This is a genomic window from Candidatus Babeliales bacterium (assembly GCA_040879965.1).
In the GTDB taxonomy this organism is placed as follows: domain Bacteria; phylum Babelota; class Babeliae; order Babelales; family JACPOV01; genus JBBDJI01.
Genome location: JBBDJI010000013.1, coordinates 173,015 through 288,357, shown reverse-complemented (window position 1 = coordinate 288,357; position 115,343 = coordinate 173,015). Strand labels below are relative to the sequence as shown.

Below are 115,343 nucleotides of genomic sequence, written 5' to 3'. Positions count from 1 at the left end.
AGAAGATTCATCACTTACTTCACAACGATATACAATCGAATCTGTTTTTAATCGTCTCGATAAGCATGGAGATCCGTGGAAAGGAATGACTCGGCATGCAAGATCTATAAAAGGAAAAATTAAACAGCTATAACTTTATAATTTAGTATCTTTTTTTTTATTAGATTTATCAATTTTTAGTTGTCTCTTAAAAACAATGCAATTTGACAATGTAACCATTGTTGTTATTTTTAAATAGAAAAAATTATGGCGTAGTTTGGATCTTTTGAAATTAAGCTATAATTCAATAATATTTTTTAATATATAATAATTGTAAGGCTTATTAATGAAATATGCATTTATTTTGATGATTTTTGCCACAAATACACTCTTTTGCATGGAAAACGTGCGAGATGAAAATCAATCTTCTCAAGATGACCAAAAAAATAATATGACAAAAAATTTTTTGAAAAAAGAAATTAAGTGCATTGAGTTTGATTCAGAAGGTAAACATAAAATCATTCATACGATTATTTTACCTATGATTGCAGAAAAAAAACAAATACTTAATTCAGAATTAAGCACGAAAAAAACAAATGATTCAAAAAAAAGAAAACAAGATGTTAATCATGCCGAGGAAATAAAAAAAATGTGTACAAATTGGAAAATAAAAAAAGCAAAAAAAATAAAGACAAAGGGTAAAGTCAAGCCTAAGCCAAAAATTAAAGAATACAAATCGTTTTGTCATACCTTTAGGTGTAACGTGAATTCGATTTAAGCGGCAATCAATGTTGCCGCTAATTTTAGGAGCGATTTTAGATAATATTGGCAATGAATTTAATGAGAAAATATGCGATGAAACTCAAATTTGTAAATACCGTAAAAATCAATAAAATCTCAAGAGAAAAGCGTAAAGCAGTGACTTTTAAGCCATAGTGTGGTACGTAATGTTCGGATAAGTTTTTAATATAAAGAAATAATTTTTTTATTATTTATAACAATATTTATAATGAGCCCCACAAAGCATAAGTAACATATTAATGATGAATTGCCGTAGCTAACAAATGGCAGACCAATTCCTTTAGTAGGTAATAGACCAGAAGCAACTGAAATATTAATAATAGCTTGCAAGCTTGTCAGAAGAACAAATCCAATAGTAAATAATTGACTAAAATGATCGTGTAATTGCCATGCAATACGAAAACCAATGTATAAAAAAATAATATATAAACTGATTAATAAGCAAGAGCCAATAAACCCGGTTTCTTCTGCAATTATGGAAAAAATAAAATCAGTATGGAGCATGGGTAAATAAAAAAATTTTTGCTTAGAGTGTGAAACACCAACGCCCCATAAACTACCAGAACCAATAGCAATTAATGATTGAATAATTTGAAATCCTGCACCTTGAGGATCATTCCAAGGATTTAAAAAAGTTAATACTCGTCGCAAGCGGTATGGATATTTCAGAATTAAAAAACACATTAACGGGATAGAAATTGATCCAGTCAAGAGCATTTGCTTGATATTAAAATGTGCAACAAAAAAAAGAGTAAATGCCGTTAAAGCTAATGTTACTGCGGTGCCAAAATCAGGTTGCTTTAATAGTACAATTGTTGTGATACCAATAATAAAAAAAAAGGGAATATACCCATTACTAAATGATCCTAATACTTTTTGTTTTTTGCTTAAAAAATATGATAAATAAAGAATCGAAGTTAATTTCAGTAGTTCACTTGGCTGAAAAATAAATGGCCCGAATCCAAGCCAGCGACTTGAACCATGAATAGTACGGCCAAAGATAGATATTAAGGTTAAAAAAGTCAGGCTAAGAGATAAAAGAAATAGATAAGGGCTTAGTTTTTGTATAATTGGTAATGGGATAAGGCTGCAAATGAGTAATCCAATAAATCCTAGACTTAAACCAATTAATTGTTTTTTTACAAAATAATTACTAGAACCTAGTTTTTCCAAAGCATATACCGAGCTTGATGAGTAAATAAAAATAATGCCAACGATAATCAATATACTGATTGCGCTTAGAAAAATGTGTAAATCAGTACGAAGATGGTTTTTATTAATCATGTTTTATTTTTTTCAACATACCCTTTTATAAATATATTATTACCGTAGGTTGAAGAGCATGTCTTTGTCAATTGTATACTTTAATTGATTTAATTAGCTGGTAAAAAGATATTTCCGCCATCAGCAAATTCAGAATTATAATTAAGATTATGTTGTTTATAAAAAGCATGAACAATAGTTTGATATTCGCATATATCAGATTCATTATCAATAGTATAACCAGGATGTGAAGAATGCTGTAATTCATGTATAAAAATATTGGTAAATCCATTATTTTTAAGGGTGTTATAAACATTCCACGTACAAACAGCAGGAACAACCGTATCTTTTTTAGATGTAATAAATAATACCGGGATATCGGTCGGAAACGTATTAATTAGATTAATTGGTACAATGCCATTTAGCTGATGATTTGGGTAAATCCAAGAAAAGATTTTTTTAAAATTGTCTGTTATCTGAGCAAATTTAAATAATATTGGAAACTTTTGTTTTAAGATATTTTCAATGGAATCAAAACAACCTTCAAGAATAACCGCTTTAATATTTTTAATTTTTTTATTGTGATATTCAGTGGCTAAAAAATTGAAGCTCGTTGCGGCTCCTCGAGAAACACCATACAGGACAATATCTGTATCCGGATAAATAGAGATATGTTGGTCATATGCAGCAGATAATGCTTGAATATCTTTTTCTTGACCAAAATTAATACCTGTATAATCAATAGGTGCTTTAAGAATATCAGTAACGGTTTCTGGTGTATCAAGTGCAATTACATTGTTATGCGCATCATTTTTTGCGTTACGCCATTGTGCAATATGATTATATATTTTTCCTATAAATTGTTTTGATTTTTCAAAATTAGTAGGAGCATTAATGATAATTTCAGGAAAATTGATTGCGGTCACGGCAGAACCAATAACCTCAAAATCATTATCGGTATATATTATTTGATTTGTTGAAGAATAATATTCAAAGCAATACTTAGAAACCTGTTTTTCACTTGAATGAATGCCAGGCGCAAATAAGTATGAAGTTGGTTTGCTTTCAGGTTGGACCCAAATTAAAGCATTAAGTCCGTAATGTATTAAAATACATACAGAAAAACCAAAAATTTTGTATTTCATGAGAACCTGTTTTTTGTGGTAAATTAAAGTTGCTTAATGAAGTGTTCAACGGTTTTTAGCCGTTATATCGCGCGAAATTCTTCGAAGCCAACCCTGCTTTGACCTGTTTTTTCGAAGGATTCTTCGTCATTTATCCCCAGTTTAAAAAACATAGGTTTTCTGGCGTAGTAGAATAAATATACCAGAATAGCGGTTATTTACAAGTGGATCATCCGATTCCAGGCAATAAACCAAAGGTTTTTTATCATTCAAAAGCTTCCAATAGCCCTTGGCATGTAAACAGCATAAATCCGAAAGAAAACATATTATTTAATATATCTTCATTTTCATTCTCAATAAAATTTTTTGTAGAAAGTTTTTTATTAATAAGCCACGACCCACTTTCTGATAAAATATTTTTTTTACACAAGGGGCATATTGGTTTAACTTTTTTCCATTTCTGAATGCAATCAAAATGAAAACTATGTGTTTCATGACAGGCAAGTGTTATTTCAGGATTTTCCATTGTATTCAGACAGATAGCGCATTCATTTTGTGTAATCATGGGAAAAAGATTAAATGTTGATAAAGATAAAAATAAATAAAGTATAAATTTTTTCATAAAAATCCTTAAAAAAATTAATAAAATATGTCTGATAACGCATTCGATTATGTTTAGTTTTTTTGTAAATTAAATACCAGTTTTTTAAAAATATTTCCTCGTTCTTCATAATTAGAAAAAAGATCATAGCTTGCACCAGAAGGTGAAAAAAGCACAATATCATAAGTCCGCGCTATTTTTATACTCGCCTGAAAAGCTTCTTCCAATGTCTGATGCTTTGATCCTGGTATATCAAATGCTTTACATTGTGTATATAAATATTCTGCTTCTTTACCAAAACAAAGTATATACGATGCCTTGTTTTGCAATTGCGCAAACATATAAGTACGATCAATTCCTTTGCTAATGCCTCCTAAAAATAATAAAATTTTTTTTTGATCAAAACGTTTTATTGCTGCAATAGTTGCTTCTGGAAGCGTCGATTTTGAATCATTATAAAATATAGTGTTATTAATAATACTTACTTTTTCCATGCGATGAGCGAAGCTTTGGGTTGCGATATAATTTGTTGGTAAAGAAATACCAAGCTCAGATAATGCGGCATTTATACATAGCCAATTATAAGGATAAATATCAGGCATATTTTCAAAATGGGCTATGCATTTTGTATGATTATTTTGTTTTTCATAAAGCTTGTTATCTTTTAACCAAAACACTGGCACAGTAGACTCTAAAGAATTTCTATTATCAGTTAAACAAGAAATTGATGATTTTACAAAATCTGGCAATTGAGCATACATATTTATTGGTATTAATGCTTTTTGATGAGGCAATTGATATTTAAGAATATTTAGTTTGGCATTAAAATAATTTTGAATTGAACCATGACGATCTAAATGATTGGGGAAAAAATTAGTCCATAACACTAAATCCGGCGCAAAATTTCTGCAAAATTCAAGTTGAAAACTCGATACTTCAATTACCGCATAATCAATTTCATGCTGTTTTTCTATAAGATCACATAATCCCACACCAATATTGCCCCCAAGCGCAACACGAAAACCTTTTTGTTCTAATATATGTGCCAAAAGAGAGGTAACAGTAGTTTTACCAATAGATCCAGTTACCGCAATTATCGGTTTTTTAAAAAAATATTGGAATAAATCGAGTTCGGCAATAATTTTAGGTTTTAACAGTTCATATTTTTGGCTATCTATACCTGGACTTACGAAAATATATTCATTTTCATGTATAAAATTAGGTAATTTATCCTGAGAATGAAATGCAATATTTCGATTTTTCAAGAACTCAATTTCTTGATTTTCCAAAGGCCTTTTTTCTATTACTGAAATTTGATCAGTATATTGAACTAAAAAGCGAGCAAGAGATTGTCCGACAACGCCAAAGCCCCAAATACCAATTTTTTTATTTATAAAATCCATGGGTTCCATTTCTAGTAGGAAAATATTATTTAAAATACTTCATTACTTCTACTGACAAAATCATTAAATGAATTATACTAAAAAAAATAAAAAGAAATTATCAATTTTTCCTAAGTGTGTAAAGGAATATGATGGCGCAAAACAAAAAGCCGAACGATTCTGATGCGAAAAAGAGTTTTAAAGATACGCTCAATTTGCCGCAGACTGATTTTCCTATTCGTTCAAACCCAATGGTTGATGATCCAGCTTTAATTAAGCGTTGGGAGCAAGAAGACTTATTTCATGCATCATTTACACATAATGAAGGAAATATTAAATTCATTTTCCATGATGGTCCCCCGTATGCTAATGGCCATATTCATTTGGGCAGTGCATATAACAAAATTTTAAAAGATATTACCTGTAAATCTCAACGTATGTCAGGAAAACAAGTTCCCGTAACTCCTGGTTGGGATTGTCATGGTTTGCCAATTGAATTAAAAGTAACGCAAGAATTTCCGGGTTTATCTCCTGTTGCTTTAAAAAAAGAATGCCGTGCATATGCACAAAAATGGGTGGATATTCAACGTGAAGAATTTAAGCAGCTCGGTGTGCTTATGGATTGGAAACATCCTTATTTAACGATGAATCCAGGTTATGAATCTAAAATTTTATATGCCTTAGCAGATTTTGTTGATAAAGGATTTATTAACAAAAAAAGCAAAACCGTGCCGTGGTGTCCTTCGTGTCAGACGGTATTGGCTTCTGCTGAAATAGAATATGCTGAGCGGAAAGATCCCTCCATATATGTTTTATTTTCTTTAAATGAGAAAACCAAACAAAAATTATTTTCAGAGATTGTTGATAAACCAATTAGTTTTTTGATTTGGACAACAACGCCATGGACTTTGCCGCTTAATCGAGCAGTTTTATTAAAACCAGATGCAGATTATGATGTGCTGCAAATTGATGGGCAATATGTCATTGTTGGTTCCGCTCTTTCTGATAAAATTTGTGAATTGCTTGGAATATCCAAAAAGGTATACAAGCAAATAAAAGCTAATTATTTCAAAGATATACGAGTAAGACATCCATTTGTTGAAGGTTTAGAAGTACCAATTATTTTTGATCAATCAGTTTCATTACAAGATGGTACGGCATGTGTGCATTGTGCGCCTGGATGTGGGCCAGAAGATTATGAAGTTGCCGTTAAGCATAATTTGGAAGTATATTCACCAATTACACCGGATGGCAAATATAGTAAATTTATTGAGCCTCATGAGTTAGAAGGTATGTCAGTTCAAGATGGGCAAGGTTGGGTGATTAACAAGCTCAAAGAGAAAGACCTTTTATTATTAAAGCAATCAATAAAGCATTCATATCCTCATTGCTGGCGTTGCAGAGGGGGCCTCATTTTCCGTGCAACGCGGCAGTGGTTTTTAAATTTATCGCATGAAAATCTACGAGAAAAAGCACTGAAGGCAATTGAATCGATTACTTTTTTGCCAGAACGTTCAAAAAACTTTTTAAAAGCAACCATTCAAGGCAGGCTTGAATGGTGTCTTTCTCGCCAGCGGGTATGGGGCGTTCCGATTCCTGCATTGCTTTGTAAAGAATGTGATTATCCATTTATTAATGCTGAGTTAATTGAAAAGGTGGCAAAACAAGTAGCGCAACATGGTATTGAATATTGGGATGAAGTGCCAATTGAGCAATTAATGCCTAGTGACTTAGTATGTCCACAATGCCATGGCAATGAATTTGTTAAAGAAAAAGATATTTTAGATGTTTGGTTCGATTCTGGTGTAAGCCATTATGCAGTGTTATTTAAAAATCCTGCATTAGGATTTCCTGCTGATTTATATATAGAAGGTATTGATCAACATCGCGGTTGGTTTCAAAGTTCTTTATTAACAAGTTTAATTTTAGAAGGGGAGCCATCAACAAAAGCTATTCTTACGCATGGATTTACCGTTGATGAAAAAGGGCATAAAATGTCCAAATCATTAGGAAATGTAGTAACGCCTGGAGAAATAATTGAAAAAATAGGTACAGACGGTTTACGTCTTTGGGTATCAAGTATCGATTATCGGGGAGATGCCATTGTTTCTAAAGTATTATTGCAAAATGTAACTGAAGTTTTCAGAAAAATTCGCAATACTTCACGCTTTTTATTGTCCAATTTATATGACTTTGATCCAGAAACAGAAAGGCTGCCATTATCTGAAATGCTGCTAATTGATCGATTTGCGCTCGAATATCTTTATCATGTTAATGTAAAAATTCGTGCGGCATATGAGGAGTGTGATTTTACCGCAGTTTTTCATGAACTAGCCGATTATTGTGCAAAAGAATTAAGTTCATTCTATTTAGATATCATCAAAGACCGTTTATATGTAGAAAAGGCTGATGGCAAAGCACGTCGGTCAGCACAAACTGCTTGTTGGTATATTTTAGATACCTTAACCCGATTAATGGCACCAATACTATCGTTTGCTGCTGAATATATCTCTGATAATTATCAAAAAAATAAAATGCAATCCATCCATTTGCAATCATTTAATGATTTACAAGATATCTGGAAAATGATTGCGCAAATGGCTGATCTTGATCCAGATTATATTGATTGGTATCCGTTCAAAGGGCGTGCATTGCAAGCGAGTGAAAAAATTAAACAATTGGCTTTTCATGAAGAGCGGACAAAGCAATGGGAATTGCTACAAGCTATTCGTTCTGCAGTTTTAAAATCTTTAGAATCGCTTCGAGAAAAAGGTACGATAAAACATTCTCTTGAGGCAAAAGTTATGATGTATTTAGATTTGCCAGAAAAAGAATCGCAATGGTTTAATGATTTTTTTAAAGATATAGAGAAAACACAACAAACCAAAGAAAATTTCTTTAAAGAATTTTTTATAGTTTCGCAATGTGAACTTATTGATTCACCGAAAAACTTAACCAAATCATCAGAATTAAAAGGATTATGGTTAAACGTTACACATGCTGAAGGGGTAAAATGTCCCCGTTGCTGGCAATGGGATACGACTGTTCATCCAGATGCATTATGCAAACGCTGTCAGGAAGTTCTGAAATAATAATTGATTTAAAACTTTGGCCTCATACCGGCTGGGCATAAGGGTATTGTTTGCCCAATACCCTTAACACAAGGGCACCAACATTCTGTTGGATTGTTTTTTCGCTCATAACGAGAACTCTCATACTTCAGGTTTTCAACCTTCGTCTTCAGATCTCGACTCGCTACCGGATAAAAAAATAAAATAAATTAAAAAATTCATGTGAGCCCACGTGTAGCCCGATCCGAGGCTTAAGCCGTAGGATGAGTGGGCACGAATTTGGGCGAATGAGCGATCCAACAGCATGTTGGTGTATTTTGTCCAGTTTTTTGTACAAGCAAAAAATTGGTGCTGCGCGCACAGCGCCGTGAGAATTATAGTTTAAAAATCATAAATATTTAGAAGAAAATTTTGATTTAAGACTTAAAAAGTAAAAAGGCAGGATTTTTCCTGCCTTTTTACTTTTTAAATTAGTTTTTTGTTTATCTTGTTCTTATGCCAATAGATTTTTTCATTTTATTAAATGCTTCAATAAAGTCTGGAATAATTTTTCCTTTTTCTTTCTTGATCTCTTTGAGTTTAGCATCGCTATCAGCAGGCATTTCTTCTTCAAAGAAAAGTGCTTTTTTATCTTTATTTAGTTTAAGTTCAGAATCATGAAATAAGATTTTATCATCTTTTATGCCAATCGCATACAGATCTTTAAAGTAATCTAATTGTTTTTTGTTTTCTTCAATTATCTTTTTTGCTGCGTTTTGCAATTGTTTTTGCTCAGTATTAGATAGCTTAGGAACTACTAGTTTTTTACGAGCAGTATTAAATTTGTTTGTCACATAAGCAAGCGCAGTTTTCATTTCTTTTATTTTTTTAAGTTCATCTAATGGATAACCTCTGGTGAATGGTTTTTCAAGATACATTTTGAAATCTTTAAATAATTCTTTGATAGAAGTTTCTACTCCAGGAATATCTTTAGTTTCGATTTCAGTTACCAATGCGGTTATTTCTTTTTGAAAATCTTCGATCGGTTTTGCTATTTTGCTCGGCGCTTCTTTACCTGGTGGTGTAGGCCTACCTTTCTTTTTTTCAGCTTCTGCCTTTTCTTCTTTTTCCTTTTTGTCTTTGGCTATCTTATCTTGAGGGACATCCGGACGTCCGACAGGTTTTCCAGGCTCGGTTGGCTTAAATCCTGGTCTTGGTCTTTCTCCGTTACGAGAGGGAGCAGGCCCACCAAATTCAGGTTGATAACTTGGCGTAGTGGTAAAGTAAGAATCAGTTGAAGGCAAATCTTTTCCAAAGAATGGTGCTGGTTCAAAGATTGGCGGTGTAAACGGAGGACGACGTTTTATTGCTTCCTCTTGTTCTTTGCGCGCTTTAACTTCAAGTTTTTCTTGTTCTTCTTTAATTTTAAGTGCTTCAGGTTCATATCGTTGTAACAATTTTTTAGATTCTTCAATGATATTCTGAGCTGTTGCGGCACGAATTAAGCTATCTAAAATTTTATCAAGTGCTTGATATGCTTGTTCGCTTGATAAAATTTTATTATATGCTTGTGAAATAGCTTCATATTCTTTTTCAACTTGTGCAAGAGCAGCTTTTATTTCTTGTGGAGTTTTGCCTTCTTTTTGCAGTTCTTTTTTAACTCGTTGTGGATCTTTTTCCATTAAGAGTTGTTGGTACACCTTATTTACTTCTTGCCAATTTGCATCACGTATTATACCAAGCATAGTATAAGGACTTATTTCCCCTTCAACATCAGTTTCTGGCAATGAAAAATATGGTTCGAGATAATTTAATTCATGTTCAAGCGTTACTAGTGCTTGATAAAGTTTCTCGAATTCTTTATTAGTTAAATATTTAAGTAATTTTTCTTGCCTTAAAGTAAGAATAAAATAATTTAAATCATCAATTAAATGATCAAAAGGTTCAATTTTAGCCGTCGCTCGACGATCTGTAAGTGCTTTTTGCCGTATCGAAGCAATTTTTTCAGAAATACTGGTCAGTATTTCGCGTGCTTGCTTAATTTGTGATACATCAATTTTTGGAACTTCAATTTCTTTTGGTTCAGGTTTAGGTAATTCAGGAGTTTCGGTTTCTTTAATGTCACCTAATTGTTCCAATTCTTTCATTAATTCTTCTTCATTGATTCCCAGCAATTTAAATGGATCTTCACCTCGAGCTTCCGCTTCTTTGATAAATTCTTCCCCGATTTTTGCTAAAGCATCTAATGTTTCTTCATCCAATTCTTCAAATATTTTTTGTAAATCCTCAAGGTTAGGCATTTCACCAGGTTGCATAGCTATAAGCGAGGCTGTAGAAATACTTATTAAAATAATAAAAAAAGAAGAGGTGAAAAAATGCCTTAATTTTTTCTTCATAATGATCCTTGTTTTTTGTTATCTATTAAATTGATTATGTTTATCATACTTTGAGATGCTTTTCATTGCAATTATAGGAGTTGTTTTGCCAGGAGATAACTATATTTTTAAGCACTGACCCTTATTATATGACTATTATTAATTTTAGTTTACAAAAAAGAAAAAATCAAGTCTCCTCTAAGGAGGTAACAGGTATTGACGGCTTTTTATTGATCGACTTTATAGTGGTTTTCTTGGGGGTTTTGACCGCAATTTCAATTGCTATGGCTTGGTTGGGTTCGATAGTTTCTTGGCAAACTGATGCATTAAAACGATTTGAAGCAGTGAGTTTTTTTTCTTCTTTAGCTGAACGTTTATCATATGATTCTGAATTATTAAATAAAAAATTTTTTCAGGAAAGGGATATTAAATTTACTTGGAAAGTAGAACAGCCTGTTTTGCATGAGATTGACGATTTTCTTTTTATCAAACAACCGGTTAAACAATTCAAAATAGTTTATATTAAGGCTGAATGGCAGGGCGCAAATAAAAAACCATCATTTGCAGAATTTAACACAGGAATTTTTGATGAGTCATAGGCCCGGTTTTTTGATGATCGAATTGATTCTCTATTTGTTTCTATTTTTGCCTCTAATTTTAATTTTTTTAAATCAAATTGGTTATCAATATAATTTTTTACATAATCAATCTAATTTATCGCAGCGAATTATAAATTTATATACCTTAGAAAGGCAAATAATAAAAGATTTAGATAAAGCGCCAATAGAAGAAAAGTATTGGATTATTTGCACGTCGCAAGAATTATTATGGTCCCAAGAGGATCGTGCGATAAGTTGGTCTATCGAAAAAAAATGCATGGTAAGAAAAGAAGGCCATTATGATAGAAATAAACATAAATGGATAAAAAAAAGCAAAAATATTGGCGCCCAAAATATTGAAGGCTTCTTTGAACTGCAATGGGCAGAAAAGGAGAAAAAAAAAGAGCTCAAAGCCATTATTTTAAATCTAACAATACAAGGGTTAAAGGATAAACAAGTAAGGATACAGAGTTTTATCGCCCCAAAAAATAGAAATATATGAAAATAAAAAGAAATGTTAATGGCTCAGGATTAATATTTATAATTATCATTATTAATTTTTTTGCACTTTATATTAGTCTTGTTTGGCGAACGACTTCATATAGTGTTGATCTCTCTTTAGTTAATTTACAATCGGAACAAATCTATGCGGCTACACAATCATTAATGCTTTGGGCTATAGCAGCAAGCAAGCAAAATTATGAACAATTTTACGAACAGACTAAAACGCAGCTAATACATATACCGATTAAAAGATGGCCATTGGATTATGAAACAAAACAAATATATCAAGGCGCTATTGAGATTAGCAATCTCGAGAAGGTGCTTCATATCAAAGTTAGTTTAACTAAAAACAATGAGCTTAAATGCGCATTGGCATGCGATTTAATGCAATTCGATGAAGAAAATTCTCAAAATTTCTTTGTCATCAAAAATTGGCACAGAAATTAGCTCTTTTTGTTAACTGTAGCTTCGCATAACACATTGGTTTTATGACAAAAAATATTTGCCCACTAAAATACACCTGCTAAAAGAATAATTATTCAAAATCATCCATTATTCATCTTTTCCAAAGGATATATAAAAAAGTCTTCTTGTGAGGGCAGTTAAGCTGTTTTTTTCTGTTATAAAGAGTATACTAATTAAAAGTATGAAATTTGGCTAAAGAAAGGTTTTGTATGAAAGTATATCTTCGCAAAGATGTCCAAAAAATCGGTTTTGAAGGGGAAATTGTAAAAGTTTCCGATGGATTTGCACAAAATTATCTTTTTCCTAGAAAATTAGCAATCCAAATTACTCAAGACAATGAAGAATTTTATAAAAAACGGCAACGTAATATCGACAATCGTAAAGAAGCAATAGCTACTGAAACGTCTATGCTTGCAGAAAAAATTAAAGCTATTCAGCTTATTTTAAAACGAAAAATGCATAATAAAGAAAAATTATACGGTTCAATTGCTCCAGCAGAGATTGTTGATCTTTTAGCCGAAAAAGGCATTAAAGTTGCCAAAAATCAAATAATTTTTGATAAGGCTATTAAAGAAAAGGGGACTTATGATGTTATTATCAAACTCTCCACTCGATTACAGCCAAAATTAGTACTCAAAGTTTTACCTGAATAACAAAGGAGAGGTTCTCCTTTCATGACGCAAGAACGACAAATAAAAAAACCTCGGACTCATTGGCCTGAAAAAATATTAGGCAAAGCATTACCCTTTAGTGTGCAAGCAGAAAAAGCGGTACTGGGAGCTTTATTATTAAATGATAATTATATTCATCAAATAACTGAGTTGCTATTGCCAACTGATTTTTATCAAAATGTGCATAAGACCATTTATCAATCAATGCTTATACTGGTGCAAGAGCATAAAAGAATTGATTTAGTTGCGTTGCAAGATGTTTTAGAAAAAAAAGGGTTTCTTGATACAATCGGCGGTATTGCTTATTTATTATCTTTACAAGAAGATATTCCTTCAGTTGGAATGCTTTCGCAACATGCACAAATTATAAAAGAAAAATCAATATTGCGTGAATTAATTTATTCGGCAACCGATATTATAACGAGCTGTTATGAGCAGAATGATCAGGCAATTGATTCGGTTTTAGATCAAGCAGAACAACAAATTTTTCAAATTTCTAATAAACGTACCAATCAAAGTTTTGTTCAGCTCAATATTTGGTTAAAAAAAACATTTGAACATCTTTCTGATATTAAAAATCATGCAAAAGGGATTACGGGCGTTGCTTCTGGTTTTAAACGTCTTGATGAGATGACTTCTGGTTTTCAGAAAGGAGACTTTATTGTATTGGCAGCGCGACCATCGATGGGGAAAACGGCATTAGCATTAAGTTTGGCATCACAAGCGGCTAATCATGGATTTTCTATCGGTTTTTTTTCTCTTGAAATGTCAGCCGAACAACTTACACTCAGATTACTTTCTATGCAGGCTAGTATTGCTCATCAGCATATTCGTAACGCATCAATTTCTTCAGATGAATGGTTAGAGCTAACGAATGTGGCAGCACATTTAGCTGGGTTGAAATTATTTATCGATGATACTGCAATGTTAAGTGTTATGGATTTACGAGCAAAAGCACGTAAGTTAAAAATTGAACATGGCCTCGATTTCTTAGTAGTTGACTATTTACAGTTACTTAGTACTAATAAAAGGCATGAAAATCGCCATCAGGAAGTTTCAGAGATTTCTCGTTCCTTAAAAGCACTTGCCAAAGAATTAGAAATTCCAATTATTTCATTATCGCAGCTTTCACGAGCAGTAGATTCTCGCGTAGATAAAAGACCTATGCTTTCTGATTTGCGTGAATCTGGTGCTATTGAACAAGATGCTGATCTTATTATGTTTTTATATCGTGATATTGTATACAATCCAGACACTGAAAATCCCAGTTTAGCAGAATTAATTGTAGGTAAACAAAGAAACGGACCAACTGGTACATTATATCTGAATTTTGTTCGCGAACTTACTCGATTTGATGAAACTGATTATGAAGATTAAAAATAAAAAAAAAGAAAAAAGTAATGATTGTATTGGGCATTGATCCTGGTTTTTCAGCAACCGGTTACGGTGTTATCAAAAAAGAACAAACGAAAACATTTCTATTAGATTGTGGCTATTTAAAATTACCAAGTAGCAAACCTCTATCAGTAAGAATTGGCATGTTTAATACTTATTTTAATGAAAAAATTATTACGCATCACATTACTGATTTAGCATTGGAAACACCTTTTTTGGGCAAAAATGCGCAAAATTTTTTAAAACTTGGCTATTTGCGTGGTATACTTTATTTATTGGCTAATACTCACCAACTCAATTTACATGAATTTTCACCACGAGAAGTAAAACAAGCAGTTACTGGTTTTGGCGGAGCACAAAAAGATCAAGTTGCTCGCATTATAATGCGATTATTTCCTCACTTAGTATCTCCAGAAAAATCAGATGTTACTGATGCCGTAGCAGTAACTCTTTGTGCAATATGGCGCCAAAAACAAACTTTTATACCTCATTACTAAAAAATTTACTATAGGTTATCCAGCTTTTCGGTTAAAAATGCAATATAATTAGATAACAATTGTTTATTTTCATGGGGATTTTGATATTGATACGTAATTATAGCTAATAGATTTGCTATTACGGTGTTTTTTGTTTCATGATTATTTAGTGTTATATTTGTACAATTTTTCATATCAAAACATTTTTTATAAAAATCCATTATTGATAAAGACCTGGTAGAAAAATCTGGCATTAAAATTCTATGTATTTGAATATGAGTTTCGCATAATTTAGTCTGAAGTGTAATCATATGCGCAAAGCTAGCTACAAATTCTTTAAACCGTTCGGATGCGATACCTTTCTGAGTATATTTCATTTCATACGGCAAATTTGCCAATAACTTTAAGTCTGCAATCATAGATGAGAATAGATATTCTTGCAATGAAAGTGGTAATTGAGTAATCGTAGACTCATATGTTTTCAATAACTTATTGATACATTCTAAAAAAGATTCAAGCCAAAAATGGCATGGTTTATTTAAAAGCAGCGGTGATAAACCAAGAAAAAATGCAAAAACTTTTCTTGCCAATTTAACATCTTTTTTATTATAGCGATTATAAGTAATAAAAAATTTCGCTTTCTGTTCAACACTTGGATAATCATTCAAATCAAAAATATGTGATTTTGATTGATAATTTTCCATATGAGAAAGTGGCATAACTAAATTTTGCATCGGACGATGTATAAAATAAAGTGTATCTGCCGTACTTTCAAATTGTTGTAACTTACTATTGATAATAGGAAGTAATTTTGAAATAATTTCACATTTTTTTTCTTTTTTTCTGTTCTTAGTACAATCCATTCCTAATATTGTACCGTTAAAAAATGCAAAAAGAGCCAAGAACAAAAGATTTTTTTTCATAATCCCCTTACAAATTATTATTTTTTGAATAAAATTATAATAATGAAAATATTCAAAATTTAAGAAAAAAGCAACAAATGTTTTCAAATATTATTTTATTAATTATCCAACTATTGAGTTCGCCTTATTGTTCTTTGCATATTCAACAAAAACAAAACCAAGCAAAAAACAAAAGTTTAGAAAAAAAAATTATTTTTTCTGTGTCTTCTGATTTAATAAAAAAAGACTTTTTTTTTAAACGAATTTCTAGACTATTTATTAGAGAAAAGCTCAGAGCACAAAAAAATAAATTTACGTTTATATAGTCGGGGAACGCAAGAAAGCAGGGTAGTTTGTAAAAAAGCTCATATTGCCCAGCAAGCTGGATAATTATTGTGAAATTGAATAAAAAATCAGTATATTAGCAAATAATTGATTGTTTATAATTTAAAATAAAAGTAACCGTGCGGTATTTAAGAAAATTAATATTTCCGGTATGGCATGGAATAAAGCTGCTTGCACCGGATTTAAAAAGCGAAGTAAGCTTAAAATTATTCCCAATACATGCGTAAAAATGAGTCCCCAAAAAATATTTTGTTTAATAATGCGCAAGGATTTTTTTGCTAATTTATAAATAAAAACAAGCAAATTTAGGTCGTTTGACATTAAGACAATATCGGCAGCTTCTATGGCTGGTTGCATACCCATCGCACCCATTGCAATACCGACTGAAGCATATTTTAATGCTGGCGCATCATTAATACCGTCGCCAATCATAGTTACGATATGGCCTTTTGCTTTCAATGCATCTATTATTTTTAATTTTTCATCAGGCATTACTTCTCCATAAGCATTATCAATTTCAAGTTTTTTTGCCACTTGATCAGCAATTTCCTGTTTATCGCCACTGAGAATTAACATTGATTTAATACCTTCTTTTTTTAATTCATGAATAATATCTTGTGCATTTTGACGAATTTCATCAGCTATACAAATAAAACCGCAAATAGTTTTATTTTGTGCAACATAAATTGTCGAATGCGCATATTCACAGGATATTGCATGAGAAAGAGAAATATTGCCATGCTCAGGGGCTTCAATAAAATGTTTATTACCAACTAAATAAATATTTTCATTATATACAATTTCAATTCCGTGTCCCGTAATTGATTCGTATCGAGATGGATCCGGAACTTCTAATCCTTCTTGCTTTGCTTTTTTTAAAATTGATTGTGCAATAACATGTCCAGAGCGTTTTTCTGCAATTGCTGCAAATAATAATATATCCTGCTCAGAAAATTGCGGATTTATCGATCGAATACTCGTTACAACAGGCTTACCGATAGTAAGCGTTCCAGTTTTATCAAAAACCATTGCATCAGTTTTAGCGAGTTGCTCTAATGAATATCCTCCTTTAACAATTATGCCATTTTTAAATGCTGCCGCGATGCCAGCAAGTATAGTTAATGGCGTTATTAGAATTAATTCTACAGGAGATCCAAAAACTAAAAGCGATACTATAACATTTAAATCACGCATAAAAAACCATGTTATGATAATAAAAAAAATAAAAAAGATAGAAATATATCGCGCGACGCGATCTGCAAGAGTAGTAATATCAGCTTTTTGTTTATATGCTTGCTCAATTAACAGGCTTATTTGTCCAAAGCGTGTTTCTTTACCAATTTTTTTTGTTCTTATGATAATACTTCCTGCTTCAATATAAGTTCCTGCATATGCTAATTGACCATCCATTTTCATTAAAGGTTGGCTTTCACCCGTTAATGAAGCTTCATTAATTTCAGCACAGCCTTCAATAATTATGCCATCAACTGGAATTTTTTCTCCTGTTTTTACTAGAACATGATCGCCGATATTAATTTGATGTAAAGGCACTGTATGTTCTTTATTTTTTTTGATAACATGCACATTTTCTGGCAATAATTGAATTAGGCTTTCAATTGCATTTTCAGTTCGTTCTTCAATAATGGTTTGCAAATAATGAGCGATTAATAAAATAAGTAGAACAATTAAAATGGCGCGTTCTTCGTGCGCAATTAAACCAATAATAGTTGCAAAAATGAAAAAAATTTCACTGCCAAGCTGCTTTTTTTTTAATTCTAAAATTGCTTTATATATAATTGGAATAAGCGCAAGTGTTAACAAAAAATATATAAAAAAAGGGCCAAGATTATAAAAAAAAGAAACGAAAAATAAAGCTAAAATACTGAAAATATACAATAAAAAAAACCCATGATAATTGACAAATAATGCCCTGATCATTTTTCTTCCCTCAAAGATTTACTCTTAAATCATTCACAGTATATGATATGATAAATTGCATATAAAAGATATTAAAGGAGATTGAATGATTTATATATTAATTTTGGCGGCAATAGGTTTTTTTATTTCATTATATGCTTACTTTATTGAAAAAAAAATTCAGCACGAACCACTCTATAAGCCAACTTGTGATATTTCAGATAAAATTTCATGTTCAAAACCAATTTTAAGTAAATATGGCAAACTATTTTATTTTTCTAATTCATTTATTGGTATGATATTTTATATATTTATTTTTATTGCTGCTTATTTGGGTTACAGCACTACGGTGTTTTATGGCTCTTTAGTTTCAGTGATTATTTCGTTAATTCTTGCTTATATTTTGTATTTTAAAATACAAACTCTTTGCATATTATGTACGGCAATCTATATTATCAATGCATTAATATTTATTATAAGTTATATGAATATCAATAAATAAGGAGCTCTGTGAATGGCATTAAGGAAATATTATTATCAAATAGTACTTGGGCAAAAGATATTGGGCTGCTCATTATTCGCTTAGGATTAGGCGGAATATTTATTAAGCATGGATTCGGTAAAGTAATTGGTGGTTATGAAAATTGGAGATGGATCGGTAGCCAAATGAGCAATCTCGGTATAACATTTTGGCCAATATTTTGGGGTTTATGTGCAGCAGTAAGTGAATTTTTTGGTGGCATAGCGCTTACTTTAGGATTGGCAACACGCTTAGCAGCATTCTTAATTAGTTGTGTTATGCTTGTAGCCATTCTTTATCATATTGGCAAAGGAGATGAATTCAGTACACTGTCACATCCTTTATCATTAATGTTTGTATTTTGGGGAATAATTTTTGCTGGTGGTGGACGATTTTCACTTGATTATTTTTTAAGATAAAAATAAAAATTTATAATTTAAGAAGAATTCTTTTTGTCAAATAATATATATTATGTTAAAAATTGTTGGGGCGGCGGCATGCAAGATAGCAAATAACCCCAATAGCCCCTATTGACCCCATCGGTATCAATATGTGCATAAATTTGAACGGCCAATAATAGATCGCTTCTTGTAGAAATTGCTTCATTGCAGAAACTAATGTTATCGATTGTTGGATAACGATAGGATTTGAATTACCATTTTTAATGGCACGTACAAGAAAATCTTTAAATAATTGCGGTTGAAATTCAGATAAAATGGGATTTTTTAATAAATTATTTCTTTCTTCCTTAATGAGTTTTTCATTATTAAGGGTACGCAATTTAAATACACGGTCTAAAAATAACAACTGTTGATGGGATAACCTATCAGTACGTGGTGCAATATATACATTTTCATCATTTATACCGGAAATTGTTTTATTATCGTAATGTATTTTATCATAATGACCACTAATGATAGGGTGTTTTTGATTTTTTATATTAATTATATGAGCTCTTTCACCTATCGGTGAAATTAAAAATTTCTCATCTAATGAAAATTCTATTGTTTTTATAGGAATATCTAATAAAAATTGATCTAATTTTTTTAAATCAGCAGAAAGAATTATTATTTCAGTACACTTTTCATTAGAATAAGCAATAGCTATATTGCCTTGCGGACTAATTGCTCCACATAAATAACTTGAAAGATAACTACCGTAAAGATTATAAGCTATCTTACAATTAATAGCCGGCCGCTTATTATTTTTATTTGATATATCTATTTTTTCTAATTCGATTTCGAATCGACATTCAGTCGCTATTAATAAATAACCATCTCGTGTAAATTTTACCGCTCTCTTGTCATTAATTTTCAATATTTCTTTATTCTCAAGCAAATCATAAACTAGTAAATAGTAGGGTTCAATTTCTACTAATATATATCGATTATCAGGACTAATATCTCGAATGAACGGATTTTTAAATTTTTCATCAAAAAGCTCTAGGTTTGATTCAATTTTATTGCTTTTATAATTAAAAAGTACGCGTTTACTTTTATTAGAAAAAACAATTTTGTGGTTTTGATTGCCAAAAGCGTGCCCTCCAAGATCAATAATGCCCTTACTGCAATCAAAATTTACTTTATATACCCAATTTTTTAAAGTAGGAAACCCCTGTTTAAATGATTGCAAAAAACGTTTAAATATTGATGATGGTTGTTCTGGATAAGCATCTAAATCAAATTGATGCAATCCATATTGATCAACTATATTAATATATTTGTCGTTTTCAATATGCATATTTATGATATTTGAACCAAAATGTAGATATTTCCATTTTTTTAACTCTATATTTAAAAATGGCTTTGCAGTTTCAATTACTAATCTCTCCAACTTCTCTAAGTATTCTTTTTTCGCTTTATCAAAATGTTCCAATAAAATTTTTTTAATTTCTGTTGGTTTTGCTTCTCTTTGTCGATCTTCAATATATATTCTTTTTAACAGTGCTCCCGAGAATGCAAGTTTAGATTCCGAAAGCATTTCTGAGTAAGCATATTCAAAAATATGTAGATTAAGTTCTAATGGTAGCTGATTTAAATTGAGGATTTTGTTTTCAATGCTTAAACAATTGAAGCTTATAAAAAAATAAATTAAGTATTTGATCTTTGATTTCATAGAAAAATTTCTTTTATAGCTAAAAATATGGTTTTTTCTTAATTGCATTAAGTATACTATTGATAAAAAGGGAAGCAATAATGATATTCAAAAATATAAGAAAAAAACTCATATATTTTCTTAGTATCTTTGTAGTATTAAGTATCCCCATTATTATAAAGCTTTTTTATTCATTTGAATCGTTGCAACTAGAGAAAACAACAGTTTTATCAGTAGAAAAATTTAACCAGCTTAACCATATATTTATTGGGTTTCTGTTATTATCATTATTTTCATTTATTGCTCTCATGATTATTATTGGATTGCGTTATGCAAAAAAAAGTAATCATTGGTGGATTATATCGATGCTTATATCTATAGGGTGTTTTATTGCATTAAACACCCTATGGTATCGAATACACACCAAACATTTATTAAAATATGGTGAATATAACCCAATCTATGCAAAACAAGATATCAATGATTTTTTTAATACATATCCAGATAACGGTGAAAAATATATAAAAATACCAACCGGTTTATTTATTGACCACATGGTTTTTACCCGTAAAGACAATGAAATTTATCCTGGCCTCATTTTAAATGGCATAGTTTGGCAAAAATACAAAAAAACAATTCCCAAAGATATTGCGCGAGGAATTATTTTTCCTGATGCGGCAACACTATATATTGATAAAATTTATGACCATAGCACTGAAAATTATGAAATTATGGGCTGGCGATTTACCGCTCATATATTTCAACGATTTGATTTATCAAAATATCCATTTGATTTTCGACATACAAAAATTAGGTTAACTCATCAGGATTTTGAAAAGAATGTTATATTAATTCCGGATTTCGAAAGCATATTTACGCCAACTATCTTTCCTGGCATTGAAAATGCACTCTATATTCCTCATTGGCACTTAAAAGAAAGTTTTTATGGTCTAAAAAAGGAAAATTTTAATACAAATTTTGGCATGAAAGAATTTGAATATGATGCTTTTCCCCAGCTTTACTATTATCTCTTATCGAATCGTAATGTTATTGGCACTGCATTGACATTCTTTATTCTATTTTTTTCTTGCATGATTATACTATTTATAACATTACTTGCGTTTTTAAAACATCAACAATTAACCACATTGCTTGGATTTTCAACATTAAGTATTTTAGGTGTTTGCAGTGGACTTTTATTTGTTTTAATTACCAGCCAAATGGAATTAAGACAAGCTATAGGAGTAGGTGGAACTGCTTACATGGAATATCTCTTTGGTGTAACTTACTTAGCTATTATTGGTGTTGCGGCCAATAGTATTGCATTTGCAATATATGACATAAAAACACTGCAATACAAAGACAATTTAATTATTAAGCTTTTATATTGGCCTTTTATATTATTGGCAATCATTATCGTAACAGCGATTACTTTTTATTAAAGACAAATTTCCATACCATAACCGATTATCTACTATTAAGGGACAAATATATGAACTATTATCATCCATAGCGTTTGTTTTTTTTTCTATAATCTTAGTAATAAAATCATAAGAAAAAATATCAAGCACACCTAAATTGTTATGAGAACAATCGCAAAAATAGACTTTTTCATCAAAATATCGCGGCAAAAAAGGCAAAATTGATTCATACAAACGGTATTCGGTGTCAACTAAATAAGCTGCAGGAATTGAAAAATTAAATAATTTTTGCACACACCAATTTGCTTGGTCTTTTTTTATGCAAAAATAAGAAAAATATATACGATCATTAGTATATTCCGGAAAATATTCAAGAAAAAAACCAAAAAAATCAGAAAGCATATTTAAAAAATTAATTGGCTTATTGGAAAAATACAAAAAAGTCTTTTTTTGCTCATCTTTTTTAACCACCTGATAGCTTTTCTTATCCATGTTCTTTTCAATATAAAAAAGAGTATTTCCTATCATTTGTGGTGATAAAACATCACCAACTTTAGGATTAATTAAGCATTCAATGTTACCAAGCAAATCGCTTTTATAAATTTTATATTGGCCTGATGAGCGTGCGGCAAAGTAAAAATGTTCATTATCAATCCATTCAATATTATTAATACCATAAATTGGTTCATAAAATTCAATACGTTTTGGCGAGCGCTTATTAAAATATTTAATGTAAATGGCATCATTATGAATAAAACTAAAGCTTTTTAAATCGGGAAGTAATCGAAATGCGGCAGGAATAAATCTACTTGGGAGTGCTTTTACCATTTTTTTAGATTTTAACGATTTTTTCCATAATTCTACCGTATTTAAATCTTTTTGATAGATAAAATAAATAGCATTTTCAAAGGCTGAATATGAAACAGGATATATATATTCCTGCGCCTGGGAAAAAATAGATATAAAAAGAAACGAATATAAAAAATATATCATATAATTGCTTGTCCTTTTGCAAGCTTAACTTCTTCAGCTTTATTAGCCCAATATTTTTCAGTTTCCTTTGTAATTAAGCGCTCTTTTGCTGCTGCTGGTAAATCTACAAATAAATCAATAGAAGGTTGTCCAAATAGCTCAGAAACTTTTTTAATAATTTCCTGAGATGCATGTTTTTCTAAAATTTTTTCACCCAAACTGAGAAGCAATGTATTTACGATGTAATCAACAGCTTCTTGCAAGTTTTTTGGCATAAAATATTTTGTTTTATCAAATTTATTTTTATTTTTTTGTGCTTTATTAAAATAGGCCATATAGTTTGTACGAAACGCCACACCATCCAAATAATCTTTTGCATAAGTTTGCGTTTCATCAATTAAAATATAACGAATCGCCTGTAATACATAATCAAATTGATTTTCAATATTAAATGTTAGATTTCTATTTTCTATACTTTTCTTGAATGCTTCTAGAACGTGAAGAATGAATAATGCCGTGCGCATATCGAGTACACCTAAAATAACTTTTTTTTGCCATTCTTCATTGTCTTCGAGCTTAAAGGCCGACGTATAACAAACTTTAAGTAATTGTTCGCGAGTAAATTTATCTTTAAATTCTCCCAACATCAGCGCAACAAAACCAGTCATTATTGGTGCTGCCATGGAAGTACCAGCCATAAACACATAAATTGAATCTTCCTTTTGCCCTGGTACCAAACCACTACTTAAAATATCAAACCCGGGTGCAACAAAAAGAGGCCCCACTCCGGGTTCGTATTGAGAAAAGGGAGCAATAATAGCTTTGCCATTACGATATAAAAATGCACCAACATCAAATGCCACGGAAGCAAATCGAGCCGGATAGGATTCAACCTCTCCCGCATAATTTGGCAAATGAGGGTCGCCATTATTACCTGATGCAGCAACGGCATAGGGTATGAGATCAATCATACGTTCTAATAATTGTGCTGAATGCTCAGTTAAATCTAAATTATCTGCTATTTTTAAACTTAAGTTTACTACATCTGCATCATGAATAATTGCTTTTTTAAGCGCAGCAATAAGCGTTGATTTTTCACTTACACCAGAATCTTGAAATGCTTTTATCATAAAAGCATCTGCATTTGGCGCTATGCCAAAAATACCAGGATCATCATTGGGTTCTTTTTGGGCTTTTCCTGCAATTAAACCAAACGTATGCGTGCCATGTCCTGCTACAAAAGTAATTTTTTCATTTGTAATTTTCGGCATAGGTAATAATTCAAGTATTACATCTTGCTCATACGGTTCAATTAACTTTTTTATAGTAAAGGGCTTTTTAATCCCTGATTTATGAGGATTAATACCATATCGTCCCGTAGTAATCGCGTTAAGTGCTTCTTCACCTTTTTTTGTCAACGAACCAATAGGCATTATAAGATCTGATTTCCCATTTTTTTGTAAATAATCTTTAATTGGCTGCACATTATTATTAATTAAGTACGCTTTAATCCATTCAGGCAACATATCCTCCAAATATTCTTGATTGAATTGATTGGAATCAATATATGGTTTTATAAGTTCAATTAATTGTTCTATTGGATCTAGGCCATCTGCGCTCACAATATTAAAATTATGCATGCCGGGCTTCATACTTATCATTAAATCTTTATGCTTTCTATAAGCAGGATCATCTTTAATAGCATAAGCCGCTACGCCCGTATCAATAACCGCAACGCGAATATGTTGTCCTTTTTGGGGTGCTAATTGCCATAGACTGAAAAAATGGGGTATATATGGATAAGCCGGTGGATAAAAAGGCTCTTTGAGCAAAATTCCCGTAGTAGGAAATGATAAATGCCAAGATAATGCTTCTTTCATTTTTAAAATATGATTCAGCTCTTGCGTAAGTTTATCAATTTTTTGTTTATTTTCTTCTTTTTTCGGGCTTAGTAAAGCAATTTCTTGTTTTGTTTTACTAACTAATTGACTGGCTTTGAGTTGTTCCAGTTTTTCTAAAGTAAAATGCTCTCCTTCAAATCCAATATTAGGTTTTTGCGTTATTTGTATGGGCGCATCCTTATCCATATGAAATTCAACGCCATATTGAGTATAAATTTCTTCTAAATATTTTTGAAATACTTCATAAGATACGCCATAAGGAATATGCATGGTATATGAGCCAAAATCTCGGTCAGTGCGCACAAAAAAAGCTCTATTTTCTTTTTTTGGATATTCAGGTGAATATTTTTTGTAAAAAAGCTTGTAATACCATTGCTTGAATATATCCCAAAATGATTGCAATAATTGTTCTTTTTTTAAAGGAGTAATAAGACCTTCTTGCGCTAGTTTTTTATTAATTTGTTCTAATGATTTTTCAATGATTTCATTCCAACGCTTATGTTCAGCTTCATTTTTTGGTGGGCGTTTAAAATGAACAATAATATGAGGCGTATGCTCGGGGACATCAAGTTTTGTACCAATAATTGCATTCATGGATAGCGGCAAGCAGCTGATGAAAAAAATAGAAAAAAACGATATTCGCTTCACGAAGATACTCCTTTTTTTACCTAGATTTACTTGTAGGCTACCAAAAAGCATCAAAAAACAGAATGATATAAAAAATAAACCACCGCATTGATATAATCAATGCGGTGGAAAAAAGGAGAGTAGTAATGAAGCCTATGTTAAATGTGGTTTTTAACCACTAGTAAGATACTAGTTTGAATAAAATTGCAAAAAAGTCAAATTTTTTTTATTTTGAATACATCATAAAGATGCCACAATTTCAAACTATAACTACAACCAGTATAGGTATTTTTTTCACGTCTGTCAAACAGCCAAAATATAAAAAGATTAGACCTAAGCCCCTTGTTTCAATATGTCAATAATAATCGCTGCGCGCCATATTTAAGTAATTGTTGCTCAAAAGTACCAGCTTCTACGGGGGAAGTAAAGATAAGCTGTGTAGACAAATTCATAAGTATTTTCAAAAGCTTTTGGGCAACCTCGGCATCAAAATCGGTCATGAAATCATCTAAAAGCAATATTACTGGGCCCTGTGCTTTGGTTAGTTCTTGCAATTGGGCTATTTTTATAAGAAGAATAAGCAACTTTTGTTGCCCTCTTGAAGCAAATGATTTTGATGCTTTCCCCTTAAATTGTATGCTTATATCATCTAAATGAGGACCAAAAAGAGATCGTTTAAAGAGATATTCTTGCTGTTTTAGAGACTCATGTCGACTCAAAAAATCTTCTAAACAAGTAGCATCAAGCGTCTTTTTTTTGGCTTGATAAGAAAAAGCAATTTTAACTGAATCAAAATACTCGCCAATTAATTTATTAGCTTGTTGTTCTAGGTTTTTTAAAAATGCCTGTCTATGTTTTTGGATTATTTGGGCATTTTCAAATAATTGAGCCGTCCATATTTCATATGAAGCATTATCTACATTATTACCTTGTAGTAATGCATTACGGTTCTGAAGAATTTGTTTATAAGTACGCAGCTGTTGAATAAAATCTGGATTTATAAGAGCACAAGCCTGATCAATAAAGGTACGACGGATGTCAGGGCCTTCTTTTATAAGTCCAATATCATCTTCGGTAATCGTAATTATTCGATAATATTTTATCAATTCTTTATAAGAGCTTATTGCGTGCTGATCAACTTTGACCAATCTTTTTTTTCCGGTAAAACCAATCTGAATGTCATGATTAAATTGAATTTCATAATCTTGAAGATTAATTTTAATAAAAAAGTTATCCTCTTCAAAATGTATAAGTTCTTTTGGTGAACTTGAACGGAAAGAACGCAAATAACATGCGTAATGAAGTGCTTCCAAAATAGATGTTTTTCCAGAACCATTAGGGCCCACAATAAGCGACAATGGTCCTTCTATTGCAAGTTTTATCTGAGGGAAACACCGAAAATGTTTGAGTTCTAGATTACAAATTTGCACACTTATTAAAAACTAGTTTGTCGTCGGTGACACTGGCATCACCAAATAGGTTACATGATATTCGGGCTTATTTGCTTCAAAAATAATTGGCTTAGTAGCATTTTTTAGGTAAAACGTTACCTCTTTTTCTTCAAAAGATTGTAAGCCATTTAATAAATATGGGGCATAAAATCTAATATCTAGTTCAGCGCCATCAAATTTTTGCAAAGAAAGTTCTTCATTTAACGTGCCAACTTCCTTGTTTTCCATCGAAACTTTTAACGCATTTTTATCAAAAGCAAATCTTGTTGCCAGAAATTGGCCAGACAATAAACAAGAAGATCTACGCAATGTTTTAATAAATTGTTCACGATCAAGTGTTGCCGGCAAAAAATCAGTTTTTTGTAAAATAGCTTGATATTGCGGAAACTGGTCTGCGAGAAGTTTAGTAAAAAAATTGAATGTTTCACCTGAAAATACTAATTGATTACCGCAAACACCCAAGAAAACTTCACTATTATCAGTATTTTCTACTATTTTCTTTATTTCAAAAATCGCACGACGCGGTATTAACCACTGTTTATTTTCTTCTAATGTATATTTATTTGTTTTTATTTGCGCTAAGCAATGTCCATCCGTAGTAGTCATCATCAAACCTTCTGAAGAAAATTCTAAAAACAACCCATTTAATGAAGGGTTGGCGTTATTTTGAGGAATTAAAAATGCTACTTTTTCTAATAATTCAATTAAAAAAGAAGCCTCAAAATGTGTAAGATTTTCAATACGTTCAGGAAATGGTGGAAACGATTCAATATCTTTAATATTTAAATTAAGATGTGCCCCACCAGAGCGCAATGAAAATCGTTGATTATCTAAAGAACATTCAATAGCGCCTTCAAGTTCTTTCACTAAATCAAAAATACGTTTACCTGAAACTAAAAAAGACTGTTGATCGGTAAAAGAACTATCATTAATTTCACAGGTTGCCTGTAAACTTATTTCTAAATCGGTACTTTTAAGTATTAATTCTTTATGCCCTACCTGAAATAGAATTGATGAAGTTGCATCAATTGTAGTCCGCTTTGAACAAATAGGTTGCATTGCAGAAAGAATAGAAAGTAATATTTTTTGGTCAACAACAAAGCTACCAGCCATTGAAGTCCTTTTATCTTATTTTCGATGCTTTAAAATTTTATAATTAGTATACACAGTGAAGATAATTTTAGCAAAAGTACTTTTATCGATTCTGTTTACTAAAATTTAATTATTTTTTTTGGCGATATAAATACATAATATATTATTCATTATAATATAATTTAATTTATTAAAAAATTTTAAAAAATACGAATATTATAGTTTTTTTTATTAATAATTTGTTTTCTCTCCTTTTTTCTTTTCAAAATAATGTAAATTTAAATATATATTATCATTTGCAAAAAGGAGTGTCATGAATCAAAGAATTATTTTTTTGAGTATCTCTGTTGTATCTATAGTGGTAATTGGCATTTCTATGAGTACTTCATCGTTATCATCAACAACGCTTGATAATCAAAAAGCAAAAGAACTTATTGAATCGTTATATAATAATATTAGCGGTTTTGGCATTGATAATACTGAAAGTGCTATGATCGAGCAAAAAGGTGGCGCACCCACGTATGGAGAAATTACCTATGAATCAGCGCAACAATTATTAAATGATCTTAAATTAACCCAAAAAGATATTTTTTATGATCTTGGTTCTGGTGTTGGTAAAATGACGATACAAACTTATTTAACTACTCCAGTCAAAAAAAGTGTTGGGATAGAACTTTCGCCAACGCGTTATAAATATGCAATGGCAATAAAACAACAATTGTCAGAACAAAAATATCTGGATCCTAATCGTACTTTAGATTTTAAAAACCAAAATATTGCTGAAGCTGATCTTTCTGATGCCACCGTAGTTTATATGTGCTCTACTTGTTATTCAGAAGATTTAATGCAAAAAATTGTTAATAAACTTGCTAACATGCCAAAAGGACTACGCATTGTCACGCTTAAAAAATTACCTAAACATAAAAAATTCACTTTAGTTAATACTTTTTGTCTACCAATGACATGGTCCTCTAATACTTCAGTTTATTTGTATCAACTACAATAATATTGATTTTATTAAAATAAATATTTTATCTTTTAGCATAGGGTTAAGGGGGAAATGGAAAAAAAACAAAATATTATATTAAATATCATGAATATTCTATGTATTGGTTTTTCGCTCAATATAACGCCAAACAATGATGCATTACTGCAAGAATTATACAAAAATAAAAATGGTTTTATTATAGAAGCTGAAGAAACCGCATTAATTGAAAAAGAAGGCGGCAATTCAACCTACGGTGAAATAACCGATAAAGGTGTACAAATACTCATAGATGACCTCAAGCTTACAAAACAAGATATTTTTTATGATCTTGGTTCCGGTGTTGGCCGCATGGTTACAAAGGTTTATCTTGATTCACCAGTCAAAAAAAGTGTTGGGATAGAACTTTCTGATTCACGACATAAGCAAGCATTACATATAAAAAAAATGCTCGAAAAAAAAGATAAATTAGAAAAAAATCGTGCATTACAGTTCAAAAAAGAAAATATCTTAAAAAGTGATATTGATGATGCTACCGTTATTTATTTAGCTTCAACCTGTATGTCTGATGAATTTATGCAACAAATTACTGATAAATTAGCTACGCTTAAAAAAGGATTGCGTGTACTTACTTTACGTAAATTACCAGAACATCAAAGTTTTCAATTGGTTAAAAAGTATAAGATACCAATGACGTGGTCAAAAAGTGTCGATGTTCATTTGTATAAATTGAAATAATTTAAGGGTAAATTATAATATAAATTCTTGTTCATAAATATTAAAAAGTTGCTGTTCGATAAATTTTAAATCATGATCTAAAGTAGAGTGTATGCGACTCATTTGTAGAAACTTATTATTTTTCAAAATAGACATCGATTTTCCCCAAAATAAAAAACTGGTAATTGCCTTCAAAAAAAATTCTTTCTGAAAAGAAGAATCTAATGGATCTGGATCTAAAATAATAGCATCTATAAATAAACTTCCGAAAACGCCCGCCGCAACACAGAGCGGCATAATAAGATGCAGCATTATGCATTTATCCAACTTATTTTTATTGTATTTCTTCAAATAATATAAATCGAATCGTTTAATATTTAAAAATTGTATAGTTTTTTTTAATTCAGCCTTATTCATGATCGATATATCTATCGGATGATAATTTTCTAGCTTTGATTTACGTATAATTAAATTATCTAAATGCCTATCAAGACTTTGTAAATATTTTTTCCAACCACATTCTATTTTTTTTGTAGAAAATGCTTTTTTAAACCATAAATCAGGGTGCTTTTTGCCTACTTTTAAATACCTAGTTATGAGTTCTTCTACTTCATACTCATTTAAAGCACAGCTTGGTAGCATTAAACATAAACGCCTATGAATAGAATCTGGCGGCAAGAAAGACACTATATGCTTAGTTATTTCATTGGGTATTTCAGTTATTTGTTTTAATTGAAAATTATTAATATTAACGGTAATGGATTCCATAGTATACAAAGGGGTAAATAGAATAAATATCAGAAAGAATCCCGAATAAACTATTTTAAGCTCGCGGATGTTTTTCATCATAAATTTTACGTAAATGATCGGTTTCAATATGCGTATAAATTTGAACAGTAGCAATACTTTCATGCCCGAGTAGCATTTGTAATAAACGAAGATTTACACCTTTTTTTAATAAATGCGTCGCTAATGAATGGCGCAATGTATGTGGGCTAACAGGGCGTTTTATATTTGCCTGATTGCATAACTGTTTTAATATCATCCAAAACGATTGTCGTGATATCGGTTTAACTTTACCACTATAGACGATAGGAAAAAGATATTCGATATTTTCATTTTTCAATGAAATTAATTTTTTATGCGTAGTATCAAGGTAAGTGCGCAGTAAAGAAAACACACCTTGTGGCAATGGCACCAAGCGCTCACGGCCTCCTTTTCCGGATATTTTTATAAAACCACTATCAAATTGAATATCGGCAATTTTTAACTTGATCATTTCTGTAATTCGTACACCAGAAACATAGAGTAAACAAAGCATAAGATGATTACGAATGCCAAGAATTGAACTGTCTTTTTGTGCCGTTTCAAATAACAATTCTATTTCTTGCTCAGTCAAATACTGTGGCAATCGTTTTTCTAATTTAGGGAATACTAAATCAGTTGTTATATTTTCCCAACCTAATATTTCATATGCCCATGCATAAAATGCTTTTAATGATGATAATTTACGCGAACGGCTTCGTGCACTCAGTTGCAAGTTTACTAGTTGGTGTAAAAATAATTTTAAATCGGCATGCGTAGCATTTTCAAAATCTTTTTCATGCTCTTTTAAAAAATATGCCGCTTGCTCCAAATCGCGTTTATAAGCATCGCATGTATTTGGAGCCGCACGCTTTTGTGTAAGCAAATATGCTTCGTATTGCGTAAGTACTGACTTCATAAAACTAATCTCCTTCCATTCGATTAGTATGCTCGCGCAATAAGAATATCAGCTTTGCTTTTTTGATCGCAATTAAAGCAACTTATAAAGCTTGTTTCATCAAGTAAGCAGCGTATTGTTGCTTTATAATCTTTTAATTGCTTTTCACATTCGGCAGAACCACACCAACCGGTTTGATAAAAACCACCTTTTTGTGTTAAATCATCAGCAAATTCATTTAATTTTTCAACTTTATACCATTGAGACTTTAATCGATCCAAAGCACGCTGATACATTGCTTGATGCAATTCTTCAAGCTTAATTTTGATATAATCATTTACCTTATCAAATGAAACTGCTTCTTTGGATAAACCTAAACGATCAGCAATAATTACTTGGCCAGCCTCAATATCTCGAGGACCAAGTTCCAATCTTAACGGTACCCCTTTTAATTCCCATTTATAAAATTTTGCACCCGGTGTTTCATGTTCGTTTGCGTCAATCTCAACACGTACGAATGATTTTAAGCTCATTGCAATATTTTCAGCAATATTTAATACTTTTTCTTTATCGGATTCTTTTTTATAAATTGGAATAATTATCACTTGAATTGGCGCAGCTTTTGGTGGCAACACTAATCCTTTTTGATCACCGTGCACCATTACAACGGCACCTACTGAACGCGTGGTCAATCCCCAACTTGTTAAATAAGGATAGGCAAGCTTACCCTCACGATCCTGAAAGACCATATCAAAACTTTTAGCAAAAGCTTGTGAAATTAAATGCGAAGTACACATTTGCAATGCTTTACCGTCTTGCATAAGGCTTTCTACCGTATAGGTTTTATCAGCACCAGCAAATTTTTCACTTTCCGATTTTAAACCAGAAACTACTGGAATGGCTAAATAATTTTCATATAAATCAATATATTCACGCCACATCATCGTTGCTTCATGTTCAGCTTCTTCCGCTGTTTCATGCGCAGTATGCCCCTCCTGCCAGAAAAATTCACTTGTGCGTAAAAATGGCCGCGTTCGCATTTCCCAACGTACCACATTGGCCCATTGATTTATTTTAAGCGGTAGATCGCGCCATGATTTAATCCATTTGGCAAACATATAATGAATAATAGTTTCAGAAGTAGGCCTTATCACATATGGCTCTTCGAGTTCTTTGCCGCCGGCATGCGTAACAATTGCAAGTTCTGGTGCAAAACCTTCCACATGTTCCGCTTCTTTTTGCAAAAACGATAATGGAATTAATAACGGAAAAGACGCATTTTGATGGCCGGTTTCCTTAATTCGTTGATCTAATGTATCTCTAATATTTTCCCATATAGCAAATCCATACGGGCGAATAACAACCGAACCTCGCACCGGTGATTGATCAGCAAGTTCTGCCTGATAAATAACTTCTTGATACCACTCTGGAAATTGTGTTTTAATATCTGGTAATGTTTTACTCATAACAAGCAATCGTATAAAAATTATGAATCTATAATTTATTTTTTATCTTTACTAAAATACTATGAAGCAATTAAAAAGTAAAAAAAGGAATTGTAATGAAAATATTAAGAATAATTGTTTTAAATACTATGTTTGCAAGCTCTCTAAGCTTTAGCTATCAAAAGGAACTTATGGAAATTATAAAAAATGAACAATGCGCGCCATGTGAAGGTGGCGTACAACCATTATTGCAAGGAGAAATTTATTTTTTACTGAATGATTTTTCTGAATGGAAATTAATCGAAGAGCATCCACAAAAAATTGAACGCACCTTTATTTTGAAAGATTTTATACAAGCAATGCACTTTGTGAATGCTATTGCAAAAGTTGCTGAACGAGAAGGCCATCATCCTGATATCTATATTTTTTATAATAAAGTAACTATTCAATTATATACTCATGCAATTGAAGGATTATCAGCCAATGATTTTATTTTAGCAGGATTAATTGATGAAATTTTCCTCCAATCATAATAACTATTGAGTAGGAATTCGAACTCGTGGAACTCTTGGAGGCAATTTTATTTGCGGTAAACGAAAACGAGTATTCACAATTAAGATCCGAGCATCATCTCCTCTGCCTAATTTACTAATAAGATAATTTTGTCCAGCTTTACCTATTACCTCAGCAGTTTTGCCTGTCTCAATTGTTTTGGCAATTATTTTTTTTTCATAAATAGCCCCACCGCGGCCATACTTAGGTGTCAAATCAGTTTCAAAAGATTTCTCATCTTTGAGAGTTGTCGCTTCACTTTTTACAGTCGGTCTATCCGCTTCTCCTGGCACCTTATATTCTATCATAACAATTACACCTTCTCCGGTGTTATTGGTTATAGAACTCAAAGATTTTTCTACTCTTAGAGCTGCGTCTGCTTGCTTATAACATAATAAGCTCGAAAGCCCAAAAAGGCCGGCAAGTAAAAGCTTTTTATTCTTCATCATTTTTTTCCTTTTTTTATTTATCACAACTATAATCCTAATATAAATTACAATAAAAAATCAACTGATTGAGAATAATAATTACAGAAGATAGGTGAATTATTGCTAAATAACTTTATTTTAGCAAAATTTGCTGTTGTGCTAAAATAATTTTTGGTTGATATGCCAAACAAAAACAAATTAGCCTCATTTTGATAAGTTTGATGCTTTTAGCTTGAAGAAATAGGATTATCAGCCAATGATTTTATTTTAGCAGAATTAATTGATGAAATTTTCCTCAATAACAAAGCAATTTTCAAATAGAATCAGGTTGTTTTTTATCATCTTTCCTTAATTTCTATCGAATCATTAGATTTAATAATACGATAATGTTGCCCAGCCTTACCTGCTTTTTGAGCAATTTTGCCATTTGTTGTGGCAATTATTTGTTTTTCATAAATAACCCTACCGCGCCCATATTTAGGTGTTAAATCAGTTTCAAAAGAATATGAAGGCATAAGTTTAGTAGTCGATTCACTTTTTAAAGTCGGTATATCAGCTTCTCCTGGTACCATATATTTTATCATAACAATTACATCTTCTTTTGTGTTATTAGTTATAGAACTTAAAGGTTTTTCTACTTTTATTTCTGCCCCATAACATAATAAACTCGAAAGCCCAAAAAGACCGACAAGTAAAAGATTTTTATTCTTCATCATTTTTTCCTTTTTTTATTTATCAAACTACTATAATTCTAATATAAATTACAATAAAAAATCAACTGATTGAGATAAATAATTATAGAAGATAAGCGGATTTTTTTGAAAAATGAACTTATTTAGCCAGATTTGCTATTGTGCTAAAATAATTTTTGGCTGATAAGCCAAATAAAAACAAATTGGCCTCATTTTGATAAGCTTGGCACTTTTAATCCAAATACATTCAAGCGATTGTTTTTGTTTTTAAAACAAGTGAAATTATTGGCAAATTTTTCGGACAACTTCATAAAAAAATGATTATGGAAAAATTTTGAGTCATATTCATTTTTATAAAAAATTTTACAAAAAAATTATTCTTTTTTCAGCAATTCTCTGAAGTCTTTTTTCATGAAATCAAAAAATTGATTTATTTCATCGGTGCCACTTGCTTCAGTTAGATCTTGATCATCAGAATCAGCACCATAATTTTGCAGGGATTTAACAACATCAGGATGATTATAATAACGAGCTCGGAATAATGCTGATACATTTTTTGATGGAATCCAATGCTTAGATTTTCTATTCACATATTCTTTTAAATCTACATAACCACAACTTTGTATATCGTTTAAAATAAATTCAACCACATCATTATGGCCATTACGTGCCGCCAACATTAAAGAATTACGCCCTTCTTCATCGATTGCGTTAACGAACATTTTTTTGTTTTCTTTTTGAAATAGCTTTTTAATTTCTTCGAGATTTCCTTGAGCGGCAGCAGAAAGAAATTTTCGTATAGCTTTTGCTTCTAATATCTCAATAATTTTGTCTAATTTTTTTTCTCTTGCAATATCAGATGCTGTTTGCTTTGCATTATTTTTAATCCAGCGATTAACATTTTTTTCCATAAGCAATTTTACTATTTTTTCTATTGGTTCTTCTCCAGTAAAAAGATCTGAGTTTATATTTGCAACAGATTGTATTGCAGTTATTAAAGGAGTATTTCCGTACATATCTTGAATGTTGGGATCTATTTTTTCTGCGTTAAGAAAATTATATAATGATGATAGATTACCATTCAATGCTTTCACAATTAGAAAATTCAAAAGAGGTATACCAATTTTTTTTTCATTAGGGTTTGCACCAGAAAGCAATAAAGTATGCACAATATGAGCATGGCCAAACTCAGCAGCTAACCACAATGCCGATACTTGTCTTGATGGATCTTTAGTCTGTGCTTTTCTATTTATATATTCCAAGCTATTTAAATACTCATTATTGTGTATATCAATCAAAATATTTTCAATTATATTCTGATGTCCATTACGCGCCGCGAGCATAAGTGGAGTAAAACCTTTATTATCAGTAGTTTCTACCAAAGTCTTTTTTTCTTCAATTGATTTATTTTGTAAAAAACTTATAACTTTTCTTCGATCTCCTTGAGCGGTAGCTTCTTGAAATTCTTGAACTACTAAAGAAAAATCTTGTACGATTTCCATCGCACCAACAGAGCAAACTGCAAAAAAAGATAGTAAAATCATATATAATTTATTATTTTTAATCATTCACAACTCCATCGTTGAAGAAAAATGAACTTATTTACCAAGATTTATTGGCGCTTTTTCTAGTTCTTTTTTCTTATAAAAGGCCTTTAGAAAATCACAGAAATTGACACTGCTAAACACAAACAAAGACATTAAACCAGAGGTAGCCATAATCGGTCCGTTATAGCTATTCATCTTATTGGCAACTTCGTAATGTATAAGCGAATGTCCAAAATATGTACAAACAGCACCAAAAGCAACACAACCAATGGTAGCCCATAAACTATCTTTGCGTTTTTGATTCTGTTTAACAATTTCTTGTTGTTTTTTAAGATCATCAGGCTTATTTGTTCCAGGCCCTACTGCGCAAATATTCAAACTGAAAGACAATATAAGGAGAGATAGGTATTTTTTCATTTTTTAACCCCTAAAATTTAAGTATTTATTTCTTTTTATTATAAGCAAAAAAATTAATAAGTCAATAAATTTGCTATTTGAATATTTATTGACTTATTAAGGTCGTTTTTTAAGAAGCGCAACAATTTTAGAACAATTTTCAAGCCCTCATCTTTATTTAATTATTATGCAGTTTTCTTAATTGAGAGTGATTGCTGATGCAGATATATCTGATAAATACTTAAAATCGTAGCTATTGCTGTAGGAATTATCCAAGGCAAATGGAATTTCATTTCATTTTGTAGTGATACAGTTAGTTTTTGCTGTGCTGCTTTGTAATCAGATAAAGCACCGCTGAGATCTTCATGTTTAATGCGAATATCATTCCTATGCACACTATAAAATTTTGCATTCTCAATGATATCTTTTAATTCTCGCATTGAAAGGCTCTTTGTTTGATACAAAAACCAATATTGTTGCCAAAAATTTAAAGTGTCAAAATTTTTGAAATAATATTTTATAAGCTCTTTTCGCAAAGTAAAACTCGCATTTTCAATAGTATATAAGTGCCCCGCAAAACGCGTTTTAATTTGTTGAGGAACCTGATCAATATCATTAGCTGTTGCAACGACTAAAACATTTCCTTTTTTTTCACATTTATCTAATAACATCCAAAATTCTTCGACCATCCCAGGATCTAATTTCCGCTCATTATAACGATTAGTTAATGCAGTTAACTCATCAATAACAAGCACTACCGGAACTTCAAGCTCAAACAATGCTTCGAATAACTTACTTAAATTCTGAATACCAGAATGTTGAAATTCATTTGAAAATGCAGATCCTCGTATGAAATATGCTCTTCTATTAGTTTTTTGTGCAATAATATGAGCTAGTGTTGATTTACCAGTACCAGAAGGCCCCGTTAATAAAATTTTTGTTGGCAAATTATTTTGTTTAGTAAAAAATTGTTTAGCATAATCACCAATAAGCCATCGAAGTTTACGTGGACAATTATAAACTATTAATTTTACTAATTCATCATCTAAAAACATATTTGAAATATCTTCAATATGTAAATCTTGCATTATTTTATTAAAGTTTACTTCCTTTTCATATAAAAGAGTGTACTTTCTACCTAAATCATCATACTGTACTGAATCATTACTTTCATAATTATAACACTCAACATATTCTTGCGGCACTTTGCTTGAATCTGACGGATTATTCTCTATTAAATCTTGAGTTTCATAGCTGAAAAGATTAAAGCTTACCACTAAAAAAAATAGTTTATAAAATTTGATCATTTAATTGCCTTGTTAATCAATGTTAGAAAGTTTTAGTATACATTTAAAAAATTTCTTTATTTTTTGATAAGACTTCAATATAAAAATCAATATCGCTGTCCATTAAAATTTTATTTTCTTCATCTAATTCTTCTAATTTTTCCATTACACTTGCAATTAAATTTGCTTCTTCATCTGCATAATCATACCAATCTGAAAACCAAATAGTATTAACCCATTCAATTAATTGATTTTTAGAAATATCTTTTTTTTATATGTATTTAGAAGATTAATTAGATCTTTAGAATAAATAACAACAGGAGCATCTATTATTAATTCTAATTTTTCTGATTGTATTCGATCCATAAGTTCATTTTTCGATATTTTTAAATTTTTAAAATATTCTAAAGCTTCCCTGCTATTCATTATTTTATCTTTCGGTGAATAAGATTACCCAAAGGATCAAAAGTATCTTTAAAAAATCTTATAGTTTCTCCTATTGAAGAAACTTCCTTGTAATAAATTGCTGCTGCAATAAAATGCTACTTATAGTTGGAATTATCCAATGCAAATTGTTCATAATTTTTTTACTTATAGGTATTTGATATTTTTTTTGCGATTTATGAAAATTGGATAATTCTTTACAAATATCTGCAAAACAAATATTTTTCTCGGCATCCTCTTTATATAATCGTACATTTCTAATTATAGCTCTTAGTTCTCTTATTGATACATTACTTGTTTGATACAAGTACCAATACTTTTGCCAGTAACATAAATTACCAAATTCAGGTAAAAATTCTTTTAATATAGTTAGTCGAAATTCTTTTTGTGGGTGATCAATAGAAAAAGAATCGATAGCAAATCGCGTTTTAATTTGTTGAGGTAACTGATTTATTTCATTAGCGGTCGCAATGACTAAAATATTATCTTTTTCATCACACTTATCTAATAACATCCAAAATTCTTTTATTATCTCAGGATCTACTCGATTATTATTGTTAGAAGAAGAGCATTTCCCTAATGCAGTTAATTCATCAATAATGATCGCTACTTTTTTATTTAGTTTTAACAACGGCTCAAACAATTTATTCAGATTTTGAGCTCCAGAATTTTGATACTCATTTGCAAAGGCTGTTCCTTTTAAAAAATAAGTTTTAGGCTTTGCCTTTTTGGCAATAATTTGTGCAAGAAGTGATTTTCCTGAACCAGATGGCCCTTCTAAAAGTATTCTGGTTGGCAAAATATATTGAACTTCTGGATTATCTTTTTTTGCTTCAAATTTTTTTATTAAAATTTTTAACCTATTTGGGCAATTTTCCAATGCTAATTTTATTAATTTGGAATCAACTTCTTTTTTTGAGATATTTTTTGCATTTAATTTATATAATGTTTCCCTAAGCTCATTCTTTAAATTATTCTCAGGAGTTTGATTTAGATTATCTTGATAAAAAGTCCCCTCGGATTCTTGGGTTAATTCATGATTATACAATTCAACGAAATTTTTTTTTAATGAACTATTAGAAAAGGCCTGAGAATCTTCTTCCATTCCATATATATTTGTGCAAATCATTAAAAAAATTAAGTAATTATTTTTATTCACACTATCCCTTTTGAATTTGTACCAACAATGACACTTAGTTATTCCTTTTTTTCTATGCATTGTCAACTAAAAATGTATAACTTTTACATAAAAAAAAGCGTTAATTTTTATAGAAAATAATTGATAATAATTTATAAATTAAAATTTATACAAATTATAACACCTTCATTCAAAAAGAATTTGATCATAAAAATCATAAAAAACAATACCTCTACAATTTTCATAACAACCTAATCTAAAAACGCCGTATTTTCTACTTGGATTTGTTTGTTCACTAAAACTATTGATCTCTTCAAAGAATAGAATTTAAAATAGAGAATAATGTTATATCAAAAATCAAGGGGGAGGACGTTATGTTGTGGTTTTATGTCTTATTATTTTTTTCATCATATCTTACCGCAGACCAACTGAATGAAGGTGAATTTAACTTTAATATTCGGCAATTTCGTGAACCAGAACATTCTACCGCTTATCTATTTGCGCACGGTTTAGGCGCTACACAAAACCAAGGAATTACTTTATTTTCTCGTATTATTGATAAAAATGAAGATAATTCTTTGCGTTTCAATGATCGATGGCTTATTAATGAACCATTGGTATTATTCAATTTTGCTGACGCGAAGAATGATGATAATGAATATTTTCGCAAAAAAGTAAATCTTGGGCAAGATGAAGATACTAATCGATTAGCTCTCGCATGTCAAAAAACAAAAGTAGAATTACCGAATTTCGATATGGTTCTTACTGGCATCTCTCGTGGATCGGCTACTATTATAAATTATGTAGCGCAAGAACAGCCTGATTATGTAAAAGCGCTCATTTTAGAATCTCCATTTGATTCACTGTCCTCAATAGTTCGACATTTACTTGATCGTTATTGCGTATCCTGGGTGCCATTTTCAGAAAAAATTGGTTACAAAATTTGCCAAAAACATTTTCCAAGCATAAATCCACAGGGCACTTTCCCTTTACATACTATTGAAAAAGTCCCTCATACAATACCAGTTATGTTCGTTCATTCAAAAAAAGATAAAGTGGTGCCTATTAAAAGTTCTCGTCGATTATATATAAAACTAAAACAAGCTGGCCATGAAAATGTGTATTTGGTTGAGCTTGCTTCAGGCGCACATGGTAAATTAATTAATGGGCCAGATGGCGATGCATATTTATATGCAGTTCATGCTTTTTACAAAAAATACGGTCTTCCACATAATCCAGAATTAGCGGTACGAGGTCAACAATTATTAAGTATTTGTCAGCCTTCTGTTGAAGAAGTAGCACAACGCCTGAGAAAAAGAAATCAATTGGATGAAAATAATACTGATGAAAATGAAGAAGATGATGATTTATTATCAACATTAAATCGGGAGCTCGAACAAGCAACAAACGAATAAAAAAACATAAAAACCCTTGTTTTTAAGGGTTTTATTATTATACACTGAGATTAGATAGAAAGAATATCAAAAATTCTTGAACGCGTGATATAAGTCTAAAAACCTTCGGGTTATTTAGCGGTTACTCGTATCAAGATCTGAGGCTAAATGAGGTTACTTATTTGGTCTCAGATTTTTTGCACACAATTCATGTTTCTGTAATTCTTTTAAAAGACCAATAAGCGCTAAAGTTTGTCTTTTTTGTTTTTCTGATAATGGTTTATCGATGGTTGAAAGATAATGCAACAAAACTTTGATTGCATCGCAAGGATCAGTAAGCTGTTTTTGTAAATCAGCCGGCAATGTTTTTATAAAGTTTTCAATCTTGCTATAAAGCTCTTCTGCTTTTTCTTTAGCAATGCTTTGTCCGTAAGAAAAACTAGATATGGTAAATAGTAAAAAAATTAATATATAATATCTCACATAAGCCCTTTTCTATAAGAATTATTATATCATGATTGCTCCATATTAACAAATTATATAGGAGCTAAATAGTTTTTCTTGATGCATTTTATTGCAGAATTTCAGGCATCTTGAAATCTTTAGTAATTTCGAACGATGGCAACAAAATAAAATTAAACGATTCAACATTGTCTTTAGTTATTACTTTTGCTGGCTGGCCATTTTCGCTAAAAGTTACCTGTAAATTGCTTTTCCAATTACATTGATTCCATATACCATTCCTAATAAGAATTGCATCATTCGATTGATGTGGTGCAATGGTATACGTCATTTGACCTGCAGGAACATATCCAGCATCATCACATCTTTTTTGATAGAAAACTATAATTTCTATATCATAATCCGTTTTGTTGGTTGCGGTAACATTGAGCAATTTAGTTTCCATGGCCACATCTGCTTCGTACACTGGAGGCACTTGAGTATACATATTAAAAGTAAGCAGATTGTATATTGCTATGCATAGTAATAACTTATTTTTCATAAGCTTATCCTATCTTCCAAGTTGAATTTGTGGAAAGCCCCGTACATCATCAATGATATCGTAATTTTTGCCTGATAGAAGATTGCCCTTTTGTGTTGCTAGATTTTTTTTGGCGGTATCACAATAAATCTTAATAGACTTTCTAAGAATATAACCTCCTCGCAAGCGAATTGGTTGCAGATTAGCGCTCAATCGCTCACCGCTCTGAAGCGAATAATCATTATTTTTGGTAATTAGACAATCATCAGGTCCATATGTTTGATATTCAATTGAAACAGTAAGCTTTTGTGGTGTTTTATTAGTAATAATACTTTCTGCACCCGCTTGTTTAATTGGTGCTTGTTGAATGTAAAGTCCTTGTATCTCATAATATGCAAATAAACTAACTGCTAACACAAACATCAATAAACGACTTACTTTCATAAATTTCCTTTTTTCTACTTCATAATCTTATTTTGTTTTTTGTTCACGAATTTCTATAGAACCATTCTCTAATTCAACAATTTCATAATCTCGCCCTGCTATTACGCCATATTTGCTTGCTATATGCTTCCCTGATAGGGTTTTTACTTCCATTTTTTTGCTTATATAACGAGGCGCTACAGATTGCAGATCAACCTGAAAAGAACTATTTGTAGTACCAGTTGGGCTGAGTCCTCTTTTGTAAGATTTGCTACTAAAACCATATAGAGAATCTATAGTAACCCTTAAGTCTTCTTGGGTTTTATTGGTAATAGTACTTAATCGTACCTTCTCTAAAGCGAATGATTCTTTAAATAAAAATAAACTAGAAAGTCCAAAAAAAGCTGTAAATAAAAGGTTTTGATATTTTTTCATCATTTTTTTTCTCCTTTAATACTTTCAACCCGCACAACCTTAATTCTAATATAAAATAGATATAAAAATCAATTGATTTTGCTATAAAATCTTATTGTCCCAAAATTTAATATGCAGGGTTTCCTTCACCTGCTGACGATCATGTTAAAAAAAGTTGGCTCTATGACTTATTTCTTTATGCTTAAAACTTAAACTCTTGTTTCTCTAAAAAAAAATTCATTACAGTATGGTTAAAAAGATAACTAGCGTATTGAAAAAGAGGAAAATCATATGCAAAAAAAATATCTCATACTGACTTTCTTTTTATGTACTGCAAATATTTCTTCGGCTGTGACTCAGGAGGAATGGTTCAAAGCAATTGAAGATAATGATTTAACTAAAATTAACAACATACTTAATGCGGTAAAAACAGATCAGGCTAATCTTATAGAAGTATTATCTTGGCAGGATACTGAGGAACAAACTGGATTAATAGCTGCCTTACAGCAAAAAAAGATTAATATAGCCAATACTATTTTAGATGCTATAAAACTAATAACAAACGAAGATACAAAAAAAAATATTATTAATGCACGGAATGTCAATAGCTATACTGCTTTATATTATGCTTTGGAGAATAACAGTTTATTTAACGAGTTAAAGGATACAGATCTTAATTTGCAATATGAGAATGGAGATACGCTATTACACCAATATGCGGGGAAACTAAATTTTAACAACGTTAATTTTTTAATAACAAACAATGCTAATCCTAATATTGAAAATGATGCTGGCCAAACTCCTCTTATGAAAGCTATCCTGTCAGGCAAACCTGCTCCTGCAATTACAGGTATAGTAGGATATCTTCTTGAGGAAGGAAAAGCTGATCCTTTAATTAAAGATAATTCTGAAAAAACTGCCTTTGATTATGCGCAAGAGAGAGGCCTAGCTAACACTAAAGCTCTTTTAGAAAAATATACTCCAACTGAAAAAATTAAAAAAGATGAATGGTTCAAAGCAATTGAAAATAATGATTTAACTAAAGTTAATGAAATTCTTGATGCGGTAAAAAATGATCAGGCTAAACTTATAGAAGTATTATCTTGGCAAAATGATAATGGACAAACTGGATTACGTAAGGTTTTGACTTATGCTTCTGATGAACTCTATTCTCAAATCATAAATACTATTTTAGATGCTGTAGATAAAATCGCAGATAAAAATGCTAAACAAACAATTGTTAATACTCCAGACAATAGTGGATTGATTGCTTTATTTCCTGCACTACTGCGCGAAAAAGATGTTATTACAAACAAATTAATAGCAATGGGCGCAGATATTAATTTTAAAAATAAAGATGGTGATACGCCTCTACATCTATTGGCAGCTAATTTTAATGGCTTTAAATTTTTATTAAATGCTGGTGCTAATCCTAATATAACAAATAACGATGGCAATACACCCCTAATAAGAGTAGTACTTACTACCAATACAGACAAAAATATCGCAGAAATTGCAAAAATACTTCTTGATAAAGGTGCGGACCCATTAATTCAAAATAATGAAGATAAAACCGCTCTTGATTATGCACAAGAGAGAGGATTAACAGATACCGCAAATATCTTAAAGCCAGCTCCTGCTCCAGCGCCAACACCCGTTAATTATCAAGCTCTTTATAACTCAATAACCAATCTTTCTAATCAACTCACATTATTGTACAATAAATTGCAAGCATAAAACTTTGCAAGATAAAAAAACCCTGGCGGTAAGCCAGGGTTTTTTTATCTTGCGCCACAGGTTTTTTAGCTCTACAAAAAACAGGTTGGCAAAGCAAGCTTAATATATGAGAAAGCATTCTTAACTATTAAAATTTAAAATCTTGTCTTCCTGCAGAAAAATTCATTAATGTAAGTTTAAGTAAAAATTATCTCGATAAAAAAAGGAAAAAAGTGAAAAAACAATTTCTAGCACAAATAATGATTTTTGTTTCTTTTTTTACATTAAATAATCTTTTCTCACAAGTATCGCAAAAAGATATTAATTTATTATTTGATGCAGCAAAAAATAATAGTAGGCTCAATGCCCAAGCCGCATTTAGAGAAAAATCCGGACAGCAAACAGAAGAACTACTTTTTGCTACCAATACAGAAGGTGATACGGCATTACATATTGCGGCAAGCAAAGGCAATTCGGAAATTGTTCAATTCCTTTTGCAAAGAGCAGAAATTTTATCTGCAGAAGAAAAATTAAAGCTTTTAAATAAAAAAAATAATACCGGTTTAAACCCTATAGAAGTTGCAAGGCAAAATAATTATAAGGAAATCGCTAATTCCCTGGAAAGCAATAAAACCAAAATATTTCAAGAGATAAAAAAAGGATGGCTTTTGTTAATTGAGGCAGGGAAAATACAAGAAATTATAAATATTTTAACTGCTTCTTCAAATGATCAAAAAAAAGAACTTTTAAATATAGTCGATCAAGAAGGAAAAACAGCATTAATGATTGCAGCGCGTAATAACCATAAAGATATTGTCGAAGCTTTATTAAACGATATAAAGATAAATAAATATTTAGAACTCAAAGAATATATTAATCGAAAAGATGCAGCTCAAGGAAAACAAGTTTCGGCATTATGGAGAGCAGCTAGATTCGCTGATCAGGAAACAATGGAAATTTTATTGAAAAATGATGCCAATCCAAATACAACAAATCATACAGATACGCCGCTCATAAGTCATTTGGTTCGGTATGCAAAAGATCTAAATGATATTAACAAAATCAAACTACTCCTTGAAGTTGGTGCAAACACAAACATTCAAGATCCCATAGGAGATACGCCTCTAATACATGCTCTAAATAATCCTAATGAAGCAATTAAGAGCCAAGTAATTTCTTTGCTTTTAAGAAAAGGTGCTAATCCATTAATCCAAAACAACCAAGGAGAAAGTGCTTATAATTTAGCTAATGAATTTTATAAGAACATTTTTGAAAATTATATACCACAAAAAATAAATCAATTTCCGCTTATTCTCAGTAATGCAAAAGCACTTTTCATTGAATACAATAAGTTAAATTTAGAAAACGAGCAAAATAAAAAAGAATTTATTGAAAAAATTGATGCTTTTATAGAAAATACCTTACCGCAAATTGAAAATTTTCCTGTTTTAAGAACTATACATTATATATATCTCGGTGCATTAGAACGAAAAGTTGAAAATCCTGCCGATGAATCAATTTTGAAAAACGAGACTGATAAAGTTTATCAACAAATAGTACTTCCTTATATTCAGGATCCAAATAAATTACTTAAAAAAGAAATTTTTACTAATACAACAATAAATAATTTAGGCCTTTTAGATCAAATTCAATTTGCCGGTTATTTCAGCAAAAAAATACGTAATGAATTTACCGAAGCATTATTAAATGCCATTGAAAAACTTTCAGAAGGAATTTCTCGTAAGCTGCTTATAAATAAAATATTAGATTTAAAACGTAAATGGGGAATCAATGCACCACTGTCTCAAGAAGTACAACAAAAACTTGATAAAATTTTAAAAAAAGCACCTGTTGATGAAAAAAAAGAACTATTAAATGCAGCTGCTATTGGAAATCTAGATAAAGTAAAACAACTTTTGCAAAATAAACCACTGAATGCAAAAAAAGCTTTGGTAGAAGCTACTGATAATTTCGATCGTACTCCATTAATGCTTGCAGCACGCAATGGGCATAATAATATCGTAAAATTTATTTTACAGGATTTGCAAGATAGTGGATATCCAAACTTGCAAGAATATATAAGTAAGCCATCAAAAGCCCCCGAATTAGGTTTACCTAGGCAAGTATCAGCATTATGGAGAGCAGCATATTACAATCAATTTGAAGCATTTAAAACATTATTAGACTATGGCGGTAATCCTAATGAAAAAAATCCTGCAACTGGAGATACTCCTTTAATAGTTGTAGTAAATTCTTTAGTAATACCTGATAATCAAATTGCTCAGCTTGTAAAAACACTTCTTGATAAAGGTGCGGACCCATCAATTCAAAATAATGAGGGTAAAACCGCTCTTGATTATGCACAAGAGAGAGGATTAACAGATACCGTAAAGATCTTAGAACCTGCCCCTGCTCCAGCGCCAACACCCGTTAATTATCAAGCTCTCCATAATTCAATAACCAATCTTTCTAATCAATTACGAACATTATACAATAAACTTCGTGTATAATTTTTTCTTTATCAAAAAAATAAAAAAGTTCCGCATTAATACTACGCGGAACTTTTTTATTTGCCTTTTTGCGATATTCCTTTTAAGATAATCTCATTCTAAAAAAATTATTAACAAAAAGGATTATTCCATGAACAAGTATCTACTTTCAGGCATTTCATTTTTTTGTATGGCTTCAATTTCTGCAATGGAAATATCAAAAAAAAATTCGCCTCTCCTCATTCAATCGATTCAATATGATTTAAAACATGATAGTATACAATTTAATCCAATAATAAATGCCCTAGAGAACAATATTATTTCTTTTGAAGACTTTGATAATGAAGAAATTGAAAAATTATTTTCTTTAACTGATAAATCAAATCTATCAGATGCAAAAAATTTAACTTTATTAATGATTGCGGCAAAAAAAGGTAACACCAATATTGTTCAAAATATTGTTACCTACCCAAAGATCAATCAACTTAAACGCAAACATATTATCAATTTAGTTGATCCTACTAAAAAATTACCAGCACTTTTTCGAGCTCTTCATTATAATAAATTAGAATGTGCTGAACTGTTGCTTCAAAACGGTGCTCAAAACAAAGAACGTTTTTTACGACACTTTGTAAAAATATATAAGGAAGCGAATCATAAAGAAGATATTGCACGATTGGCATTACTTTTGAAATATTTTGCTAATCCAAATGAGCCGGATGAAGAAGGTTTTACGGTACTCACCCGCATCATGCAACTGAAGAATATTCAAAATAAATTACCAATTATAGAATTTTTGATAGAAAAAGGTGCAAATCTTAAAACCGAAGATAAACACGGTAAAAAAGCTAAAGATTATACTGAAAATGATGATTTAAAAGAATTATTAGAAGCTTATGAGCTATATGATTGTCGTAGACCAGAAGATTTAATAGATAAATGCGCAACTAATAACGATATAAAAACACTCAAATATTTATTTAATATTAAAACGCAAGAAGAAAAAAAAGTACTTCTTTTAACAGAAAATATACATAGCCAAATCCCTCTTACAAAAGCAGTAATAAATAAACGAAAAGAAGCAGTAGAATTTTTATTACAAGAGGCTAAATCTTTAGGAATCACGCAAAAAGTACTTTCTTATAAAAACCAATTTTGTAATTCACCATTTTTTGAGGCATTAGATCATAAATATGATAGTATCCGAGATTTATTATTATCTTTTGATGACGAACTGATAATAATAAATAAATAAACTCAAAATTTTATTAAAGCCGTTCATTTAATGGACGGCTTATTCTTTCGGACAATCATCATTTTTTGTAAATCCTTTTTCATCTTTTGTACGGCAAAACTGTGCTTGTTTAAAATTTGTTTTTTCTATTTTTGCTTTAAATAGATCCGCATCAAATAAATTAGCTCCTTCAAGGTTTGTATTAGTCAGATTCGCGTCAACTAAATCGGCTTTAGAAAGATTAGCCAAATATAGATTAGCATCTTCTAAATTAGCATTACGTAAACTTGCACTGGTTAGATTTGCTTGTGTAAGATTGGCACCCTGCAAATTTGCATTATTAAGATTAGCATTAGTAAGATCGGTTTTACTTAAATCAGCATTTTGTAGATTCGCATGCTGAAATAATGTATTTTTTAAATTTGATCCGGCAAAACAAGCACCTGATAAATTTAATTTTTGTAGCGTCGCATTTTCTAGAATAAGATTTTCACAGATAGAACCTTCTATTGTTGCTTCATGAAAATTCGCTCTCGAGAGATTTACATAATTAATATGAGCATTTTTAATTAAGGCGCCTTTTAAATCTACTTGTTGCATATCTGCTTCTTTGATGCGCACATTTTCTAATTTTGCTTTTTTTAAGCTTGCTTTTTCCATTAAGGTACGGCTCAATGTTGCATTGGTTAAATCTGCATAATCTAGTTTAGCACTGCGTAAATCTGCATCAGTTAAATTGGCATTGCGTAAATCCGCATGTTGTAGGTCAGCACCAATCAAACAAGTACCAGTTAGATTTGCATCTTTAAATTTTCCCCAAGCAAGATAGGCATTTTTTAAATCATTCCCACTTAAATTAGTCCCTTCCATACTGGCTGGACCCTTCAATAAGTTGGCCCACGCTAAATATTTTTTAAATCGTTTAAACATAGTAAACCTCTCTTTTTTCATCAAAAATTATCAAACTATAGGTAATATAAATCATGTTTCAGTATCATTGCAATGTACGTAAGAAAAAAGCCTTAATAAGGGTACAATTGTGAAATTTTATTTTATAATTTTTTCTTTATATTTTTTGCTATTTCCTCCATTTTTTTTAAATACGGTTGTAAAAGAAAATATAGATAAATCATTTGCGATATCATTTTTTACGGAACTTATTTATCGGCGTTATTACTTTGTCGCGCGTCTTGAAAAAACGGTCAACTTTATAACTACATTAAAAAATAAAATACACGGTTGCATTAAACTTGAATATATAACTCATATTGATGATATTAATCTTTTTAAACACGTTCTTATTAAAGAATCAGTTGCCAAAATGAATCAAACCAAAAGCTTAGAACCAATTATCATAACTTGGCATGATTTTAAAAATTATAAATTTTTGGAAGACGAAATTTTTCTTGATGATTTTACTAAGCTGATTTTAATTATTTCAAAAAAACTTTTTTTGCATATAATGCCTAAACAGCCAACTGATATAGAAATATTGTATGAAAAAGGGCTTAATGTCTCGAGCTTAGAGCGATTAGATTTTATTGATAACTTTATTGAAAAAGTGGATGAAATCAATGAGATATCTACGTACAAATCTTCTCCTTTTTATTTACAAAAAATAAAATCTAATTTTACAGAAGCAATTGCACAACGATTTTATTATTTGCAACGGTTAAATCCATCTCTTGATTATCTAATGAAACATATAGAAAAAAAAGAATTACGGAATCTATTGCTTGAATATAATAATAATAAATTAGATGTGTTCCATCATAAACGAATACAAGAATGTATTGGATCAATGGAAATACAGCATTCAATACATCCATTATTAATATTATGTAATGATATTAAGCAATATAAATTTTTGGAAGATCCAGCATTTATACAAGAATCAATTAAATTAATCTTTATTTTGTATAAAAATATATTTTTCGGCTTTTCAAACACAAAAAAAATTATTTCACCAGAACTTTTACAACAAATTAATACACTTTATCAAAAAATAGATCATCTTCCATTAGAAGAAATTCTCAATACTATTGACATGCTCGCTCATGAGTTACCAAATATAGTGGAACAATATGAATTAAATTCAGATCTTTCTTGGAAAGACTGGTTTCGGAAATATTGGTGGGCACCGCCAGTTATAGCTGGTATATTAAGTCTTAAAATACTATTGATTATGCAATCATATAAATTAAAAAAACAAATTTACTCAGTATCTTCATTGCCATCGATTTGAATTTCTTCATCAACAATACGAACACGCTCAATTTTAATTGCTTTTCCTGAATCAGCATCTATTTCAATCCATGCACCGGATAATACCATAGGGCCTTGCCATTCCACCGTAAATTTAACCGGCATTTGTGTTAAAAAATTTTGAATAATTGGTTCTTTTTTCATACCAATCATAGAATTCAACGCACCAGCCATGCCAAGATCACTCATAAACGCAGTACCTTTGGGCAAAATACGGTTATCTGTTGTTTGTACATGCGTATGCGTACCAACTACGGCACTAACTTTTCCATCTAAAAAAAAGCCCATACCCATTTTTTCTGAAGTAGCTTCCGCATGAAAATCTACAATAATGATATTCGTTTTTGATTTTAAATAACTCAACACTGATTCAGCCGCACGAAACGGACAACTTACATGATCGCGCATAAAAACACGACCTTGTAAATTCAATACCCCTATCGTTACCCCATTGCAATGAAAGGTTGTAACGCCCGTGCCTGGACAACTACTCGGATAATTTTCAGGGCGTAAGAGATCTTGATGACTATTAAGATATTCATAAATTTCACGATAATGCCAAATGTGATTCCCAGTTGTAATCACATCCACACCATTATGCCGATAAAACTTTACAATTCTTGAAGTAATGCCACGCCCGCGCGCGCTATTTTCACCATTTACAATAACACCATCAATGGCATATTTTTCTTTTAGATGCTTAATATGTTTTTGAAAAACAGCGCGTCCTGGTGCACCAACAATATCACCTAAACATAAAATTCGTACAGTTTTCATTATTACCTAGCATATTCAATTGAACGTTTTTCTCGAATTACATTTACCTTAATTTGTCCAGGAAATGACATTTCCTTTTCAATTTTTCGTGCAATATCTCGTGCAAGCATTGCCGCTTTTTCATCATCAAGATAATCTTCTTCAACAATGATGCGAACTTCGCGTCCTGCTTGTAGCGCAAATGATTTTTTTACGCCATCAAAGGATGTTGCTATTTCTTCTAATTTCTCTAAACGTTTAATATAAGTAGATAAGGTTTCTCTGCGAGCACCTGGTCTAGAAGCTGAAATAGTATCGGCAATCATCACAATTAAACTGTAAATTGAATTAAATGGCACTTCTTCATGATGGGCCGCAATTGCATTAACAACAATTGGATCTTCTCCACATCGCTTTGCAATATCACCACCGATTAATGCATGAGGTCCTTCTACTTCAGCGCTTACCGCTTTGCCGATATCATGTAATAATCCGGCGCGTAGTGCTAAATGACCATCAAGACCAAGCTCTTCTGCAATCATTCGAGAAAAAATACCCACTTCCTTACTATGAGCAAGCACATTTTGTGAAAAACTAGTACGGAAATAAAGTTTACCAAGTAGAGTTATGAGTTCTGGATGTAAACCCTGCAAATTGAGTTCAAGTACTACATCTTTACCAAATTCTTCTACCATCTCTTCTAATTCTTTTTCGCATTGTGCCACTGTTTCTTCAATACGAGATGGATTAATACGACCATCGGCAATTAATTTTTCCAAAGCGCGACGTGCGATTTCTCTTCGAATGGGGTTAAAACCTGAAATAGTGATAATTTCTGGCACATCACCAATAACAAATTCCATGCCAGTAGCCATTTCAAGTGCTTTAATATTTCGGCCTTCTTTACCGATAATCCTTCCCTTCATTTCTTCGTTTGGCAACTGAATAATGCCGGAAGAATGAGAAGCTACTTGATCAGCTATGTAACGCTGCATTGAGGTTACTACAATTTGAGTTGCTTTTTCTTTAGCAGTTTGACGAGTTTCCTCTTCTACTTTTTGTACCCACTTTTCACTGGCTAAACGCACTTCTGCTTCAAGTGTTTCGGCTAATTCTTTGCGGGCTTCTTCGCGTGACATACCACTTATATTTTCAAGTTTTGCAATAAGTTCATTGTATAATGATTTTATTTTCTGCTCATTGACCCGTAATTTATCGCTGGTACGTGAAATTTGGCGTTCACGCTGTTGTAATTCTTGGCCTACTTCTTCAAGCCTTTGTTCTTTTTTTTCTAGATTTTCATACTTAGAATTAATTTTATTTTGAAAGCGCTCTAATTCAAGGCGTTCGCGCTTAATTTCAAGTTCAAACTCATTTCTACGCTTGTGTATTTCATCTTTAAGCTTTAAAAGCGCTTCACGACGTTCATTTTCAATATCACGTTTTACATTTTTCCATTTCTGATTCGATTCTGCAAGCAATTGCGAGGCTGCAACGAGTTTCTTGCGTGCATAGAGTAATAATAATATACCCAGCACAACACTCACAGTTCCCACAATGCTAAATATTTCAGACAGCATCATGTTTGCCATGTTTATACCTATAATTCTTTCTAATTGTAACATATCGTTTTTAATAACATCATTCTAAATTCATAATACCATAATTATACGAAATGTGGTGTATAAAATTTAATTATATATTAGGAAAATGAGATAATGAACACATATTAGTGCCCGCGATAAGAAAGAAATAGAAAGGAAAAAAAACTTACTGAATCTCTGAATGCAGCGCCCGTTCAAAAACTTACTGAATCTCTGAATGCAGCGCCCGTTCAATGAGCAATGATAAATTTTCTTGGCCTTGCAGCATCTCTAGATATGCTTTTTCCATATTGAGAAACTTACTTGCTAATTGTAATGCAACCAAAATAATTACAGTTTTTTGCTCAATAGAACGCGTTTTGCTTGTTATTTCTTTGATATAAGATTCTATTAAAACAGCCGATTGTAAAATATGTTCTTCAGATTCATCACTACGAATAGTATATGAATTACCCAGTATTGTTACTGAGTATTTTTTTGCTTCATTTACCATGATAATTATTGTTCAATGCTTATAAATGAATCAATATTTTTAATAAGATCTTCTACTACCATTTTTGCTCGGTTTTTTTCTTCATTGAGTTCTTTTAAATCAGTTTCATTTATTTGTGCGGTAGAAGATATCGATTCTACTTTTTTTGCTAACTGTTTATTCTCTTTTGCCAACACATCATTTTCTACTTTTAGTTCTTTTACTAATGCAATAAGTTTTTCTATTTTATCTTGTAAGGCACTTAATGTTTCCATTATCTCCCCCTTTTTTTCTTATTATTATCTTTCATTAACACCCAGCTTAATGAATTATATAAACAAGAGTCAAGAAGCTGTTTGTTGTGCAAGCGCCACAAGTTGAGAAATTGCTGCTGGCTCATATATTGCCAACTGACTTAACATTTTTCTGTTCAATGTAATGTCAGCTTTTTTAAGACCACAAATAAACGTGCTATACGACATATTATGTTGCTTAGTTGCCGCACTAATTCGCGCAATAAATAAGCCACGCATATCTCGTTTTTTTAACTTACGTCCCTTAAAAGCAAATGCCATTGCACGCATTAAAGTTTCGTGTGCACGCTTAAAAACATTTTTGCGTTGACCCCAAAACCCTTTAGTTTCTTTTAAAACCTTTTTGTGTCGTTTTTTGGTGATTACACCACGTTTGATTCTTGTCATATCAATGCCTTTTGTTCAATAATATTGCCAGTTTAATTAGGTAAATAAACTCTAAAATGATTCATATCACATGCTGCTATATAGCCAGGACGACGAAGTTGTCTTTTGCGTTTACTTGTCTTTTTAGTTAACAAGTGACGACGAAATGCATGTGAAAATTTAACTAATCCACTTTTTAATTTTTTAAATCGTTTATCAGCACCGGAGTGCGTTTTCATTTTTGGCATAAGAGCTCACTTACTATTTCATTGTTTTTAATGTATAAACTCGAGACCATTGCGTTCCCGCTCTAGAATCTTTTTCATGTGCTAGATTGGTTAAGCCAAAATCTCGAAATGTTTGATCAATTCGGTCAAACATTTCATTACCCCGTTCCCTGACGGTTGCCATTTCACGACCACGAAAAACTAATGTCATCTTAACATGTTTTCCTTCGTTTAGGAACTGGATAGCCTGTTTAAGCTTAGTGTGGAAGTCATGCTCACCAATCTTAGGACGCAACTTAATCTCTTTTACCTGTACCGTTTTTTGATGCTTTTTAGCCTCAGACAGTTTTTTCTTTTTGGCATAGAGTACTTTGCCAAAATCAATAATTTTAGCTATAGGTACCGCATCTTTCCCTCGATCAGCTACTATAACTAAATCTAGATCGGCATTACGGGCCATTTTAAGTGCTTCTTCACGAGAAATAACACCAATATTTTCACCATCTGGAGTAATAACTTGTATTTTTGATGCCCTAATCTGCTCATTTATTGGTAAGCTTTTTTCATTTTTCTGATTCAAAGTAATAACTACCCTTTATTAAAAAGTTATTTTGATTCCTGTTTTTTATGCAGTGCTGCTTTTTCTTTTATATTCTCAATAATCTGGAGAGCAACATCTTTTTGCTCTTTTAGATAGCTTAAAGCTTGCTCACGACCCTGTGCTATTTTTTGGTTACCAAGCGCAAACCAAGAACCAGACTGCGTAATAATATTATAATGCAATGCTGCGTCTAAAAGGTCAAGCTCTTTTGATATACCTTCGCTGAATAATAAGTCCAATTCAACGCGCTTAAATGGGGGTGCCATTTTGTTCTTTACTACTTTAACCGCAATACGATTACCAAAATGGACATCTGCCTTTTTTAGACTAGCAATCCTACGCACATCAAGACGTAATGAGGCATAAAATTTCAAGGCATTGCCACCAGTCGTAGTCTCTTTATTGGCAAACGGCATTGAATTAATATTGTGACGAATCTGATTTATAAAAATTAGCACTGTTTTTGATTTATGGACCACTGGAGTCAATTTACGCAAAGCTTGAGACATAAGACGTGCCTGTAAACCTACATGAACGTCGCCCATGTCACCTTCAAGTTCAGCCTTTGGAACCAAAGCAGCAACAGAATCAATTACAATAATATCAACCGTACCAGATCGTACGAGCATTTCAGCAATATCAAGTGCTTGTTCCCCATAATCAGGCTGAGAGATAATAAGATCGTCAATCTTTATACCTAAATTGCCTGCATACGTGGTATCCAATGCATGTTCTGCATCAATATAGGCACAAATTCCACCCCGTTGTTGTGCTTGCGCAACGGCATGCATCGCTAATGTAGTTTTTCCAGAAGCTTCTGGGCCATATATTTCAATAATTCTACCTCGAGGAAATCCGCCGATACCAATTGCGTGGTCAATAAGTATAGAACCACTAGAAATTGATTCTACCTGCGTATTCCTTGAATCGCCAAGAAACATTACAAGGCCTTTTCCATGTTGCTTATCAATTTGTGCAAAAGTAACCTCGAGCATTTTTTTCTTGGCTAAATTGTCCTGATCGGTTTTATTAGTCATGCGATGCTTTCAGTGTATTATGTTTATCCAATTAAATCGTCAAGCGGAATTTGCTCCGTTTGCGGTTGTTCTTCAATGAATTTAATTTTAGCATTTTTAAATAAAGACGCAACAAAACCCCGAGTTGTTAGTTCTTTTTTATCCTGATAAAGGTTTTTGATGATTTCATTCTGTTTTTCTTCAAATAATGTTTTATTAAATTCTTCGATAGCTTCAATCTTAGCAAGATAGCCATCATTATTGGCGTAAGTAGATGTTATGCTGCCTTTTTTAATAGTACCATCGGCAAAAAATAATTGATTTGCAGGAATTCCCTTTTTCTCAAGAGCCTGCAATTGTTCTGTATCATCTTTTTTAAGCCAATCTACTTCTATTAATTCGGCATTATATTGATCTTTTATTTGTTTTAATGATTGATTTTTTGATACTTTTTTAGCATTTTCCATAGCAATCTTAAGCATTTCTTGTGCTTGCTTTTGATAGAAATCTTCTAAAACTTTGTTTTTTACTATTGATAACTCCGGCTCAAATGTTTTTTGTATTTCAAGTACCTTTAATAGAACTCCATTGCCTTCTTTATTTATAAAGAAAGCCCAATTATCTTTTTTTGTTTTAAATAATTTTTGTGCTAAAGAAGATTCATCAAGTGTTTTTTCTTTGATTATGTCTTTTACTCCTTGCTTGCTTTTAACAAATTTTTCAACTGCTGCTAAATTATTTTTGCTTTGATCGACCACTCGTTGTACATCTTGAGCAAATTTATTTTTAAACTTTCTTTCTAATAAAATTCGTTGAATTTCATTTTTAACTGATTCAAGTGATTTGTAAGTAGCTGGCTTGCGATCTATTCGTTGTAGAATTTCTATACCTTCTTGCGTTCTAACTAGGTCAGAAATATCACCATTATTTTTAAGACGGAATGCAGCGCGTTCAAAAACAGGATTCTTATCTCCACGCTTAAAATAACCAGTTTCCCCACCTTTAGTTACTGCTTTTTCGTCTTGAGAATATTCTTTTACTAGTTTTTCAAACTGCTCAGGGTTTTTTTCCAGCTCTTCTTTTATTTTTTGTGCTTTTGCATGAACGGCATCCATTGTTGTTTCATCAGCTTTTAATAAAATATTCCGTACATTTACTTGTACTGGATTTTCGAGAAATTTTTTCTGTTTATTTTGTTTATAATATTCTTCAATTTCCTTATCTTGAATTTTTAAGCCATATGATTCTGGATTAAATGTCCAGATTTCAGCACTTCTTTTTTCTGGAATCCAATATTTTTTATTTAATTTATTTTGTTCTTTAAAAAATGCTTCTAACTTTTGGTCTGATGGTTGTTCTTTTCTTGCTTGTGCTAAAAATTGCTCAAAAGGAAAATGTAATACACTATATTTCCGCTTCAAATAATGATCTTGGAAGTACTCACGTATTTCTTCTGGGCTTATATAAGCAGAAAGACTAACTAAATCAGTCACCATTTTTCTTTGCAAAGCTTCTTCAATACGCCGCTCAAAATCTGCCAATGATTGACCTTGGCGCTGTAAGATTATTTTTAATGCCGTAAAATCAATGGCTCCTTGTTTGGTAATTGCTTGCATAGGTACAATATCGCGCAATTCGCTAAATAAAGCTGATGGGTCTTGTAATTTTTGCATAACAAAATCTGAAAAAAGTCGTATATTTAACTTATCAGCTACTTGATTTAAAAGCTCTTCATAAAGAAGTGTTTGTAGTGCTATTGCACGGGGATTTTCAAGGCCGAGCAAACTTAATAAAGTATCAGCATATTCGCCATATTGTTGTTTAAGCAATGCGATACGCTCCATCTCCTGCATTAGTTTCTGCTCAAATTCTTTTATGGTAATATCTTGATCATTAACCAATACAATTGTTGAAGGTGCAACCCGATCTCGTTTATAAAATAATGGGGAAACGAGCAATGCGCCACCGCCCATTGATAATAAAATCATCCACAATAGTGCTTTATAGAGCTTGCTTTTGAGTATTTTTTCTCTCATTGATATCATTTTCTACCTTTACCATCTGAACATCATGAATTTTTTCAACTGTTTTTATATGATCAACCAACTTTTCTAGCTGATCTTTACTTGCTATCGGTTTTGTTACTACTTGATACCACTGTATGGTTCGATTATTTCCCAATCTTTGTATATTTTTACTTATTCGTTTTACTATGGTAGTGGTAATTCCTCTTTTTTGCAATCTATCAACAAATTGTTGTGCTGCTTTTTGTGTACCGAATCCAATAAGTTTCGCCTGATAATACTGAGAAGATTCCATTGGGATTGTCTCTTCGTTTTCTTTTTCAGGCTGGCTTTGTGCAATCGTCGGCACAATAATATCAGCACCATTATCCTTTTGTGTTAATGAAGGCTTAGGGTTTAATATTTCAGGCAAGATCATATTACATTGGTTAGCAAGCAAATCTTGTTGTAAATTAGTATTTATCTGCTCCATTGCTTTTCGTTTTCCAAAAAAATAACCGGTCATGAATATACCGAAAAAGCACCCAATTAAAAGGGTAACCAATCTACTTGCTTGAATGCGATTTACAAGCATAATATCGTTATCATTGCAATGACAACTTGTTTTATCATATTTATTCATTTATGCATCCTTAAAAAACCACTGTTTTATTTCTTGCATCATCAGTATATATTTTTCCTCTTGTTCATTATTTGTCAAACACAAAGATTTAATTTTTACATTATATTCTTGTTTTGCTAAAGGGGTTAATTTGCGTTTAAGCATCTGCCAAAAAGTTATTTGTCTTTTGGCATAATTGCGTGTTTTTTGTGCAATCGTTGCAATAAGTGTATTTATACTTGCATGATTATTTTTTTGCGCAAGATAATAAAGAATATCATCATAGCCAATAATTTTTTTATGTTGTAAAAATGATTCCCATTCGGTACCTTCTAGTGCGGCTACTTCTTCTATCCAACCAACCTGAATCATTTGTTTTACTCGTTCATTAATTCGATTATAAAGTTCAAAACGTTCTCGGTTTAAAAATAAAAGAAAATATGGTGCAAGTGGTTCATACTGCGGTTTATATTCTGAAGGCTTTATATTAGTTTGTTCCCAAATGGTAAGTGCACGCTTAATGCGATAGGTATCATGGGGATGGATTTCTGAAGCGCGTTGTGGATCTATTTTTTTGAGCATCTCCCACAATTGCTTATCGCTATATTGATCAAATGAACTCATATTCTTATTTTCTAATGCTTCGCTTTGTGGCGGAAAAAAAAGAGAATTGATATAAAAAGTACTGCCGCCCACTATAATTGGCAATGCATTTCTGTCCCATATTTTTAAAATGAGACCATGCACTAAAGAACGATATTCGGTAACAGTAATATTTCTTGGCTTATCAATAATATCAAATAAATAATGAGGCACATCGCTGCTTTGCCATGCAGGTTTTGCAGTACCAATAGAAAGTGGCGTATAAAATTGACCAACGTCAGCATTAATAATTTCTCCATTCATTAAGCGTGCTAACTTTAATGCAAAATCACTTTTGCCAACGCCGGTTGGTCCATATATTACCAGTATTTTTTTTCCCATGAATTATTACAAAGCTTTCTGCATAACCATTGAAGCTCCTTGATGAGGATTAAAAATTGATCTGAGATATTCGACTGCTTTTTCTGGTCCAAATTTTTTTACTAAAGCTATCTCTTCAACTAGTAGTGATTCGGTTTGCTGCAGTAAACTTTTTTCGCAAAATGAAAGTTCCTTGTATTGTTCAATATGTTTTAATTCACGATAAATTTCTGAAATATCTTTAAGCTTGCCGGTCCGCAGTTTTGATTGGTACTCTTTATTTCGCTGCTTCCAATTAATGATAACTTCAGAAGATTTAATTTTTTTCACTGATTGTGCAAGAAAAGAGAAAATATCGTTAATACTATCGCTTGAGCTAAGCGGTCGTACACCGATCGTAGAGGAACCGGTTGTTGGTATTAAAATAGTCATATCTTTGTTGATAAATTTTAATTCATAAAATGTTGTTACTTGTCCACCAATTACTTTTTTAATAACCTGATTAATGTGTGCGACACCATGCCCAGGGTAAACAACTCTATCACCAAGATTGAACATAGGGAATTCCTTTTTTTTAAGCCCATGACAACCTACATCAACAGAACTTTTACCTGTACCATTTAAGTATAACATAATGTCAAAAACTTTGTAATTTATAAACATAATAATATGAAAAACATTTCCTGTTCGGCCAAATAAAAATTGCCAATATTTTTGCTTTTTTTAAAAACAAAAATAAAACACTCAATGTTCAAGCCCCAATAATTGAAACTTGCCAAGACGAACCGAATTTATGCTTATTTTAATTTACCATCACAATGTTATCCTGTTTGATAATTTTGCAATAAAATATTTTTATATGATGAACAAGAAATATTAAAAAGCAAAAATCTATCGACTATACTTCTTGGTCAATTGAACTACACTAAACAACATGAATACGCAACAAATTTTTTACCAATTTAATACCAGTATTAATTGGAACGGTTTTTTTTATATCGCACAAAAAATTAGTTATACATTTTTAACTTTTATATTATATCGCACTCTTACCTCAACAGAATTTGCCGCATGGGCAAATATTAATAGTATCATCTTTCTTATCTTGTTATGGATAGATTTTGGTTTCAGAAAATCAGTCCCTCGCTATATTCCTGAGTTTGCAAAAAATAAAACCGCTCATCAGAATTTTATAATTGCCATCCTACTTACCCAAACTTGTTTAATTATAATAATGATACCAATATTAAACATTGCAACCAATTATTCGGGAGCACTCCTAAACCTAAGCATAAATATGCACATTTCTGCTATTAGCATATCAATGCTTTTTGCTGCTGAAGGGATCTTGGCCATATTACGTCTTATCTTTCATGCACATTTTTGGCAAAAACAATTTAATAGTATCAATGCATTTTTTCTTATGATAGAAACATTGAGCAGTTTCATAGCGATCCATTACTATAGCGGCAACGCCCTTTTAAATAGTATTATCACTAATAAAATAGGCGCAAGTCTCGCAACTATAATTTTTTCATTATTTCGGTTGCCACATTTATATAAACAAATAATGCCACAAACAGAAGTTCCTATCCCTTCAAAGCTTTTAAGTAAACAGTTTGTAATCCATTCAGCAGTGATGTGGATAAATACGGCATTAAGAAGTTTGTCTGAACGTAATTTTATGATTCCGATTATTACCTATAATATGGGCCCAGAAATGGCTGGTATGTATAAAATTGCCAATGATGGTGCATTAGTATTTCAGCGTATAATTATAAAAACTATTGGTACGAGCGATACTTCACTCCTTGCTCACATATATACTTTGCCTAACAAGACAAAACTTATGGAGATTGCCTTCGAAAAATTAACGACGAAGGTTGCTTCGCTCTGCTTTCCATTTTTTGGTTTATTTATATTGTTTGCGTATTTTATTATGAATCATATAAACGACCATGTGATTATCAAATTATTTTGTATCATTACAGGAAGTTACCTTTTAGAAATTATGTTGCTGGCTTATGAGCGACTGCTTGAAGTAGAACGATCGTATCGCTTTTTAATGGCTGTTTATATTACTTATGCAATTATGTTCTTTTTTATATTATGGTTTAATAAGAGAGCGTTAATTGGTTTTATAGAAACTATTGCGCTCGTGAGTATCGTACGATTGGTTAGTTTATTAATAATGTATTATACCGTTTATCGCACGTATCATTTTACCAGTAAATTGCAGGATGTTATTCCTATCGCAATAAGAACAAGTTTACTTGTTTTTATTTTTTATTTCATCACCACAAAGGTTCCTCTAGCTCATAGTTTTTCCATATGGTTCTTAAGAGTAGTAATGAATTATTAAATTCCTTATTTCCTTACTTATTTTTCTTTTCTTGTTTGTCTTTTCCTTACTCTTAACTTTTATTTATTCTTATACTGTCTTATAATCTTTGTATACTCTTACTCTTTATTTCTTTACTCTTCATTTCCTCCCCCCATGTCTTTTCTTCTTTGTATAACTTCGAGAGCATTAACTTCGTAGTATGCACGTAGTCAAGACCAGCACCCCAATAAAAGTCGATTATGCTCGTAATAAAACTTAATTCATCATAAAAAATGATAGCGCGTATGGGGTGATGGGTGAAGACGGAGTGGAGTGTCCCTGCGCCGCATACGCGCGTAGCCGCCTAAAATAATTATTCTAACAAATATCTAAAAAGGCCAAGCTGTTTTTTGACATTAGCTATGGAATTATGCGACATTGTTCCATTCATTATGAATATCTAAAGGTAGCTGCATTAAGAAATATGAGCAAACCACACTAAGATAATTTGTATATTTCAATGAAATAAAACAACCAAAAAAGCCTAGTTTAGGGGGAAATTATTAATAATTAAAAGTAATCATTTTTAATCGAAAAATAAAAACGAAGCAATCTATTCAGATTATACCGTAAATCATGGTATAATCATAAATAAAGAAAATAGCATTATTTATTTGCTAAATAAAAAAGGAGATATTATGAAGGATTTTAGAATAAAGCTCTTTACTGCCATATTAACAATCTCATCGCAATTGAGTTTTGGCCAGGCACCACCTACAACGCGAATGCCAATCACACCATCCGCTAGCATTCAAAATTTAGAAAATAATACAAATCAGGACTTAATGCTTAGAGTTGGTAACACAACATATGATATTAAAGCAGGAAAAAGGCTAGAAAAAAATATATATCTCGATTTAAAAATCTTGAAAGATTTTCCTGGACAATATAAAACTTATTATGATTTAGCAAAAATTTTTCAAATTTCAAATCCTAAAACTAATCAAAGATATCTATTGGGTTTAGGAGTAAGCAAATCTATTAAATTTGGCTTAGCAAATTTACAGGTAAATGCATCATTGGCAAAAGGAGGCCAAACTATTGTCAGCGATACCTTTATTCATAAACTAAAAATTTCCAAGGTTACCGATTTTTATAAAATAGACGATCATTATGTCATAGATCTTCGTTTGTTCGGAGAAAATCTCGAAAATTCAGAAATAGATATTTCAGCCGGAATCACTACAAATGGACTTTCTAGTGAATAAGAACCCAAAATAGAAGAAGCAAAATAAAATAATCATTTTTTAATCGAAAAATAAAAACGAAGCAATCTATTCAGATTATGCCGTAAATAATGGCATAATCATAAATAAAGGAAATGGCATTATTTATTTGCTAAATAAAAAAGGGTATATATATTATGAAGAATTTTAAAATAAAGCTCATTACTACCATACTAACAATCTCATCGCAATTAAGTTTTGGCCAAGTTGAGTTTACGATACCAAAAGCAAAAATTGCAAAAATAGAAAATAAAACTGATCAAACTTTTACATTGCATGTTGGTGATAAACTATTTCCTTTACCACCAGAAGAATCTCAGGAAAATATAAATCTCCCAATGAAAGTACTTAGCACGTATCGCCAAGCAGTCAAATATTCTTTAGCACAAGAAATTAAGATCTTTAATTTTACATCAAAAGAAACATATCGATTATTTTTCATAGTAGACAAATATCCTGATAAACAATTATTTCCTGACGCAGTCCTTGCGCGCGCAATAACTATTACTATCCCAGAGTACTATCGCCCAGATCATCGAAAGAAAGAAGTTCCTTCTACGCAAGCATTTAAACAGGATAGAAAATCACTTAAAACATCATCTAATAACTATCAAGATTACCACGACATAACACTCATTCTAGAAGGTGCAAAACTTAAAAATTCAAAAATTAGTGTCCATACGCAAATTAAGGAAATAAAATGAAGTTAAAATCAATTGCACTGCTCATATTAGCATGCGCATCACAACTATGCTTCGGCCAAGCGGTAAAAATTGCAAAAATAGAAAACAAAACTGGTCAAAACTTTATATTGCATATTGGCCAAAAGCAATATAATGTATCTGCGGGAAAAACTCTAGAAGATATTGACCTTGGTAAACTAAAAAAAACTGGCGAATCAAAAAGAAAATCCAAGGTTCCAGAATGGGGCCTCGATCGCCGTGGTAAAGTGATAAAAGTTGGAGAAAGAGAAGAAGAGTACGTCATTCTGAATTATGGCTTGACGCACGAAGTTAAATTCGTTAACACTAATTCTGAAAAAGAATATCCTTTATCATCAAACATTGAAATGGTTCAGGTATATTTTCCGCTGTTAGTAGTTAATTTATCTTTCGCAGGCAAAAGATATCAAAAAAAATTGACTCCACAGTTCGTTTATTATATAGAATTATCAATAACTTTGGCAGGTAAAAATCTTGAACAATCAAAGATAAATATTGAGTTAAAAAAACAACAATAAAATTCACACAATATTATTGCTAAAAACCGGCTAGTGGTTCAATTTTTTTTCAAAGTTTTAGTTACATCAAACTAGAAATCTGAGCGTATCTCACTCAAATAATTTACAATTTTGCTTGACATTTTCTGACATTACATTTATATAATAAATAAAGATAAATTAATTAAGATAGTAACATCTATCATCGTAGCAGTCCAGAAAGGATATTCATGAAAAAAATTATTGGCATCGATTTGGGGACAACAAACTCAGTTGTGTCTTTTATGGAAGGTGGCAATTCAAAAGTTATCCTGAGCAAAGAAGGCACAAATACTATTCCCTCAATCGTTGCATTCACTAAAGATGGCAAACGCCTAGTAGGCCATATCGCAAAACGCCAAGCAGTCACTAATCCAGAAAATACCATATATTCTGCTAAACGCTTCGTTGGCCGCAAATATGATGAAATGATTAATGAAATCAAAAATATGCCATATAAAATAGTTAAGCGTGCAAATGGCGATATCAGTATTATGGCACAAGGCAAAGAATATTCACCGCAAGAAATATCAGCAGCAATATTAAGTTTAATTAAACAGACGGCAGAAGAATACCTTGGCGGCAAAATTACTGAAGCGGTTATTACTGTCCCTGCGCATTTTAATGATGCACAACGTCAAGCAACTAAGGATGCAGGCAAAATTGCAGGATTAGAAGTTAAACGAATTATCAATGAGCCAACCGCAGCAGCACTTGCATATGGATTAGATAAAAAGAAAAGCGGAACTATTGCCGTATTCGATTTTGGTGGCGGCACCTTTGATATCTCAATCTTAGATATTAGCGACGGCGTTATTGAAGTAAAGTCAACCAATGGCGATACACATCTAGGTGGTGACGATATTGATCAAAAACTTATCGATTATTTAGTTGATGAATTCAAAAAAGAACAAGGCATTGACTTACGCAATGATAAAATGGCTTTGCAGCGTCTAAAAGAAGCGGCAGAAAAAGCAAAAAAAGAACTTTCAGTTATTGAAGAAACTGAGATAAATTTGCCATATATCACTGCTGATGCAACTGGCCCTAAGCATTTAAATATAAAAATATCTCGATCAAAACTTGAATCATTATGCTCAGATTTATTTAAACGTTTGCTAGAACCATGTAAACAAGCCATGGCCGATGCAAAAATTTCAAAAGACAAAATTGATGAAGTTATTTTAGTTGGCGGTTCTACCCGGATGCCAAAAGTACAGCAATTAGTAAAAGACTTTTTTGGCAAAGAGCCCAATAAATCGGTAAATCCCGACGAGGTAGTTTCTGTTGGCGCTGCAATTCAAGGTGGTGTACTTGCCGGCGAAGTAACCGATGTTTTACTTCTTGATGTTACTCCTCTTTCATTAGGTATCGAAACTCTTGGTGGCGTTGTAACTAAATTGATTGAGAGAAACACCACTATTCCTACACGCAAATCGCAAGTATTCTCTACTGCAGAAAATAATCAAACTGCCGTAGATATTCGAGTATTTCAAGGAGAACGTGAATTTGCTAAAGATAACAAAATGCTTGGCCAATTCCGCCTTGAAGGATTACCACCAGCACCGCGTGGCGTTCCACAAGTTGAAGTAGCTTTTGATATCGATGCAAATGGTATTGTAAATGTATCGGCAAAAGATAAAGCAACCGGAAAAGAACAACAGATTACTATCACTTCAGGTGGCGGTTTATCGAAGGAAGAAATTGATCGCATGGTCAATGAAGCTAAATCACACGAACAAGAAGATAAACAAGCGCGAGAATTAATCGAAAAACGCAATCGCCTTGATGGTTCGATTCTTGAAATCGAAAAATCGCTTACTGAAAATAAAGATAAATTAGCTGAAACTGACGTTCAAAATGTCCAACAAGCAATTGAAAAAGCAAAAACTGCATTAAAAGAACATGAAAGCAATGCTGAAGAGCTTGAAAAAGCAACTAATGAGTTGAGCCAAACCTGGTATAAAGTAGCAGAAAATCTATATAAACAATCAGGCACTCCAGGAGCAGAACAGGCCTCTCAAGAGCAACAACCAGATGAATCAAAAGATAAATCCGGCCAAGGACCTATAGATACTGATATTAGCTAAAAATAATTCAAAGAGGGCGCGAAATATACGCGCCCTTATAATGAAGCGCTTATTTTCGTTTTGGTTTTGCAGTCGGATAGATACCTGGAGAAAAGAAATAATTATTCCTCTCCGATTTTTGCAACACAGAGTCCTTTCTATCTTTTTTACCGCTGTCGCAGTCCATAATACCGTGTACATACTCGTTCTTTTTATTTACTAAAGCAGCACCCATACACGGATTACCAGATGTGATTAATCTTGTTGACTCTAATTCAAAGCGTTGATTCGGCTGATCTTTTTTTTTCCGTGATTTTTGAAGAAGGTATGCTCTTATTCTTTCGCTGATCTCACGATAATTGTTACCAGACCAAAATAAAATTGGAAATGGCCCTTTTTCTCCGGTTTCATTTCTGAAAGTAAATTTATATTTTTTTATTTCCCCCTTGGCCTGAAGTAATGATCCTGTGCAAAGAATTATTAAAAGTAAAAAAAACTTTTTCATCTTTAACCCTATTTTTTCTTTTTTATACGCTCTACTTTGAATTTTTTCATCTTTTGAAAATTTAAACTTCTCAAAAATTAATCTCTGTTTATTTAATTATATCAAAACTATCTTTCTTTTTTATTATAAGCCACGTTTGCCCATGTGTACTGGGACATACAGAACGCCCATCACCAGGACGAATTATTTTTTTCCCATTAATTCTAATTTCATCAATACAACAGAACCAACTAGTTTTTGCGTTTACAGCTTCAAAAGAATTTAATTCCTTATTCAAAACTTGTTGTCTTTCTGTGCAACGGCTAGGTCGAAATTTCGATGGCTTCACCCCCATCTGCCATGCTTCAACAAAAATTTTTTCTCCCGTATTATTAAGAAAATTATAAGTATAAGCATTAGTTAAAGAAAAACATGACAATATAATAGTTAATAAAAAAACTGCTTGTTTTTGTAAATTTTTCACATGTACCCTTCCATTTAAGCCATTTATGAATTTGCGGCCATTTTGCATCTTTTTGAAAGTTATAAATTAATATTAATTGGCCATGCGGCGTAAAAAATCATTTTAAATAAAAACTTAATCTCCATAAGTTACTGGCGATGGCGATAATTTATATTGGCTACCTAATCCTAATACCCTAAATCCTTTTTTAATAGAAATCATGCGTTGTGGCGCTCTGGCTGAATAATACTCACCTTCACCCATAAGCTTTGTAGCTTCTTTTTCGAGTGGTTGCGCTTGTTCATTTATTTTCTGAACTTTTATTTGAGTAAGTTGACAAGGTGCTTCTCTTGGTATTACCTGAGATTGTTTGCTTTGCAAATCAAACGATGCACCCTTACATTTAGCTTTAATCCCAGGCCTATCAGTACCAATTTCTACCCAAATTTTTAAGTTATCTTTAGTTTCATTGGTAATTTTAAAATTATATTGCGCAATCTGGGCACTAATGCCACATGAAAGCACACCTAATCCAATTAAGATGAGATATTTTAAATTTTTCACTATATTTTCTCCTTTTATCACCTAAAAATAGCCTCATTAACTTTATATCTTTTATTATTATAATAACAATATTCAATCTGGATATTCAATCTTTTTTAGACTAGATTTTACACAATACACAAAAATACCCTCCAAACCTTAACCAAAAAAAGGCATTACTTTAAACAATAAGAAAAATTGACTTTTTATAAAAATTAGTAATTATTTTTTCTCAAAAGTCAATTTTTGCATGCCATTCATTTTTATATGATAGGTACCCGGGCCTTCACAAACAAAGCTTTGTTTGGTTTCTTTTTTACCAACTTTGGTCAGAGAAATAATAACTAAAAAACATTCGCTCGCATCTTTGGCATGCATAGTTATAGATTGATTATAAGCGATATCTTTATCATAGACTTTGCTGATTCTTGTTTTATCTGCTTTTTTAACTTTAAAAATTTCAGCGCTAATTGTAAGAGAATTTGGATTGACAAAAATATAGTTATCAACAGCTTGCAAGCCAACATGCGAACTAAATATAAATAATAGCAAACTAATAAATCTTTTCATGTTCAACTTCCCTCATAAAACAAGTATTATTTTTTAGTTATTTGAAACCCGTGAAATGCATCTTTAATAATCTCATAAGTTCCTGGCTCACAACGAATTTCAGAAAAACTATATCTAATATTAATTCTTATACATTCATCTCCATAAGTATCCACTTCTGCTCTTGAACCAATCGAATCTTGATCTTTACTCAGAAAAAATCCAAGCTGAGAACCTCTTATGGCTCGAGATGACAAAGATTTTCCAGGTTTTACTCTGGCAGTAACTAGATAAAGATCGATGCCTGTTTTATTTACAAAGGTCCAATGACCTGCTTTTGCAAATTCAAGAGAAGAATAAACGCTACAAACAAATATCAGGACTATAATTTTGATGGAAAATTTCATACTTTCTACCCCTATTTTTATTCTGAAATACTTACGGCCAATTTCGCAATTCATGCAAAAACATCCCAAAAAAGGCCTTTTTGTATAGTTGGCAACAAATGTATTTTCTTATTCTTGTTTGATGCCATCATTACCAATAATAGCAATATTCTATCTGAATATTCAATTGTTATTTGCTTTAGTTATATAAGAAGACAAAAAAAATTGCCCTCACTTTTTTAATTGGGGGGCAATTTTTTTAAATTTGAGAAAAAATTTAACCGACAGTTACTCTTGTTCTTGTTATTCCATAGTTAAAACCAGGATTGCTACTAGATTTTCTAAATAAACCTAAAAACTTATCAAAAGTATTTTCTCTCTTTTCAATAGCTCGTTTTTCCAATTTATATTTATAATATTCTTTTCCGCTAAAACCATTCGTCTTTTCGCTTCTAGATTGTGGTTCAATAGAAACAGAGCTCGACAATATCAATTGCTTCCCAATAAAAATTTTCTGAATTGAATCTTTTGCTCCTGTGTTTGTTTGAATTCTCAATTCAACCTTATGCAAAGCACCCGAACCCAATGAAATTTTTTGTATTTCTGTTTTTTTATTAAATTTCTTAATCTCAATAACCAGAGGAATTAATTCTTGGGTAGCATTTTCAAGCGAAACAGAACATATTTCCTCAGTAGCCTTACAGGTTAGAGATATCATCATACCGCTCAATATTAGCAAAGAAAAAAGACGATTATTTATCATAAAATTCTCCGTGTAATTTAGATTTATAAGTAATAGTGCTCATAATACTACCTTATTATCAAAAAATTACAAATAAAAAAGATAGGTTTTAATTTTACTTTTAAAATCGCCTGTTATAATCTACCACTGTCTTGATAATTTATTTCATCACTGAGGAAAAATTATGCTAAAAAAAATATTTTTAACTCTTTTTGGCGCTGTTCTATTTGTCTTGCCTCAATTTGCTATGGAAAATAAAACTATATCACTCAATAATAAAAACCCAAGTTCCTATCCTAATAAAAAACTAAAATGTTTGTTATCAATTGCCTCAAAAAAATATATAAAACTTGCAAAAACAACAAAAAAACAACCTTCTATATCAAGCGCCATTCCTCATTGTAGTGTATGCCGTACCGCTCAACACAAAAATACTCTCTATAGGCATATAAAAACTAGCCATCCCAAACAATTTTTAGCAATTTTTAGTAAATAAAGAGCCAAAAATGGCTCTTTATAATTTCAGCTCATAGGACGACCACTTTTAAGTGATTTTTCTTTCCGCTCTGGATAAGGTTCTCCACGACGGCCTTCTTGCTCTTTGAGTGCTTGCTCAAAAGCATATTCAGCAAATCCGGTTAAAGTTAATCCCGGCTCCCAATACACTACATTTTTTACCTGATCAATTAAATCTACTGGCAAATGTATGGTGATCCGCTCCTTTTTTTTGGCTATTGGCGCTAAAGCAACCTTTTCTTCGGCTTTTTCTTGAATTTGCGTAGTCAAATACGCTTCTAATGGGTTATTTCCCATTGTTTTTTTCTTTTCCATAATTTCTCCTTCAGGATAATTCTTGTTTAACTACTTCTTTGGCAAATGCACGATAATCGCATGCTCCATTACTATTTTTATCATATACCGTTATTGGCTTTGAAAATGATGGCGCCTCAGATAAGCGAATATTTTCTCTAATAGCTGTTTCATAAAGCATTCCTTTAAAGTTCTTTTGCAATTCAGCAACTACTTCTTTGGCATGTTTTGTTCTGCCGTCTACACGACATGGCAAAATACCGGCAATTTTAAGATTAGGATTTAATCGTTTTTTGATAACATTGATGGTTTCAAGCAATTGCACAAGACCACTTAAAGCCATATACCGAGCCTCAACAGGTACAATAATCTCATCAACTGCACATAGTGCATTAACCGTCAAAATACCCAAGGTTGGCGGGCAATCTATCAAAATATAATCATATTTTTTGAGCACATCCTCATCAAGTTTGTGCTTTAAAATAGTTTCAGCGCCAACTTCTTGCGCTAAACGCTTATCAAGCCCAATGAGCCATGATGAGGCTGGAATTACATCAATATCCGCATATTCGGTATTAACAACAACGCTGCCAATATCCTCATTTTCAGTAAATATTGGATAGATGCCCTTTAAGTCTTTAGCCAAACCATACCACATAGTACTTGATGCTTGCGGATCTAAATCTATTAAAAGCACCCGACGCTTTTTTTCAGCAAGACTAGCCGCCAAATTTACAGTGGTAGTGGTTTTGCCGCTCCCCCCTTTTTGGTTAATAATCGCTATTTTTCGCATGTTTTCCTCACTGGTAAAAAATGTATACAAATCTTACTAAAGAACTAAATAAAGATAAAACAGTTAAATGATAAAATGAACAAAATTGCTGCAATTGACACAATTTTGCCTATTACCATAAAATCAATAACCCACGCGATGCAGCTATTGATGTGATTTGGGTTAAATATGCCAAATTGTCCCTGTAGGCTTAATGGCTTTATTTCTGGCAATTATGTCTTTTTACGTATTTTCTACAAACTCGCTCTATATTCTGCTAAGAACTATTCTTCATTTTTTATAAAATGTGATATACTGGTTAAGTAAAGTGTAACCTGTATCTTACGAAAGGATCTGTGTAGCAGGAGAAAAAGTGCTATTTTGTGTTAATGTATTTTATGTATTTTTTTTAAGAAGAACTGAAAAATGAATATTTACGTAGGAAATTTATCGTACTCGGTAACCGAAGATCAATTAAGAGAATTATTTGCAGCTTATGGCGAAGTAGTTTCTGCTAAAGTAGTAACTGACAAATTTACCGGGAACTCAAAAGGTTTTGGATTTGTTGAAATGGGTTCAAAAGAACAAGCGCAAGAAGCTATCGCGCAATTAGATGGCAAAGAAATTGACGGAAGACGCTTACGTGTTAGCACTGCTAATGCTAAAGAAAGTCGTCCGCGTCCATCCCATGGTGGTGGCGGCGGCGGCGGCGGTTTCCGTTCACAAAGAAATAATCGCTACTAATAAAAAACCCCGGTTTTAACCGGGGTTTTTTCATGTCTATACAAACCTCTTAAAAAGATAATTAGTGATCGAGTAGATCGAGTAAAGCATGGTTGCTATTAAAATTGCTTTAACCAATCTTTTTGTAACAGACACACGCAACCTATAATAAAGATAATCTTCTATACCTTTTAATTCAACAGGCAAACCAACATCTTTCTTTAGACTATACAGATAATTTAAGCAGTTTCCTTTTGCAGTTCTTTTAGAAACATCAGCTCCTGCTTTTATTAATTCCTTCACTAATAACAAATCTTTACTCTTGATGGCGTACATTAATGGCGTTAAATCTTCTTTGTCTGTTTTATTTACATCTGCACCATTTTCAATAAGCGTGGTAGTACTTGTTTTTTTCTGACATTGAATTGCTAAGTGCAATGGCGTTTTGCCATTAGAACGAACATACATTTTGTTAAGTTTTTGAGGATCAGTAATTTTTAATGCATGATCAATATATAAGATATCACTCTTTTTCTCTGCAATCTTAAAATTAAAAGGATCATTTTCCATAGCGATAGAACTATGAACACTATAAATCAAATTTAAGGCTGCAATGAAAAGAATACATTTTTTCATAATATTTGTTTCAAATTTTAAAGTTAAAATTACAGAAAGATGATAGACCTGATGTATTTTAGTGTATTAAAAATTTGTGTTTTTGTCAAATTGAATAAATCAAGACAATTGCTATAGAACTTCGAAAGATTTTAATCGTTTGATTATTTGAGCATATTCATTCAGCGTTAATCTTATTCACTATCCTCATAATCTTCTATATTTGCTTGGGCTCCGGCTTTTAATAAAATCTGTTCAATTGCAGAAAGACCGTTTTCTCTTGCATATTCAAGTGCGGTATAGCCTTCCGAATCTTGTTCATTAATATTTGCTTTTGCTTCAATCAATAAATTGACTATTGGAATTTTTGCATTAAAAACAGCAATAGTCAAAGGTGTATTGCCTAATGCATCACATTCATTGACATCAGCTCCATATTCAATAAGGCATTCGGCCGATTCATACGAACCATTGTCTATTGCCAATAAAAATGCCGTTTTCCCTTGATTATTTCTTTTACTTACATCGGCATTATTTTTTAATAACAATTCTACTATCCGATGATAATTTTTTTGTGATGCATACATTAATCCTGTATCAGCATTATTATTTGTTAAATTTGGATCATGATCTTGTTCTAAAAAATACGCAACAATATCGTATCTACCCTTTTTTGCGGCAAGCACTATTGGCGAATTTCCTTGATTATCTAATAATGTTGCATCAGCGTCATAATTTAACAATTCTTTAACGCACTCTAACCATCCATTTTTAATGGCAATCATAAGCGCAGTATAACTTTTAGTATTATTCATGCGCTTGTTAATTTCAGCTCCCTTTTCTATTAAAATTTTAATTATTGGCAATACACCAGATCCAGCAGCCAACATTAATGGGGTATATCCGCCATGATTAGGAATATGAATATCTACCTCTTTATTGATTAAAAATTCTGCAACATCGCATATTTTCTGTTGAATTGCATAGCGCAGAGCGTCATTTCCATATTTATTAAAGCGTTTGATTGATGCGCCTTTTTCATATAAATACTGTATTTTTTCTAGTAAGTCTTCAATCTTAATTCTATCTTCATTTGGTAAATAATTTAGTAAATATAGAATTAATGGATACTGATTATTTTTATTTGAATCTTCAATTTCTGCACCAAATTCTATCAATAAATCTGCAATTTTATAATCTCGATTTATAACCGCATAATCAAATGCAGAAAGTTTATCTGACGTTCTTCTGTTAATACTTTGGGCATCAAATTGAATTATTTTTTTTACTAAATCAATTTTATTTTCTTGTGTCCAATATATTAAGGGAGTAATTTCCTTTTTCCTTTGAAAATTCAATAAATTCAAAGAAATATCATAACTCAATTCATTGGGTATTACCTCTAACGTCTTAACATCCAAAATCTGTTTATCTATATATTGAGCCACTCGGACAAATGTTAAATCTTTCAACGATTGAATTTTCATTGCAAAAAGAGAGTTTCCTGCCATAAAGCTTAGTACGTACAAATAAAAACAATTATTGTTTTTAAAAAAAATCATTGATGAGCTCCATATTGTAGTAATAGTTTTTCAGTTTTTTTCTGGCAAAAATCTTGCGCCAAAGAGAGTGCTGTTTGATCAGCCCAACTTTTAAAATTAATGTCAGCACCTTTTTGCAAAAGAATTCTTATAATATCATATTGATTGTTAAGAATTCCACGCATTAATGCAGTAAATCCAAGCATATTTTGGATATTAACATTTGCTCCTCGCTGCAACAACATTTTTACTATTTTTTTTTGACCAGTTTCTACGGCATGCATTAAAGGAGTAGTGCCATCAGCATCAGGAAAATTAATATCAAAATCATTATCAATTAAAAAACTGACATCATTATTCTTACGGTTCAAAATCTTATTACTTAAAATTGTTTTTCCACAATCATCATAGGAATTTTCAATACCAAAGCATTTAATAACATTTAAAAATGATATATCAAGAGGACTTGCAAAAAAAGCTTTTTCTAATGCAATTATCGTAGGGTATTTCTCTAAAGTGCTAATTAATAATTTTGATTCATGGGGTAAATTATTGATATTTTCTTGAAAAATTACCTTATCTTTTAAAAAAAGTATTATTTTTTTTGCTGATAAGCCACGCAAAGATATTGGCTCATAACTGTTTGGTTTTTTTGGTATTTGACCATATTCAATTGCATTTATTATTAAAAAAATAAAAACCATGGACCCTACTATAATTCTCACAAAATATACCTCGATTAGTTATTATTGTTTTTTTTATTAATATAGCAAATAAAAAACTTTATAATAAATTATGCCAAATTATAAAGGAAACTTTTTATGGCTTTTATTTCAAGTGAAAAAATATTCATTAGGTTTAAAATCGAGATGTTTGCAATTCATCGCTATAAAAAAGATATAAACCAATAAACACTACAACAGAAGCAACTACAAAATGCCATGTTACTTGTTCGTTTAAAAAAATCATCCCAAATAATGCAGTAAATAATGGACAGGTAAAACCGGCGAAAGATAAAAAAGTTGGTGAATATTTATGAAGCGCATAGCCATATAAATTATAAAAAATAAAATTGCATACAACTATAATAAGAGCAGTTAGGCCTAAAAAGGGTATTAACTCTTTGACTGGTGGTGTTACAAACCAATTTTCTGCGATAGCAGAAGTACCTAATGCCAATAAACCTCCATAAAACATACCGATTCCATTAATTAATAAAGGTGAATAACCATAAGGCAATAATCGCTTCATACTTATCCAACCAATACACGAAGAAATAATTCCGATTAGTAAAAAAATCTCTGGGATTGAAATATTTAAAACTTCGCCAAATAGCTGTTCAGAAGGTGCATCTTTTAACAGCATTGGCATTAATCCCACAAATCCTATGATAAGACCAATCCATTTTTTAATAGTTAAACGTTCATTCAAATAAAAATAAGAAAGAAGTGCCGTTATAAATGGCGATAAATTAAAAAAGAATGAAGATTTAAAAGAAGTCATATATTGTAATGACCAAATATCAAATACATACGCACAATAAATATGAAAAAAAATAACGGGTAAAAATAATTGCCAGACACGCCTAATGCTCATTAATGCATTGCGATACCAAACAAAACCAAGTAATAATAACCCTGCCACTATCATACGAATTGCAACAAAAAATATAGGTGCACTATATGCAAGTACCGCTTTTGATATGGTAAAACTACTTGCACACAATGCATACAGTAACAGAATTAATATCATGGGATATCCTTTTATTAACATGATAATGATATGTATCAATAATATATTATCATGTTAATAAAAGTTATTAATAGCGCAATAACAAAAAAAGCCTGGCAAAGACCAGGCTTTTTTGCAAGTAATACTTATTTTACTTTTTCGCAATGCATACAATGACAAAATGTACCATGGAAAACTACTAATGCAAGGCTGATAAGACCACAAATACCAAAGAAATATTCAATCCACATTGATATAGGCATTAAAAAACCCATATCTAAAATATTATAGCCAAGTGCCATTGCACCAATATGAATGCACCCCAATGCTGTGATAAAAGTCAGCACATGGTGTAACGTATGTACTGCAGGTGTACCTGTCATGTTTGTCATAATTCTTCTCCTTTTTTTGGAAATAATAATACTACTACTTAGCAATCATATAAAAAAATTACATCAATGCAATAAGTAATAACAAATACAAAACATATAAATCAATATTTTTACTGTAATAAAGTTTCAATATTCTCTATTTGTTGCGGCAAAGTTTCAATTATATTCAGTGCCGAACCAACTTTACTAAAGAGTTCATTCACTTCCGGGTAGAACTGAAGTATTCGATCATGCATATCTTTAGTAATTTGTAATTGTGCTAAAGCGCTATTGGTGTTCAAAAATTGTTCTACTGGCTTACTTTTTGCATTAATAGAATCAATGCCTAATTTTCTTAACATAAAATGATCTGTTAAAAAAGCATCATATGTTTGCTTACCAATCTGATCTCGTAAAATAGTTGAAGCATTACGAGCCGCTAGCCAATTCTTATCAGTTTGCTTTAATTGTTTTCTTTGCAATTCATAAGCTTTATCGATTTGTTCTTGTGTTATATGTTCAGGGTTTTCTTTTGGGTCTAATCCTAATGCTTGATATGCTTGGAAAGCATTAAAATCGCTGCCTTTAAACTCTGCTTGATATTCTTCATATTGACTATCAAATAAAGTAGGATACTTTCCTTTATAACGCTTTGTTAATGCAAGCAAATTACCGGTTAATTTTTGCAAATTATTATTTATATCTCTTAGCTGTTCTATTTTCTTTTTATCAAAATGAGTTTGTATTATTTGCAATCTTCTTTTTATATACGATTTATTATCGCCTTGTTCTGCTTTATTTTCTAAATTTTCAAGTTCTTCAATCAATTTTAAACTCGGGGCAATTTCTTTTTTGATTTTTTTAACTATCTGTTGAAATTCTGCAAACTGTTTTTTTGAAGAAAAAGACGGTGATACTTTTGTTCTTGGCGCTATTTCTTTTTTATATAAATTAACCGTATTTTGATCTAATTGCGCTAATTGTTGATCGATATATTGATTAAATTTTTGAACAATTTTAATAAAATCAGAGTTAAATTCTTCCGTTTTCATCAATTCAATATAAGGTATTACAATTTCTTGAGCGGTATGTAATGGAATACGCATAGCCTTGATATAATTAATTTTTGCATTTAAAGAAGGCAGTGATGCAAGTTCTTTACTCATATTTTCATGCATTAATCTTTTTTTAAATTCATTAAATAAACCTTCCACAATTACACTATCTTGAACTAAAAGTGCTTGCCTTAAAGGGTTGAAAATTTCTTTTTCAATATTTTCTAGCTCTTGTAATGCTGAGGTACGCATTGTAAACTCATGAATCTTTGATTGAATCTCGGGTTGTTTAAGAAATTGTTCTGTTTTTTGATATTTCTCTATGATTTCTTTATAAGATTTAATTTGGGTTACAATTTTCTTTTCTTCTGCTGCTGATAAATTTTGCGCCTGCAGTAATTGTTCTTTTTTTTCAAGAATATCCTTAATACTTTCAATATCTTGACCCATCGATTGATACCATATGTATAAACTATATACTTCTTCGGATGTTTGAGGCATACTTGCTTCGGGTAAAGCAATTTCTGCTGCACAAATATTAAAAATTAAGATTAATAAAATTCGTATATATTTAAAATATTGCATACTTTCTCCTTTTAAAACCCTGGTGGCCCTTCCTGGGGTATTTTTTGAATAGTTTTTTGAGCATTTTCCAGTGCATTGGATAATGCTTCTTGAACTTGACTAATTACTCTAATAAGCGGAAACTTTCCATTCTGAGCGCGCAAAACACCTGCATCTGGTAAAGCTTCACCAATCAATAACGGTAATGCTTCATTTATTATTTTATTATGCAGACTTTCGGATATCTGTAATTTAGATAGTTCACCATCTTGATTTAGATAACGGGTAGCTGCTTCATTTGTTTTACTTGGATCCATGCCTTTTTGCTTTAGCGAACGATAATCTTTTAAGAAAGTATCATATGTCTCACGCGCAATTGAATCTCTTAAAAGTACTCCCGCATTTCTTGCAGCTTTTCCTCTTACAATTCCACGAAATGCTTCCTGAAGCTGCTCACTTGCTTGCAATATCTCTTCTTGCGATATTGTTTTAGGATCAATGCCGGGATCAAAGCCAAGAGCCTGATATACCTGATCAGGCGCATATTCTTCTTCCAGCTCAATTTGATATTTTTTAAATAATTTATCAAATAAAGTTGGATATTCCTTTTCTTTGTAGCGCTCCGCTTTTGCTTGAAAATGACCAGTCAATTCTTGCAAATCAGTATAGGCATCTTCAATAATGGGCTCATATGCAGATGCTTTTTTTTCTAAAATGTTGAGCTCTTTTAAAACTTTATTTGCTTCATTTCTATGTTTATTAAAACTTTGTTTTATTACCGCTGGTTGTTGAATATCCAGATTTATAGTTTTCACTAATCCTGCAGCGTTATTTTGTAATTGTTGTATATCCGAATATAATCTATTAACTTGCTCAATATCTTTTTGTTTTTCTTTCATAAGTGCTAACTCGTCTTCAATTGATCGTTTTTTAACTGATTCTTTATGAAAATCAAAAGTACGGTCAAACCAATCTTTTAAATTTCGTGCAATACGAGCAATAAAACCAAGCTGTTGTTCATCAAGTTGTAGATTTAAAATATTCAATTCTTCAAGTTTTTCAGTAATAGTTGTTCTTAAATCATGTAAAGCAATTTTATAATTTTGCGAAATTGATGGATCAGTAGCAACTTTTTGCAATTCTCCATCAACCAGCTCTTTTATTTCTTTTAATTGTTCTTGCTTTTCATCAATAATTTTATATTTTTCATTTATATTTCTCGTTTTATTTAAACTTTCATTTATAACATCAATATCAACAGAAGTTTCGATTCCATTGCGCAATAGATTGATTTGTTCGGCCGATTTATTTTGTGTTCCTTGTTGAAATGATTTTTCAAATTCTTCTAGCGACTCACCCAAAGGAACTTCATATGCTGGTTCTTCTTGCTCAGCTAATTGTTCTTCATATTCTTTTAATAATTTTTTTATTTCAGGTTTTTTTAAAATATCTTGTTCTGCTTTTGCTTTTTTTTCATATGCTTTGGCTAACTTTTTATTTTGCTCAAGTTGTTTTTGTAATTCTTCTATTTCTTTTTCAGAAATATTTAATATTTCTTTCTGTTCCAACTGACTTTTTGCTTCATCAATTTGCTCTCTTGTTTTACGAGCCTCTTCTTGTGTCTCTTTTAAACGTTCTGCAAGATTTTTTGCTTCTAATGAGCTTGTTGGTTCTTTAATTTCTTCTTTTGGTTCAAATGGCTTAACTTCAATGCTTCTTTCAAAAGCAAAAACTACGCCGCTCAAATTAAATAAAAACAAAAAAAATAATTGGTTTTTCATAATTTCTTTCTTTATCCCGGCGGTGGGAATTCTTGTTGCACTTTTAAAAAATTTTCAACTATTTTTTTATGAAGATCGATATTATCTGAAATTTCATTAATCTCTTTTTCATAAGCTTCAATAGTACTTATCATTTCATTGTTAGCCATTTTACTTAATGATTGGGCAAAGGTATCAGTAAGATCTTTCAATGGATCAGTTGGCGTAACCACGCTATTAATTTCTTCATTAAGTAGTTTTATGCCCTGCTGAATTGCATCTAAATATGCAAATTTTTGTGCCCGCATATCAAAAAGAGTATTGGTAAACGCGCTCATTGTTGTTGGATCTTGTGTAACCGCAGTATTCCACCCTTTTACTAAAAATTCATAGTTTGCATGTACACTATTTAACTGATCGGTATATTCTTTATAAACTTGTGCTAAATCTGAAGTATGTTGTGCTAATCGTCGAGTTAATACGGTGATTTGCTTTTTGTTGACTTCATCTTTAAGCGCTTCATTCAATTTATTTTTTATTTCTTGCTCACTTGGACCTGTTCTAATTTCAGATTCATCAAAACCTAATGTTTGTAAATATTCCGTTCGCGTATTAGTGTAATTCTGATTTGCTTTTTCTAATCTACTTTTATAAGTGCCATAAACTTTTTCTCTGAACCAAGCTCCTATGCGTCGACCTAAATTAACTAAAGGCTCTACCGCTTTTCTAAATTTACTCATGCTTGGTTGAGACATAATGTTATATCGTTCTTGTTCTATCAATGCTTCAGCATTTTTTAAATCTCTATTAAATTCTTCCGCTTGTGCTTGCCGAATTATCTCTTTTCCTTTGGTAAGTCCTTGCGTTGTTTTAACCAAAAATCCACCGATGCGTTCGCCTATTTCTCCAACATTACTAATAAATGGGGCTGCTCCTTTAACACCTTTTGCTATTTTTTCTAAGTTAGCTTTCTCACCTTTTATTTTTTCAATAGTTTCTTGCGCTTTTAATAATTGCCTGGCGACCTCTTGTGCTTTTTCAATAGGAAGAGCTCGCAAAACAGGCTCAATCTGCGCAATAGCAAAATTGGTTTTATCAGCTGCAGACAAGATAATTTCTAATGTTTCTGGCGCATGTCCCATTACTTCTGCATATTTTTGTGCAGTGATTGCATATTTTCTTGCCTCTTCTCCTGCCAATCCGATATTTTCAAAAATGTCTTTGAAAATATTTGGTGCCTGCTCAATTGCATTGATAACACCATTCTCTATATCTTTTGCTGTAAATTCTAACAACTTGGATGTTGCATCAATAGCAACACTAATTCCTTCTTTTATCGATTCAGGAATAAACCTACTTACAAATTCAGTTGCACTACCAAGCGCTTGAGAAAAAATACCATATTGTTCCTCTGCTTGTTGTATTTCAGGATCTACTGGCTTTTCCTCAGTTTTTAAAATATTTATTCGTTCCTGAATTGTTTCTCTGAAAGAACGGTCTACTTCTAAACCATAGCGCTTGATAGCACCAAGCATTTCTTCTAATGCTTTTTCTGCTTCTTCATTATCTTTAATATCGTTAATATTTAAAAATTCTTTATTTAGCAATTCAATTTGATCACTTGGTAATTTTTCATATAATTTTAATCGCTCAACTAATTTGTTTCCGGGTAGCTTTGGTGGTAGGTTTTTTTGAAATTTTTCAATTTGATTAATACGAGCTTGAATATCATTAATTATCGAAAAACTACCGACTTGCTCGTCTATAATACCAATTAATTTTTGCAAAACCTCTTTTTGAGTAGAATAATCAGGATAATTTTCCTTAATCTCAGCAAATTTTTCCTGAAAAAATGTCCTCATTTCTTCTTCTTCAAATTCCTCTTTTTGAAGTTTATTTTTTAATGTTTTTCTTGTTTCCTCTTCCCATTTTTCAACACCTGAAACAATCGGTTCATAACTGACTTTTAAATCTTGAGAAAGCGATTTGATACGTTCAGCAACTGCTTCTCGTTGTTCTTCAGCATCTTTAATTTCATTTTTCATCCTTTTTTGTATCGCAGGATCTGATGTTTTTTCAAGTTCATCCTGATAATCTTTTATTCTCACTGTCCACTGATCATACGCTACACGATTGAGCTTTAAATCGGTCTCTTTTAATGTTTCTTCTACTTTGCGAATTTCTTGTTCGTTTTTTTCTTTTTCTGCTTGCTTTAAACGCCTTTCGGCTTCACTTTTTTCTTCTTCTAATCGCTGCTTTTCTTCAGTAATTTCTCTTGATAATGTATCTATATTTTCAGGCTTTGGTTCTTCAATTGGATGCCATTCTTCAATGGGCGCAAATAATGAAGAAAAAAACACCGTAGAAATAAACGTTAAAACCAAATATCGTTTCATTAAATCTTCCTTATTTTCCACCCTTTGAAAAAGTCTCGTCTGGACTTTTTCTTTCTCTTTAATATAATAAGAAATACAAATATAAAAAATCAACAATGAGGGTTTGCAGAAAAGAAAAATTGGAGCAGACTAAAGAAATTAAAGAAAAAAGTTTAATATATAAGGAAATTTTTAAAATGAGCATCAAAGCAGGTTTAGTTGGGTTACCAAATGTTGGAAAATCAACGCTATTTAATGCCTTAACCAAATCATCCGTCCCTGCAGAAAATTATCCATTTTGCACCATTGAACCGCATCTTGCTATCACTGAAGTACCTGATGAACGCATTGAAAAACTGAAAAAAATATATAACAGCCAAAAAACAATTCCCGCGACCGTTAGTTTTGTGGATATCGCTGGCTTGGTCAAAGGAGCCGCTTCTGGAGAAGGGTTAGGAAATAAATTTTTAAGCCATATCCGTGAAGTAGATCTTATTTTACATGTATTACGGTGTTTTGAAGATCCTGATATAACGCTATCTGGTGTTTCGATAGATCCAGTATCTGATTATGAAATCATTATTTCTGAATTGATGCTCAAAGATTTGGAGAGTGTAGAAAAACGTGTTGAAAAAATTCAACAATTACAAAAATCAGCAAAAAATAAGCCGGCTGAATTAAAGTTACTCGCAGCAGAAATTGAATTGCTCGAAAAAATTAAAGATGCATTAAATAAAGCTGATGCATCGCTCGTACGCACATTAGTGCAAAATTCCGACATTGAAACAGTTTCATTACTTTCAGCTAAAAACTTCTTGATAATTGCAAATATAGCTGAATCTGAAATTGATCAAGATGCCTATCGAAATAACCAATACTATCAAGCTTTAATCAATACATTTGGTTCGGAGCGTGTTATTCCAATTAGTGCTAAACTGGAATCAGAATTATCGCAACTTTCTGATGAAGATGCGCAAGAAGCAATGAGTATGTTTGGCCTAAAAGAACGAGGGTTAAATAAAATCATTAAAAGTACTTATGATAATCTTGGCTTGATTACTTTCTTTACCTGCGGGCCACGCGAAATTCATGCTTGGCCTATAAAAAAAGGCATGAAAGTGCGGGAAGCGGCTGGTGAAATTCATTCCGATTTACAGCGCGGTTTCATATGCGCTGATGTATTTAATTGTGCCGATCTTTTTGCACTCAAAAGTGAATCGGCTATTAAAACTGCCGGAAAATTACGCACTGAAGGGCAAGATTATATTGTTAAAGATGGTGATATTATTAATATCAAATTTAATGTTTAATTTAAAAGCCACACGCCAATATTCAAATACACGGCAAAAGTAAGCCAAAGAGCATACGGTATTAATAAACTTGCAGTAAGCCGTGACATTGGCCAAATAATTAATATTAAGACATAAGTAGAAAGTACTAGCAGCAAAGCATTAAATATTGATAAACCAATCATATGCTTATAAAAAAAGAAATAAGTCCACGCCATATTAAGTATGCTGTTTATAATAAAAGTAAATATAATACTATAAAAGCGACCGGTACGTGGAAATTTATTCCAAATGATAAGCAAGGCAGCACCAAGCATCACATAAATAATTTTCCATACTAATGAAAAAACAATTGCGTGAGGTGTAAATATGGGAAGTTTAAGGGTAAAATACCAGCGCATACCTGCTTGGCTAAAAAGTTGACCAAATATTGAAATAATTATGAGAATCGTGGGAATAACAATATAATTTGGTTTTACATTCATCGTTATTATCTCTCAATGCTATTGATGGTTTGATATAAATTCCAAGCCTCTTGATCTATTGGCAGTGTTTCTAAAGTTAAAGCAAATTCACTATATAATGCAATCCAATATTTTTTGATTACTTCATTTAATTTTTTGCGTGTCTCTTGCAAATCACCTAGCGATATATCCTTTAAATCTTCCTGTAAATCTTGCAATTTTTTAATTGCTTCAGGCGATAATAAAAAATATACCGGTATCATTTTTCTTTCAATTAATGCATCAATCTCACGGGCCAAATCTCCCGGCTTCAATATTTTTAATTTACTTACAAGCTGTTTTAATGCCTGTTGATCAAAGGATTGATTTGTTTTTTTTCGAATATATTGCCAACTTAAATTTGTTTTGCTTGCTAATGGTATGGTTGCAACTGCGGTAAAAAAGTTAATGATATCATTATAATTAATGATTAACTTTATTTTTTCTTTAGTAAGATCTTTCCATTTTGTTATATAAATTTCATTCTTTAATAATTTTTCGAGATATGAGATAAAATCTTGTCTTTCAACTTCTGTTGGTCTTACTATGGGAACACCTAAATATCGTGATAATTCGTCTCGCACTGGCGCAAATCGATTAGAATCAAACATATAATGTTGTAAATATTCATTGGTGAACATCTCTGGTGCTATTTTTTTTCTTATAAACCCTTGAGTAGATAGTTCGATTTCTAACGCTTTTTTGAATACCTGCATAATACCAACATTTAATTTCGCTCCCTTTTTTGCCTCATCGATTGTTGGAATTTCTATAGGTCCAGATTTTTTTAAATCTTCATGCAATTGTTCAAACTTAAGGTATTTTGGATTAATTCGTAATAAATTTAATCGATCAATTAAAGCTATTTTCTCTTTTGGATCGCTTGTAAAAGCTTTTACAAATTGATTATCTGATCCTATCGCTTGCAGATTATTTTTAGGTATAAGACGACGAATATCTAATTTAGTTTCATATCTTATTGCCGCAGCAAAATTAATAATTAACTGTTTGCCATCTTCTATTAATAAATTTTCAAAATCTGCAAAAGACCCTAAAACCCACGGCTTAAATAAAGCAATAAAGTCTTTTTGAATCGAACCATTTTGTATTTGTTTATTTATAGTGTTTAGATAATCATTGATTGGTGTTCTTATAGGGTCTAATCGACTACGAATAAAATCATCAATTCTTTCTGTCAACTCCTTTGGATCATGAGCTTGCGCAAATCTAAATTCTTGATCATACGCTCCTTGCCTAGATAATCTTTCACATTTATTTAACAATGCATTTTTTAATTGATAAAAAGTATTTGCCTGTGGTTTTCCAAAAGATTTAAGCAACTTGATAAGATAATCATCTGATTGTTTTATCTGCTCTGGAGAAAACTGCGCAATTTGTTCTTTTGTGAGACCAAAACTCTTTGGCTTGACTATTGCAAGATAGTTGGTAAGAACAGTTAAATTGTGCAACAAACCGTTAAGTTCTCTACTTAGGGTAGAATAGTCTTCAGATTTCAACGAATTGGTCATTGTTATAGCCAAAAAAGCAATTCTATACCATATTTTCATTAATCACTCCCAATATTGCCTAATTTACCCCTCAATTTACCCTTCTATGACAAGTAAATACAACAATTAATAACTTTTTCTTTTTGTTAGACCTACAAAGGGATTTTCGGGGGAAAACAGTCAAAAATGTGCTAAACAAGATAAAACTAGCCGTTTTTTTTGTAAAGTACTTTCTGTCAATCTTCCAAATTTCATAGTATACTCTAAGAAATATAAAAATTATTATACTTTATCAACTAAATCTAATTATCATGAAGGAAAAGAAGCCGGAGTTGCTTTATGAAAAGAAAAAAGGGTTATTTTTCGATTTCTGCGGTTGCAAAAATGTTTTCAGTGCATCAGCAAACTATTAGGCTCTATGAAAAAGAAGGGCTTATAGCGCCAAAACGTACTGAAGGAAACACTCGGTTATTTTCTGAAGAAGATGTTGATATGCTTGAACAAGTAATCTATTTAACCCACGAGCTTGGTATAAACTTAGCGGGTGTGGAAATGGTATTGAAATTACAGAAACAAATAAAAAAGTTGCAAAAAGAAATAAATCGGGCATTTGAAAATACACAGGAACAACTTGATAAAGAATCAGAACTTTATAAAGGAACTGCAAGGCAAAGTGCTCAAAAACTTTTAGCATTGAAAAGTGCTAAATCATCAGAAAAATTTGATCATGAAAACAAAAAAAGACCGCATGATCCGATTGATATTGATCCATGGGAAATTGACTACGAAGAATAACAAAAACGGTCATTTTCTTTAAAAAAAATTTAAATATTGAAAAAACAGGGGTTTTTATATGAATAATTCCTTTGATTCAGATAATCAATGTGAGCTCTCTTATGAATTGTTACATCTTTTACAATGGTTAACAGATCAAGAAGTTCATGCATTAAAAAAATTAATTATACGAGTAGTCAATGATGGCCTGAGTAAACAACTGGTAAAACCAGATGGTTTAGACAATAATAATTCTTCTAAAGCAGTGCAAAATAGTATTGTCGATTTTCTCGATTTATTGGATGCGTTATTACATGAAACACTTAATGAGCATTCAGTTAAAAAAGCACAGCAACAAAATCTGATGACTTCAATTAATAAAATTGATGCATCAAGTTGTGATACTGATACCGTGCAACTGAGTCTTGATAAAGTATCAGCGCAACTTGAATTAAAGCCTGAAGCTAATGCAAAAGAAGTATTATTTAAAGAAATTTTAAAACGCTGGAAACCAAGCAAAAAAAGGCGACTTAATTAAAAAAATCCAATGCCTGCAATGCTTCTCGTACCTCAAACATTGGTAATCCAATAATACTGGTATAGGATCCACGAATTGATTTTAAAAATTGTGCGCCAAATCCTTCAATAGTAATAGCACCACTGATTGTCATGTAATCGGGCACTTCCTGTAAATAATGCTCAATCCATTCATTGGGAATATTAAATTCATATTCCGTTTCTACTACTTGTACGATTCTTTGTTGTACTTGCCAAAAATTATTTAAAAATTGTTTTTTATCTAAACAAAATGCAGTTGCCACCTTTCCTCGCCCACGTAATGCAATAATTTTTTCTATAGCATCTTCTTTACTTATTGGTTTACCATGAATATTGCCTTTGCTATCCAATCCCATAGTATCTGCGGTTAATACAAATGAATAATCTCCTTCATTACCTACAGGCAACACCACATGTTCCATCTTTGAACAAGTAATTGACGTTAATACTTCTTTTAATGGCATATTCCAATCACAAGCACTTTCATCGGCCGAATGACCTATGGTTTTAAAAGGAATTCGCGCATCATGAAGTAATTTTTGACGCGATTTTGATTCTGAGCCGAGGAGTAAAGTATATTTCATGATCAACCTTTTTCTAAAAAAAAAATTAAATAGAAAAGTAATTTTTATAAAAAAAGTATACCATCAAACAATAAGAAGAGAGAATTTTTTAAATATAGAAATATTAAAAAAAAAGAAACTAAAAATGAGCCGGCACATCATTACCAGCTCATTCAGAATTATAATTAAAATAAGTCAATTTTTTTAATTATCATAATCAATATCAATTCGTCTAAATCTCGGATACAAGGGTTGAAGCTCCTCCCATTCCTCCTCTCTTATCCGCCCAAAAATACTATACAATTTACCATTAATATATTCATGACATTTTTTTTGCTCTTCAACATTTTCCGGACACTTTTTATATAATGCTGCCTTCAAAGTTCTATCTACATACTTAGTCCAAACAAGTTCTCTCCATTTTACAAAACCTCTAATTATGCCAAAATAATCTTCAAGATCAAGACCACTCTCACCTATGCTTTTTTCTAAGATTAAGACTTCAGTTTCTTTAGATTTGGAGCGAATTTCATCCAACAATTCTTTTGCTAATTGAGTACCAAAAGCTGCTGTAACTAATATAGGATTAATATTATATTTTTCAGATAATGCATTCAGCAATGCTTCAAATGTTTTTGGATCATTTACTAAACGATTAAATATTCTATTCGTTTGGCTCAAAGCCTTAATTGCTTTGATAGTTTCAGTAAAATTGCCTCCGGGCATCTGTAAAATTATATTGACTAAAATCTCTTCAGGAAACTCTTCAAGTTCAATCTGTTTTGGACCAAATAACCAAGAAATTTTTTCGGTAATATAATTAATAATTTGATTAACCTCACCTTGCTCTTGTTTTTGAATTTCAGAATCGGTTTCCATACCCTGCAATGAAATAACACCAATCATCAGTAATATAAAAAATATTAATTTCTTCATTATTTCTCCTCATTGTCTAATTTTAAATTATAAATCTCCGCTGGAAATAATAATTTTATTCATACTGTTTAAAAATCTTCTTTAGTATTTCATCGATATATTTATGGCATTCTTTCTGCTCTTCAACGTTTTTAGGGCACTTTCCATATAACGCTTCACTCAAACGCCGAATTAACGCTTCCGTTGGAACTCCAGTGAACAATCTCCCCCTTTTTATTAAAGCTCTAATTATGCCAAGATAATCCTCCAGATCAAGAGCACTGCTATCTGTGCTTTCTATTAAAGATAGGAAAAATGATTTTTTAGATTTTGAGATAAGCTTCAAATACAATTTTCCTGCGACTTCTGAGTAAAAAAGTGGCGTAATCAAAAGAGGATCGATATTGTATTTTTCCCCCATTGCATTCAGCAATGCTTCAAATGTTTTTGGATCATTTACTAAACGATTAAATATTCTATTCGTTTGGCTCAAATCCTTAATTGCTTCAATAGTTTCAGTAAAATTGCCTCCAGGCATCTGTAAAATTATATTGACTAAAATCTCTTCAGGAAACTCTTCAAGTTCGATCTCTTTTGGACCAAATAACCAAGAAATTTTTTCTGTAATTTCATTGATAATTTGATTAACCCCACCTTGTTTTTGCATTTCAGGATCTGTTTCCATGCCCTGTAATGAAACAGCTCCAACTATCAATGATGTGAAAAATATTAATTTCTTCATTTTTTCCCTTAATTTTCTCTTTTTTCTATGTTCAATTGTTAAAAACTATTTTTTGGCCAAAATAATTATGATTCAAAAACTTCTTGCAAACTTTTAAAAAAGGTACTATAATTTAGATCATACTTTCTCGTTAAATCAACACTCAATGCTACTACCTGCTCATAGTTAGCCAAATTCCATCTTTTGAGGGTATAAATACCAGTCAAGAATGTATTAAAATTATCACTACTTTTTAGTAGATCATTAATTAACTCAATTTTATTTTCATACGTCATATTTTTATCAAACCATTCTTTTGCTGCTTTTGTTCCTATAAGAATAGCCACTATAAATGATGGTTTATTATTTTTTTCGGCTAATGATTGAATTAACTTATTTGTTGCAATTGGATCATTTACCAAACGGTTAAATATCATGTTAGTTTGCGCAAGCGCCTTAATGGCTTCAATAGTTTCGTTTAAATTGTCCCCAGGCATCTGCAGGATAATGTTAATTAAAATTTCTTCCGGCAATTGTTCAATTTTGATCTCCTTAGGACCAAATAACCAAGATATTTTTTCGGTGATATAATTCATAATTTGATTAACTTTTTTACTTTTCTGTCTTTGAATTTCAGGATCTGTTTCCATACCCTGAATAATTCCTAAAAAAAATAATATTAAAAAAATTAACTTCTTCATTTTTCACCTTTTTTTAAGAAAAATATCCCACCAGATTTATTTTATAAAAAAACAAACCTATTTTATCTAAATATTAGCAAAAATCAATACAAATAGTCAATTTATTAGCGTTTTTCAGAATATAATCAGAATGTAAAAAAAGAATACACAAAATAAAAAAGAACCATTCTTGAATATTGAATGATTCTTTAACTTTTTTTATTATTAGAATTTTTTGGCTGGGGCGGAAGGATTCGAACCTCCGATCATAGGACCAAAACCTATTGCCTTACCACTTGGCTACGCCCCATAATTTTTTATTCCGTACCAGCTGAGCGCTCAAATTCTTCAATGACCTGTCTTTCAATCACTGAACGCGTTTCAGAATTTAAAGGATGTACAATATCTCTAAAAGAACCGTCTTTGCGGCGGCGAGATGGCATTGACACAAATAATCCCTTATTTCCCTCAATAACTTTCAAATCCCTAACTATAAAGTCGTTATCAAAAACTATCGTTGCGTACGCTTTTAATCTACCGTTATCTTTAGCCGGATACACTTTAACTTCAGTTATTTTCATTGTTAGTAATCCTTAGGGATATTTCAATTGAATTTCCTAGCAGGAGCCTTCTCCTTCATTGTTTACGAGTCTTAATTTAATAATAGCGACAAATTTTGTCAAATAAAATTCATCACTTTTTAAATAAGTTCTATTGCTCGTAATTTTGCCGATCGGCTAGCAGAATTCTGGGCAACCTCTTCTGGGCTGGCAGATATCGCCTTGGGGGCCAGAAGCCTTGCTTTTGGTTCTGCTTGCGTGGCTAATTCTTTAAAAAATTGCTTAACAAGCCGGTCTTCCAGCGAATGAAAGCTTATACATACCAGTTTACCACCAGGTTTTAATACACGCAATGCAGCAGGAAAAAAAGCGGCAATATTCTCTAGTTCTTTATTGACATAAATTCGTAAAGCCTGAAACGCTTTGGTTGCAGGATGAATGCGCTTCGGGCCTTTTGGCCCTTTAATGCGCTCTATTATCTGCGTTAGCTGTTTTGTCGTTTTTATTTTCTTCTTTTTGCGCTCTTGCACGATAAGCCGTGCAATCGCACGCGCTTGATGCTCTTCCCCAAGCTCTTTAAAAATAGTAATTAATTCTTTTTCAGTAGCATTATTTACCACATCAGCCGCTGTAATTTTTTGATGCGCTGATGACATACGCATATCAAGCTCAGTATCTGCATGAAAAGAAAAGCCAGGACGTTCAGTGAGTTGAAATTGCGAAGTGCCAAAATCTGCTAAAATGCCATCAACTGAATGGATCCCGACTTTTTTTAATTTTTTATCAAGCTGCGTAAAATTACCCCAAACAAGCGTTAATCGATCAGGAAATTCTTCTTGCAAAGGCAATCCGTTGCGCTCCAGCGCACTCAAATCCCAATCCATAGCTACTACCTCGCATTTTGGTTCATGCGCTAAAATAGCACGCGTATGCCCACCGCCGCCAAATGTAACATCAAGATAGATGCCGTCTGGCCTTGGAGCGAGATATTCCAATACTTCTTTTACAAGAACGGGAATATGATAGGGTTTTTCTTTTTCCATAATTTACACTAACTCATCAACAAGGTTTTTTAATCCTATACCTAATGAACCTTTCACTAAAACAATTGATTCTTGATCAAGTTTACCTTTTAATTTTTCCAATGCCTCTTGCCATGAAGCAACCATATCAATTTGCACATTTACCGGAATAGTTTTTTGCGTCCATTTAACCATAGAGCCTACTAAAATAACTTTACGCAAACTTGGTACTTTTCGCAAGAAGCGCCCAAGTTGTCGATGCCAAAACGGACTATTCACGCCTAATTCAAGCATATCTCCAAGAACGGCGACTTTTTGTGCATTGGTATCAATTGCTTGTAAAGCCACTAATGCAGCCTTCATGCTTTCAGGGTTAGCATTATAGCAATCATTAATAATTATCCCCTTACCTGTTTTCAATGGCTTTTCTTCAAATCTGCCCGCTATAACTACTGGCTTTTGAATGCCATCAAGAATAGTTTGAGCCGGAATTTTCAATAAATAACCTATTGCTGTAGCAGCTAATGAGTTAAATACAAGGCCATTATGGTTTTTATTGAGAGTAATATAATATTTCTCTTTATATAATTTTAACACAAAAGTAGTATGAGTGCTCGTAATATTAATTTTTCTGGCTTGAATTTGATTAGTTGTTTTAGAACCAAATTTAATTACCGGATGCGTATAGGCAACTTGTGCCAATAATGGTTGATCACCATTAATGATCCCAATACTATCTTCTTTAAAATATTTAAAAATTTCGCGTTTTTCTGACGCAATATCAATTATTGACCCCAATCCCTCCATATGGCAATGACCAACATTGGTAACTATGGCAGTCGTTGGTTTAGTCATAGTCGTCAATTTTGCCATTTCGCCACGGCGACTAATTCCCATTTCAAAAATCGCAATTTTATGATGTGCACGCATTCGTAAAATATTAAGCGCTAAACCATAAATTGTATTTTGATTGCCTAATGATGCAATATAGGGTTCACCATGCAAATCTAAAATATTACTCATCGTTTCTTTTGTGGATGTTTTGCCAACTGAGCCAGTTATACCAACTACTGGGTAGTCAAATTGTGCCCGCCATGCGGTAGCTAAATCAACTAAAGCACGCATTGTATCTGGCACTAAAATAATTAATTTTTTTTTCAATATTTCTTTATCAAGATTTTTTAGACAATCTTTTTTTTGCTCAGCAATAATTAAACCATGCGCTTCTTTTTTGAGTGCTTCCGCTAAAAAATTATGCCCATCAGCTTGTTTTCCTTGCAATGCAACAAAAATATCTCCCTTTTTGAGCGTGCGCGTATCAATAGAAAATGAGTGGTCTTCCGGAAATGCTTTATATAATAATGAAGCTCCAGTAACTGCTTTTTTTACAAACTCCTCATTAAATTGCATAAAAATTTCTCCGCCTTTTTACGATTAAAATGTTCAAACTTATCATTGCTATCCGTTGGAAAAAAATGTCTATTTTTTGAGCATTTGTCAAGCAAGAAAAAAACTAATTAATTTTTAATGCAATTTTCAGCAAAAGAATAAAAATGGCTTTGTGCTTACATTACCCTTAAAATGGTGTTATAATATTAAAAAATAAAACATCTATACTAGCAATGATATGAAAAAATTTATTCTAATTAGCATCTTTTATCTCGTCTTAAACACTTCATTACAAAGCATTGGACCGGCTGCGATTGTTGGACTTGAAAATAACTATAAACCAATTATCAATATTTCTCTACTCTATTACCCAGATTCCAAACAGGATAGAATTGAATGCAATGCACTTGTAGATAATAGAGAAATTAAATTTACTCATAATGATGAAAATTCCATAGTATATATCGACATCAATCCTTACAGCGCCATATTACAAACACAATTAAATATTCTTTCAAAAAATAAAAATATTTCAAATGCATTCAATAATATATTTGAAAAAAATCGCAGGCAAGTAACGGATCAGATTATTCAAGGCTTAATAAATCGAAAATCAAAGATTAATGTACAATTACAAATTATGAGCACTATCAACAAATTTCGATGGTTATTTTTTGCTAGCATATTTTTTTGTGGCGGCTTTCTTTTTTCAAAATTATTAAAAAATCATTTCCCATTTAATCCACTGGCAACCCTTGCAAAATATTTCAGTATGAAATCATAAGAAACCAAACATCTTTTCAATTAGAGATTAATCATTGACAATCATATAAACATCGCTATTATTGAAAAATGAATAGTTAATTAATTTTATGGAGGTTTATCATGAAAACTAATCGATTAACAGTTGTACTTGCCCTATTCTCTCTTGTATCTGGTGCTTCATTAATGTGTATAGACACTATTAGTGTAAATTTGACTCTCAAAGATAAAGAAAATATTTATGGAAGTCTGTTAACAAATGGAAAAAATGGTCATGTTGAAAGAATAAATTGCCCAGTACCTTATTCCAAAAGTACTAGTTTTCTTTATCCTTTTAGCTATAAAAGAAGTTGGTTTAAAGAGGAATTCCTTTTTGATCTTGATCATCTAAGCATTGATAAAAATCAAAAATATAATGTTAACATACAAATTAACAATAAACCTGCGCATATTATTGGCAAACCGGCAGCAACTCCTCTTTTTGGACATGAAATAAAAGGATATATAAAGGGTATCGTTTTTCATAATATTGATAGAGAAATCTCATATCAATGGCCAAAACGTTTATTTGCAACATCATTATTAGCTGGTGTTGGTTATGGTATATGGCGTTATCTAACACAGAAATAGTTTAACATTAACGAAGGTTAAAAACATATGAAATCAACATCAAAATTGTTTATTTGTCTAATTCTAATACCATTGAGGCAAGCTTCTGGTATGGAAACTGAAAAAATAAATACCGTAAATACCGCTAACAAAATTGTAATCGATTTATTTTTAGATAAATCAAATAACACACTGGGCTACAGCCTACAGCAAGGTAACACTGAGATAAAGCCTCTTCAAATCCCAAAGCCCTCTTGGTTTAACTTATGTACTTATAATAACTTATGCAAAAAAAGAATTGCGAATAATATAAATGAATTGAATTTAGATAAAGATAAAAACTATAACATCGTAATTAAGTTGTATGAAATAATACCAACGCAGCAATATATAAATGCAAGCTTATTAAGCACAACAGAAAACTCAAGAAAAAAAAATGCGATTCAGTGGATTAATAATGAAGTAAATTCATTCATTGATGAAAAAATAGGCTATAGCTGGCAAAAGCGTTTATTAAATGGGTTTTTTTTGGCACCTCATTGTTTGCCGCTATTGGATTGAGTGCTTGGTATTATTTAATAAAAAAATAAGGAATTACATGAAAATGATAAATTATTTCATTATTATAAATACCATTTTACTCTATAACCACATGTCATTTACTTTTGGCATGGATATTGCTGACGACAAAAACTATTTTGAAAATCTTCCAATAGAATTGCATCAAGAAATTCTTTCTTACTTAGCTTCATCAAGTAATTTAAATGAAATAGGCAATGACTTAAGTAATATTACACAGCTTAATAAAAAATTTAATGCAATAATGCAAAATACAACCTCTATTAATATAATTTTTAACCAATTAAAAGCTGGCATAAAACCAACTGAAGAACCACTTCAAGCATTGCAAGAAAAGGATTCTATTTTATTGTATGCATTCGCGCTTTCAAAATTATCTGGCATCAAAGGATGGCTTAATAATCAAATCGCACAACAAAAAATAACCCAAGATAATATTATAACGCTTTTATCTGCAACACTTACTAAACCCTCAGTTTTTGAAAATAATAATTGCATCAATCAAACGTTCTCAATGAATGAAAATATTTTATTAGCGGGAATTAAAAATTTTCTTAATTTAAATCTCAATATAGATATCAATGCAACTGAAGAAAATTCAGGTTATACATTGCTCATGCAAGCAATTGAAAATGATCAAAAAACTATTTTTCATTTTTTACTTGATCAGCCGAATATTGATATAAATACCAAAAACATTTTAGGCCTAGATGCCTGTTCATGTGCTATATATATGATCAGAAAGAACAACAACAATTATTATATGAATCTTCTAAATAATAAAGCTAATAGCAAAAAATAGCCTACTAATCATTCAATTTGAAACATTTATCCCATTTGACAAAAAACTGTTTTTTTGAAAAACTAAGTATAATGATTAAATATCACATGGAGGAATTCTTATGAATAAATTATTACTTTCAGTCTTTACTATATTTTGTTTAGTGAGTGGTCAGGCTTATGGCATGGAAACCGCTTTACAAAAAGTTGAATCAAATACTATTATAATCGATATAACAAAAAACGAAGCTGATGGCACTTTTGATTTAAATAGCGGAAAAATAACAGTTCCAGAAAAAGAACTGCTTATTCCTGTTGCTAATTATAACGATGCATCATTGTTAACAAAAGCTCTCAATGAGCAGTGGCTCAGTTGTACTGAAAAGGAAATTGCAACGCCTAATGATTTTTTTACATTTACTTTGAAAATAAATGATCTTTCAGAAACAACTGAAAAAATCGCTCTTTCTCAATGCTTACACAAAATAATAAGTAAAGTTACTCCTGAACCTAAAGCAAAACCAAATAGCAAAAGACATACTTGGTTTGGTGCTGGAATTTTTGCTGGATTAGTTGTAGGAGGTACTTACTTATACTTAAATAAAACCAATCCTGAACTAGTAAAAAACTTTACCAATCAGGCACAACGTCAATTGAATAATTTTTTATTAAATGGTCAATTTTATTTTGGCAAATTACAAAATGAGCTAAATTATTTATATAATAAACTTCCTGCATGTAAATTTACATGGCCAAGTTTTTTTGGTAGAAAATAAATAAAAAAAGGAGCTCGTTAGTCGAGCTCCTTTTAGTTTTAACAATAAAAATATGAAAAAAAGATGATTAAAAAAAGTTTTGCAATAATAGCACTTTTAATATCTCCATGCATTAAATCAATGCCTATAAAGCTGGAGCCTCATTTACATTCAATAGTAAAGTTTGAACAAGAACCACCTACAATTGAATATTCTTTGTTTTTTAATGATAACATTGAAGTAGTTAATCAAAAGAAATTAGCCTTAATTCCTCAACCAAAATATTCCAATCTTTGGAACAATTTGAGCAATAAACAGGATGTTGCAAAAAGAATATTAAAATCCGAATTTCAAAAATTACAAGAAAATTTAAATATGGATCAATTTCCTATTACTTGTACTTTTCTTATCGAAAGCGATAATAGTGCTCATTCAAATGCTGATAAAAACATTCTTCCATCCAAATATTTTCAAAATATGGAAAAAACACTTGCTCTAGAAATTGATAAAAATATCAAAAATGAGCCAAGACTAAGTGCTATTCCACAAAAAATTAATGAAAAAATAGATAAAATACCACTCTTAAATTATATCCCTTACCACATGCGTAATTTGTTTGCAATTGTATCTTTACGGTTGGCATCGATAAACCTTTTCCAGCATGAAAGTCCATTATACAATTTTATGGGTTATGCACTTTCAAGCGGTCTTATTCTATATCAAATTTTTAGATAAAAAATCAAACAATTTGTGTCAGCTAACGACTTTTATAAATTTTTTTAATTTAATAATCCGGTAGCGAGTCCGAAGATGAAGGTTTGAAAACCTGAAGATGAGAGTTCTCGTTATGAGCGGAAGTACAATCCAACGGAACATTGGTGCCCTTGTGTTAAGGGTATTGGGCAAAGCAATACCCTTATGCCTTGGCCGGCATGAGGCCAAAATATTCAATGTAGATGCATGCATTGATTTAGAAAATTAAGCAAAATTAAGGTTCGATTGAAATTTATTTATCGAATTACTTTACGTGTTTTGCCACCTTGGCTAGGCATAATAATTCCTTGCATTTCAAGTAAATCGATCATACGGGCTGAACGGTTATAACCGATTCTAAAACGACGCTGTAATAATGAAATCGATATTTCATCAATCGATTGTACAAAGCATAACACTTGCTCGTAAAGTTCTTGATCGGCATCTAATAATTCATGGTTTTCAGTTTTTACTACTTCAGATAAGTCTAAATATTCAGCTTTTTTTTGAGCACGAGTAAATGAAGCAATTTGTTCAACTTCATCATCAGAAATATAAGGTCCATGAATGCGGCACAAATGAGAAGACATATCAAGATATAACATATCACCTTTGCCAAGTAATTTATCGGCGCCAATTGCATCCAAAATGGTACGAGAATCAATTTTAGTTGCCACTTTGAATGAAATACGGCTTGGAAAATTTGCTTTAATAATACCAGTTAATACATCCACTGACGGTCGTTGTGTAGCAACTATTAAATGAATGCCGGCAGCACGAGCCATTTGTGCAATACGCGCAATCCGCTCTTCAATTTCTTTTCCTGCAACCATCATAAGATCGGCAAGTTCATCAATCATGACTACAATAAAAGGAAATGATTCAAAATCATCTTTTTTTTCTGCAATTTTATTATAATCTGCGATATTACGTACGCCACAGGTTGCCATTATTTCGTATCGTTCTTCCATAGTACGCACCACCCATTGTAATACTGGCCCCGCCTCTTTTGGATTAGTTACAATAGGGAATAGTAAATGAGGAATATCAGCATACGGCGCAAATTCAAGCCGTTTCGGATCAATTAAAATAAGTTTTAAGTATTCAGGCATACAGCGATATAATAAACTGGTTAAAATAACATTCATAGCCACCGATTTGCCCGATCCAGTAGAACCAGCAATAAGCACGTGGGGTAAAGTAGTTAAATCAGTTATCACCGTTTTACCAACCGTATCAACACCGAGCACCAATGGTAATTTGCCATTAAATGATGAAAATTCAGCTGAATGTAAAATAGTGGATAAATGCACTAAATTTCGTGACTTGTTGGCAACCTCAAAGCCTACGACCGATGTTCCAGGAATTGGGGCAATAATACGAATGCTGGTCGCTTGTAAGGCAAGTGCTAAATCATCTTCGAGCGCTATAATTTTACTTATTTTTGAATCGATATGTGGCTGATATTCAAAAAGTGTAACAACTGGTCCAATTTTGATGGAAGTAACTTGCCCTGCAATACCAAAGCGTGCTAATTTTTCCTCAAGCACTTGTGCCAATTGTTCTAATTCTTTTTTTTGCTCCGAATCAGTTAATGTTTTGCGCTGTAATTTACATAATGTTAACGGTGGTAATGTATATTTATTTTTCTGTTGTTTTTTTTCTATCTTTTCTTCTTGAATATTTTCACCAAGTTCTTGAGTCATTTCTTCTTGCTTAACGGTTATTTCTTGATCAATTTCATCAGATTGACCTCGCATAACAGGCTCAAAAGTGCTCCAGATATCTTCCTCCTGCATGCTTTGCAATTCTTCTTTTATAATTATATCAAAATCAGATTCTTCCCATGATTCGGTTAATTTATCTGAATCTATAAATAGTTTTTTAATAGTTTTAATGGCATACATACATTGAAAAGCAATTGTTTTTAAAACAACATAACTATAATAAGCACTGATTTTTAGATAATGACTTTTGCTATTTAACCAAGAAATGGCAGAGATTAAGGTAAATCGTGTCAATAATACACAACAAATCAACAATCCACTATAAAGAAAAATTGGAATCATTGGATCATCAAATATATATGACAAACTTTTTACAAATAAATCTCCAATTACCCCACCTGGTGCGAATGCGTGCGGTATTAACATTGCACGCAAGCGTGCACCAATAGCGGCACTAACAAAAATCAAAGCAACAAGCGCACATAACCGATCCCATTCGATTTTCATGTCTCCAAAAAAACAGATATAGGTAATAAATAAAAGCAATGGTATTAATAAAAATGCAGCGGTACCAAAAAGAAAAAAAAGAAAAGCGGCTACACTTGCCCCCCAATAACCGAATAGATTTTGAATAGACTGTGGTTCACTTGATATAAAAAAAGGTGAAGGATCTTGCGGATGAAATGATAAAAGTATAATGCTAAAAATTACTGAAAAAGTTATCAATAAAAAAAATAAAGCTGTTTGTTTTATATTATTGATAAATACATATGCAATTTTTTTCATCTTTCACCCATTTTTTTATTATATTAGTAACGTCACTAACACCAATATCATAGTATAATATGCAAAATACCATAATCGATTAGTGGTAATACACCAATGAACAAAATATAATCCTAAATATGCAATACTACTTGCAATCAGCATACTCATCCCGTTTACTTGGTTCAATACATGAATACCTGAAAATCGATATAATTGAATTAACCCAAATAATCCACCAACTAGTTGAATTGGCCATGCAATTAACCATGATAATTCAAAGGAACGTTGAGCAGAAAACCCTTGCCATCGAGCTACCACAAACGTTATACCAAATCGTGAAATACTAGGCAATAATGCCAAGCCTTGTGCTATGCCTAACAACAAAGCTGATTTTAAATTCCATGATTTTTTACAGCCTGATGCGCACCAACGCAATGATAATAGTAAACCTGACGTTATCAAAAACCCAATTGGCAAAAATGAAGAGAGCCATGGTTTATTTTGAAAAAATACAAAAAACAATACCATAATACTTTCAACAACAAAACCATAACAAAAAATTTTTCCGATCATAAAGAGCGATCGAGGAAATAATAAAAGATATCGTATCCAAGATTTAAAAAAATAAATCGCGACAATGATACAAACAGGAATATGACAAGCATATTCAATATATTTCACTACTGAGTTATCTAACAATAAATAATGCGTAAAAAATCGTATAATTAAATATAAATTTCCCGAACTGCTTATCGGAAACATTTCTAAAACAATTGAAAAAAAAATAATTAAAAATAAATACCCCATAGAAGCTTTCTTTAAAAACTTTTTTTGACAAATAAATTCTTTACAACGAGTTGCTCATGAGTATACTGAACGTTACTTGTTGCGTCGATGATAAATTGCGTTTTATAACAATTGAAATCTCGATTTATTTGCGCTACATTAACGTGACAAATCAACTCAAAGCCAACATATTTTTCAAAAAAAGAAAGGAGATACACAAGCACATAAGAAAAAAAAATTAATAATAAATAGAATAAAGAATGATGGTTACTGCTACTTTAATAAAACCAAATTTTTTTAAAAAATTTTAAATCCAACTGGATTTGAAAAGGAGTTAATTTATGAATCGATCACTAAAAAGTTTTTTAAGTATTTTATTACTCGTAAGTAATGCATTGCATGCAAGCGATAGCCCTACATTTGGCAAAACATTCTTTACCCAGCGTTCTCAAGGATCTAATTTGGCACGTTGGTTGGCTGGTCAAGGATACCATACGCATCTTTGTGATACGGATTGCATTAACGGTAGTTTAGCAATTACGCCACATTATTTTCAGAGTTATAATGATAAAGAATTAGGCCAATTTTTCTTCTTTAATCAAACCAATACTATGCGTTTTGGCCCCGCAGGACAACCTGGTGTAGATGTTTTTGCTCGTAATCTATTTTTAAATGATAATTTTGATGGATCAATTACTGCTAACCCAGAAGTGCGTAACTTTGTAGTAGATATCAATTTCTATCTTGGGCTTGATGAATGGGTACGCGGTCTTTATTTTAGAATGGATATTCCTATAAACTGGACAAGCTGGGATATGCGTTTAACTGAAACAAGTACGACTTCTGGCACAACTATTGCCGCAAATAAACTTGGGAACACAATGGCTGCCGCATCACCCCGTACTTCAATTATACAAGCACTTCAAGGCGAAGTTCTTGATCCTACCAACTTCCCAGATTTAAGACAAGAAATGCGCTTTGCTCGTATTAACGGTAAACAAACCAAAACCGGTGTTGCTGATATTACCTTTGTTTTAGGTTATGATTTTATTTGCAATGAATGTGGTCACTTAGGTTTTGATGCATGGGTTGTGGCGCCAACTGGCACTCGTCCGGATGCACAGTTTGTATTTGAACCGATTGTTGGTAACGGCCGACATGTTGAAGTTGGGGGCGGTATTTCAGGACATTACGAATTGTGGAATAATGGTTGTGAGCAATCATTTGCCATTTTTTATGAAGGTTTTGTAAATCATATGTTCCGCGCAAAACAGAAACGTACATTTGATTTAAGAGATAATGGCATTGGTAGCCGCTACTTGCTTTTCAAACGTTTTGATTCAACCGGCATGTACGCAAACGAAATACTTTTCGGGCCTAATGTTTTAACACGTGATGTTCAGGTGCGTGTTGATATACATGGCGAAGCAGCATTTATGTTTGATTATCAAAATGGTGGTTTCACTTTCGATGTTGGCTACAATATCTGGGGAAGAACACGTGAGCATTTAACTATCACAGAAAATATTCCTGCTAATACATTTGGTGTCGCTGGTAATACTGATACGGCTGCAACTGGTGGCAACAATCCAAATAACACACAAAGCCTTACCAATATTCAAGGCAATTTTGCACCATTACCGGATGATGGAGCCACACCAGTATTTATTACTACTGGCGATTTAAATGTTGAATCTGCTACTAACCCAGGCGCGGTTTCACACAAATTATTCACACATCTTGCGTATACTTGGGAAAATTGTGATTATTTACCGTTCCTTGGCTTAGGTGGAGAAGTTGAATTCTCTGGCAGAAATAACCGTGCCCTCGATCAATGGGGTATTTGGGTAAAAGGTGGATTCACTTTTGTTTAATCTATAAATTAAAACTAAACAAGTTCAAAAGAGGCCTGGATTTTCCAGGCCTCTTTATTTTTATTCAATTAATTTAATTAAAAAGTTATTTGCTTTTAGTCAAAGGATGGTAAAGGTCCCCATTCTTCTGGTAATTCTTCTCTACCTCTACCCCTGAAGAATGGTATTCCAAACTCTTCTTCGGCTTGTTTTTTGAATGTAATGATTGCTTGGGCCTGCCTATTCGGCATTAATTTTATTTTAACATTCGTAGCAAAAGCTGGTTTAAATTGAGTGTAGCCAAAAGGTAGTGCACCTTTTCCAGTCTCAGGATCATAAAAACCGGATTTAATATAAATTACATTATTTTTCATCTCCAAACTTCCATCAATAGTAATGGAACCTTCTCGTTGCAATTTTTGAGTTCTACGAAATCCTAATTCTTTATTTATTTTATTTTGATCTTCTTGTGAAATTTCTAATGGATGTGCCATATTCCGTCTCCATACCTCGCATAAAACTATTTATGGTTAAAAGTGCAATGGACATAAGTAATAATATTTTCTTCATAATTTTCTCTCTTTTTTTCGATATCCTAAAATATTTGACCTCTATACCTTTAATTTATCAATTTCTTATTAACAAAATCAATAAAAAATGGCTTATTTTAGCCAAAAAAATTAGTCTTACAAGATTTATTAAAATTATTATACCTATTTCTAGATTGAATCAAAATTAATCTCCAAATCTCGGGAGATTCTTCTTATTTGCTATCTAATTTGAAAATTTTTACTTTGGCTTTAGCTTTACCATTCGGTAGTAAATATAAATCTGATATTTCTAATCTAATTTGAGGATCCAATTCAATTTTTTCTAAACCACCAAGACCTGGTTTTAATGGATTAACAAAAAAGTATGATCCAAATACCTTTGGTTTTATAGCGCTAGGAAGCAATAACTTTTTCTTTCCCTCTTTGTGAATCTCATTACTAATTTTTAATGGCAATTGTTCCTGATATTTTAATGAAATAGCAAATTCTGCTAATTTATTTTCTTGCACTTGTGCAATTTCTCGTGGATATAAACTACCATACTCCGTTTCCATAGCCTTTAGGCCATTTACGGTTAAAAGTAAAATCGCGATAGATAAAATTGCTTTCTTCATAATATAATATTCTCTCTTTTTTTTATAAAAATTTAATTTTTTTCTTTTATTTAAACACTTTTACAATACCAGTTTACTATATATTCGCCTTATAGTTCCATATTCTATATAAAAACATACAATGCAAAAAATACACATATTGGCTTATTGGAAAAAATTTTAAAACTTTTTTCTAAATAAATTATAAAAAAAACACCTCATTTGATAGATTTTTTAGCCTTTTTGGTCAAAAAAGAAATTTTTTATTAAAAACTATTGATTTTTTATTCCAATTTGAAACAAAATAGTAAATGAAGATGTGTAGACGTCTCGAATGTGAAAAATGTAAAGGAAACGGTAATTATTAACCTTAATAAAAGGAGAGACACATGAAGAAGCTCACGTTAGCTTTAGTGTTCATATTTCTTGGTTTAGCGGTAACTGAAGCATCTGCTCGTTACAGAGAATGTGGCTGGCGTAAATGCTATGATCGCTGTGAACCTGCATGCCCAGTAGTAGAACGCGCATGCCCACCTTCAAGAGCATGTAAAGTGGACAAAATTGTTGAAGAACCTTGTCCAGCAGTTCCTTGCTGTGTACGTTATGTACGCGTTGAAGAACCAGCTATTATTACAAAACATGTTAGCTATTCTGCAGAATGTCCTACTGGATGTACTCAAGAACAAATAGATGCAGGTATGATGAAAGCTGGTGAAACTTGGGATTACGCCAAATAATGGCGTTCAAAAAACTAGCTACTAAGTTTCATTCTTAGTAAGTAATTAAAAAAATACCCTCCAAATTTGGAGGGTATTTTCATTTATTTGTTATTTTTCGTATTCACGCCCCAAAATATCCCAATACTGAGCAAATCTAGTATATTTACGTGATTGATAATTTTTTAAGCATTTCATCATCTTTTTACACTTATAATTCTCACTGAAGCTATTTCGTACACCAATTTTAATAAAAAATATCCTCGTACCCTTTCTCTATTAAAAAAAGCCAACTCTTTGGCCGGTTCGACCCAAAATATGCAAAATATCTAGGGAATGAAGTGCACCACCGCTTAAAAACCATTGTATCGCGCGAAATTCTTCGCGAAGCCAAAATATCCCTTCTTAACCTATTTTTCTCAGTTTTTAACGATGAAAAAAGCTTCACAGGATCCCCCCAACCATTGATCCTCAATATTTAAAAGACAGGTTTTCTCTGGCTAGTAGGAATAAATTCATAATAACCAGTTTCACGCATTTTATTCATCCTTATTTCAATTTCAGCGACATCAATGAAATAAGAATAACCAAATTGAAGGCTTATTTCAATAATCCTACCCAAAATGAAACAGGGTCAACCTAGCAATTGACTATTTGAATTTTATTGGCATAATTAAACCTAATAAGCCTATTATTTAGCCCAAAAATGCTTCAGATTAGGAATAATTTATACCAAGGTAAAAAAAAATATGAAAATTTCAAATCGTCACGTTTATTTTGTTTTTATTATTATAGGTAGTTTTTTTTGCTTGCTTTCAAAGCAATTTAATGAACAAAGTAAAAAAAGTAATCCCTGTTCAACTATTCTTAATGAATTAACAATTTTAGAAGAAAATACCTGGAAAGGTCTAGAACCATACGGTATTTCAAAAGAAAAATGTGTAGAATCACAAAAAACAGAATATGAACAATATTTGCAAGAGAGTAAACCAAAAAATATAGAACCCATTTCAGATATAACAAAAAAAGTTATTCAGCCAATTTTAACGGAATTCGGATTAGATGCGAATTTTCCGTTAATTAAATCTGATCGATATCTTGCAGCAGCAATTGATCATTGGATCTATATCGATGAAAGCCAATTTTTAGCTTTACCTAAAAATGTACAATCTTTTGTCATCGCTCATGAAATACAACACGTATTACATCAAGATCATTCGACAATTTCTTTTATGAAAAATTTATTACCTGAGAATGAAAAATATATACCAAAAAATCAACTTAATTATGATCACCCCTATTTAGCATATTGTCGCTTTACCGAAATGCGTGCCGATATTTTAGTCGCTACTAAAAATACTCAATGGGCTGAACGTTATCATGAGTTTGCTGACTATATGTTGCAATTAATGAATGGTGATGTAAATGGACCAGCTCATCCACAAAATTCAGAGCGATTACAACTTGCACAAAATATTAAGCAGCAATTTGCTGGCTTACAACAAGCTTAAACACTTATAAACAAAGGAACTCAATATTATGAATATTAAAATAAAAAACATCATAAAATCATCAACAATACTGGGGCTAAGTCTTTTTATTGTTGGTATGAGCATTTTAAAAAAAGATGGTTTTTTTTATGAAAAACCAGTAATTGTTAAACAATCTGCCGTATTTGAAACCCCTGCTAAAGATTATTTTTTGCAAAAGTTAGAAAATGATCATAATCAAGCCTGGGCATCATTGCGTGCAATTGGTATAACTAAAGATCGTTTTCAACAAGCAAAAAAACAACATTATAACGAATACTTACGCAGTGATATTCCATTTAGCCGTGCACCAGTTTCTCCTAAAACTAAAGCTTTTGTTGCTGATCTATTGAAAGAAAATGGTTTAACGCCACAACAAATACCAGTATACGGATACACTGATGGTTCACCTGCAGCAGCTACCGATCGCATAATTTATGTTAATGAAAAAACATTTTCCATGCTTTCTTCTGCAGCAAAACGATTTGTAATTGCGCATGAAATACAACATATTCTTAATAAGGATAATTCAGCCGGGTATATCATGGAAGTAATATCTGGTCTTAATATTGATAAAGTAAAAAGTCAAAAAAATCATCCTTTATTGCAATTCAATCGCTTTAAAGAAAAACGTGCTGACGTTAATGTTGCAGTAAAAAATAAAGACTGGGCAAAAGCTTATTTAGCATTTACCCAAGAACAATTTAAAATTTGTGGTGATTCACCTGGTATAACTCATCCTAAAAATTCTGAACGTATTGCATTAGCACAGCAAATCGTTGATTATATGGATGGCAAACAACCAGTGATAAAGACTGCTTAATTAGTTATTTATTGCGTAAATCATGTATGGCATCGATCGCTTGCTGAATGGAATTTATATTTGCTTCTTGTTCATCAGTAATATCGATGCCAAACGTTTCTTCCAATTTCATAATAATTTCTAATCTATCTAAGGAATCTGCCCCTAATCCTTCAAAAGTAGATTCGGGACTTATCGTATCTTTTTCAATATTTAATGTTTCTGCAACAATAGTTATTACTTTACTTGCGGTATCATTTTTTTCAAACATGTTTTTTCCCATTAAGATTCTGGTTGTTCGCTTTTTGTATCGGTAGTTTCAATAATATCTTTTAGTAAATCGATATCTGATGGTTTATTTATAGAAATAATTTTTTTATCTGGATAATGCTCCTGTAATTCATTGGCTTCGATTGAGCCGGGTCCTATTTGAATAATTACGGCAGATTTTTCCATCTTTTGTATCGTTTTGTTCCAGTAAATAGTAGAAGTAATTGCTTCCAACACATAATTTTTTACTGATTTACCATCTTTAATAAATTTGGCATTAATACTGGATAGCAATGGTACGCTTAAATCTTTAAAATCAATTTTTTCTAAATAAGCTTTTAAATTAGTCACCACCTCTTGCATTAATGAAGAGTATAGTCCCATTTGAGCTGGAACTTCTGTAATTTTTACTTTTTTATCCGCTAACTTTTGTTGTAATGATTCAATTTCCATTGCGAAACCACCTACAATCGTAGATGATTCAGATAAGACGACGCTCAAATCTATCTTTTCATTATTTAACGATGAGCATAACTCTTGTATTTCATCATTTAGCATACCTTTTATCATTACTGACTTTATATCATGAGTACTTAAAAATTCTTGATAAAATTGTGCGTATTTTAATAAAAAATATAAACCATCGGGTAATGAAAACCCATCCACCGCACAAATTGCACTATATTCACCTATTCCATATCCGGCAACATAATCAGGAATGATGCCATGATCGGCCATCAATAGTTTTGCAATAGAGGAACTTACTAAAAAAATAGAAAGATATGCATTGTCAATTTTGCGTAATTCAGATTCTGATGAAGCAAAGCACAATTTTACAAAATTACGGTTTAAACAATTGGATGCCTCTTCAAAATATTCCTGAATAAGACGTGATTCATCATAAAGCTCTTTGGCCATACCAACAAATTGGCTGCTATATCCAGGAAAAACCATCACAACTTTCATACCATTTCCTCAACTGTTAAATGAATGTTGAAGGTATTTTATAAACTGTGTTATACGTCTTATACTTTCTTTTTTTCCTAAAAGCGCCATTAATTCAAATACACCGGGACCATTTGAGAAACCAGTCAATGCAATTCTTAAAGGCTGCGCAATCTGAATCAATTTAATATCAGACTCTTTGCATAATTTTTTTAATGCATTTTTTACTTGCTCATTAGAAAAATCTTTCAAACTTTCACACCGTTCAACAATATTTTGTAAATAAAGTACTATATTTGGTTCAATGTATTCTTTGCAATCTTCCCAATCATATGCAAATGATCCATCATGCATTACCTTGAACTCATCAGTCATTGCACGCAAGGTTTTTACTCTATCTTTATATAATTCTATAAAATTCATTAACGTATCTTGTGACCAACCAGAAATATCTTTTAAGAAATCAGGCTTTACCTCTTTTAAGATATATTCTAATAATGCTGAGGCTGACATTTGCCTAATATAAATACCATTAAGCCAATCCAGTTTATCTTGATCAAAAATTGCGCCACTTTTTCCGACTTCTTGTAAGCTAAATAAAGTAATAAGTTCAGATCTAGAAAAAATTTCTTGATCTCCATGTGCCCAACCAAGCTTTACCAAATAATTACAAAGAGCATCGGGTAGATAGCCATTTTGACGATAATCTAAAACCGATGTTGCCGCTTCACGTTTGCTTAATCGTTGCCCACTTGGCCCTAAAATTAATGGTAAATGAGCAAATACTGGAATTGAATATCCTAATGCTTCATATAATAATATCTGTTTTGGAGTATTTGGAATATGATCTTCACCGCGAATAACATGTGAAATCTGCATTAAAGCATCATCTATTACTACCACAAAATTATACACCGGTGTGCCATCAGTGCGTATTAAAATAAAATCATCAAATTGATCTGCAGGAAAAGAAATTTCACCTCGAATAAGATCGGTAAAAAAAAGCGTTTCTCGTTCAAGTGGAAATTTGAATCGAATAACATGCGGCTTTTCCAAATCTTCAGATTGGGGCCTGAGAGCCCGACAGCGCCCGTCATATTTTAAGTAACCTTCGCCAATGAGAACCGTATCATCACCAAATTTTTCTGGTTTTGGTGGGCAAAAGCAACAATATGCTTTATCTTCTTGCAATAATTGCTCTATGGCTTTCTTGTAGATATCTAATCGCTTCGATTGAAATACAATTTCTTCATCTGCAACTAAATCTGACCATTGCAATGAATTTAAAATTGAATCAACATACTTTTCGTATGAGCGCTCTCGATCGGTATCTTCAATACGCAATAAAAAAGCACCTTTATTGTGCCGAGCAAACAGCCAATTAAAAAGCGCCGTACGCAAGCTACCAATATGTAGATGCCCTGTTGGAGACGGTGCAAAGCGAACTCGAACATTATTCACAAATTTATCCTTGATTTATTTGACGTTCTGCCAGCAAAATCCATGGTGAGATAACATCTTTTTGTTCAGATTTACTTTTTACTAATTCTTGCCACAATTCTTGTGCTTTTTGAAGTTGCTCATGCTCATCATAATATTTAGCTAAATAATATTTTGCCTGATCTTGCTGGGGGTTTTTTATATTTTTAGCCAATGATTCGAGCAACGACAACCCCTCATCTTTAGTTTTTTCATGCGCAAGCTGCATACGAGCAAACTTAATATTATATAAATAATAAAGTGGTGATTGACCTGGCATCTTTTGAATTGCCGTATTCATTAATACCAACGCTTCATTATCTTTGTGTTGATACAACGAAGCATCCGCTTGTAACACTAAAAAATATGGCGCTAATGATGAACGTCCATATTGACGATAACCAGTACGAGCACCAATTTCAACATCACTCCATAATTCCGGTGATTCATATGCACGATTATATTCAATCAACATTTCAGATAAAGCTTGCTGAGCCGATTCTTCATATTTGATATTAGAAAAATAAAGATAAATACCAGCGCCAATTAAGCCGCCAATAATCACTAAAGCAGTCAGAACATAAGTACGATATTCATCAAATTTTTTATATAAAACATCAAAAGACATTAGTTTTTGGATTTCCATGTATTTCTTACCTTATTACTTCGAATATATTTTTAAATGAAACGTAACACAGCTCCAAAAAACTCTCAAGTTTTTACTGCTCTTGTATTTGCTTTTCAACTGTACGGTTATTAAAATTTGTTTGTATCAATTTATTTTCGTTAAGTAAATCTAAAACAATATTATTATAATTTATATGAAATTTTTGCAATACCACATCATGAGCAAAACTAATAGCATCTTCAATCGCCAATGCATTTGATGAGCCATGCGCAATAATAAGTGGCTTAGAAACGCCAAGTAATAACGCACCACCACGTTGTGCTTTCTTTATATGTTTTTTTAAGCGCTTAAACACCGGTGCGCCCAAAATACCTGCACACATTCCAAGCAAAGAACGATTTCCTTCATCTTTTAACCATTGAGTTATTACCTGTACCGTAGATTCAATAGCTTTAAGCATAATATTGCCAGAAAAACCTTCACACACCACAACATCAGCTACACCAGAAAAAATATCATTTGGCTCGCAATTTCCGATAAAATGCATTGATGATTGGGATAATAATTCATGAACTTGTTGAATTAGCTTAGTGCCCTTTGATGATTCAGTGCCATTGGAAAGTAATCCAATCCTTGGTTTTTCAATATTTTTAACCAAACGCACATAGGCATCACCCATAAGCGCAAATTGATGTAGATATTCTGGCTTACAATCGACGTTAGCGCCTAAATCTAAGCAAAATACTGAATCATTATGAGTCGGCAAAAAACCCCCGATTGCTGGCCGTAAAATACCCGGTATTCGGCCTATTTTAAGCATACCAGCCACAAGCGCAGCACCAGAATTACCTGCAGAAACAATAGCATCCGCTTTGCCTTCGGCTACCGCTTCAATAGCGCGCATCAATGAAGAATCAGTTTTTCGCACACTCCGCCCAGGTTCATCAGCCATATTGATCACTTGCGTACAGTGATGCACAAAAATAGGTAAATCTTCCCAATTAGCTGCATAAAAATTCAAAACTTCAATTAACCGATTTTGATCGCCATATAAAGCAACTGCTATTCCTTTTTTGGCAGCTCTGAGAGCCCCTTCAATTACCGCAGAGGGTGCAAAATCACCCCCCATTGCATCTATAGCTATCAGAGCCGATTTTGCATTCATTATTCAGATTGTTCTTGTGGCGATTCAGCTTCAATTGTTTTTTTAGATTTTTTGCGCTGCTCAACACGTTTTTCGCCACGCTCATCCTTAGTTTTAAGGACTTTTGCCCCTTTATAATAACCACATTCGCGACATGCTTGATGCGGTAATAACGGCTTTTCACAATTTGTGCAATGAGCGACAGTTGTTTTATCCTCTCGGATACCTTTATTTGCAGAACGCTTATCTCTGCGCGATTTCGATACTTTTCGTTTAGGAACTGGCATGAGAAACTCCAATGAGTAAAAAAGGATGGCGGTCAAATGCCGCCACATTAATTTCGTAACATTCTATAAGAATTTTACAAGAATTTAGAGCAAAAGGCAAAAAATTTGCTTTTTCATAAAATTATTTAGTAGTAAGAAGACCCGCAATAGATTCTGGTAAAAAAGTCCGGAACCCCAGTTTTTTACTTATTTTTTCTATTGATGATCGAACTTTTTGGTATTGTGGGTTTAAATTTTCAATCTGTTTTTCAAGAAATTTCTTTTTCAATGTTTCTTCAGATGGTAATGTTTCGTCAAATATTATCCCTGTTCTTTTAGCAAAATCATTAATAATACCTTCCTTCGTTAAAGAATTTTCTGTGTTGTCTAGTTGGTTCAACATATTATCGAATAAATCTTTTTGTTCATAAAAGTCTGACAAAAGGACATTAGTTGCACTTTCCACTTTTGGATTCGTTTCTCGATATCCCATAGTTTTAGTTATTTCATTTATTCTTGAAGGATCAAAATCTTCACCTAAAAGTACCGTTCCTCGATTTTTTATTGCATTAAGAATATTTTCCACTAATTTATTTACTTTTGATAATTTTTTTCTTGCTGCACTTTTAGTAAGTGGAACTTTTAATAAGTCATCAAGATTTTTTACATCTTGTTCAGTTGTCTGAGAAATAAAAGGCTTTTCTAATGAAGTTTTTAATACCGAGCGGTATCGTTTAATTAAATTATCCAATTCAATACTTTTGGCTTCAATTTGTTGTTTGTATTCTTCAAGCTCAGCTGCTGTTTTTTCAATGTTTTTTCTTGTTTGATTTATCACTTCATCACTTAATCCCCGTTCTTGTTGATCTTGCAAGTTAGAATATAAATCAACATACTCTACATATTTATCTGAAAATTTATCCGTTAGTTCACTATGACTTTTTAACTCTTTTTCATAGGCTGGTAATTCTTTACTAACTTCACGGTATATTTCTTCTTGTCGTTCTGCCTCAAATAAGCCTTCTTTTACATGCGATTCAAAAGCTGACGCTTGTTCTATAGGATCAAATTTTAACCCTTCAAATATGCCAACCTCTCCTCTTTCAAAAACAGCTTGAACACCAACAAAACTTGATAAAATACAAAAAAATAAAATTTTTAAATGATTTTTTAAACAATTCTTCATACCATTCCTTTTTAAAATACCGCTAATTAAAACCGTCTTTATTTTCAATATAGCCAATTTTTCCAGTAGAAATAAAGAAAAAAGGTTATTTTTGCGCTATCCAGAGACCAGATAGATCTTGATATATTTTACCTGCCAGCTGTAAATCAAAAAGAAGTGCTTGTGTACTAAACAGATCTTGCCCTATTAATTCAATTAAATCATCAACCGATTGTGGCTTTGTGCAATGTTTTAAAATGAGATCTTCAATTGTTTGCTCTTTATTTTGGATATTTTTTTCGGTTATTTGCATTTGAGCTGGAATTACTGCTTTTTCTTCATATTCTTTTTCTTCGCCAAATTCGGCCAAAATATCGTTGCTTGTTTGCACTAATTTTGCTCCTTGTTGAATAAGCTGATGGCACCCTTTGCTTAATTGGTCAGTAATCGGCCCTGGCACTGCAAAAACTTCTCTTCCTTCTTGCAATGCAAACTGGGCGGTAATTTTTGCACCACTGCGCTCAGCAGCTTGCACCACCAAGCATCCACGCGAAAGACCTGCAATAATACGATTACGAGCAGGAAAATTACTTGGAACTGCGCAAGTTTTGAGTGGAAACGGGCTTACTATGCTACCGCCATCTTCTACAATCTGATCAAATAATTTTTTGTTACTTGCCGGATAGGTATTCAAAAGGCCGGATCCTATAATTGAAATTGTTTTTCCGTTTGCTTTTAGTGCTGCTCTATGTGCCATCGTATCAACGCCTACTGCACCACCGCTAACGATAGTCCATTTATTGCTAACTAAATCCGGAATTAATTGTTGAATAATAGTTTCAGCGTACACTGCTGCCTTACGCGAACCAACAACCGCTATATTTTTTTGATTACAAAGTTCAATTGAACCGTGCACATACAATACGGTTGGCGGCATATGAATTTCTTTTAATAAATGAGAATACTGCAAATCTGCAATTGTAATCCATTGCACATTATATTTATTAATGAGTGTTAATTCCTGCTCTAAAAGACATTTATCAGCAAGACCTGCAACAATTTTTTGTGCTTGCATTTCAGTTAATCCAATAGTATGCATAAAATCTGATTGTGTTAATGCATATAAAATATTCAATTGATCAACAGAATAATACGCCAATAGTTTTGATAATAAAATTGGTCCTACGCCAGAAATTAATGAAAGATGTAAAATAATATTATTTGTTTTCATAAAAAATAAAGAGAAAAATACGATGCGTAGAATATCTTACACATCGTATTTTAATTATCGTTCTAAATCGTTTTTTTCTAAATTATGCAATCAATGAATCATCATCATCAGATTGATCAGATAACAATAATTCATTATCTTTACCATCTTCATAGTCGTCATTGATTACTTCTTGCATATCATCTTGATCATCAATCACTAAATCAAAAACATCAAGATCACCTTCTTGACTCTCAAGCTTCATTTCTATTTTAGGCGATGTACTTTCTGATACTTCTTGCGTGATTTCATTATTATTATTCTCTTCTTCAAACGCAACAACATTTGCAAGTTTTTGTTCTGGCTCAAGCCTAATCAATCGTACACCCTTAGCCTGACGGCCCATGGTACGTATCTCTTGTGGCGACAACCGAATCATTTTACCTGCTTCATCAATAAGCAATACATTTGAAGTATCACTTACCGCAGATAACCCTATAACAAATCCATTTCGTTCATCGGTAGGAATTGTACGCACACCATAACCACCACGATGAGCAACACGAAAATCTTCTGCTTTTACTCGTTTTCCATAGCCACGTTCAGTTGCAAACAATATATCTTCATCACCAGAAATTATTTCCATACCAACTACTTCATCGCTAGAACGCAAACGAATTCCCATAACACCAGAAGCTTGTCTACCCATTGCACGAACTTCAGTTTCTTTAAAGCGAATTCCTTGTCCCTTTTTTGTTGCAATTACAATAGTATCTTCACCTGAACTAAGTGAACAGAATACTAACTCATCATTTTCACGCAAGCTAATGGCACGAATACCGGAGCTACGAATTTTAGCAAATGACATGGCATCGGTTCGCTTAATAATACCTTTTTTGGTCAACAGAACGAGCATTTTGCCTTCCATATCTGGTGTACATAATAATTTAACTACTTTTTCACCTTCGGTTAAAGGCAGTAAATTAATAATGGCGCGACCTTTTGCGATACGTGAGCCTTCAGGAACTTCAAACACACGTAAACTATAAACACGACCAAGATTTGTAAAAAAGAGTAATTCATCATGAGTTTTGGCAACAAAAATATCTTTGACAATATCATCAGATTCTTCTAATGATGCCATGCCCATCTTTCCTTTACCACCACGATGTTGTACGCCATAAACCGCTAACGGCACCCGTTTAATATATCCTTTGCGCGTTAAGGTCACGACTACTTCTTCTTCTGGAATTAAATCTGCCTCAGTAAGCATATCGATCGGACCTTCAATACGAGTGCGACGGGAATCGGCATAATTTTGCTTTATTTCTACTAACTCTTTAACAATTTCTTCTTGAAGTATTTCTTTTTCTTTTAAAATTAATTGTAACTGAGCAATAATCTTTTTGAGCTCTTCCATTTCGGCATGAATTTTTTCTTGTTCTAAGCCAGTTAATCGCTGTAAGCGCATTTCTAAAATTGCTTTACACTGCTCAGCACTTAATAAAAAACGTTTATTAAGTTTTGCGGTAGCTTCATCTGCTGAACGCGAAGCTTTGATCATTACAATTACTTCATCAATGCTTTCTAATGCTATAATAAAGCCAGTTAAAACATGTTCGCGTGCTTGTGCTTTTTTTAAATCATATACCGTTCGACGATGAATAATTTCTTGGCGATGTAATAAAAATTCTTTAATTAAATCACGTATAGGGAAAACCATTGGGCGATTATCAAGCAAGCCCAACATTAAAATCGATACACTTGTTTGCAATTGCGTGTATTTATAAAGCTGATTTATAATAACAGATGGCATTTCTCCACGTTTTAGTTCGATAACAACACGAATACCTTTTTTATCTGATTCATCACGGATATTTGAAATGCCTTCAACTACTTTATTTTTAATAAGATCAGCAATTTTTACAATTAAGTCTGATTTATTAACTTGATATGGCAATTCGCTGATAACGATTGCTTCACCTTTTTTAGTTTCTTCTATATTAACCACGCCACGCAAAATCGCATTTCCGCGCCCAGTTTTATATGCACGTACAATGCCTGCACGCCCACAAATAATACCACCCGTAGGAAAATCGGGACCAGGAATTATTTCAAATAATTCTTCTTGCGTTATTTGATCATTTTCTAGGAAAGCCAAACATGCATCGATAACTTCACCTAAATTATGAGGAGGAATAGAAGTTGCCATACCAACAGCAATACCAGAAGTACCATTAATAAGTAAATTTGGTAATCTACTTGGTAAAATAACAGGCTCCACCGTTGATTCATCAAAGTTCGGTACAAATTGAACGGTTTCTTTATCAAGATCGGCAAGTAATTCTTGCGTAATTTTTGCCATACGGACTTCGGTATAACGCATTGCCGCTGCACTATCACCATCAACCGAGCCCCAGTTACCTTGGCCATCAAGTAATGGATATCGCTTAGAAAATTCTTGCACTAAACCAACCATAGTATTATAAACCGCTTGATCACCATGCGGATGGTATTTCCCGAGTACTTCACCAACTACACGTACTGATTTATGATATGGTCGATTATAATAAAAACCTAATTGATTCATAGTATATAAAATACGACGATGTACGGGCTTTAATCCATCACGAATATCAGGAATTGCACGA

Annotated in this window: 117 protein-coding genes and 1 tRNA gene (2 of these 118 running past the window's edge); 40 read left to right on the top strand and 78 right to left on the bottom strand. The window is 31.8% G+C overall.

All coding sequences use genetic code 11. The features are described 5' to 3' along the window. Window positions 1–133 carry the 3' portion of a non-homologous end-joining DNA ligase gene (gene ligD / locus WDZ41_05080; GenBank protein ID MEX0940708.1) on the top strand. The gene continues 767 nt to the left of window position 1, outside the view, so the window shows 133 of its 900 coding nt (coding positions 768–900); its start codon lies off the left edge, out of view; its stop codon occupies window positions 131–133. Between the two features lie 192 nt (window positions 134–325). After that, entirely contained in the window at window positions 326–757 is a 432-nt protein-coding gene (locus WDZ41_05075) for a hypothetical protein (GenBank protein ID MEX0940707.1), read from the top strand. A 185-nt stretch (window positions 758–942) separates the two neighbouring features. Here WDZ41_05075 and ftsW read toward each other — a convergent pair whose 3' ends face one another. From ftsW to murD, 4 genes are all read right to left on the bottom strand, one after another. Next, on the bottom strand, window positions 943–2,064 hold the full coding sequence (ftsW, locus tag WDZ41_05070; protein MEX0940706.1) for a putative lipid II flippase FtsW: 1,122 nt from the start codon (window positions 2,062–2,064) through the stop codon (window positions 943–945). 89 nt (window positions 2,065–2,153) lie between these two features. Beyond that, the gene (locus tag WDZ41_05065; protein ID MEX0940705.1) at window positions 2,154–3,188 is read right to left on the bottom strand and encodes a hypothetical protein; all 1,035 of its coding nucleotides are present in this window, start codon (window positions 3,186–3,188) and stop codon (window positions 2,154–2,156) included. Between the two features lie 244 nt (window positions 3,189–3,432). Continuing rightward, window positions 3,433–3,789: an RING finger domain-containing protein gene (locus tag WDZ41_05060; protein ID MEX0940704.1), complete on the bottom strand. Its 357-nt coding sequence runs from the start codon at window positions 3,787–3,789 to the stop codon at window positions 3,433–3,435. Window positions 3,790–3,842: 53 nt separating this feature from the next. Further along, on the bottom strand, window positions 3,843–5,171 hold the full coding sequence (gene murD / locus WDZ41_05055; GenBank protein MEX0940703.1) for a UDP-N-acetylmuramoyl-L-alanine--D-glutamate ligase: 1,329 nt from the start codon (window positions 5,169–5,171) through the stop codon (window positions 3,843–3,845). A gap of 131 nt (window positions 5,172–5,302) precedes the next feature. Between murD and ileS the strand changes: the two genes are divergently transcribed. After that, window positions 5,303–8,242 carry an isoleucine--tRNA ligase gene (gene ileS / locus WDZ41_05050; protein ID MEX0940702.1) on the top strand — a complete coding sequence of 980 codons (2,940 nt, stop codon included), beginning with the start codon at window positions 5,303–5,305 and terminating at the stop codon, window positions 8,240–8,242. Window positions 8,243–8,703: 461 nt separating this feature from the next. Here ileS and WDZ41_05045 read toward each other — a convergent pair whose 3' ends face one another. Next, complete coding sequence (locus tag WDZ41_05045) at window positions 8,704–10,596, bottom strand: hypothetical protein (protein MEX0940701.1); 1,893 nt, start codon at window positions 10,594–10,596, stop codon at window positions 8,704–8,706. Between the two features lie 128 nt (window positions 10,597–10,724). Between WDZ41_05045 and WDZ41_05040 the strand changes: the two genes are divergently transcribed. The 6 genes from WDZ41_05040 to WDZ41_05015 all read left to right on the top strand — a co-directional run bounded on the left by WDZ41_05040 (window position 10,725) and on the right by WDZ41_05015 (window position 14,706). Beyond that, window positions 10,725–11,174, top strand: a complete 450-nt coding sequence (locus tag WDZ41_05040) for a hypothetical protein (protein ID MEX0940700.1) — start codon at window positions 10,725–10,727, stop codon at window positions 11,172–11,174. Between the two features lie 13 nt (window positions 11,175–11,187). Next, window positions 11,188–11,676, top strand: a complete 489-nt coding sequence (locus WDZ41_05035; GenBank protein MEX0940699.1) for a hypothetical protein — start codon at window positions 11,188–11,190, stop codon at window positions 11,674–11,676. Beyond that, entirely contained in the window at window positions 11,673–12,125 is a 453-nt protein-coding gene (locus tag WDZ41_05030; GenBank protein MEX0940698.1) for a hypothetical protein, read from the top strand. Before WDZ41_05035 ends, WDZ41_05030 begins: the two co-directional genes overlap by 4 nt. A 227-nt stretch (window positions 12,126–12,352) precedes the next feature. Continuing rightward, window positions 12,353–12,796, top strand: coding sequence for a 50S ribosomal protein L9 (gene rplI / locus WDZ41_05025; GenBank protein ID MEX0940697.1), 444 nt, complete (start codon window positions 12,353–12,355; stop codon window positions 12,794–12,796). 21 nt (window positions 12,797–12,817) lie between these two features. Further along, window positions 12,818–14,191 (top strand): replicative DNA helicase, encoded by a 1,374-nt coding sequence (gene dnaB, locus WDZ41_05020; GenBank protein MEX0940696.1) that lies wholly within the window; start codon window positions 12,818–12,820, stop codon window positions 14,189–14,191. A gap of 23 nt (window positions 14,192–14,214) precedes the next feature. Next, complete coding sequence (locus WDZ41_05015) at window positions 14,215–14,706, top strand: crossover junction endodeoxyribonuclease RuvC (GenBank protein ID MEX0940695.1); 492 nt, start codon at window positions 14,215–14,217, stop codon at window positions 14,704–14,706. An 8-nt stretch (window positions 14,707–14,714) separates the two neighbouring features. Here the strand turns inward: WDZ41_05015 and WDZ41_05010 are convergent, their stop codons facing one another. Further along, on the bottom strand, window positions 14,715–15,608 hold the full coding sequence (locus tag WDZ41_05010) for a hypothetical protein (GenBank protein ID MEX0940694.1): 894 nt from the start codon (window positions 15,606–15,608) through the stop codon (window positions 14,715–14,717). 426 nt (window positions 15,609–16,034) lie between these two features. Then, entirely contained in the window at window positions 16,035–17,870 is a 1,836-nt protein-coding gene (locus WDZ41_05005) for a cation-translocating P-type ATPase (protein MEX0940693.1), read from the bottom strand. An 85-nt stretch (window positions 17,871–17,955) separates the two neighbouring features. On the opposite strand from WDZ41_05005, the gene WDZ41_05000 reads away from it, so the two are divergent. Next, window positions 17,956–18,351 (top strand): vitamin K epoxide reductase family protein, encoded by a 396-nt coding sequence (locus WDZ41_05000; GenBank protein ID MEX0940692.1) that lies wholly within the window; start codon window positions 17,956–17,958, stop codon window positions 18,349–18,351. Window positions 18,352–18,359: 8 nt separating this feature from the next. Further along, a complete protein-coding gene (locus WDZ41_04995; GenBank protein ID MEX0940691.1) occupies window positions 18,360–18,788 on the top strand; it encodes a DoxX family protein in 429 nt (142 codons plus the stop codon). A 55-nt stretch (window positions 18,789–18,843) separates the two neighbouring features. On the opposite strand, the gene WDZ41_04990 is transcribed toward WDZ41_04995, so the two are convergent. Further along, window positions 18,844–20,484 (bottom strand): hypothetical protein, encoded by a 1,641-nt coding sequence (locus tag WDZ41_04990; protein MEX0940690.1) that lies wholly within the window; start codon window positions 20,482–20,484, stop codon window positions 18,844–18,846. Window positions 20,485–20,564: 80 nt separating this feature from the next. Here WDZ41_04990 and WDZ41_04985 point away from each other — a divergent pair, with 80 nt between their 5' ends. Beyond that, window positions 20,565–21,905, top strand: coding sequence for a hypothetical protein (locus WDZ41_04985; protein MEX0940689.1), 1,341 nt, complete (start codon window positions 20,565–20,567; stop codon window positions 21,903–21,905). Here the strand turns inward: WDZ41_04985 and WDZ41_04980 are convergent. The 4 genes from WDZ41_04980 to dnaN all read right to left on the bottom strand — a co-directional run bounded on the left by WDZ41_04980 (window position 21,864) and on the right by dnaN (window position 27,948). After that, window positions 21,864–22,877, bottom strand: coding sequence for a hypothetical protein (locus WDZ41_04980; protein ID MEX0940688.1), 1,014 nt, complete (start codon window positions 22,875–22,877; stop codon window positions 21,864–21,866). The genes WDZ41_04985 and WDZ41_04980 overlap by 42 nt on opposite strands. After that, window positions 22,874–25,405, bottom strand: a complete 2,532-nt coding sequence (locus WDZ41_04975; protein MEX0940687.1) for a S8 family serine peptidase — start codon at window positions 25,403–25,405, stop codon at window positions 22,874–22,876. The genes WDZ41_04980 and WDZ41_04975 overlap by 4 nt, the downstream gene beginning before the upstream one ends. A 326-nt stretch (window positions 25,406–25,731) precedes the next feature. Continuing rightward, window positions 25,732–26,814 carry a DNA replication and repair protein RecF gene (gene recF / locus WDZ41_04970; protein ID MEX0940686.1) on the bottom strand — a complete coding sequence of 361 codons (1,083 nt, stop codon included), beginning with the start codon at window positions 26,812–26,814 and terminating at the stop codon, window positions 25,732–25,734. A 12-nt stretch (window positions 26,815–26,826) separates the two neighbouring features. After that, window positions 26,827–27,948 (bottom strand): DNA polymerase III subunit beta, encoded by a 1,122-nt coding sequence (gene dnaN, locus WDZ41_04965; GenBank protein ID MEX0940685.1) that lies wholly within the window; start codon window positions 27,946–27,948, stop codon window positions 26,827–26,829. A gap of 292 nt (window positions 27,949–28,240) precedes the next feature. On the opposite strand from dnaN, the gene WDZ41_04960 reads away from it, so the two are divergent. Both WDZ41_04960 and WDZ41_04955 read left to right on the top strand, forming a co-directional pair. Further along, window positions 28,241–28,933 carry a hypothetical protein gene (locus WDZ41_04960; GenBank protein ID MEX0940684.1) on the top strand — a complete coding sequence of 231 codons (693 nt, stop codon included), beginning with the start codon at window positions 28,241–28,243 and terminating at the stop codon, window positions 28,931–28,933. 54 nt (window positions 28,934–28,987) lie between these two features. After that, window positions 28,988–29,650 carry a hypothetical protein gene (locus WDZ41_04955; protein ID MEX0940683.1) on the top strand — a complete coding sequence of 221 codons (663 nt, stop codon included), beginning with the start codon at window positions 28,988–28,990 and terminating at the stop codon, window positions 29,648–29,650. A 12-nt stretch (window positions 29,651–29,662) separates the two neighbouring features. On the opposite strand, the gene WDZ41_04950 is transcribed toward WDZ41_04955, so the two are convergent. Genes WDZ41_04950 through proS form a run of 3 tightly spaced genes read right to left on the bottom strand, consistent with a single transcriptional unit; the run spans window position 29,663 to window position 32,797 of the window. Beyond that, the gene (locus WDZ41_04950) at window positions 29,663–30,397 is read right to left on the bottom strand and encodes a hypothetical protein (GenBank protein ID MEX0940682.1); all 735 of its coding nucleotides are present in this window, start codon (window positions 30,395–30,397) and stop codon (window positions 29,663–29,665) included. Window positions 30,398–30,452: 55 nt separating this feature from the next. Further along, entirely contained in the window at window positions 30,453–31,352 is a 900-nt protein-coding gene (locus WDZ41_04945) for a tyrosine recombinase (GenBank protein MEX0940681.1), read from the bottom strand. A gap of 23 nt (window positions 31,353–31,375) precedes the next feature. Next, complete coding sequence (gene proS, locus WDZ41_04940; protein MEX0940680.1) at window positions 31,376–32,797, bottom strand: proline--tRNA ligase; 1,422 nt, start codon at window positions 32,795–32,797, stop codon at window positions 31,376–31,378. 95 nt (window positions 32,798–32,892) lie between these two features. On the opposite strand from proS, the gene WDZ41_04935 reads away from it, so the two are divergent. Further along, window positions 32,893–33,309 carry a 4a-hydroxytetrahydrobiopterin dehydratase gene (locus tag WDZ41_04935; protein MEX0940679.1) on the top strand — a complete coding sequence of 139 codons (417 nt, stop codon included), beginning with the start codon at window positions 32,893–32,895 and terminating at the stop codon, window positions 33,307–33,309. A 3-nt stretch (window positions 33,310–33,312) separates the two neighbouring features. Here WDZ41_04935 and WDZ41_04930 read toward each other — a convergent pair whose 3' ends face one another. From WDZ41_04930 to WDZ41_04900, 7 genes are all read right to left on the bottom strand, one after another. Then, on the bottom strand, window positions 33,313–33,777 hold the full coding sequence (locus WDZ41_04930; GenBank protein MEX0940678.1) for a hypothetical protein: 465 nt from the start codon (window positions 33,775–33,777) through the stop codon (window positions 33,313–33,315). A gap of 317 nt (window positions 33,778–34,094) precedes the next feature. Continuing rightward, on the bottom strand, window positions 34,095–34,472 hold the full coding sequence (locus WDZ41_04925; protein ID MEX0940677.1) for a hypothetical protein: 378 nt from the start codon (window positions 34,470–34,472) through the stop codon (window positions 34,095–34,097). 350 nt (window positions 34,473–34,822) lie between these two features. Beyond that, the gene (locus tag WDZ41_04920; protein ID MEX0940676.1) at window positions 34,823–36,016 is read right to left on the bottom strand and encodes an ankyrin repeat domain-containing protein; all 1,194 of its coding nucleotides are present in this window, start codon (window positions 36,014–36,016) and stop codon (window positions 34,823–34,825) included. A gap of 30 nt (window positions 36,017–36,046) precedes the next feature. Beyond that, the gene (locus WDZ41_04915; GenBank protein MEX0940675.1) at window positions 36,047–36,412 is read right to left on the bottom strand and encodes a hypothetical protein; all 366 of its coding nucleotides are present in this window, start codon (window positions 36,410–36,412) and stop codon (window positions 36,047–36,049) included. A gap of 164 nt (window positions 36,413–36,576) precedes the next feature. Continuing rightward, complete coding sequence (locus WDZ41_04910) at window positions 36,577–37,698, bottom strand: ATP-binding protein (GenBank protein ID MEX0940674.1); 1,122 nt, start codon at window positions 37,696–37,698, stop codon at window positions 36,577–36,579. A 222-nt stretch (window positions 37,699–37,920) separates the two neighbouring features. Then, complete coding sequence (locus tag WDZ41_04905; protein MEX0940673.1) at window positions 37,921–38,103, bottom strand: hypothetical protein; 183 nt, start codon at window positions 38,101–38,103, stop codon at window positions 37,921–37,923. Between the two features lie 70 nt (window positions 38,104–38,173). Then, window positions 38,174–39,280: an ATP-binding protein gene (locus WDZ41_04900; protein MEX0940672.1), complete on the bottom strand. Its 1,107-nt coding sequence runs from the start codon at window positions 39,278–39,280 to the stop codon at window positions 38,174–38,176. 353 nt (window positions 39,281–39,633) lie between these two features. On the opposite strand from WDZ41_04900, the gene WDZ41_04895 reads away from it, so the two are divergent. Then, window positions 39,634–40,674, top strand: a complete 1,041-nt coding sequence (locus tag WDZ41_04895) for a prolyl oligopeptidase family serine peptidase (protein MEX0940671.1) — start codon at window positions 39,634–39,636, stop codon at window positions 40,672–40,674. A gap of 153 nt (window positions 40,675–40,827) precedes the next feature. Here WDZ41_04895 and WDZ41_04890 read toward each other — a convergent pair whose 3' ends face one another. The 4 genes from WDZ41_04890 to WDZ41_04875 form a co-directional block, all read right to left on the bottom strand. Beyond that, on the bottom strand, window positions 40,828–41,136 hold the full coding sequence (locus tag WDZ41_04890) for a hypothetical protein (GenBank protein ID MEX0940670.1): 309 nt from the start codon (window positions 41,134–41,136) through the stop codon (window positions 40,828–40,830). Between the two features lie 88 nt (window positions 41,137–41,224). After that, window positions 41,225–41,656, bottom strand: coding sequence for a hypothetical protein (locus WDZ41_04885; GenBank protein ID MEX0940669.1), 432 nt, complete (start codon window positions 41,654–41,656; stop codon window positions 41,225–41,227). A gap of 9 nt (window positions 41,657–41,665) precedes the next feature. After that, a complete protein-coding gene (locus WDZ41_04880) occupies window positions 41,666–42,079 on the bottom strand; it encodes a hypothetical protein (GenBank protein MEX0940668.1) in 414 nt (137 codons plus the stop codon). A 27-nt stretch (window positions 42,080–42,106) separates the two neighbouring features. After that, window positions 42,107–42,496, bottom strand: a complete 390-nt coding sequence (locus WDZ41_04875) for a hypothetical protein (GenBank protein ID MEX0940667.1) — start codon at window positions 42,494–42,496, stop codon at window positions 42,107–42,109. 267 nt (window positions 42,497–42,763) lie between these two features. On the opposite strand from WDZ41_04875, the gene WDZ41_04870 reads away from it, so the two are divergent. From WDZ41_04870 to WDZ41_04860, 3 genes are all read left to right on the top strand, one after another. Next, window positions 42,764–44,209, top strand: coding sequence for an ankyrin repeat domain-containing protein (locus WDZ41_04870; protein ID MEX0940666.1), 1,446 nt, complete (start codon window positions 42,764–42,766; stop codon window positions 44,207–44,209). A gap of 212 nt (window positions 44,210–44,421) precedes the next feature. Then, window positions 44,422–46,698, top strand: coding sequence for an ankyrin repeat domain-containing protein (locus tag WDZ41_04865; protein MEX0940665.1), 2,277 nt, complete (start codon window positions 44,422–44,424; stop codon window positions 46,696–46,698). Window positions 46,699–46,828: 130 nt separating this feature from the next. Then, window positions 46,829–47,932 carry an ankyrin repeat domain-containing protein gene (locus WDZ41_04860; protein ID MEX0940664.1) on the top strand — a complete coding sequence of 368 codons (1,104 nt, stop codon included), beginning with the start codon at window positions 46,829–46,831 and terminating at the stop codon, window positions 47,930–47,932. Between the two features lie 39 nt (window positions 47,933–47,971). Here the strand turns inward: WDZ41_04860 and WDZ41_04855 are convergent, their stop codons facing one another. Continuing rightward, window positions 47,972–48,841 (bottom strand): pentapeptide repeat-containing protein, encoded by an 870-nt coding sequence (locus tag WDZ41_04855; protein ID MEX0940663.1) that lies wholly within the window; start codon window positions 48,839–48,841, stop codon window positions 47,972–47,974. A gap of 109 nt (window positions 48,842–48,950) precedes the next feature. Here WDZ41_04855 and WDZ41_04850 point away from each other — a divergent pair, with 109 nt between their 5' ends. Beyond that, window positions 48,951–50,156 (top strand): hypothetical protein, encoded by a 1,206-nt coding sequence (locus WDZ41_04850; protein ID MEX0940662.1) that lies wholly within the window; start codon window positions 48,951–48,953, stop codon window positions 50,154–50,156. Here WDZ41_04850 and WDZ41_04845 read toward each other — a convergent pair. From WDZ41_04845 to WDZ41_04790, 12 genes are all read right to left on the bottom strand, one after another. After that, on the bottom strand, window positions 50,126–50,953 hold the full coding sequence (locus WDZ41_04845; GenBank protein ID MEX0940661.1) for a TIGR00282 family metallophosphoesterase: 828 nt from the start codon (window positions 50,951–50,953) through the stop codon (window positions 50,126–50,128). The genes WDZ41_04850 and WDZ41_04845 overlap by 31 nt on opposite strands. A 2-nt stretch (window positions 50,954–50,955) precedes the next feature. Beyond that, entirely contained in the window at window positions 50,956–52,524 is a 1,569-nt protein-coding gene (gene rny / locus WDZ41_04840; GenBank protein ID MEX0940660.1) for a ribonuclease Y, read from the bottom strand. Window positions 52,525–52,738: 214 nt separating this feature from the next. Then, window positions 52,739–53,029 (bottom strand): cell division protein ZapA, encoded by a 291-nt coding sequence (locus tag WDZ41_04835; GenBank protein MEX0940659.1) that lies wholly within the window; start codon window positions 53,027–53,029, stop codon window positions 52,739–52,741. Between the two features lie 5 nt (window positions 53,030–53,034). Further along, on the bottom strand, window positions 53,035–53,283 hold the full coding sequence (locus tag WDZ41_04830; protein ID MEX0940658.1) for a hypothetical protein: 249 nt from the start codon (window positions 53,281–53,283) through the stop codon (window positions 53,035–53,037). Window positions 53,284–53,352: 69 nt separating this feature from the next. Then, entirely contained in the window at window positions 53,353–53,709 is a 357-nt protein-coding gene (gene rplT, locus WDZ41_04825) for a 50S ribosomal protein L20 (protein ID MEX0940657.1), read from the bottom strand. A gap of 32 nt (window positions 53,710–53,741) precedes the next feature. Beyond that, a complete protein-coding gene (rpmI, locus tag WDZ41_04820) occupies window positions 53,742–53,936 on the bottom strand; it encodes a 50S ribosomal protein L35 (protein ID MEX0940656.1) in 195 nt (64 codons plus the stop codon). A gap of 13 nt (window positions 53,937–53,949) precedes the next feature. Next, a complete protein-coding gene (gene infC / locus WDZ41_04815) occupies window positions 53,950–54,495 on the bottom strand; it encodes a translation initiation factor IF-3 (protein ID MEX0940655.1) in 546 nt (181 codons plus the stop codon). 26 nt (window positions 54,496–54,521) lie between these two features. Next, complete coding sequence (gene recA / locus WDZ41_04810; GenBank protein MEX0940654.1) at window positions 54,522–55,553, bottom strand: recombinase RecA; 1,032 nt, start codon at window positions 55,551–55,553, stop codon at window positions 54,522–54,524. Window positions 55,554–55,576: 23 nt separating this feature from the next. After that, window positions 55,577–57,577: a peptidylprolyl isomerase gene (locus tag WDZ41_04805; GenBank protein MEX0940653.1), complete on the bottom strand. Its 2,001-nt coding sequence runs from the start codon at window positions 57,575–57,577 to the stop codon at window positions 55,577–55,579. After that, complete coding sequence (locus WDZ41_04800) at window positions 57,534–58,178, bottom strand: hypothetical protein (GenBank protein ID MEX0940652.1); 645 nt, start codon at window positions 58,176–58,178, stop codon at window positions 57,534–57,536. Before WDZ41_04800 ends, WDZ41_04805 begins: the two co-directional genes overlap by 44 nt. After that, entirely contained in the window at window positions 58,179–59,141 is a 963-nt protein-coding gene (miaA, locus tag WDZ41_04795) for a tRNA (adenosine(37)-N6)-dimethylallyltransferase MiaA (GenBank protein MEX0940651.1), read from the bottom strand. Between the two features lie 6 nt (window positions 59,142–59,147). Next, the gene (locus tag WDZ41_04790; protein MEX0940650.1) at window positions 59,148–59,783 is read right to left on the bottom strand and encodes a CarD family transcriptional regulator; all 636 of its coding nucleotides are present in this window, start codon (window positions 59,781–59,783) and stop codon (window positions 59,148–59,150) included. A gap of 271 nt (window positions 59,784–60,054) precedes the next feature. Between WDZ41_04790 and WDZ41_04785 the strand changes: the two genes are divergently transcribed. The 5 genes from WDZ41_04785 (at window position 60,055) to dnaK (ending at window position 66,077) form a co-directional block, all read left to right on the top strand. After that, a complete protein-coding gene (locus WDZ41_04785) occupies window positions 60,055–61,482 on the top strand; it encodes an oligosaccharide flippase family protein (protein ID MEX0940649.1) in 1,428 nt (475 codons plus the stop codon). 659 nt (window positions 61,483–62,141) lie between these two features. Continuing rightward, complete coding sequence (locus WDZ41_04780; GenBank protein MEX0940648.1) at window positions 62,142–62,711, top strand: hypothetical protein; 570 nt, start codon at window positions 62,142–62,144, stop codon at window positions 62,709–62,711. 155 nt (window positions 62,712–62,866) lie between these two features. Continuing rightward, complete coding sequence (locus tag WDZ41_04775; protein ID MEX0940647.1) at window positions 62,867–63,433, top strand: hypothetical protein; 567 nt, start codon at window positions 62,867–62,869, stop codon at window positions 63,431–63,433. Beyond that, window positions 63,430–63,969, top strand: a complete 540-nt coding sequence (locus WDZ41_04770; protein MEX0940646.1) for a hypothetical protein — start codon at window positions 63,430–63,432, stop codon at window positions 63,967–63,969. Before WDZ41_04775 ends, WDZ41_04770 begins: the two co-directional genes overlap by 4 nt. Window positions 63,970–64,178: 209 nt before the next feature. Continuing rightward, window positions 64,179–66,077: a molecular chaperone DnaK gene (gene dnaK, locus WDZ41_04765; GenBank protein MEX0940645.1), complete on the top strand. Its 1,899-nt coding sequence runs from the start codon at window positions 64,179–64,181 to the stop codon at window positions 66,075–66,077. Between the two features lie 49 nt (window positions 66,078–66,126). Here dnaK and WDZ41_04760 read toward each other — a convergent pair whose 3' ends face one another. The 6 genes from WDZ41_04760 to WDZ41_04735 all read right to left on the bottom strand — a co-directional run bounded on the left by WDZ41_04760 (window position 66,127) and on the right by WDZ41_04735 (window position 69,244). Then, complete coding sequence (locus WDZ41_04760) at window positions 66,127–66,561, bottom strand: hypothetical protein (GenBank protein ID MEX0940644.1); 435 nt, start codon at window positions 66,559–66,561, stop codon at window positions 66,127–66,129. A gap of 88 nt (window positions 66,562–66,649) precedes the next feature. Continuing rightward, entirely contained in the window at window positions 66,650–67,024 is a 375-nt protein-coding gene (locus tag WDZ41_04755) for a hypothetical protein (GenBank protein MEX0940643.1), read from the bottom strand. Between the two features lie 114 nt (window positions 67,025–67,138). Next, window positions 67,139–67,567 carry a hypothetical protein gene (locus tag WDZ41_04750; protein MEX0940642.1) on the bottom strand — a complete coding sequence of 143 codons (429 nt, stop codon included), beginning with the start codon at window positions 67,565–67,567 and terminating at the stop codon, window positions 67,139–67,141. A 201-nt stretch (window positions 67,568–67,768) separates the two neighbouring features. Then, window positions 67,769–68,116 (bottom strand): hypothetical protein, encoded by a 348-nt coding sequence (locus tag WDZ41_04745; protein ID MEX0940641.1) that lies wholly within the window; start codon window positions 68,114–68,116, stop codon window positions 67,769–67,771. A gap of 26 nt (window positions 68,117–68,142) precedes the next feature. Continuing rightward, window positions 68,143–68,502, bottom strand: a complete 360-nt coding sequence (locus WDZ41_04740) for a hypothetical protein (GenBank protein MEX0940640.1) — start codon at window positions 68,500–68,502, stop codon at window positions 68,143–68,145. Between the two features lie 256 nt (window positions 68,503–68,758). Beyond that, a complete protein-coding gene (locus tag WDZ41_04735) occupies window positions 68,759–69,244 on the bottom strand; it encodes a hypothetical protein (protein MEX0940639.1) in 486 nt (161 codons plus the stop codon). Between the two features lie 163 nt (window positions 69,245–69,407). On the opposite strand from WDZ41_04735, the gene WDZ41_04730 reads away from it, so the two are divergent. Next, window positions 69,408–69,719: a hypothetical protein gene (locus tag WDZ41_04730; protein ID MEX0940638.1), complete on the top strand. Its 312-nt coding sequence runs from the start codon at window positions 69,408–69,410 to the stop codon at window positions 69,717–69,719. A gap of 26 nt (window positions 69,720–69,745) precedes the next feature. Here WDZ41_04730 and WDZ41_04725 read toward each other — a convergent pair whose 3' ends face one another. Together WDZ41_04725 and WDZ41_04720 are read right to left on the bottom strand one after the other, a co-directional pair. Then, window positions 69,746–70,054: a hypothetical protein gene (locus WDZ41_04725; protein MEX0940637.1), complete on the bottom strand. Its 309-nt coding sequence runs from the start codon at window positions 70,052–70,054 to the stop codon at window positions 69,746–69,748. A 10-nt stretch (window positions 70,055–70,064) separates the two neighbouring features. Continuing rightward, window positions 70,065–70,826, bottom strand: a complete 762-nt coding sequence (locus WDZ41_04720) for a ParA family protein (GenBank protein MEX0940636.1) — start codon at window positions 70,824–70,826, stop codon at window positions 70,065–70,067. A 405-nt stretch (window positions 70,827–71,231) separates the two neighbouring features. On the opposite strand from WDZ41_04720, the gene WDZ41_04715 reads away from it, so the two are divergent. Next, entirely contained in the window at window positions 71,232–71,549 is a 318-nt protein-coding gene (locus WDZ41_04715) for an RNA-binding protein (GenBank protein MEX0940635.1), read from the top strand. 36 nt (window positions 71,550–71,585) lie between these two features. Here the strand turns inward: WDZ41_04715 and WDZ41_04710 are convergent, their stop codons facing one another. The 8 genes from WDZ41_04710 to WDZ41_04675 all read right to left on the bottom strand — a co-directional run bounded on the left by WDZ41_04710 (window position 71,586) and on the right by WDZ41_04675 (window position 81,561). Further along, window positions 71,586–72,164 carry an ankyrin repeat domain-containing protein gene (locus tag WDZ41_04710; protein ID MEX0940634.1) on the bottom strand — a complete coding sequence of 193 codons (579 nt, stop codon included), beginning with the start codon at window positions 72,162–72,164 and terminating at the stop codon, window positions 71,586–71,588. A 173-nt stretch (window positions 72,165–72,337) separates the two neighbouring features. Continuing rightward, window positions 72,338–73,705, bottom strand: coding sequence for an ankyrin repeat domain-containing protein (locus WDZ41_04705; protein MEX0940633.1), 1,368 nt, complete (start codon window positions 73,703–73,705; stop codon window positions 72,338–72,340). Beyond that, window positions 73,702–74,388 carry an ankyrin repeat domain-containing protein gene (locus WDZ41_04700; GenBank protein MEX0940632.1) on the bottom strand — a complete coding sequence of 229 codons (687 nt, stop codon included), beginning with the start codon at window positions 74,386–74,388 and terminating at the stop codon, window positions 73,702–73,704. Before WDZ41_04700 ends, WDZ41_04705 begins: the two co-directional genes overlap by 4 nt. A gap of 154 nt (window positions 74,389–74,542) precedes the next feature. Further along, window positions 74,543–75,436, bottom strand: coding sequence for a DMT family transporter (locus WDZ41_04695; GenBank protein MEX0940631.1), 894 nt, complete (start codon window positions 75,434–75,436; stop codon window positions 74,543–74,545). 125 nt (window positions 75,437–75,561) lie between these two features. After that, the gene (locus tag WDZ41_04690; GenBank protein MEX0940630.1) at window positions 75,562–75,807 is read right to left on the bottom strand and encodes a hypothetical protein; all 246 of its coding nucleotides are present in this window, start codon (window positions 75,805–75,807) and stop codon (window positions 75,562–75,564) included. Window positions 75,808–75,917: 110 nt separating this feature from the next. Beyond that, window positions 75,918–77,426, bottom strand: coding sequence for a hypothetical protein (locus WDZ41_04685; protein MEX0940629.1), 1,509 nt, complete (start codon window positions 77,424–77,426; stop codon window positions 75,918–75,920). 11 nt (window positions 77,427–77,437) lie between these two features. Then, window positions 77,438–79,186 (bottom strand): hypothetical protein, encoded by a 1,749-nt coding sequence (locus WDZ41_04680; protein MEX0940628.1) that lies wholly within the window; start codon window positions 79,184–79,186, stop codon window positions 77,438–77,440. 11 nt (window positions 79,187–79,197) lie between these two features. Next, window positions 79,198–81,561 carry a hypothetical protein gene (locus tag WDZ41_04675; protein MEX0940627.1) on the bottom strand — a complete coding sequence of 788 codons (2,364 nt, stop codon included), beginning with the start codon at window positions 81,559–81,561 and terminating at the stop codon, window positions 79,198–79,200. A gap of 95 nt (window positions 81,562–81,656) precedes the next feature. Here WDZ41_04675 and ychF point away from each other — a divergent pair, with 95 nt between their 5' ends. Next, window positions 81,657–82,850, top strand: a complete 1,194-nt coding sequence (gene ychF, locus WDZ41_04670; protein ID MEX0940626.1) for a redox-regulated ATPase YchF — start codon at window positions 81,657–81,659, stop codon at window positions 82,848–82,850. On the opposite strand, the gene WDZ41_04665 is transcribed toward ychF, so the two are convergent. Continuing rightward, entirely contained in the window at window positions 82,847–83,314 is a 468-nt protein-coding gene (locus WDZ41_04665) for a TspO/MBR family protein (GenBank protein ID MEX0940625.1), read from the bottom strand. The two genes, ychF and WDZ41_04665, sit on opposite strands and share 4 nt — an antisense overlap. 5 nt (window positions 83,315–83,319) lie before the next feature. Next, the gene (locus WDZ41_04660; protein ID MEX0940624.1) at window positions 83,320–84,900 is read right to left on the bottom strand and encodes a hypothetical protein; all 1,581 of its coding nucleotides are present in this window, start codon (window positions 84,898–84,900) and stop codon (window positions 83,320–83,322) included. A gap of 279 nt (window positions 84,901–85,179) precedes the next feature. Here WDZ41_04660 and WDZ41_04655 point away from each other — a divergent pair, with 279 nt between their 5' ends. Continuing rightward, entirely contained in the window at window positions 85,180–85,635 is a 456-nt protein-coding gene (locus tag WDZ41_04655; GenBank protein ID MEX0940623.1) for a MerR family transcriptional regulator, read from the top strand. A 58-nt stretch (window positions 85,636–85,693) separates the two neighbouring features. Continuing rightward, window positions 85,694–86,152, top strand: coding sequence for a hypothetical protein (locus tag WDZ41_04650; GenBank protein ID MEX0940622.1), 459 nt, complete (start codon window positions 85,694–85,696; stop codon window positions 86,150–86,152). Here WDZ41_04650 and WDZ41_04645 read toward each other — a convergent pair. From WDZ41_04645 to murF, 8 genes are all read right to left on the bottom strand, one after another. Next, the gene (locus WDZ41_04645) at window positions 86,145–86,756 is read right to left on the bottom strand and encodes a Maf family protein (protein ID MEX0940621.1); all 612 of its coding nucleotides are present in this window, start codon (window positions 86,754–86,756) and stop codon (window positions 86,145–86,147) included. The two genes, WDZ41_04650 and WDZ41_04645, sit on opposite strands and share 8 nt — an antisense overlap. A gap of 183 nt (window positions 86,757–86,939) precedes the next feature. After that, window positions 86,940–87,671 (bottom strand): hypothetical protein, encoded by a 732-nt coding sequence (locus WDZ41_04640; GenBank protein MEX0940620.1) that lies wholly within the window; start codon window positions 87,669–87,671, stop codon window positions 86,940–86,942. 55 nt (window positions 87,672–87,726) lie between these two features. Further along, window positions 87,727–88,392, bottom strand: coding sequence for a hypothetical protein (locus tag WDZ41_04635; GenBank protein ID MEX0940619.1), 666 nt, complete (start codon window positions 88,390–88,392; stop codon window positions 87,727–87,729). 65 nt (window positions 88,393–88,457) lie between these two features. Beyond that, window positions 88,458–89,072, bottom strand: coding sequence for a hypothetical protein (locus WDZ41_04630; GenBank protein MEX0940618.1), 615 nt, complete (start codon window positions 89,070–89,072; stop codon window positions 88,458–88,460). 215 nt (window positions 89,073–89,287) lie between these two features. Beyond that, window positions 89,288–89,361 (bottom strand) — tRNA-Gln (locus tag WDZ41_04625). A 7-nt stretch (window positions 89,362–89,368) separates the two neighbouring features. Then, window positions 89,369–89,632 carry a septation regulator SpoVG gene (gene spoVG / locus WDZ41_04620; GenBank protein MEX0940617.1) on the bottom strand — a complete coding sequence of 88 codons (264 nt, stop codon included), beginning with the start codon at window positions 89,630–89,632 and terminating at the stop codon, window positions 89,369–89,371. A gap of 119 nt (window positions 89,633–89,751) precedes the next feature. Continuing rightward, window positions 89,752–90,654, bottom strand: coding sequence for a 16S rRNA (cytosine(1402)-N(4))-methyltransferase RsmH (rsmH, locus tag WDZ41_04615; GenBank protein MEX0940616.1), 903 nt, complete (start codon window positions 90,652–90,654; stop codon window positions 89,752–89,754). 3 nt (window positions 90,655–90,657) lie between these two features. Beyond that, entirely contained in the window at window positions 90,658–92,043 is a 1,386-nt protein-coding gene (murF, locus tag WDZ41_04610; GenBank protein ID MEX0940615.1) for a UDP-N-acetylmuramoyl-tripeptide--D-alanyl-D-alanine ligase, read from the bottom strand. A 217-nt stretch (window positions 92,044–92,260) separates the two neighbouring features. On the opposite strand from murF, the gene WDZ41_04605 reads away from it, so the two are divergent. From WDZ41_04605 to WDZ41_04580, 6 genes are all read left to right on the top strand, one after another. Beyond that, on the top strand, window positions 92,261–92,806 hold the full coding sequence (locus tag WDZ41_04605) for a hypothetical protein (protein ID MEX0940614.1): 546 nt from the start codon (window positions 92,261–92,263) through the stop codon (window positions 92,804–92,806). 101 nt (window positions 92,807–92,907) lie between these two features. Beyond that, window positions 92,908–93,414: a hypothetical protein gene (locus WDZ41_04600; GenBank protein ID MEX0940613.1), complete on the top strand. Its 507-nt coding sequence runs from the start codon at window positions 92,908–92,910 to the stop codon at window positions 93,412–93,414. 27 nt (window positions 93,415–93,441) lie between these two features. Further along, window positions 93,442–93,954, top strand: coding sequence for a hypothetical protein (locus tag WDZ41_04595; GenBank protein MEX0940612.1), 513 nt, complete (start codon window positions 93,442–93,444; stop codon window positions 93,952–93,954). A gap of 37 nt (window positions 93,955–93,991) precedes the next feature. After that, window positions 93,992–94,774, top strand: a complete 783-nt coding sequence (locus WDZ41_04590) for a hypothetical protein (protein ID MEX0940611.1) — start codon at window positions 93,992–93,994, stop codon at window positions 94,772–94,774. Between the two features lie 100 nt (window positions 94,775–94,874). Then, on the top strand, window positions 94,875–95,528 hold the full coding sequence (locus WDZ41_04585) for a hypothetical protein (GenBank protein ID MEX0940610.1): 654 nt from the start codon (window positions 94,875–94,877) through the stop codon (window positions 95,526–95,528). Window positions 95,529–95,591: 63 nt separating this feature from the next. Further along, complete coding sequence (locus WDZ41_04580) at window positions 95,592–96,242, top strand: hypothetical protein (protein MEX0940609.1); 651 nt, start codon at window positions 95,592–95,594, stop codon at window positions 96,240–96,242. A gap of 275 nt (window positions 96,243–96,517) precedes the next feature. On the opposite strand, the gene WDZ41_04575 is transcribed toward WDZ41_04580, so the two are convergent. After that, window positions 96,518–98,773, bottom strand: coding sequence for a DNA translocase FtsK (locus tag WDZ41_04575; protein ID MEX0940608.1), 2,256 nt, complete (start codon window positions 98,771–98,773; stop codon window positions 96,518–96,520). An 18-nt stretch (window positions 98,774–98,791) separates the two neighbouring features. Beyond that, the gene (locus tag WDZ41_04570) at window positions 98,792–99,562 is read right to left on the bottom strand and encodes an undecaprenyl-diphosphate phosphatase (protein ID MEX0940607.1); all 771 of its coding nucleotides are present in this window, start codon (window positions 99,560–99,562) and stop codon (window positions 98,792–98,794) included. A gap of 320 nt (window positions 99,563–99,882) precedes the next feature. Here WDZ41_04570 and WDZ41_04565 point away from each other — a divergent pair, with 320 nt between their 5' ends. Next, a complete protein-coding gene (locus WDZ41_04565) occupies window positions 99,883–101,415 on the top strand; it encodes a hypothetical protein (protein ID MEX0940606.1) in 1,533 nt (510 codons plus the stop codon). A gap of 95 nt (window positions 101,416–101,510) precedes the next feature. On the opposite strand, the gene WDZ41_04560 is transcribed toward WDZ41_04565, so the two are convergent. Both WDZ41_04560 and WDZ41_04555 read right to left on the bottom strand, forming a co-directional pair. After that, window positions 101,511–101,888, bottom strand: coding sequence for a hypothetical protein (locus WDZ41_04560; protein ID MEX0940605.1), 378 nt, complete (start codon window positions 101,886–101,888; stop codon window positions 101,511–101,513). A gap of 269 nt (window positions 101,889–102,157) precedes the next feature. Further along, complete coding sequence (locus WDZ41_04555; protein MEX0940604.1) at window positions 102,158–102,559, bottom strand: hypothetical protein; 402 nt, start codon at window positions 102,557–102,559, stop codon at window positions 102,158–102,160. 368 nt (window positions 102,560–102,927) lie between these two features. Here WDZ41_04555 and WDZ41_04550 point away from each other — a divergent pair, with 368 nt between their 5' ends. From WDZ41_04550 to WDZ41_04540, 3 genes are all read left to right on the top strand, one after another. Beyond that, on the top strand, window positions 102,928–103,275 hold the full coding sequence (locus WDZ41_04550) for a hypothetical protein (protein MEX0940603.1): 348 nt from the start codon (window positions 102,928–102,930) through the stop codon (window positions 103,273–103,275). 728 nt (window positions 103,276–104,003) lie between these two features. Continuing rightward, window positions 104,004–104,765, top strand: a complete 762-nt coding sequence (locus WDZ41_04545) for a hypothetical protein (protein MEX0940602.1) — start codon at window positions 104,004–104,006, stop codon at window positions 104,763–104,765. A 28-nt stretch (window positions 104,766–104,793) separates the two neighbouring features. Next, the gene (locus WDZ41_04540) at window positions 104,794–105,606 is read left to right on the top strand and encodes a hypothetical protein (GenBank protein ID MEX0940601.1); all 813 of its coding nucleotides are present in this window, start codon (window positions 104,794–104,796) and stop codon (window positions 105,604–105,606) included. Between the two features lie 4 nt (window positions 105,607–105,610). Here WDZ41_04540 and acpP read toward each other — a convergent pair whose 3' ends face one another. From acpP to gyrA, 9 genes are all read right to left on the bottom strand, one after another. Continuing rightward, window positions 105,611–105,856 carry an acyl carrier protein gene (acpP, locus tag WDZ41_04535; GenBank protein ID MEX0940600.1) on the bottom strand — a complete coding sequence of 82 codons (246 nt, stop codon included), beginning with the start codon at window positions 105,854–105,856 and terminating at the stop codon, window positions 105,611–105,613. An 11-nt stretch (window positions 105,857–105,867) separates the two neighbouring features. Next, window positions 105,868–106,821 (bottom strand): acyltransferase domain-containing protein, encoded by a 954-nt coding sequence (locus WDZ41_04530; protein ID MEX0940599.1) that lies wholly within the window; start codon window positions 106,819–106,821, stop codon window positions 105,868–105,870. A gap of 9 nt (window positions 106,822–106,830) precedes the next feature. Then, on the bottom strand, window positions 106,831–108,261 hold the full coding sequence (gene gltX / locus WDZ41_04525; protein MEX0940598.1) for a glutamate--tRNA ligase: 1,431 nt from the start codon (window positions 108,259–108,261) through the stop codon (window positions 106,831–106,833). A 4-nt stretch (window positions 108,262–108,265) separates the two neighbouring features. Next, entirely contained in the window at window positions 108,266–108,925 is a 660-nt protein-coding gene (locus tag WDZ41_04520; GenBank protein ID MEX0940597.1) for a hypothetical protein, read from the bottom strand. A gap of 73 nt (window positions 108,926–108,998) precedes the next feature. Beyond that, window positions 108,999–110,072 (bottom strand): phosphate acyltransferase PlsX, encoded by a 1,074-nt coding sequence (plsX, locus tag WDZ41_04515; GenBank protein MEX0940596.1) that lies wholly within the window; start codon window positions 110,070–110,072, stop codon window positions 108,999–109,001. Next, on the bottom strand, window positions 110,072–110,338 hold the full coding sequence (rpmF, locus tag WDZ41_04510; GenBank protein MEX0940595.1) for a 50S ribosomal protein L32: 267 nt from the start codon (window positions 110,336–110,338) through the stop codon (window positions 110,072–110,074). The genes plsX and rpmF overlap by 1 nt, the downstream gene beginning before the upstream one ends. Before the next feature lie 121 nt (window positions 110,339–110,459). Next, a complete protein-coding gene (locus WDZ41_04505) occupies window positions 110,460–111,503 on the bottom strand; it encodes a hypothetical protein (protein MEX0940594.1) in 1,044 nt (347 codons plus the stop codon). 85 nt (window positions 111,504–111,588) lie between these two features. Next, window positions 111,589–112,713, bottom strand: a complete 1,125-nt coding sequence (dprA, locus tag WDZ41_04500) for a DNA-processing protein DprA (protein MEX0940593.1) — start codon at window positions 112,711–112,713, stop codon at window positions 111,589–111,591. Between the two features lie 82 nt (window positions 112,714–112,795). Next, on the bottom strand, window positions 112,796–115,343 hold the 3' portion of the coding sequence (gyrA, locus tag WDZ41_04495) for a DNA gyrase subunit A (GenBank protein MEX0940592.1). Its footprint extends 113 nt past the window's final position; only the last 2,548 of its 2,661 coding nucleotides appear in the window; the start codon falls outside the window, past its right edge; its stop codon occupies window positions 112,796–112,798.

What these genes read in the sequence shown, in the direction of transcription:
- WDZ41_05075 (MEX0940707.1), top strand. Translation starts at nt 326, where the DNA reads ATGAAATATGCATTTATTTTGATGATTTTTGCCACAAATACACTCTTT.
- ftsW (MEX0940706.1), bottom strand. Translation starts at nt 2,064, where the DNA reads ATGATTAATAAAAACCATCTTCGTACTGATTTACACATTTTTCTAAGC.
- WDZ41_05065 (MEX0940705.1), bottom strand. Translation starts at nt 3,188, where the DNA reads ATGAAATACAAAATTTTTGGTTTTTCTGTATGTATTTTAATACATTAC.
- WDZ41_05060 (MEX0940704.1), bottom strand. Translation starts at nt 3,789, where the DNA reads ATGAAAAAATTTATACTTTATTTATTTTTATCTTTATCAACATTTAAT.
- murD (MEX0940703.1), bottom strand. Translation starts at nt 5,171, where the DNA reads ATGGATTTTATAAATAAAAAAATTGGTATTTGGGGCTTTGGCGTTGTC.
- ileS (MEX0940702.1), top strand. Translation starts at nt 5,303, where the DNA reads ATGGCGCAAAACAAAAAGCCGAACGATTCTGATGCGAAAAAGAGTTTT.
- WDZ41_05045 (MEX0940701.1), bottom strand. Translation starts at nt 10,596, where the DNA reads ATGAAGAAAAAATTAAGGCATTTTTTCACCTCTTCTTTTTTTATTATT.
- WDZ41_05040 (MEX0940700.1), top strand. Translation starts at nt 10,725, where the DNA reads ATGACTATTATTAATTTTAGTTTACAAAAAAGAAAAAATCAAGTCTCC.
- WDZ41_05035 (MEX0940699.1), top strand. Translation starts at nt 11,188, where the DNA reads ATGATCGAATTGATTCTCTATTTGTTTCTATTTTTGCCTCTAATTTTA.
- WDZ41_05030 (MEX0940698.1), top strand. Translation starts at nt 11,673, where the DNA reads ATGAAAATAAAAAGAAATGTTAATGGCTCAGGATTAATATTTATAATT.
- rplI (MEX0940697.1), top strand. Translation starts at nt 12,353, where the DNA reads ATGAAAGTATATCTTCGCAAAGATGTCCAAAAAATCGGTTTTGAAGGG.
- dnaB (MEX0940696.1), top strand. Translation starts at nt 12,818, where the DNA reads ATGACGCAAGAACGACAAATAAAAAAACCTCGGACTCATTGGCCTGAA.
- WDZ41_05015 (MEX0940695.1), top strand. Translation starts at nt 14,215, where the DNA reads ATGATTGTATTGGGCATTGATCCTGGTTTTTCAGCAACCGGTTACGGT.
- WDZ41_05010 (MEX0940694.1), bottom strand. Translation starts at nt 15,608, where the DNA reads ATGAAAAAAAATCTTTTGTTCTTGGCTCTTTTTGCATTTTTTAACGGT.
- WDZ41_05005 (MEX0940693.1), bottom strand. Translation starts at nt 17,870, where the DNA reads ATGATCAGGGCATTATTTGTCAATTATCATGGGTTTTTTTTATTGTAT.
- WDZ41_05000 (MEX0940692.1), top strand. Translation starts at nt 17,956, where the DNA reads ATGATTTATATATTAATTTTGGCGGCAATAGGTTTTTTTATTTCATTA.
- WDZ41_04990 (MEX0940690.1), bottom strand. Translation starts at nt 20,484, where the DNA reads ATGAAATCAAAGATCAAATACTTAATTTATTTTTTTATAAGCTTCAAT.
- WDZ41_04985 (MEX0940689.1), top strand. Translation starts at nt 20,565, where the DNA reads ATGATATTCAAAAATATAAGAAAAAAACTCATATATTTTCTTAGTATC.
- WDZ41_04980 (MEX0940688.1), bottom strand. Translation starts at nt 22,877, where the DNA reads ATGATATATTTTTTATATTCGTTTCTTTTTATATCTATTTTTTCCCAG.
- dnaN (MEX0940685.1), bottom strand. Translation starts at nt 27,948, where the DNA reads ATGGCTGGTAGCTTTGTTGTTGACCAAAAAATATTACTTTCTATTCTT.
- WDZ41_04960 (MEX0940684.1), top strand. Translation starts at nt 28,241, where the DNA reads ATGAATCAAAGAATTATTTTTTTGAGTATCTCTGTTGTATCTATAGTG.
- WDZ41_04955 (MEX0940683.1), top strand. Translation starts at nt 28,988, where the DNA reads ATGGAAAAAAAACAAAATATTATATTAAATATCATGAATATTCTATGT.
- WDZ41_04950 (MEX0940682.1), bottom strand. Translation starts at nt 30,397, where the DNA reads ATGGAATCCATTACCGTTAATATTAATAATTTTCAATTAAAACAAATA.
- WDZ41_04945 (MEX0940681.1), bottom strand. Translation starts at nt 31,352, where the DNA reads ATGAAGTCAGTACTTACGCAATACGAAGCATATTTGCTTACACAAAAG.
- proS (MEX0940680.1), bottom strand. Translation starts at nt 32,797, where the DNA reads ATGAGTAAAACATTACCAGATATTAAAACACAATTTCCAGAGTGGTAT.
- WDZ41_04935 (MEX0940679.1), top strand. Translation starts at nt 32,893, where the DNA reads ATGAAAATATTAAGAATAATTGTTTTAAATACTATGTTTGCAAGCTCT.
- WDZ41_04930 (MEX0940678.1), bottom strand. Translation starts at nt 33,777, where the DNA reads ATGATGAAGAATAAAAAGCTTTTACTTGCCGGCCTTTTTGGGCTTTCG.
- WDZ41_04925 (MEX0940677.1), bottom strand. Translation starts at nt 34,472, where the DNA reads ATGATGAAGAATAAAAATCTTTTACTTGTCGGTCTTTTTGGGCTTTCG.
- WDZ41_04920 (MEX0940676.1), bottom strand. Translation starts at nt 36,016, where the DNA reads ATGATTAAAAATAATAAATTATATATGATTTTACTATCTTTTTTTGCA.
- WDZ41_04915 (MEX0940675.1), bottom strand. Translation starts at nt 36,412, where the DNA reads ATGAAAAAATACCTATCTCTCCTTATATTGTCTTTCAGTTTGAATATT.
- WDZ41_04910 (MEX0940674.1), bottom strand. Translation starts at nt 37,698, where the DNA reads ATGATCAAATTTTATAAACTATTTTTTTTAGTGGTAAGCTTTAATCTT.
- WDZ41_04905 (MEX0940673.1), bottom strand. Translation starts at nt 38,103, where the DNA reads ATGAATAGCAGGGAAGCTTTAGAATATTTTAAAAATTTAAAAATATCG.
- WDZ41_04895 (MEX0940671.1), top strand. Translation starts at nt 39,634, where the DNA reads ATGTTGTGGTTTTATGTCTTATTATTTTTTTCATCATATCTTACCGCA.
- WDZ41_04885 (MEX0940669.1), bottom strand. Translation starts at nt 41,656, where the DNA reads ATGAAAAATAAGTTATTACTATGCATAGCAATATACAATCTGCTTACT.
- WDZ41_04880 (MEX0940668.1), bottom strand. Translation starts at nt 42,079, where the DNA reads ATGAAAGTAAGTCGTTTATTGATGTTTGTGTTAGCAGTTAGTTTATTT.
- WDZ41_04875 (MEX0940667.1), bottom strand. Translation starts at nt 42,496, where the DNA reads ATGATGAAAAAATATCAAAACCTTTTATTTACAGCTTTTTTTGGACTT.
- WDZ41_04870 (MEX0940666.1), top strand. Translation starts at nt 42,764, where the DNA reads ATGCAAAAAAAATATCTCATACTGACTTTCTTTTTATGTACTGCAAAT.
- WDZ41_04860 (MEX0940664.1), top strand. Translation starts at nt 46,829, where the DNA reads ATGAACAAGTATCTACTTTCAGGCATTTCATTTTTTTGTATGGCTTCA.
- WDZ41_04855 (MEX0940663.1), bottom strand. Translation starts at nt 48,841, where the DNA reads ATGTTTAAACGATTTAAAAAATATTTAGCGTGGGCCAACTTATTGAAG.
- WDZ41_04845 (MEX0940661.1), bottom strand. Translation starts at nt 50,953, where the DNA reads ATGAAAACTGTACGAATTTTATGTTTAGGTGATATTGTTGGTGCACCA.
- rny (MEX0940660.1), bottom strand. Translation starts at nt 52,524, where the DNA reads ATGGCAAACATGATGCTGTCTGAAATATTTAGCATTGTGGGAACTGTG.
- WDZ41_04835 (MEX0940659.1), bottom strand. Translation starts at nt 53,029, where the DNA reads ATGGTAAATGAAGCAAAAAAATACTCAGTAACAATACTGGGTAATTCA.
- WDZ41_04830 (MEX0940658.1), bottom strand. Translation starts at nt 53,283, where the DNA reads ATGGAAACATTAAGTGCCTTACAAGATAAAATAGAAAAACTTATTGCA.
- rplT (MEX0940657.1), bottom strand. Translation starts at nt 53,709, where the DNA reads ATGACAAGAATCAAACGTGGTGTAATCACCAAAAAACGACACAAAAAG.
- rpmI (MEX0940656.1), bottom strand. Translation starts at nt 53,936, where the DNA reads ATGCCAAAAATGAAAACGCACTCCGGTGCTGATAAACGATTTAAAAAA.
- recA (MEX0940654.1), bottom strand. Translation starts at nt 55,553, where the DNA reads ATGACTAATAAAACCGATCAGGACAATTTAGCCAAGAAAAAAATGCTC.
- WDZ41_04805 (MEX0940653.1), bottom strand. Translation starts at nt 57,577, where the DNA reads ATGATATCAATGAGAGAAAAAATACTCAAAAGCAAGCTCTATAAAGCA.
- WDZ41_04800 (MEX0940652.1), bottom strand. Translation starts at nt 58,178, where the DNA reads ATGAATAAATATGATAAAACAAGTTGTCATTGCAATGATAACGATATT.
- miaA (MEX0940651.1), bottom strand. Translation starts at nt 59,141, where the DNA reads ATGGGAAAAAAAATACTGGTAATATATGGACCAACCGGCGTTGGCAAA.
- WDZ41_04790 (MEX0940650.1), bottom strand. Translation starts at nt 59,783, where the DNA reads ATGTTTATAAATTACAAAGTTTTTGACATTATGTTATACTTAAATGGT.
- WDZ41_04785 (MEX0940649.1), top strand. Translation starts at nt 60,055, where the DNA reads ATGAATACGCAACAAATTTTTTACCAATTTAATACCAGTATTAATTGG.
- WDZ41_04780 (MEX0940648.1), top strand. Translation starts at nt 62,142, where the DNA reads ATGAAGGATTTTAGAATAAAGCTCTTTACTGCCATATTAACAATCTCA.
- WDZ41_04775 (MEX0940647.1), top strand. Translation starts at nt 62,867, where the DNA reads ATGAAGAATTTTAAAATAAAGCTCATTACTACCATACTAACAATCTCA.
- WDZ41_04770 (MEX0940646.1), top strand. Translation starts at nt 63,430, where the DNA reads ATGAAGTTAAAATCAATTGCACTGCTCATATTAGCATGCGCATCACAA.
- dnaK (MEX0940645.1), top strand. Translation starts at nt 64,179, where the DNA reads ATGAAAAAAATTATTGGCATCGATTTGGGGACAACAAACTCAGTTGTG.
- WDZ41_04760 (MEX0940644.1), bottom strand. Translation starts at nt 66,561, where the DNA reads ATGAAAAAGTTTTTTTTACTTTTAATAATTCTTTGCACAGGATCATTA.
- WDZ41_04745 (MEX0940641.1), bottom strand. Translation starts at nt 68,116, where the DNA reads ATGAAAAGATTTATTAGTTTGCTATTATTTATATTTAGTTCGCATGTT.
- WDZ41_04740 (MEX0940640.1), bottom strand. Translation starts at nt 68,502, where the DNA reads ATGAAATTTTCCATCAAAATTATAGTCCTGATATTTGTTTGTAGCGTT.
- WDZ41_04735 (MEX0940639.1), bottom strand. Translation starts at nt 69,244, where the DNA reads ATGATAAATAATCGTCTTTTTTCTTTGCTAATATTGAGCGGTATGATG.
- WDZ41_04730 (MEX0940638.1), top strand. Translation starts at nt 69,408, where the DNA reads ATGCTAAAAAAAATATTTTTAACTCTTTTTGGCGCTGTTCTATTTGTC.
- WDZ41_04725 (MEX0940637.1), bottom strand. Translation starts at nt 70,054, where the DNA reads ATGGAAAAGAAAAAAACAATGGGAAATAACCCATTAGAAGCGTATTTG.
- WDZ41_04720 (MEX0940636.1), bottom strand. Translation starts at nt 70,826, where the DNA reads ATGCGAAAAATAGCGATTATTAACCAAAAAGGGGGGAGCGGCAAAACC.
- WDZ41_04715 (MEX0940635.1), top strand. Translation starts at nt 71,232, where the DNA reads ATGAATATTTACGTAGGAAATTTATCGTACTCGGTAACCGAAGATCAA.
- WDZ41_04710 (MEX0940634.1), bottom strand. Translation starts at nt 72,164, where the DNA reads ATGAAAAAATGTATTCTTTTCATTGCAGCCTTAAATTTGATTTATAGT.
- WDZ41_04705 (MEX0940633.1), bottom strand. Translation starts at nt 73,705, where the DNA reads ATGATTTTTTTTAAAAACAATAATTGTTTTTATTTGTACGTACTAAGC.
- WDZ41_04700 (MEX0940632.1), bottom strand. Translation starts at nt 74,388, where the DNA reads ATGGTTTTTATTTTTTTAATAATAAATGCAATTGAATATGGTCAAATA.
- WDZ41_04695 (MEX0940631.1), bottom strand. Translation starts at nt 75,436, where the DNA reads ATGATATTAATTCTGTTACTGTATGCATTGTGTGCAAGTAGTTTTACC.
- WDZ41_04690 (MEX0940630.1), bottom strand. Translation starts at nt 75,807, where the DNA reads ATGACAAACATGACAGGTACACCTGCAGTACATACGTTACACCATGTG.
- WDZ41_04685 (MEX0940629.1), bottom strand. Translation starts at nt 77,426, where the DNA reads ATGCAATATTTTAAATATATACGAATTTTATTAATCTTAATTTTTAAT.
- WDZ41_04680 (MEX0940628.1), bottom strand. Translation starts at nt 79,186, where the DNA reads ATGAAAAACCAATTATTTTTTTTGTTTTTATTTAATTTGAGCGGCGTA.
- WDZ41_04675 (MEX0940627.1), bottom strand. Translation starts at nt 81,561, where the DNA reads ATGAAACGATATTTGGTTTTAACGTTTATTTCTACGGTGTTTTTTTCT.
- ychF (MEX0940626.1), top strand. Translation starts at nt 81,657, where the DNA reads ATGAGGGTTTGCAGAAAAGAAAAATTGGAGCAGACTAAAGAAATTAAA.
- WDZ41_04665 (MEX0940625.1), bottom strand. Translation starts at nt 83,314, where the DNA reads ATGAATGTAAAACCAAATTATATTGTTATTCCCACGATTCTCATAATT.
- WDZ41_04660 (MEX0940624.1), bottom strand. Translation starts at nt 84,900, where the DNA reads ATGAAAATATGGTATAGAATTGCTTTTTTGGCTATAACAATGACCAAT.
- WDZ41_04655 (MEX0940623.1), top strand. Translation starts at nt 85,180, where the DNA reads ATGAAAAGAAAAAAGGGTTATTTTTCGATTTCTGCGGTTGCAAAAATG.
- WDZ41_04650 (MEX0940622.1), top strand. Translation starts at nt 85,694, where the DNA reads ATGAATAATTCCTTTGATTCAGATAATCAATGTGAGCTCTCTTATGAA.
- WDZ41_04645 (MEX0940621.1), bottom strand. Translation starts at nt 86,756, where the DNA reads ATGAAATATACTTTACTCCTCGGCTCAGAATCAAAATCGCGTCAAAAA.
- WDZ41_04640 (MEX0940620.1), bottom strand. Translation starts at nt 87,671, where the DNA reads ATGAAGAAATTAATATTTTTTATATTACTGATGATTGGTGTTATTTCA.
- WDZ41_04635 (MEX0940619.1), bottom strand. Translation starts at nt 88,392, where the DNA reads ATGAAGAAATTAATATTTTTCACATCATTGATAGTTGGAGCTGTTTCA.
- WDZ41_04630 (MEX0940618.1), bottom strand. Translation starts at nt 89,072, where the DNA reads ATGAAGAAGTTAATTTTTTTAATATTATTTTTTTTAGGAATTATTCAG.
- spoVG (MEX0940617.1), bottom strand. Translation starts at nt 89,632, where the DNA reads ATGAAAATAACTGAAGTTAAAGTGTATCCGGCTAAAGATAACGGTAGA.
- rsmH (MEX0940616.1), bottom strand. Translation starts at nt 90,654, where the DNA reads ATGGAAAAAGAAAAACCCTATCATATTCCCGTTCTTGTAAAAGAAGTA.
- murF (MEX0940615.1), bottom strand. Translation starts at nt 92,043, where the DNA reads ATGCAATTTAATGAGGAGTTTGTAAAAAAAGCAGTTACTGGAGCTTCA.
- WDZ41_04605 (MEX0940614.1), top strand. Translation starts at nt 92,261, where the DNA reads ATGAAAAAATTTATTCTAATTAGCATCTTTTATCTCGTCTTAAACACT.
- WDZ41_04600 (MEX0940613.1), top strand. Translation starts at nt 92,908, where the DNA reads ATGAAAACTAATCGATTAACAGTTGTACTTGCCCTATTCTCTCTTGTA.
- WDZ41_04595 (MEX0940612.1), top strand. Translation starts at nt 93,442, where the DNA reads ATGAAATCAACATCAAAATTGTTTATTTGTCTAATTCTAATACCATTG.
- WDZ41_04590 (MEX0940611.1), top strand. Translation starts at nt 93,992, where the DNA reads ATGAAAATGATAAATTATTTCATTATTATAAATACCATTTTACTCTAT.
- WDZ41_04585 (MEX0940610.1), top strand. Translation starts at nt 94,875, where the DNA reads ATGAATAAATTATTACTTTCAGTCTTTACTATATTTTGTTTAGTGAGT.
- WDZ41_04580 (MEX0940609.1), top strand. Translation starts at nt 95,592, where the DNA reads ATGATTAAAAAAAGTTTTGCAATAATAGCACTTTTAATATCTCCATGC.
- WDZ41_04575 (MEX0940608.1), bottom strand. Translation starts at nt 98,773, where the DNA reads ATGAAAAAAATTGCATATGTATTTATCAATAATATAAAACAAACAGCT.
- WDZ41_04570 (MEX0940607.1), bottom strand. Translation starts at nt 99,562, where the DNA reads ATGGGGTATTTATTTTTAATTATTTTTTTTTCAATTGTTTTAGAAATG.
- WDZ41_04565 (MEX0940606.1), top strand. Translation starts at nt 99,883, where the DNA reads ATGAATCGATCACTAAAAAGTTTTTTAAGTATTTTATTACTCGTAAGT.
- WDZ41_04560 (MEX0940605.1), bottom strand. Translation starts at nt 101,888, where the DNA reads ATGGCACATCCATTAGAAATTTCACAAGAAGATCAAAATAAAATAAAT.
- WDZ41_04555 (MEX0940604.1), bottom strand. Translation starts at nt 102,559, where the DNA reads ATGAAGAAAGCAATTTTATCTATCGCGATTTTACTTTTAACCGTAAAT.
- WDZ41_04550 (MEX0940603.1), top strand. Translation starts at nt 102,928, where the DNA reads ATGAAGAAGCTCACGTTAGCTTTAGTGTTCATATTTCTTGGTTTAGCG.
- WDZ41_04545 (MEX0940602.1), top strand. Translation starts at nt 104,004, where the DNA reads ATGAAAATTTCAAATCGTCACGTTTATTTTGTTTTTATTATTATAGGT.
- WDZ41_04540 (MEX0940601.1), top strand. Translation starts at nt 104,794, where the DNA reads ATGAATATTAAAATAAAAAACATCATAAAATCATCAACAATACTGGGG.
- acpP (MEX0940600.1), bottom strand. Translation starts at nt 105,856, where the DNA reads ATGTTTGAAAAAAATGATACCGCAAGTAAAGTAATAACTATTGTTGCA.
- WDZ41_04530 (MEX0940599.1), bottom strand. Translation starts at nt 106,821, where the DNA reads ATGAAAGTTGTGATGGTTTTTCCTGGATATAGCAGCCAATTTGTTGGT.
- WDZ41_04520 (MEX0940597.1), bottom strand. Translation starts at nt 108,925, where the DNA reads ATGGAAATCCAAAAACTAATGTCTTTTGATGTTTTATATAAAAAATTT.
- plsX (MEX0940596.1), bottom strand. Translation starts at nt 110,072, where the DNA reads ATGAATGCAAAATCGGCTCTGATAGCTATAGATGCAATGGGGGGTGAT.
- rpmF (MEX0940595.1), bottom strand. Translation starts at nt 110,338, where the DNA reads ATGCCAGTTCCTAAACGAAAAGTATCGAAATCGCGCAGAGATAAGCGT.
- WDZ41_04505 (MEX0940594.1), bottom strand. Translation starts at nt 111,503, where the DNA reads ATGAAGAATTGTTTAAAAAATCATTTAAAAATTTTATTTTTTTGTATT.
- dprA (MEX0940593.1), bottom strand. Translation starts at nt 112,713, where the DNA reads ATGAAAACAAATAATATTATTTTACATCTTTCATTAATTTCTGGCGTA.